This is a genomic window from Actinoplanes sp. NPDC049316 (assembly GCF_040677315.1).
Taxonomy (GTDB): domain Bacteria; phylum Actinomycetota; class Actinomycetes; order Mycobacteriales; family Micromonosporaceae; genus Actinoplanes.
In genome coordinates, this window is sequence record NZ_JBFAQM010000032.1 from 1 (window position 1) to 99,024 (window position 99,024).

The 99,024-nt window shown below is 68.5% G+C and carries 78 protein-coding genes and 1 pseudogene; 51 read left to right on the forward strand and 28 right to left on the reverse strand.

What is annotated here, in order from left to right; all coding sequences use genetic code 11:
* Positions 1 to 130 precede the first annotated feature (130 nt).
* The 10 genes from AB0K03_RS33955 to AB0K03_RS34000 all read right to left on the reverse strand — a co-directional run bounded on the left by AB0K03_RS33955 (position 131) and on the right by AB0K03_RS34000 (position 11,755).
* Complete coding sequence (locus AB0K03_RS33955; protein ID WP_364693696.1) at positions 131 to 1,120, reverse strand: DUF932 domain-containing protein; 990 nt, start codon at positions 1,118 to 1,120, stop codon at positions 131 to 133.
* A gap of 74 nt (positions 1,121 to 1,194) precedes the next feature.
* Entirely contained in the window at positions 1,195 to 2,553 is a 1,359-nt protein-coding gene (locus AB0K03_RS33960; RefSeq protein ID WP_364693699.1) for a helix-turn-helix domain-containing protein, read from the reverse strand.
* Positions 2,554 to 2,692: 139 nt separating this feature from the next.
* Complete coding sequence (locus AB0K03_RS33965) at positions 2,693 to 3,280, reverse strand: hypothetical protein (protein WP_364693702.1); 588 nt, start codon at positions 3,278 to 3,280, stop codon at positions 2,693 to 2,695.
* A gap of 90 nt (positions 3,281 to 3,370) precedes the next feature.
* The gene (locus AB0K03_RS33970) at positions 3,371 to 4,072 is read right to left on the reverse strand and encodes a hypothetical protein (RefSeq protein WP_364693704.1); all 702 of its coding nucleotides are present in this window, start codon (positions 4,070 to 4,072) and stop codon (positions 3,371 to 3,373) included.
* A gap of 326 nt (positions 4,073 to 4,398) precedes the next feature.
* The gene (locus AB0K03_RS33975) at positions 4,399 to 5,256 is read right to left on the reverse strand and encodes a replication-relaxation family protein (RefSeq protein ID WP_364693707.1); all 858 of its coding nucleotides are present in this window, start codon (positions 5,254 to 5,256) and stop codon (positions 4,399 to 4,401) included.
* 205 nt (positions 5,257 to 5,461) lie between these two features.
* Entirely contained in the window at positions 5,462 to 7,927 is a 2,466-nt protein-coding gene (locus AB0K03_RS33980) for a type IV secretion system DNA-binding domain-containing protein (protein WP_364693710.1), read from the reverse strand.
* Positions 7,924 to 9,630, reverse strand: coding sequence for a helicase HerA domain-containing protein (locus AB0K03_RS33985; protein WP_364693905.1), 1,707 nt, complete (start codon positions 9,628 to 9,630; stop codon positions 7,924 to 7,926). The genes AB0K03_RS33980 and AB0K03_RS33985 overlap by 4 nt, the downstream gene beginning before the upstream one ends.
* A gap of 41 nt (positions 9,631 to 9,671) precedes the next feature.
* Positions 9,672 to 10,562 carry a PrgI family protein gene (locus AB0K03_RS33990; RefSeq protein ID WP_364693713.1) on the reverse strand — a complete coding sequence of 297 codons (891 nt, stop codon included), beginning with the start codon at positions 10,560 to 10,562 and terminating at the stop codon, positions 9,672 to 9,674.
* The gene (locus AB0K03_RS33995; RefSeq protein ID WP_364693716.1) at positions 10,559 to 11,455 is read right to left on the reverse strand and encodes a hypothetical protein; all 897 of its coding nucleotides are present in this window, start codon (positions 11,453 to 11,455) and stop codon (positions 10,559 to 10,561) included. The genes AB0K03_RS33990 and AB0K03_RS33995 overlap by 4 nt, the downstream gene beginning before the upstream one ends.
* A gap of 6 nt (positions 11,456 to 11,461) precedes the next feature.
* Positions 11,462 to 11,755 (reverse strand): pilin, encoded by a 294-nt coding sequence (locus tag AB0K03_RS34000; RefSeq protein ID WP_092544575.1) that lies wholly within the window; start codon positions 11,753 to 11,755, stop codon positions 11,462 to 11,464.
* 307 nt (positions 11,756 to 12,062) lie between these two features.
* On the opposite strand from AB0K03_RS34000, the gene AB0K03_RS34005 reads away from it, so the two are divergent.
* Complete coding sequence (locus AB0K03_RS34005) at positions 12,063 to 12,887, forward strand: NYN domain-containing protein (protein WP_364693719.1); 825 nt, start codon at positions 12,063 to 12,065, stop codon at positions 12,885 to 12,887.
* Positions 12,888 to 12,978: 91 nt separating this feature from the next.
* Here the strand turns inward: AB0K03_RS34005 and AB0K03_RS34010 are convergent, their stop codons facing one another.
* The gene (locus AB0K03_RS34010) at positions 12,979 to 13,752 is read right to left on the reverse strand and encodes a hypothetical protein (protein ID WP_364693722.1); all 774 of its coding nucleotides are present in this window, start codon (positions 13,750 to 13,752) and stop codon (positions 12,979 to 12,981) included.
* 261 nt (positions 13,753 to 14,013) lie between these two features.
* Between AB0K03_RS34010 and AB0K03_RS34015 the strand changes: the two genes are divergently transcribed.
* From AB0K03_RS34015 to AB0K03_RS34065, 11 genes are all read left to right on the forward strand, one after another.
* Positions 14,014 to 14,589: a hypothetical protein gene (locus AB0K03_RS34015; RefSeq protein WP_364693725.1), complete on the forward strand. Its 576-nt coding sequence runs from the start codon at positions 14,014 to 14,016 to the stop codon at positions 14,587 to 14,589.
* Positions 14,582 to 15,427 carry a DNA methyltransferase gene (locus AB0K03_RS34020; RefSeq protein WP_364693728.1) on the forward strand — a complete coding sequence of 282 codons (846 nt, stop codon included), beginning with the start codon at positions 14,582 to 14,584 and terminating at the stop codon, positions 15,425 to 15,427. The genes AB0K03_RS34015 and AB0K03_RS34020 overlap by 8 nt, the downstream gene beginning before the upstream one ends.
* Before the next feature lie 833 nt (positions 15,428 to 16,260).
* Complete coding sequence (locus AB0K03_RS34025; RefSeq protein ID WP_364693731.1) at positions 16,261 to 16,722, forward strand: hypothetical protein; 462 nt, start codon at positions 16,261 to 16,263, stop codon at positions 16,720 to 16,722.
* A gap of 129 nt (positions 16,723 to 16,851) precedes the next feature.
* Positions 16,852 to 17,472, forward strand: a complete 621-nt coding sequence (locus AB0K03_RS34030; RefSeq protein ID WP_364693733.1) for a sigma-70 family RNA polymerase sigma factor — start codon at positions 16,852 to 16,854, stop codon at positions 17,470 to 17,472.
* Positions 17,473 to 17,504: 32 nt separating this feature from the next.
* The gene (locus tag AB0K03_RS34035) at positions 17,505 to 17,927 is read left to right on the forward strand and encodes a hypothetical protein (RefSeq protein ID WP_364693735.1); all 423 of its coding nucleotides are present in this window, start codon (positions 17,505 to 17,507) and stop codon (positions 17,925 to 17,927) included.
* Positions 17,920 to 18,516 carry a hypothetical protein gene (locus AB0K03_RS34040; protein WP_364693738.1) on the forward strand — a complete coding sequence of 199 codons (597 nt, stop codon included), beginning with the start codon at positions 17,920 to 17,922 and terminating at the stop codon, positions 18,514 to 18,516. The genes AB0K03_RS34035 and AB0K03_RS34040 overlap by 8 nt, the downstream gene beginning before the upstream one ends.
* A gap of 135 nt (positions 18,517 to 18,651) precedes the next feature.
* A complete protein-coding gene (locus tag AB0K03_RS34045; RefSeq protein ID WP_364693741.1) occupies positions 18,652 to 19,365 on the forward strand; it encodes a GGDEF domain-containing protein in 714 nt (237 codons plus the stop codon).
* Entirely contained in the window at positions 19,362 to 20,654 is a 1,293-nt protein-coding gene (locus AB0K03_RS34050; RefSeq protein ID WP_364693744.1) for a hypothetical protein, read from the forward strand. The genes AB0K03_RS34045 and AB0K03_RS34050 overlap by 4 nt, the downstream gene beginning before the upstream one ends.
* A 228-nt stretch (positions 20,655 to 20,882) precedes the next feature.
* Positions 20,883 to 21,893 (forward strand): DUF4192 domain-containing protein, encoded by a 1,011-nt coding sequence (locus tag AB0K03_RS34055; protein WP_364693747.1) that lies wholly within the window; start codon positions 20,883 to 20,885, stop codon positions 21,891 to 21,893.
* Entirely contained in the window at positions 21,883 to 22,245 is a 363-nt protein-coding gene (locus AB0K03_RS34060; protein WP_364693749.1) for a hypothetical protein, read from the forward strand. The genes AB0K03_RS34055 and AB0K03_RS34060 overlap by 11 nt, the downstream gene beginning before the upstream one ends.
* Before the next feature lie 220 nt (positions 22,246 to 22,465).
* Positions 22,466 to 23,338 carry an aminoglycoside phosphotransferase family protein gene (locus AB0K03_RS34065; protein WP_364693752.1) on the forward strand — a complete coding sequence of 291 codons (873 nt, stop codon included), beginning with the start codon at positions 22,466 to 22,468 and terminating at the stop codon, positions 23,336 to 23,338.
* Here AB0K03_RS34065 and AB0K03_RS34070 read toward each other — a convergent pair.
* Positions 23,335 to 24,786, reverse strand: coding sequence for a hypothetical protein (locus AB0K03_RS34070; protein WP_364693755.1), 1,452 nt, complete (start codon positions 24,784 to 24,786; stop codon positions 23,335 to 23,337). The two genes, AB0K03_RS34065 and AB0K03_RS34070, sit on opposite strands and share 4 nt — an antisense overlap.
* Before the next feature lie 138 nt (positions 24,787 to 24,924).
* Between AB0K03_RS34070 and AB0K03_RS34075 the strand changes: the two genes are divergently transcribed.
* On the forward strand, positions 24,925 to 25,620 hold the full coding sequence (locus AB0K03_RS34075) for an HAD family hydrolase (protein WP_364693758.1): 696 nt from the start codon (positions 24,925 to 24,927) through the stop codon (positions 25,618 to 25,620).
* 21 nt (positions 25,621 to 25,641) lie between these two features.
* On the opposite strand, the gene AB0K03_RS34080 is transcribed toward AB0K03_RS34075, so the two are convergent.
* The 6 genes from AB0K03_RS34080 to AB0K03_RS34105 form a co-directional block, all read right to left on the reverse strand.
* A complete protein-coding gene (locus tag AB0K03_RS34080) occupies positions 25,642 to 26,928 on the reverse strand; it encodes an XRE family transcriptional regulator (protein WP_364693761.1) in 1,287 nt (428 codons plus the stop codon).
* 183 nt (positions 26,929 to 27,111) lie between these two features.
* Positions 27,112 to 27,582: a PCC domain-containing protein gene (locus tag AB0K03_RS34085; RefSeq protein WP_364693763.1), complete on the reverse strand. Its 471-nt coding sequence runs from the start codon at positions 27,580 to 27,582 to the stop codon at positions 27,112 to 27,114.
* Positions 27,575 to 28,642 (reverse strand): asparaginase, encoded by a 1,068-nt coding sequence (locus AB0K03_RS34090; protein ID WP_364693766.1) that lies wholly within the window; start codon positions 28,640 to 28,642, stop codon positions 27,575 to 27,577. Before AB0K03_RS34090 ends, AB0K03_RS34085 begins: the two co-directional genes overlap by 8 nt.
* Before the next feature lie 51 nt (positions 28,643 to 28,693).
* Positions 28,694 to 30,121 carry an XRE family transcriptional regulator gene (locus AB0K03_RS34095; RefSeq protein WP_364693769.1) on the reverse strand — a complete coding sequence of 476 codons (1,428 nt, stop codon included), beginning with the start codon at positions 30,119 to 30,121 and terminating at the stop codon, positions 28,694 to 28,696.
* A gap of 133 nt (positions 30,122 to 30,254) precedes the next feature.
* Entirely contained in the window at positions 30,255 to 30,455 is a 201-nt protein-coding gene (locus tag AB0K03_RS34100; RefSeq protein WP_364693772.1) for a DUF397 domain-containing protein, read from the reverse strand.
* The gene (locus tag AB0K03_RS34105; protein ID WP_364693775.1) at positions 30,452 to 31,333 is read right to left on the reverse strand and encodes a helix-turn-helix transcriptional regulator; all 882 of its coding nucleotides are present in this window, start codon (positions 31,331 to 31,333) and stop codon (positions 30,452 to 30,454) included. The genes AB0K03_RS34100 and AB0K03_RS34105 overlap by 4 nt, the downstream gene beginning before the upstream one ends.
* 639 nt (positions 31,334 to 31,972) lie before the next feature.
* Between AB0K03_RS34105 and AB0K03_RS34110 the strand changes: the two genes are divergently transcribed.
* From AB0K03_RS34110 to AB0K03_RS34215, 22 genes are all read left to right on the forward strand, one after another.
* A complete protein-coding gene (locus AB0K03_RS34110) occupies positions 31,973 to 32,305 on the forward strand; it encodes a hypothetical protein (RefSeq protein WP_364693778.1) in 333 nt (110 codons plus the stop codon).
* Positions 32,306 to 32,458: 153 nt separating this feature from the next.
* Entirely contained in the window at positions 32,459 to 33,871 is a 1,413-nt protein-coding gene (locus AB0K03_RS34115) for an APC family permease (protein WP_364693781.1), read from the forward strand.
* A 5-nt stretch (positions 33,872 to 33,876) separates the two neighbouring features.
* On the forward strand, positions 33,877 to 34,896 hold the full coding sequence (locus tag AB0K03_RS34120) for an acetamidase/formamidase family protein (protein ID WP_364693784.1): 1,020 nt from the start codon (positions 33,877 to 33,879) through the stop codon (positions 34,894 to 34,896).
* On the forward strand, positions 34,893 to 35,681 hold the full coding sequence (locus tag AB0K03_RS34125; RefSeq protein ID WP_364693787.1) for a GPP34 family phosphoprotein: 789 nt from the start codon (positions 34,893 to 34,895) through the stop codon (positions 35,679 to 35,681). Before AB0K03_RS34120 ends, AB0K03_RS34125 begins: the two co-directional genes overlap by 4 nt.
* 89 nt (positions 35,682 to 35,770) lie before the next feature.
* Positions 35,771 to 36,619 (forward strand): SAM-dependent methyltransferase, encoded by an 849-nt coding sequence (locus tag AB0K03_RS34130; protein ID WP_364693790.1) that lies wholly within the window; start codon positions 35,771 to 35,773, stop codon positions 36,617 to 36,619.
* Positions 36,620 to 36,781: 162 nt separating this feature from the next.
* On the forward strand, positions 36,782 to 37,906 hold the full coding sequence (locus AB0K03_RS34135) for a hypothetical protein (RefSeq protein ID WP_364693793.1): 1,125 nt from the start codon (positions 36,782 to 36,784) through the stop codon (positions 37,904 to 37,906).
* A complete protein-coding gene (locus tag AB0K03_RS34140; protein ID WP_364693795.1) occupies positions 37,903 to 39,951 on the forward strand; it encodes a hypothetical protein in 2,049 nt (682 codons plus the stop codon). Before AB0K03_RS34135 ends, AB0K03_RS34140 begins: the two co-directional genes overlap by 4 nt.
* Positions 39,948 to 40,994 carry an enolase C-terminal domain-like protein gene (locus tag AB0K03_RS34145; protein WP_364693798.1) on the forward strand — a complete coding sequence of 349 codons (1,047 nt, stop codon included), beginning with the start codon at positions 39,948 to 39,950 and terminating at the stop codon, positions 40,992 to 40,994. Before AB0K03_RS34140 ends, AB0K03_RS34145 begins: the two co-directional genes overlap by 4 nt.
* Positions 40,994 to 42,130, forward strand: coding sequence for an HAD family hydrolase (locus tag AB0K03_RS34150; RefSeq protein ID WP_364693801.1), 1,137 nt, complete (start codon positions 40,994 to 40,996; stop codon positions 42,128 to 42,130). Before AB0K03_RS34145 ends, AB0K03_RS34150 begins: the two co-directional genes overlap by 1 nt.
* A complete protein-coding gene (locus tag AB0K03_RS34155) occupies positions 42,127 to 42,918 on the forward strand; it encodes a methyltransferase domain-containing protein (RefSeq protein WP_364693804.1) in 792 nt (263 codons plus the stop codon). The genes AB0K03_RS34150 and AB0K03_RS34155 overlap by 4 nt, the downstream gene beginning before the upstream one ends.
* Positions 42,915 to 43,700, forward strand: a complete 786-nt coding sequence (locus AB0K03_RS34160) for a creatininase family protein (protein WP_364693807.1) — start codon at positions 42,915 to 42,917, stop codon at positions 43,698 to 43,700. The genes AB0K03_RS34155 and AB0K03_RS34160 overlap by 4 nt, the downstream gene beginning before the upstream one ends.
* Before the next feature lie 21 nt (positions 43,701 to 43,721).
* A complete protein-coding gene (locus AB0K03_RS34165) occupies positions 43,722 to 44,477 on the forward strand; it encodes a phytanoyl-CoA dioxygenase family protein (protein WP_364693810.1) in 756 nt (251 codons plus the stop codon).
* Positions 44,478 to 44,592: 115 nt separating this feature from the next.
* The gene (locus AB0K03_RS34170; protein ID WP_364693813.1) at positions 44,593 to 45,720 is read left to right on the forward strand and encodes a hypothetical protein; all 1,128 of its coding nucleotides are present in this window, start codon (positions 44,593 to 44,595) and stop codon (positions 45,718 to 45,720) included.
* An 8-nt stretch (positions 45,721 to 45,728) separates the two neighbouring features.
* On the forward strand, positions 45,729 to 46,391 hold the full coding sequence (locus AB0K03_RS34175) for a Sua5/YciO/YrdC/YwlC family protein (protein WP_364693816.1): 663 nt from the start codon (positions 45,729 to 45,731) through the stop codon (positions 46,389 to 46,391).
* Positions 46,392 to 46,480: 89 nt separating this feature from the next.
* A complete protein-coding gene (locus AB0K03_RS34180) occupies positions 46,481 to 49,246 on the forward strand; it encodes a type I restriction-modification enzyme R subunit C-terminal domain-containing protein (RefSeq protein ID WP_364693819.1) in 2,766 nt (921 codons plus the stop codon).
* Complete coding sequence (locus tag AB0K03_RS34185; RefSeq protein ID WP_364693822.1) at positions 49,243 to 50,520, forward strand: restriction endonuclease subunit S; 1,278 nt, start codon at positions 49,243 to 49,245, stop codon at positions 50,518 to 50,520. Before AB0K03_RS34180 ends, AB0K03_RS34185 begins: the two co-directional genes overlap by 4 nt.
* A complete protein-coding gene (locus AB0K03_RS34190) occupies positions 50,513 to 52,000 on the forward strand; it encodes a class I SAM-dependent DNA methyltransferase (protein ID WP_364693825.1) in 1,488 nt (495 codons plus the stop codon). The genes AB0K03_RS34185 and AB0K03_RS34190 overlap by 8 nt, the downstream gene beginning before the upstream one ends.
* 138 nt (positions 52,001 to 52,138) lie before the next feature.
* Positions 52,139 to 52,894 (forward strand): phage Gp37/Gp68 family protein, encoded by a 756-nt coding sequence (locus tag AB0K03_RS34195; RefSeq protein ID WP_364693828.1) that lies wholly within the window; start codon positions 52,139 to 52,141, stop codon positions 52,892 to 52,894.
* Between the two features lie 90 nt (positions 52,895 to 52,984).
* A complete protein-coding gene (locus AB0K03_RS34200) occupies positions 52,985 to 54,115 on the forward strand; it encodes a three-Cys-motif partner protein TcmP (RefSeq protein WP_364693831.1) in 1,131 nt (376 codons plus the stop codon).
* A 332-nt stretch (positions 54,116 to 54,447) separates the two neighbouring features.
* On the forward strand, positions 54,448 to 55,758 hold the full coding sequence (locus tag AB0K03_RS34205) for a hypothetical protein (RefSeq protein WP_364693834.1): 1,311 nt from the start codon (positions 54,448 to 54,450) through the stop codon (positions 55,756 to 55,758).
* The gene (locus AB0K03_RS34210) at positions 55,755 to 59,117 is read left to right on the forward strand and encodes a hypothetical protein (protein ID WP_364693837.1); all 3,363 of its coding nucleotides are present in this window, start codon (positions 55,755 to 55,757) and stop codon (positions 59,115 to 59,117) included. The genes AB0K03_RS34205 and AB0K03_RS34210 overlap by 4 nt, the downstream gene beginning before the upstream one ends.
* The gene (locus AB0K03_RS34215; protein WP_364693840.1) at positions 59,114 to 61,759 is read left to right on the forward strand and encodes an RNaseH domain-containing protein; all 2,646 of its coding nucleotides are present in this window, start codon (positions 59,114 to 59,116) and stop codon (positions 61,757 to 61,759) included. The genes AB0K03_RS34210 and AB0K03_RS34215 overlap by 4 nt, the downstream gene beginning before the upstream one ends.
* Positions 61,760 to 62,402: 643 nt before the next feature.
* Here AB0K03_RS34215 and AB0K03_RS34220 read toward each other — a convergent pair.
* Positions 62,403 to 63,062 carry a class I SAM-dependent methyltransferase gene (locus AB0K03_RS34220; RefSeq protein WP_364693843.1) on the reverse strand — a complete coding sequence of 220 codons (660 nt, stop codon included), beginning with the start codon at positions 63,060 to 63,062 and terminating at the stop codon, positions 62,403 to 62,405.
* A gap of 246 nt (positions 63,063 to 63,308) precedes the next feature.
* Between AB0K03_RS34220 and AB0K03_RS34225 the strand changes: the two genes are divergently transcribed.
* From AB0K03_RS34225 to AB0K03_RS34250, 6 genes and pseudogenes are all read left to right on the forward strand, one after another.
* Positions 63,309 to 63,536 carry a hypothetical protein gene (locus AB0K03_RS34225; protein ID WP_364693846.1) on the forward strand — a complete coding sequence of 76 codons (228 nt, stop codon included), beginning with the start codon at positions 63,309 to 63,311 and terminating at the stop codon, positions 63,534 to 63,536.
* A gap of 52 nt (positions 63,537 to 63,588) precedes the next feature.
* Positions 63,589 to 63,798, forward strand: a pseudogene (locus AB0K03_RS34230) (type II toxin-antitoxin system RelE/ParE family toxin); the annotation flags it as partial.
* A gap of 25 nt (positions 63,799 to 63,823) precedes the next feature.
* Complete coding sequence (locus AB0K03_RS34235; protein WP_364693913.1) at positions 63,824 to 63,961, forward strand: hypothetical protein; 138 nt, start codon at positions 63,824 to 63,826, stop codon at positions 63,959 to 63,961.
* Entirely contained in the window at positions 63,958 to 64,263 is a 306-nt protein-coding gene (locus AB0K03_RS34240) for a helix-turn-helix domain-containing protein (protein WP_364693849.1), read from the forward strand. Before AB0K03_RS34235 ends, AB0K03_RS34240 begins: the two co-directional genes overlap by 4 nt.
* A gap of 348 nt (positions 64,264 to 64,611) precedes the next feature.
* A complete protein-coding gene (locus AB0K03_RS34245; RefSeq protein WP_364693852.1) occupies positions 64,612 to 64,884 on the forward strand; it encodes a hypothetical protein in 273 nt (90 codons plus the stop codon).
* A gap of 102 nt (positions 64,885 to 64,986) precedes the next feature.
* The gene (locus AB0K03_RS34250) at positions 64,987 to 68,445 is read left to right on the forward strand and encodes a hypothetical protein (protein WP_364693854.1); all 3,459 of its coding nucleotides are present in this window, start codon (positions 64,987 to 64,989) and stop codon (positions 68,443 to 68,445) included.
* A 1-nt stretch (position 68,446) separates the two neighbouring features.
* On the opposite strand, the gene AB0K03_RS34255 is transcribed toward AB0K03_RS34250, so the two are convergent.
* From AB0K03_RS34255 to AB0K03_RS34265, 3 genes are all read right to left on the reverse strand, one after another.
* The gene (locus AB0K03_RS34255) at positions 68,447 to 68,674 is read right to left on the reverse strand and encodes a hypothetical protein (protein WP_364693857.1); all 228 of its coding nucleotides are present in this window, start codon (positions 68,672 to 68,674) and stop codon (positions 68,447 to 68,449) included.
* Between the two features lie 140 nt (positions 68,675 to 68,814).
* Positions 68,815 to 70,209: an FAD-binding oxidoreductase gene (locus AB0K03_RS34260; protein ID WP_364693860.1), complete on the reverse strand. Its 1,395-nt coding sequence runs from the start codon at positions 70,207 to 70,209 to the stop codon at positions 68,815 to 68,817.
* Between the two features lie 63 nt (positions 70,210 to 70,272).
* Positions 70,273 to 73,467 (reverse strand): BTAD domain-containing putative transcriptional regulator, encoded by a 3,195-nt coding sequence (locus AB0K03_RS34265; RefSeq protein WP_364693863.1) that lies wholly within the window; start codon positions 73,465 to 73,467, stop codon positions 70,273 to 70,275.
* A 169-nt stretch (positions 73,468 to 73,636) separates the two neighbouring features.
* Between AB0K03_RS34265 and AB0K03_RS34270 the strand changes: the two genes are divergently transcribed.
* A complete protein-coding gene (locus AB0K03_RS34270) occupies positions 73,637 to 75,040 on the forward strand; it encodes a non-reducing end alpha-L-arabinofuranosidase family hydrolase (RefSeq protein ID WP_364693865.1) in 1,404 nt (467 codons plus the stop codon).
* Here AB0K03_RS34270 and AB0K03_RS34275 read toward each other — a convergent pair.
* Positions 75,024 to 75,914, reverse strand: a complete 891-nt coding sequence (locus AB0K03_RS34275) for a hypothetical protein (protein WP_364693868.1) — start codon at positions 75,912 to 75,914, stop codon at positions 75,024 to 75,026. The two genes, AB0K03_RS34270 and AB0K03_RS34275, sit on opposite strands and share 17 nt — an antisense overlap.
* Before the next feature lie 59 nt (positions 75,915 to 75,973).
* Here AB0K03_RS34275 and AB0K03_RS34280 point away from each other — a divergent pair, with 59 nt between their 5' ends.
* Together AB0K03_RS34280 and AB0K03_RS34285 are read left to right on the forward strand one after the other, a co-directional pair.
* On the forward strand, positions 75,974 to 78,313 hold the full coding sequence (locus AB0K03_RS34280; RefSeq protein WP_364693908.1) for a ricin-type beta-trefoil lectin domain protein: 2,340 nt from the start codon (positions 75,974 to 75,976) through the stop codon (positions 78,311 to 78,313).
* A 334-nt stretch (positions 78,314 to 78,647) separates the two neighbouring features.
* Positions 78,648 to 81,659, forward strand: a complete 3,012-nt coding sequence (locus AB0K03_RS34285; protein WP_364693871.1) for a glycosyl hydrolase — start codon at positions 78,648 to 78,650, stop codon at positions 81,657 to 81,659.
* Between the two features lie 61 nt (positions 81,660 to 81,720).
* Here the strand turns inward: AB0K03_RS34285 and AB0K03_RS34290 are convergent, their stop codons facing one another.
* Complete coding sequence (locus AB0K03_RS34290) at positions 81,721 to 85,008, reverse strand: TIR domain-containing protein (protein ID WP_364693874.1); 3,288 nt, start codon at positions 85,006 to 85,008, stop codon at positions 81,721 to 81,723.
* 313 nt (positions 85,009 to 85,321) lie between these two features.
* Here AB0K03_RS34290 and AB0K03_RS34295 point away from each other — a divergent pair, with 313 nt between their 5' ends.
* Positions 85,322 to 88,327 (forward strand): BTAD domain-containing putative transcriptional regulator, encoded by a 3,006-nt coding sequence (locus AB0K03_RS34295; protein WP_364693877.1) that lies wholly within the window; start codon positions 85,322 to 85,324, stop codon positions 88,325 to 88,327.
* Between the two features lies 1 nt (position 88,328).
* On the opposite strand, the gene AB0K03_RS34300 is transcribed toward AB0K03_RS34295, so the two are convergent.
* On the reverse strand, positions 88,329 to 88,790 hold the full coding sequence (locus AB0K03_RS34300; protein ID WP_364693880.1) for a hypothetical protein: 462 nt from the start codon (positions 88,788 to 88,790) through the stop codon (positions 88,329 to 88,331).
* Positions 88,791 to 88,976: 186 nt separating this feature from the next.
* On the opposite strand from AB0K03_RS34300, the gene AB0K03_RS34305 reads away from it, so the two are divergent.
* Positions 88,977 to 89,564 (forward strand): PilZ domain-containing protein, encoded by a 588-nt coding sequence (locus tag AB0K03_RS34305; protein WP_364693882.1) that lies wholly within the window; start codon positions 88,977 to 88,979, stop codon positions 89,562 to 89,564.
* 154 nt (positions 89,565 to 89,718) lie between these two features.
* On the opposite strand, the gene AB0K03_RS34310 is transcribed toward AB0K03_RS34305, so the two are convergent.
* On the reverse strand, positions 89,719 to 91,188 hold the full coding sequence (locus AB0K03_RS34310) for an endo-1,4-beta-xylanase (protein ID WP_364693885.1): 1,470 nt from the start codon (positions 91,186 to 91,188) through the stop codon (positions 89,719 to 89,721).
* Positions 91,189 to 91,708: 520 nt separating this feature from the next.
* Here AB0K03_RS34310 and AB0K03_RS34315 point away from each other — a divergent pair.
* Together AB0K03_RS34315 and AB0K03_RS34320 are read left to right on the forward strand one after the other, a co-directional pair.
* Positions 91,709 to 93,136, forward strand: a complete 1,428-nt coding sequence (locus AB0K03_RS34315) for a non-reducing end alpha-L-arabinofuranosidase family hydrolase (RefSeq protein ID WP_364693911.1) — start codon at positions 91,709 to 91,711, stop codon at positions 93,134 to 93,136.
* A gap of 63 nt (positions 93,137 to 93,199) precedes the next feature.
* Positions 93,200 to 93,766 carry a hypothetical protein gene (locus AB0K03_RS34320; protein WP_364693888.1) on the forward strand — a complete coding sequence of 189 codons (567 nt, stop codon included), beginning with the start codon at positions 93,200 to 93,202 and terminating at the stop codon, positions 93,764 to 93,766.
* 194 nt (positions 93,767 to 93,960) lie between these two features.
* On the opposite strand, the gene AB0K03_RS34325 is transcribed toward AB0K03_RS34320, so the two are convergent.
* Positions 93,961 to 94,680, reverse strand: coding sequence for a polysaccharide deacetylase family protein (locus tag AB0K03_RS34325; protein ID WP_364693890.1), 720 nt, complete (start codon positions 94,678 to 94,680; stop codon positions 93,961 to 93,963).
* A 203-nt stretch (positions 94,681 to 94,883) separates the two neighbouring features.
* On the opposite strand from AB0K03_RS34325, the gene AB0K03_RS34330 reads away from it, so the two are divergent.
* Positions 94,884 to 96,455: a bifunctional DedA family/phosphatase PAP2 family protein gene (locus tag AB0K03_RS34330; protein ID WP_364693893.1), complete on the forward strand. Its 1,572-nt coding sequence runs from the start codon at positions 94,884 to 94,886 to the stop codon at positions 96,453 to 96,455.
* Between the two features lies 1 nt (position 96,456).
* On the opposite strand, the gene AB0K03_RS34335 is transcribed toward AB0K03_RS34330, so the two are convergent.
* Positions 96,457 to 97,122, reverse strand: a complete 666-nt coding sequence (locus tag AB0K03_RS34335; RefSeq protein ID WP_364693896.1) for a transglycosylase SLT domain-containing protein — start codon at positions 97,120 to 97,122, stop codon at positions 96,457 to 96,459.
* A gap of 296 nt (positions 97,123 to 97,418) precedes the next feature.
* Between AB0K03_RS34335 and AB0K03_RS34340 the strand changes: the two genes are divergently transcribed.
* Together AB0K03_RS34340 and AB0K03_RS34345 are read left to right on the forward strand one after the other, a co-directional pair.
* A complete protein-coding gene (locus AB0K03_RS34340) occupies positions 97,419 to 98,522 on the forward strand; it encodes a substrate-binding domain-containing protein (protein WP_364693899.1) in 1,104 nt (367 codons plus the stop codon).
* 168 nt (positions 98,523 to 98,690) lie between these two features.
* The coding region (locus AB0K03_RS34345) for an ATP-binding cassette domain-containing protein (protein ID WP_364693902.1) at positions 98,691 to 99,024 on the forward strand (334 nt) is incomplete at its 3' end.

Sequence of the window (99,024 nt, forward strand, 5' to 3'; positions counted from 1 at the left end):
GGGGGGGGGGCGGTTTTGGTGGTGGTGTGGGTCGCGGGCGTACCTGCGTGGTTTGTTGGGGGGGGGCGCGGGGGGGCGTCCCCCCCCCGGCCCACCCCCCCGCCCCGGGCGGGTGGAAAGGTGGCGGTACTCAGACCTTCAGCAGGTCAAAGGCGACGAGCTTGAGATCGCCGGTGGCGCCGGTCAGCACGCGGTTGGCGCGCACGAGGTCGTCCTTGGCGGGCTGGTAGTGGTCCAGGTACTCGGTGATGGCCTGGTATCCGGCCCACCGGCTGCCCTTGATGGCCTTCTGCGTATCGGCCTCGGTGATCAGGTACTTCAACGTGCCGAGCCGCTGCTTGGCGTTGCGCTTGGTGGTCTCCGACGCGTTGTCCTTGACCGGGAACACCTGTCCGACGACCTTCTCGAACTCGCGCATGGTCAGCGTCGTGTTCAGCATCCGCTCGGCGGCCTGCTCGAAGGTGTCCATGTACTTCCACATCAGCCCGAGCGCCTCCCGGGCCTGGCTGATCTGGGAGCCGACGTTGCTGGTGTGCCGGAAGGTGTAGTGCCCGACCGCTGACGCGAACGCGGCTCGCTGGGTATTGGCGCACACGACCCGGATCGGGCTGGCGTCCACCCGCAGCGCGGCGGTCCCGTCATGCGACGTGGTGCCGATCAGATATAGGTCCATCCGGTCGACTCCGGCGATGGTCATTGCGTCCGGCAGCTTCATCGTGACGAACACGCTTTTGCCGCGGCGTAGGCTGCCGGCGGTTTCGAAGTGGGCGCCGCCGACCTGGTCCACGAGCTGGTCTAGCATTTCGGCGCACTGCTCGTTCTGGACCACGGTGTAGTCGGTGCCGACGATGCCCAGATACTCCGTGGCCCCGGTGACCGGGTTGCGGCGCACGGTCATCCGCCTGTCGTCGGCGGGGATCTGCACCTCGACGCCGTTGACGATGTCGATGCCGACCGTAGGGATGGTCCGTACGCCCCAGTCGCCGAGCTTGGCGGCGGCCATGATCTCTTCGGCCTTCATGGTCTTCTGGGTGACGGTGCCGAGCCGGTGCCAGGCCGACAGGCGGGCGCTGGCGAACGCGGTGCTGCCGTCGGCGAATTGCTCGAGTTCGTGTGGCACAGGGTTCTCCTTCTTTCGTAAACGGGTGCGGGGCCGGGCGCATGTGCGCTCGGCCCCGCGAGGATGGGAATCGGTCAGGACTGCTGGGTGTCGCTGGTCTCCTGGTCGTTGTCGGTCTGCTCGGCCTGGTCGTCGCCTGCGTCGTCGGTGTCGCCGGTGTCGGTGTGCTCGGTTTCCGTCTTGTCCTCGGCGGTGTCGTCGTTGACGACGGGTTTCGGGAAGACGAAGGTCAGCGGCGCTTCGGAGACCAGCAGGATGTTGCCCGCGGCGGCGGCCTTGGTGCAGTTGTTGCGCACGGCGCCGGAGCTGACGTTGCGACCGCCCAGCTTCGCGCTGATCGCGGTGGCGATCTCCTGCGGAGTCATCGGCCGGCCGGGGCGGGCGACCAGTTCGGCGACGGTCAGCTTCTCCAACTCGCCGCGCTGGAAAGGCTGGTTGCCGTCGGTGTTGGCGGTCGCGTCGTTGCGGTGCCCCAGGGTGCTCGGGGTGTTGTTCAGCGTGCGCGGTGCCAGCCGGGTCGGCAGTTTCACGGCGTGGACCTCGTCGTCCGGGCCGAGGATGTGCAGGGTTCCGTCGGTGCGGATCAGGCTTTGCACCGCGGCGACGGCGGTCGGGGTGCTCGTGACACCGCGGATCACTTGGAAGCACAGGGCGCAGCGCGGCGGCTCCGGGTTCGGATCGACCTCGCTGGCCTTGGTCGGTCCGGCGATCCACCGCCCAGGCTGGCCGGTCTTGGGCGGCAGGCGGCGGGCAGCATCGGCCTGCTGCATCGCGTCGAGCAGCCGGACGGTGGTGGGGTGACTGATGCCACTCTCGGCGACGATCATGTCGACGGTCGCGCCGTCGTCGCCGAATTCGGCCAGGACACCCTTGATGGCCATGACCTTGCGGTCGCCAGGGCGGGGCGGCGCGACGACCGCACGCGGTTCGCCCCTGGCCGGGGCGTCCGTGTCCTCCTCCTCGTCGTCCTGGTCCTCGGCCTCATCAGCGTCGTCCTCGTCGGTGTGGCCGTCGCCGTCGGGCGTGTCCTGCTTACCGGTGGCCTCGTCGCCGGGATCACCGGTTCCCGGGGACGGGGTGTCGTCGCCGGTCGGCGAAATCTCGTCGCTGGCTGCCTCGTCGGCCGGGTCGGAATCCGGCTCGTCTGACGTCTCGTCCGGGCCGGCGGTGTTCTCGTCGGCGATGTCGGCCGCGTCCAGCGCGGCGGCGGTGTCGTCCGACAGGGTCCAGCGGGCGGGTGTGCCCTCGGCCGCGTCGCCGCCGAGGTCGATCTCGACGATCAGACCGGCGTCGGCCAGGGTCCGGATGGCCTTGTCGGTGGTGGACCGGGCCTTGCCCGATTTCTCGGCCAGCTCGTGGACGTTGCCCTGGCCGAGTTCGGCCAGCGCGGTGAGGACGGCCTGTGTGGCAGGCGTCAGGGACTGCAATTGCATGGGGTTTCCCTCCTCGGGAATAAGGGGTGACGCCCCGGCACCGGACGGCGCTGGGGATGGTTCTCGACGGCACGTGCGACCAACGGGTGGCCACACGCGAATCGAGGGGTGAACGCCCGGCGTGAATGGGCCGGGGTGATCAGCGGCGGGAGATCCGGCGTTCGCCGGACGCGCGCAGGTGGTAGAGGCGGTCCTCGACGCGGTCGCGGTAGATTCCGGCGATGCCGTGGGCCAGGCGAACGGGGCCGGGGAACTCTGCGGGGTCGAGTTCGACGTCGGCCGTGTTGATCTGAGCCCGTACGGCTCGTCCGGCGATCTTCTGCTTGCGCAGGTAGTCGTGGTGCGGCAGGACGATCAGGACGGTGTCGCCGGGGTTGACGTAGCGTCGCCGGACCGGCTGCACCGGGTTCGTCGCGACGTGTCCGGTGCGGTCGGGATCGGTGATGAGCCGGTCGAGGTGAATGCGCGCACCGTGGTAGTCGCTGACGTGGCCGCTGATCTCGTCGAGCCTGCCGGCCAGCACCGTGGGCGAACTGTTCAGGTCGTCGCCGTTGATGAGCAGAGTCCGCAACTCGTCCACCGCCGTGAGCAGCACCTCGCGGGCGAGGCGAAGCTGATCGGCGGATGCCGGGAACGCTGCGGCGGCCGGGACGGGATCGGCGGCGTGCTGGTCGAGGGTCCGCCCGGTGGTCCGGACAATCCACCTCTCCACCAGGTCGAGGTACATCACGGGTCTCCTTTCACATGGGTCGGGCACGCCGAAGACCGGCCGCAGTTGCGTTGCGGCCGGTCTTCGAGGTGTGGTGGAGGGGGTGTGTCAGGCGATGGCGACGGCGCACAGGCGTGCGCGGTTGTGCAGGGTGCGCAGGTACATGCACGCCTCGTTGAGGAACCGGAGCCGGTCGGCTGCGGTGGTGGTGGCGGGCCGCATGATGCGTCCGTCGGTGGTGATCAGCGCGTCGCCGACGAGTGCGGCTCGCCAGTAGAGGCCCGCGTAGGTGGCCTCGCCGGCCTGGTAGAGCGACAACTCGTACGGGTCGAAGACGTGGCCGCCGTTGAAGGCGAGCATCGCCAGGACGCGGGGCTGCTGCTCGAAGCGGCGACGGGCCTCGGCCAGGCTGACCTTGGCCGGTTCGGCGTGGTGCTGGGCGAGGAAGTCCTCCCAGAGCCGGGCGGGCTTCGTGGTGGCGTTGATGTGGTAGTTCCAGGCTCGCCAGCGGGCGACGGCTTCGTTCGCGGCGATCATGGACATGCCGGACAGATCGAGTCGGCTCTTACGGCCTCCGGCGGCGAGGGTGATGGCGCCGAACTTGCGGGCGGCGTCGAGCAGGTAGTAGCCGAGGAATCGGGTCAGCCAGCCGATGAACTTGCGGTGCCGCACGCGGAACCGGCGGGCGGGGGTGCCGTTGGCGTTCATGAGGTCGTTGACCTTCTCACTGGCGGCGAACCAGTCGGCGTCCTCGCCGGGGTTGAAGCAGACGGTGACGATCTGGTCGGTCAGCGGGGCGGATGTGGGCATGGCGGTGCTCCCTTCGCGAAGCGGGTTGGGGGTGGTGATGCGCGGTGGTGCCACCGGATCGCGGCGTCTGGACCGGCGGGAAGCTGCCGAAAGGAATGCGCGGGGCGCAGATCACGAGCCGACCGGAGAAGGTGGGCTATGGGTGAGCTGGGCCGGGCACGGGCAGTCCCGCGAGGCGGGTCGAGACGGGCGGCGGTGCGAACAAAAGAGATAAGAGAAGAAGCTGCACCGTAGCTTCGTGATCTGACAGCGCCGCCGCTGTCAGGATTCGCGATCATGCCCGTGACCTGGGCTGACAGGTCGAGCCGTGCAGCTGTCAGCGGCTGTCAGGCGCGGAAGACGCCGCCTGCGAGGTTCGGGTTGCCCGCTATGGGCTGGCCGTGGTCGCTGGGCAGCTCGGCCAGGGAGACCCGGCTGGTGGAGCCGCGCGGGAGCCAGACGCGGGCGGCGGGATCGGCGGCGTGGGTGGCGGTGGCGACCGGGACGCCGGTGTGCTGGCCGGGTAGAAGCCGGTGCAGGTGTTCTTCGCGTTGCTCGCTGCCGAGCCAGAACAGCACCGGGTATCGGGTGCCGCCGCTGTCGCGGATGAACGTCGCGTACTTGTCGAGTTTCGCCACGACCCGGCTACCGAGGGCTTCGCTGCCGGTGTCGGCCTCCAGGAAGAAGCCGACTGTGACGGCGCCGGCGGTCCAGAGGCCGTGCCCGTCGGCGGTGATGGTCCGGAACTGCTTGTGGGTGACCTGCTCGGACCACCACCGGTCGAGGCGGGCTTCGTCGTGCCGGCGGGCATGCTCGATCAGACGCACGAAGAACTCGTTGGTCAGCACGAGGTGGGTCAGGTGCGGGTTGGCCGACAGCCGTTGCACGGTCTGGTTGCTTGATCGGGTGGTGGGCTCGGGCCGTTGGTGGGCGGCGGCTTGGAAGCGTTGTCCGTTGTGGCCGAGCGTCCAGTGCCATGGCTGGCTGCCGCCGCCGTCGCGGGGGAACCGGAACCGTTCGATCAGGCCGAGGGCGGCCAGCTCGTTGAGCCGGATCTGGCAGGTTCGCCGCGCGGTGAACAGCATGCGGTGGATCTGGCCGGTGGTCAGGACCTGGTGGCCGTCGAGGAGCTGGAGCAGGAGCCGGTCACGGCTGGTGATGTGGGGATAGATGGCCAGCAGGCTGGCCGTACGAGAGAGCGGCATAGACGTCACCCCGGTGGGAGAAGGACACCCTGTAGGGAGTCTGGACGTGTGGATCTTGGATTCCGGATGGCCGTCAGGTCTGTTTGCCCAGCTCAGGAACCTGACAGGCGACGGGTAGGGGGCTCGTCTGGGGCCTCGTGTCGCAGACACCCCCAGACGAGCCCCCGATGCCGCACCCGGACGAGCCCCCGGACGCAGCCGGTGGTCAGCGGTCCCGGTCGGTCATACGCCGCTTCATGACCGTGCGCGCCAGCTGCTGCATCGGCGGCTCCTCCCCGGCGGGCGTGTTCGCGGCGGCGCACGCTTGCCGGATCGCCGTCGGTTCCCCGTCGGGTTCCGGCGGCGGGTTGGTGACGAAGGTGAATGCCGGGAGTTCCCGGTTGTCCACCAGCACCCGGGCCACGGCGGTGAACACGTCGAGGTGGGCGAGGTCGTGCTCGTCCACCTCGGGTTTGGTGTGCCGCGACAGTTCCCGCGCGTCGGCCGGGTCGACGTTGAAGATCGCCTTGGTGCGGGCGTTCGCGCTGATCGCCGCGGCGACGTCCTTCGGCAGCTGAGCGAGGTCCTGGTGGGCCATCACCAGGCCCAGCCGGTACCCGCGCGCCTCGGCCAGCATGTCCCCGACCGAACCCGGCAGGGTGAGGAAATTCTGCACCTCGTCCACGTACAGCGTGGCGTCCTTGCGCTGGTCCTCACCGATCGCGGCGCGGGCGATGGCGGCCTGCCACACCCGGGCGACGATCAGCGAGCCGAGGATCCGGCTGGTCTCCTCACCGAGTTGGCCTTTCGGCAGCCGGCACAGCAGCACCCCACCGTCGAGAACACGGCCCATGTCGAACGACGAGTGGGCGTTGCCGATCACGTTCTTGACGAAATCCCGCAGTAGGAACGCTCTGAGCCTCGCGAGGACCGGTGCGATGACCTGCCCGCGGAACTGCTCGTTGATGCCGTCGTACCAGAGCCAGAACCCGCCGAGCCCGTCCGGGTCGTCGAGGCCCTGGGTGAACCGGCCGCGGAATTGCCGGTCCTGCAGCAGCGACGGCACCAGACTCAACGTGGGTTTGGCGTGCCGCATCAGAGTCAAACAGGCGACGCGCATCGTGTCGTCCATCCGCGGCCCCCACTGCCCTTGGAAAATCTTCGCGAAGATCCCCACCAGGTTGTCCACCGCCAGATGCGGATCGCCCTGGTCATCGAGGGGGTTGAAGCACGCCGGGTTCTCCTGGTCCGGGTCGATGATGTGGATGCGGTCGGCGTAGGAGGCCGGGAGCCGGTCGAGGACGTCGTTGATCAGATCCCCACGTGGGTCGATGACCACGGTCCCGCGCCCGGCCTTGATGTCGCCGAGGATCAGATTCAGCAGCAAGGTCGACTTGCCGACGCCGGTCTTGCCGACGATGTGCATGTGCTGCCGCGAGTCGACCACCTTGAGCCCGACCTTATGGTTGCCGACCTGCGAGCGACCCAGCATCTTCACACCCCGGCCACCACTCGGGACCTGCACCGGCGCCGGCACCGCCTTGGCCCGAGCCCGATCCAATCCGGGCACCGCCAAGTCCTGCGGCAGCGCGGCGATTCCCGCGAGCTCCGGCACAGTGGCCAGGAACCCGCGCCTCAGGCGCCGCCCGGAGAGGGTGGCGACCGGGTGCGGCATCTTCATCCGGCGCAGCCGGTTCGGGCCGGTGTACGCCGCTGCGGCCGACGCGATCGTGTGCCCGAGCCCGATCAGCCGCCGCCGGACCTCTTCGGCCCGTTGCGGCGTGGGCGGCGTCCTGTCCGCCTGCGCGGCGACCGCGAACCTGATCGCGATCTCGAAGTGCGGCACCCGCACCGCCTTCTCCACTACGGTGCGCGCCTCAGCCCCGGCGACCGGATCCCTGACCTCCGGTCGGGAGACCGTGCGGGCGGTGGTGGTAGTCCGGGAGGGGCCGGGAAGGAATACCTCGAGCAACCACAACAGCGGTTCGATCGCCAGCCGGGCCGCACCTGCGGCGACGCGGGTCGCCGGGTCGGGCCGCCCATGCGGATCGCTGGTGGAGGTGGACGCCGACCGGCGGGCCGCCCGCACGCGCCGTGCGGACGCGGGCCGGGCGAGGACCTGAACGCACGCGTACTCGCGGTGCCAGACCTCGGCCCCGGCCGACAGCAGCGCCCGCAACGGGTCCGCGTCGTGCTCGACGCGCAGCGGCAGGACGTCGGCGTGCTGCGGCCAGTGCGCCCCGCCCGCCTGCTCACCCACCTTCGCCGGGATCGGCGCGCCCGCGTCGGCGACGGTCAGGGTCGCGGCGGGCCAGGCCGCGCGGACGGCGGCTTCGACCGCGCCGGGCGGGACGGTGCCGGGCACCCACACCCGGATGGCCAGGGCGCGGCCGGTCCAGATGTATTCCCAGCCGACGTGCGGGTAGCCGTAGATCCGGCGTCGCCACACCGAGGGCGTGAGCACGCCCATCAGGGTGGTCCAGAACGCGGCGGCGGCCTCAGCGGTGACCTCCGGCGGCGCGGCGATCGTCACCCAGCGCGCGCCGGTGACGAACCGGCGGTGCCGCCAGTTGAGCACCTGGTCGTGACCGAACACGGCAGCCACGACCAGCGCGGCGGCGATAAGGCCGAGCCACGGCCGGGCGACTACCCAGTGGCCGAGGTCGGCGGGCCAGGTCGGTGCGGTGGTCATGCGCCCACCTCCCCGATCCCCGTCACAGCGATCTTGTGTTCGGCGGCGGAGCCGACGCTGCGAAACGGAATCCGCGACCGGCCGGCAACCAGAAGGCCCTCTCCGCGTGATGCCGCCAGCAGCATCCGGCCCTCCCCGGCCGTGAGCCCGAATGCGTCGGTGACCGCGTCGATCGACTGGGTGGACTGGCGCATCAGCACCTGGGTCGCGGCGTTGGAGACCACGGCCAGGCCGAGATCGGTTGACAGGACGTCGGCGGCGTCCTGGGTGATCACGCACAGCCCGGCGAGGCGCTTGCGGGCGGCCTTGGACATGCGGAACAAGAACCGTGCGCCTTCGCCGTCGCGCATCAGCAGCCAGGCTTCGTCGACCACGACGAGTTGCCGCCGCCGGCGCGAACCGGTGGCCGGAGCGTCGATGCTCGACCAGATGGAATCCAGCGCGAGCAGCGTGCCGACCGTGCGCAGTTCGTCTGGCAGGTGCCGCAGTGACCAGACCACGAGGTGACCGCCCGGGACGGCGGTGGTGGGGCCGTCGAACAAGCTGGAGAAGTTCCCGACTGTCCACGGCGCGAGCCGGGCGGCGAGCTGCACGGCGGCCGGATCGGTGTCGGTGGCTAGCGTCGCGGCGAGGTCGCGCAGCAGCGGGGCGGGTCTGCTCCAGGTGGCCGGGTCGGCGTTGATCCCGGCCGTCGCGTAGGTGGCGGTGATGGCCCGGTCCAGGGCGGCTCGTTCGGCCGGCGGCGGCGCTGCGCCGAGCATTACCGCGATCAGCGTGTGTAGGTAGAGGCCGCGTCTGGTGAGTGTGTCGGGCCGGTCGTCATCGGGTAGATCGAAGGGGTTGACCCGTACCCCGGGCACACCGAGCTGCACGACCGTGCCGCCGACGTGTTCCGCGAGGGGCGTGTACTCGTCCTCCGGGTCGATGACTGAGACCGTGGTGCCCTGGTAGAGGTTGCGCAGGACTTCGAGTTTGACGAAGTAGCTCTTGCCCGCACCGCTGCGGGCCAGGACCACGCTGTTGTGGTTGTCCTGCGTCCACCGGTTCCACAGCAGGACGCCGTTGCTGGTGGTGTTCAGTCCGTAGAGCACACCGTCCGGGGCGGTGACGGTGCCGGGGGCCGGGGCGGCGAGGTCGGCCGAGGCAAGCGGGAACGCCGCGGCCAGGGCGGTGGTGTCGAGGATGCGCCGCTGCCGTAGCGGGTCCACGCCCATCGGCAGGGTCGAGATCCAGCCCTGCTGGTGGCGGAACGTGGCCGGTTGCAGGTCCAGAAGGACGGACGCGGCGGCCGACTTCACCCCCGCGGTGACAGTGCGCAACTCGTCCAGATCACGGGCATGGATCGTGACGTAGATGCCGGTCTCGAACAGCTTCGCCGCCCCACGGGCGACCCGTTCGGCGAGGTCAGCGGCGTCGGCGGCTGCGGCGTCGGTCATCGGGTCGCCGAGGCCGCCTTTACCAGCGTCCAGACGACGCGACGATTCCAGGCGGGCACGCTGGCGTTTGAGCATCGGCGCGGCCAGCTGCGGCGCGACCGGGCTGATGTGGACCGCGACATCGACCCGGCCCGGGTAGGACAGCAACGGGTCGAGCCAGGCCGGGCCGACCTCGGCCGGGTAGCCGCACACGACGAACGTGGCGGCGTAGCCGTCCCCGACGCGTACGTGTGCCGGGGTGACCGTCAGCGCGGCCGGGGACGGCATGTCCGCCCCGGCCGCGAGGTTCTTGTTCGTCTTCAGCAGGTTCACGACATGCTCCGTACGGTGATCGGGGCGCCGGGCACCGCACGCGGGCCAGGCACCGGAGGGTTGAAGGGATCGACGGCGGCGGCCATGGCCGAGGCGACGGCCGGCCCGTCCAGCGCGGCGGCTTCGACACCGAGGCCGGACAGCGCGCGTACCGCGGCGTCGGCCGCGTGCTCGCCGGTGACCACGGCGAGGACCTGGCGGCGCAGCGGATCCCGCTCGGCGTCCAGATCGAGCAGGAATGCGGCGTAGTCGTCGGCGGCGGACGCCAGTGCCGGGTGCGGCAGGCGCGGCGCGACGTCGGCGGTCGCCTGCGCGTACCCGCTCAGGTCGTGCCGTTGTGCTGCGACGAGTAGTTGCGCCGGGCCGGTCAGCGAGTTGAGGAACCGGCCGAACCCGTCCAGCAGCGCGCCTTGCTCGCCGCCGGTGCGCAGATGGATGTTCGTGGTGCCGCAGGCGATGAGCACCTTCGCGGTGCCTTCGCTGGTGAGCACTCCGGCCGGGCTGATGCTGGTAACCGGGGAGCGCAGCGGCGCCGGGATGCTCGGCTTGCCGGCCACGGCGGCGACCGAGCTGGCTCTCGGCTGGCCGGGGGCGAGAGTGCGCGGGCTGTGCGACATCGTGAAGCCGTGCTTCAGCCACACGTTCAGCGGCAGTCCGTCGCGGCGGCCGATGGCCAGCGCCACAGCGACGGCGAACACGATGATCCCGGCGGCGATCCAGGCCGCAGGCGGCAGGAGCGGGCCGTAGGTGCGGTAGGCGCTGAACCCGGCCAGGGCGGGACCGCCGATGATGGCGAGTTGCCGGAAGGTCAGCCCGAAGGCAATGCGGTCCGGTTCGGAGACGTTCGCCGGTACCACCGCGCGCGGCGTGGTGTCCTCGTTGCTCATCGCCCACCCCGCAGCAGGGGAATACGGCGGGCGACGCCCTGCATGACCACGACCCGCAGCAGGAAGCCGCCGATGTTGGGCGAGCCCTTACGGGTTATGTAGCGGCCTACCAGCGACGGGATCTTGATCGTGAGCCAGAGCATCACGACGACCAGCACCAGGTTGAACGTGTCCGAACCCTTGACTCCCAGGACGATCGGCAGGTTCGAGTCCGGGTTGATCACCATGTCGATGCCGGTGGTGAATGCGACGGCTTGCAGCGCCGGGGTGGCCAGGCAGCCGCCGAGCGAACGCCACCACAGGTCGGCCGCGCCCTGGGTCCACGGGGTGGCGTAGCAGGCCAGCGCCACCGGCGCGATCCCGGCGAGGACCAGCAGCACGCCGACACGCACGAACCAGCTCCCGATGAGCATGGCCATCAGCACGACGATCAGCAGGCCGATGATGGCGATCAGCAGCGCGCTGCCGTCGTCGTCCAACGCCGCGTTGATGCGGGCCTTGACGAAGTCGACGGTCTCCGTGGTCGGTGCCGTGGTGCCGCTCATGGAGGTCGTGAGCGCGTTGGCGATGGTGATGAGCTGTCCGGTCAGTGGCACGGAGAACGCGGAGAGCAAGAAACCGACTACCAGGCGCGGGATCAACTCTTTGATGCCGTAGCGCATCTGGACCGAGTCACCGGTCATGGTCGCGATGCCCACGGCGATGATGGCGAGAACGAAGCAGGAGTCGACGACCAGCGCGCTCTTGTCGGCGATCGACGTGACCTGCGGCAGGACGGTGACGTCCGGGGAGGCGAACAGTGTTGAGGCCAGCAGGGCCAGTAGCCCGCTGAGCAGGTCGACGACCTGCTCAGCGAGCCAGGTGACCAGGCCGTCCATCAGCCAGTCGGTCATGATCGGTCAGCCGCCGAGGATGCTTTGCAGCACATCGAGGACCACCGGGGACAAGACCGCCAGCGCGTAGCCGATCAGCGCGGACTTGAAGTTGCCCTTGGCCTGCTCGACCTGGGCGGGATCGCCTCCGGCGGCCATGTAGCGCAGGCCGCCGATGACCAGGAACATCGTCGCGACGACAGCGATGATGCCCATGATCCAGCCGGTGATGCCGTCGATGACCTGCGGGATGGTCTTGGCCGCCGCTAGCGGCACGTCGGCTGCTGCGGCGAGGGACAGAAGGGTGAGACTGGTGTGCATCGCGAGGCTCCACAGGAGTTCTGCGGGGCCGCCGCGATGGGGACCGGGGCGAAGGTCGTGTGAGGTCCGGTGGGGGCGCTCCTCCTCGCGTGTCGCGAAGGGTTGCGGTGTCAGTGCGCCGCGCCAGCCGTGCCGGACCATCGGAGCTTCGCCGCTGGGGTGGTCCCCACCGGGCGGGCATGCCGTGGATGACATGCACCGCCCAGATCCGTGCTGTCAGGTAGATCGAACTCGTGCCACTCCTGTCACGAGCTGACACGATCGGTCAGGACGGATAGACATCCGGAACGCACGGGAAGGCGCGCTTATGGACGACGTGACCCCCAGGCAGAGATCGCTTGAGCGGTGGATGCGGACACCGCCGTTGACGCGGTACTCGCCCGAGGCTCGGGTGGCGGTGTTCATCGACTTCGAGAACCTGGTCTGCGGCGCAGGCAAGGGCCTCCCCGGACAGAGCGAGCCGATCCCCGCGAAGGCGCTGACCCACCTGTGCCGCGGGTTCTACGGCAACGCCTCGATCCGCAAGGCGTACGCCGACTGGGCCAACACCGGCTTCGGCCGCTACCAGCCCGCATTGGCCAACAACGGCGTCGACCTTGTCCAAATCGCCCACCACGGCATCGCCGGGAAGAACGCCGCAGACATTCGCATGGCCGTTGACGCGATGGAAGTCCTCATCAGCCACCCTGATGTGGACGTGTTCATCCTGGTCACCGGAGACAGCGACTACTCGCCACTGGTTCACCGGCTGCGCGAGTTCGGCAAACACGTCGTCGGTGTCGGCACGCAAGCCACCGCCAGCCAGCGGCTGGTGTCGGTGTGCTCGGAGTACAAGTTCTGGGGCACGGTCGTCGCCGAGGTAGAACCGGCCGCCAGGCCCGCTGTGACCGCCGTCTTCGACATCTCGGCGGCCGAAGCCCTGCTGGTGCGCGCCTTCGAGCAGATCCCCACCGACACTCCCACCGCCGGCACCGTCAAGAACAAGATGCTCGTGCTGGACCCGTCGTTCGACCAGGCCAACTACGGCTGCCGTACCTTCCGCGACTTTCTCAACCGCCTGCCGCACCGGGTTGCCACCGCAGGGCATTCCGGTAACGACATCACCGTGCGCCTGATCGCCGCACCATCGTGAGCGGCCCGGTGATGACGGTCGGCTGAAATGGATCGAGGCCGCACCGAGCGGATGCTCGGTGCGGCCTCGATTGGCTGATGTCAGCAGCGCCTCATGCTGCCGTCGTGCTGGTGCTGCGGTCGCTCGGCGCGAAGGGGCCGGACAGGTCGCCGCTCCTGACCGCGGCCGCGACTACTCGTTCGGCGCGGCGGCGCCGCATCCGCAGCGCCGGGGCCGTGGTGCCTTGTTCGGCGGCGAGTTGTTCGATCAGCGCGTCGCCGAAGCGGGTGGCGCTGATCAGCTCGGCGGCTTCGTCGGTGATCAGGCCGGCGGCGGCGGCCCGGCCGAGCAACAGGTCCGGGTGGCCGTAGGGCATGCGCGGGGTACGGGAGCCGGTGGACAGATCCAGCGGTAGTTCCTCACTGTCCTGGTCCTTGATCACGGTGGCCCCGGCGCGCCAAGCCGTCCAGCACATCCGCAGCCACAGTCGCGGCTTGTCGAGATCCGTGGTGCGCAGCGCCTCCAGGAAACCAGCCAGGACCTCGGAGTCGACGTCGTCGGCGAGCCGGGGCCGCCCGGTGCTGATCTTCGCCGCGAGGTGGGTCAGGGCGGGCAGCGCGACCCCGATCGCGCCGACGACCCAGGCCGGTCCCCATTCACGGGCGTGGCGGGCGAGTTGCCGCCACAGGATGTCGGTGGTGTCGCTGTCATACCGCTCGTACACCAGCAGGGTGCGCAGCCGGTCCAGCGGCATCGTCGTGTCCGGTAGGCCCGGCACCGGCCGGGCGTCGAACACCAGCGGAGCCGGTTCACAAGTCAGCAACTCGAACGCCTTCTCCGCGCTGGTCAACGCGGTGTCGGCCGTTTTCGTGCGGGTCGTCGCCATGATCGGTGTCTCCTCGGTCGGGAGCGCGTCGCCCGGTGCGAACGCTCCGAGGCACCGATTGGGACAGCCCGGCCTGACACCGGAAGCGATTGTCAGATCGAGACAGGTCGTGACCGTTCCGGACAGATTCGCCGCCCGCCGAGCGGCTGTCGGGTCGTCGGGGTGACCGGTCCTGACAGGACGAGGCCGAGTTCGATCAGCCTGACAACCGGGATCTGTGCATCGTCAGTGCGCCCGCCGGTCCGGGGGCCACCCAAGCCCATGACCGAGAGAAAACACCAGCAGGCACCGGTTCCCGTCGGGGACATGGTGTCCGGCGACCCGCCCGTACCGATCACCGTGTGGCCGGTTCCCGCCCCCATGCAGGGCGAGACCATGTCCAACGCGATGGGCGTGCGGCTCGTCCACAACCTCACCCACCCGACCGACCTGATCACCGACCTCACCGCCGGGCCGCAGCTGGCCCGCGCGATCATCGCCGCCCGGCGCCGCAGCCACCTTCAGAACAACCGAACGGTCAGCTGGGACTGGCACACCGCGACCCTGATCGTCACCGGCTGGCCCCCGAGCGAGCCCACCACATCGGGCGAGTTCTTCGACCGGTGCCGTACCAGTCTGCTGCCGGGCGGCTGCGTAGCCGTCCTGCTGCCGCACGGCGACGTCGTCCTCCCCGTCGACGTCATCACCGCGGCCAAGAAGGCCGGGCTCGCGTACCTGCAGCACGTCGTGGCGGCCGACCGGCCTCCCCGACGGGGTCAGCAGACCCAACTCGACATCCACACCGACGTGCTGATCATGACCCGCAGCGCGGCGGAGAACGGAGGCAGCGATGGCTGACGACACTCTCCCGGTCACCTCGGTCTGGCTGACCTGCCAGCAACCGGCACGTGACCAGCGCCGGGGCCGCTACGTTCCGGCCACCTCGACCCACCCGGGCAAGATGCTGCCGCACCTGGCCGCCCAGGCGATCAGCTCATTCACCGCGCCCGGTGATCTCGTGTTCGACCCGATGGCAGGGTCCGGCACCACCCTGGTCGAGGCCATGCATCTGGGCCGGGACGCGATCGGCATCGACATCGAGCCCCGCTTCACTGCGATGGCCGAGCAGAACATCACTCTGGCCGCGTCGCAGGGCGCCGCCGGCACCGCGAAGGTCATCACCGGGGACGCCACCGGACTGCTCGATCTGGTCCCCGCGTCTGCGGTCGGTCAGGTGGGACTCGTGCTCACCTCACCGCCGTACGGGCGCGGGACTCACGGCCTCGTACGGGCGGACAGTACCGGGGTACGCAAGCGGGACCATCTGTACGGGGACCGGGAACGCGGGAACCTCGCCTACGCGGGATGGTCCCGCTTACTCGACGGGTTCGCCACCATCCTGGCCGCCTCGTATCAACTCCTGCGTCCCGGCGGGACCGTGGTGATCACCTGCCGCCCGGTACGCCGCCAGCGGGACGACCTGATCGACCTGCCCGGCGAACTACTCGCCGTCGCCCGGTCGGTCGGCCTGGTCCCGGTGCAGCGGTGCGCGGCGATGCTCGCCGCCGTCCGCGACGGCCAGATCGTGCACCGCGCCTCCATGTTCGGGCTCATGGCCGTACGCCGCGCCCGCGCCGAAGGCGTCCCCGTCCACCTCATCGCGCACGAGGACGTCCTGGTCCTGCGCCGCTGCTAGAGATCCTGAAGTTCCGTAGCAACCCAAGGGGTTCGTCCGGCCAATCCCGGAGTTCTTGCAGTTTAGGCTCTGTTTCTCGGAGCAAGCCTTGTCATCGTTGACCGGCCTGACACGGCTTCGGGGCGGGCGTTCGGGAATGCATCGCCATCATCCGGGGTCGTCGGGCTGTTGCTGGCCGCCGTGCCCAACCTGACAGGTCCGCACGGCGGCGCAGCCGGAACCTGACAGGTGCTACCCGGTCAGAACCGGGAACCTGACAGGGGCGACCCGGCGCTGTCCTGCCCGCCGTTTGCTGCCCCGTGTCAGGGTCCCGGTCTCACCGGTCACTGGCCGATAGCCGGTGACCGGTGAGGCTACCCGGCACGTCCCTACGGAGCGGGACTCTGCCGTATCGGCCGCCGCCGAACGAGTCCCGACGGCGGGTCCCGCTCCGCTTCGGCGACCGAAGCGGGACCCACCGGCTGGAGGAGTCCCGTCGAGCGGGACTTCGCCGATGTCCCGCACAGTCCCGCCCGATCGAGGGACCTGACCGGGACTGCGGGACTGCCCGGCTGACAGGTTCTGCCAGGTCGGCCGATCTGACAGCCCAGCACCGGGACCCCCGGTCCCTCATACGCTGAAGGTTCTCCTTCTTCTTTCTGTGTCCCGATCCCTTGCCCCGCGCGACGGCATCGCGCCCACCATCACGGTCGGCCGCCGCCGCCAGCCTCGGATCTGGCACCCATCTGCTGACGCCCTCCGCTGACACGGCCGGGGCGCGGTAGCGCACACCCAATTTTCCAGCGGCGGCCATCACCCGATGGCCGCCTTCCTGCTGTCCGTAGGAGGACGACATGCTCAAACCCGCCTGGTACCTGCCTGGTGCCGACTGGTACGCGCAGGTCCCGGATCGTCCCGGGATCGACGATGACGGCCAAGACGTCGTGAACATGCTCGCGCAGATGCTCGGCGATAATGCGCGCCTGGATCCGCCGGTCACCGTCGCAATGACCTACATCAGCCTGCTCGCTGTTGAACACCTCGGCGACATCATGACTCACGCCGCCGAACTGCACGATCTCGGCGAACTGGCCCGGCTGGTGTGCGGTCTCAACCTGATGCAGGCGCACCTGACCCAGGCGATCCAGCGCATCGCCGCGAACACCGATGCCCGCGCCTTCCCCGGCTCCGTCGATGCACCGGCCGCGGCGCTGCGAGCCGTTGTCGACAGTCTCAGCGCAGCCGGCGCCAACAGCGAGCTGGTCGCGGGACACCTCAAAGAGGCGCACCTGCGGCTCAACGGACTCACGCAGTAGCCGATTCCCGTCTGACCGCTCGCCTCACCTCTTCGGCCGTGCCCGGCCGACCGCGCGAATCCCGCGCACCTTTTCCGGGCACGGCCGATCTGGCGTGCCCGGATTCCCCCTGATGGATGGAGGAATCCCATGCCGTACCCCGACCTCGGTACGCCACGCCACCACCCCGCCGTGCCTTCGCACCGCCGGCGTCCGGACGTAGCCCCGCACGTTCTCGCGCTGCTCGACCGCGCCCAGCACGGCGACCGTGACGCGTTCGCGCAGCTTTACCTCACCTTCCGGGAACCGGTTACCCGGTATGTGGCCGTGCGCCTGCGAGGCCGCGACCGCGACGCGATCCCCGACCTCGTGCAGGAGACGTTCACCGGGGCCCTGGCGGACCTGAACGCCGCGTTGCTCGACGTGCGCGGCTGGTTCATCTGGCATGCGGCGAAGGCGTGCAACCAGCATGACTGGTCGCGGCGCCGCTACGTCCGCGCCGCGTACGCCGTCCGTGACCACGAGCCCGTGCCCGCCGCCTCGGCCGTCGTCGTACCGCCTGACCGGCTCGGGCGGATCACCTTTGCCCACGCGATGGCGAGGCTGACCGCCGCCCAGCGCCGCGCGATCCAGCTGCGCTATGTGGACGGCTACCCCCGCGACGCCGCGGCCCGGCTCATGGACCGCAGCACCGATGCCGTCCGCGACCTGGAACGGCGCGGTCTGCGCCACCTCCAAGCAGCCCTGGCCACTGCGCCGGTCACGGCATGAATCCCGCTCCCACACCTGTGAAAGGCACGATCATGACGCTGTTCTACATCGCCGTCTACCACAACACCGACAGCCGGTTCTTCCCGTACGAGCCCGGCCACACCCTCACCAAGGTCATCTCCCACTGGCGGGACCTGCCCGCCGACACCAGCCCGGAGACCATCGCCGACTGGGCTTTCACCCTGTTCAACGCCGACCTCGACACCCTGCAGGGCCGCCGCGGATACCCCGACGGCGGCGAACTGGACTTCCTGCTCGCCTGCACCTACCGGCTGCTGAAACTGCGCTCACTGTCGGCCGGCGACGTCCTCGGGATCACCACCGAGCAGACCACCACCTTCCTGGCGTGCGAGGTCGCCGGATGGCGACGCATCGACAGCCCGGACAACCGCACCGGCCAGGCACTGACCGCCGACACCGTCTACCAGCACCTGCGCCGGAGCCACCGTGCGTGAGCATCCCTGCCACCAGCACCGGCCTGGCCAGCACACCGACGCATGCCTCACCGGCGACTGCGGATTCTGCTGCACCAGCCTCACCGACGTCGCCTCCGGTGAATGCCGCGCCTGCCTCCGGATCGTCTGCGAACACTGTGACAGCGGATACCAGGCCGACCTCGGCCCGATCTGCCAGCCCTGCACGCCGTCCGCGTCCGCCAGCTCGGCCACCGGGGAACTCGTGGAGTACCGGTTGTGCGTGTTCGAGTTCGACCTGTCCTGCGGCCACACGGTCTTCGTCGCCCTGACCGGCTGGTACCCCGTCACGGTGGCCTGCTGCGACCGGCTCGGCGGCACCATCCTGCGCGGCGACTACCACCCACGGGACTCTGACATCGACTACGTCAGGGGCGTGCACGAGCGCTACGAACTGCGCCCCGAGGGGACTCCGCCCGGCGCCACCCAGGTGATCGGCCGGCTGCCCCGCACCGACGAGCCACGCCCGCCCGACCGGCTCGGCCTGAAGGGCTCCGCCGGGCGATACCCGGCTCGTGTCGGCGCCACCTTCAGCTGGGACGGCTCGATCGCGAAGCCCGAGACCACCTGACCCGGGCCGCCGTACACGGCGCCCGAAGCACCAAATGCGGCCCGCCAGAAGGCGGGCCGTCGTCGTATCCGGAACCCGGGACGCTCCGCCTGGAAAACGTGCGTCCCGGGTCTCCACCAGAAATGGAGGAACCCAGTGTTCACCACACCCCTCGTGATCGCCACCCTCGTGGCCGTCACGCTCGGAGCCGTCATCGGCTTCCTCACCAGCCGGAGAACTACACGGCTGATCATCGCCCGGCTGCGCGACGACCTGGCCGACAAGGTTTGGCAACTCACCCATGACCCGCTCACCAGGCTGAACAACCGCGCCGGTCTACGCGCCATCCACACCGCCATCGCCGCCTCCGAGTACCGGCAGATCGTCACCGTGCTCATCGACCTCGACCTGTTCAAAGAGGTCAACGACGCGTACGGCCACGACGCCGGAGACGACCTACTCAAGGCGACCGCCAGCCGGCTCACCCGGCTCGCCGCCCTCTACAACGGGCACGCCGCCCGGCTTTCCGGCGACGAGTTCGCCGTCATCGCGCCGCTGGACGCAACCCGCCTCGTTCACATGGCACTGCTGTTCACCAACGTGATCGCCGAACCCGTCGAGATTCGCACCGACGACGGGCCCGCCCTCCTCACGGTTACCGCGAGCCTCGGCATCGCCGTCGCCTCCAGCACCGACCTGCTCGAAGGCGTCGCCCTGCACCACGCCGACTTGGCCATGTACCACGCCAAAAAGCAAGGCGGGAACCAGCACGTCCTCTACCGGGCCGGTATGACGATGCCCACCCGCCCGCCGCGCCGCGGACCCCGCCTGCGCGACCAGCGCCGCAGCCACTCCGGCGGTGAGGCATGAACCTCGCCACCCTGATGGCCTGTGCCCTCTGCCGCGAAGCCCTGACCGAACACCACGACGGCGCAAGCGTCAGCTACCGGCACCCGGTCGCGGAGAAGGACCACCCGGTCACCCCGATCAGTGCCGCCCTGCTGCGCGACGTCTTCCACCGCTGCCACACCTGCTCCACCGGCCTGCCTGTCTGGGACTACCGGACCGGGCTCATCCAACTCCTGGCCATGGACGCCGGTGTCGTGCAGACCTACAACGACCAATGGCAGATCTGCTACCCGTGCGCCCAGCTCATCGAGGCCGACGACATCGACGCGCTCACCACCCGGTGCGCGAGCCTGGTCGGATGGCGGCCCGGCAGCATCGAGTACACCCAACTCAACCTGCTGCACCGCGGCATCGTCCTCGGACGCGAAGACCGGACCCTGCTAGCCACCACACCGTGGCCACCGGCCCGGATCACCGCCGACATGCTGCCGAAAGTCCGCGACCGGTTCACCGGACTGCTGCGCGGCAGCGTGCGGCTACCCGACCCGATCAACGAGCCGGGCTGGCGACGGCGCCTGGCCGACCAACTCGACGTCGCCCCGATGTACTGGGTCAACGACGAGTTCACCGGCCTGGTCAACGCCGTCAGCATCGAACAGCCCACCGCCCGACTCACTGACGAGATCGCCCCCACCCCGGACGGCCTGATCGTCTGGGCCGAGCCGGTCGGCACCACCGAGGAACTCGCCGCCGTCTCCTGGACCCAGACCGGCGACGGCTGGCAGCTCATCGGCTACCGCAGCATCGGCACCGCCGTCCCCGACGCCCTCATGCCGCAGATGCGGCACGAGATCGGCTGGCTCCTGCCCATCCACACCGCACACCTCACCCGACGGGCCGCCATTGACGGTGACCACCCGCTCAGCCCGCTGGTCACCACCTGGCTGCTGATCCACCAGCAGATGGCCGACACCGTGGACACGAAACTGCCCACCGGCACGATCCGCGCCTACCAGCGCAGCCGACGCCCGGCACCCGAGGTCAAGACCATACGGATCAAACCCCGCACCGCCACCACGGCTGAACCGGATCAGCGGCGGGGCAGCACGCGGACACGGGCCAAGCCCGACCACCGGTTCTGGGTCTCCGGCCACGAACGCCAACAGGCGTACGGTCCCGGCCGGAGCCTGCGCCGGCCCGTCGACATACAGCCGTTTCTCAAGGGCGATGAACACCTGCCCATCAAGTTGAGCACCACCGTCCGCGTCCTGCGCGGACGCCCCGACACCGGCACCGGCACTCCCGAGTGATCCGGCCCGTGGTGGGTGAGGCCCGACCTCACCCACCACGGCGTAGCCGATCCCGTGCATGACGGCGGCTGTCCCGCCGGACAAACGCCGCCCTACCGGTGCGCGCCTCACCGGGCCGAACTGCCCCGGTACGCACAGCGCCACGCCGCCCTGCGTGCTGCCTCGGCGGCCAGCCCGACTCGAACACCCATTAGCAGTGAAACCAGACCCTGGCCAAGGAGCCCTTTCATGTCCGATGACGTACTCCAACTACGAATCCGAAGCGACGTCGACCTCGTCGCCGTCGTGCCTTACCTGCTCGGCTTCCAACCGGGCGACGGCAGCATCGTCGTCATGGCCGTCGCCGACAACCTCGTCGTCTTCGGCGCACGCCTGGACCTTCCCGGACCCGACGATCCCACCGCGGCGCTGCTCGACATGAGCCACCACATCGCCGATGTCGCCCGCCGAGCCCACCCGGACCCCGCCATGGTCCTCATCGGCTACGGCCCCGCCGCCGACCTCGACCCGGCACTACACACTGTCGCCGCCGTGTTCGCCATCGACGGACTCCCCGTGCGTCCGCCGCTGCGCGTGAACGACAACCGCATCCACCACCTCGGCTGCACCCACCCCAACTGCCCGGAGAACGGCACACCCTTCGACCCCTGCGCCTCGCCGATCCCGGCCGAGGCAACGTACGCCGGCGTGGTCGCCCTACCCAGCCGGGACGCCAAGGCCGCCCTACTCAAACCGGACCCCACCGCCACCGGCGAAACGATCCAGAGAGCGATCATCGAGGCAACCGCTCGCCTCGACATACAGGCTGACGATGTCCGCGCGACTGCGGCATCGGCCCTTGCCGAGGCTTTCCGCCGGCATTCTGGCGGCGTCTCACCCGACGAGACCGAACTGGCTTGGCTTCTGGTCCTGCTTGCGCGCCCATCGGTCTGGAGCCTGGTCCTGAGCCGCACCGAGCCGAGTCCGCAACACCTGGCGTTCTGGATCGAAGTCACCCGCAGAGCACCCGAACCGTTCATCCCCGCCCCCGCCACGCTGCTCGCCATCACTGCGTGGGGATTCGGCGACGGCATGCTCGCCGAGCTGGCTGCACGCCGCGCGCTGAGGGCCGACCCGGCGAACGAGAACGCCACCGCCGTTCTCTGGGCGGTGAGGTCCGGAATTAGCCCGGCAGAGATCGAACGGTCGATCACCCACCCGGAAACGGCAGGAGACTCGGAGGACGACCATGGCAAGTAGGTCCCGGCCCCTCTGGTATCCGGCCATCGCCGTCACCGCCAGTTCCTGGATCCGCCAGGAAGTAGAACAGGTCGAGCAGCAAGCGGGATGCGACATCGACGTCACGGAATCCCTGCCCGACAGTCGCAGGAATGCCCGCCACCGCCCGATGATCATCATCGGCGCGGACCTCGTCGGACGCGTCCGCAAGCCCCTGTACTGCGGCGGCATCGTCGTCGTGACCGCACTCGCCCCCGACGACCGACGCGCCATCGACCACGCCACCAGGATCAACGCACCCCACATCGTCGCCCTCCCGCACGGGCAACAGTGGCTGGCCGAGAAGCTGCTACAGATCATGGATAGCCGGTAGATCGGGACCGCGCCGACCCGTCGGCCGCCTCGGCGGAGCGAGCCAAGACGGCTCGCTCCGCCCCCACCAGCAGCCGCAACATCGCAGGAGGTGGGCCTTTTTTGCTTTATGGGATTCATGATCGAGGTGATCCAGATCTGGTGCGCCCTACTCACGGAGAGGTCTGGTCGCTTGATGGCTGGAGCAGGCAGCTTTCGCCCGGGTGCGGCAGGATAGACGAGTGCGGACGGACGAGGCGACTGATGCTGCCGTAGCAGCGGCCACTGAACAGGGCCTCTCCGTCAGCGGCGCCCGTGTCCTTCGGGTAGGCGAGAATGGCGTCGTGGTGTTTCCCGCCGCCGCCGCCCTGGCGCGGATCGTCCGAGGCCGGGACGCGGTGGAGCGAGTCGCCGCAGAACTGCGCACCGCTGATTGGCTGCAGTCGCGGGGGGTACCGATCGCCCGGCCGATGGTGCCGGTCCCGGTCGTCGTCGACCGATTCGTAGTGTCGTTCTGGGAGTATCTGGCCGACGGTCAGCCGGCTGACCTCGTCACACTCGCCCACTGCTTGCGCAAGCTGCATGGCATTCCCATGCCGGTAGACAACCTGCTTCCCAAAGTCGATCCGTTCAGTGGTTTCGAAGATCGACTGGCCCTCGGCGACGCCCTCAGGGCGGAGGATCGGGAATTCCTCAGCGAGTTCCGCAGTCGGCTCGCTGACCAGTGGAGTCGGGCCAGTTTCACGCTGGACCTGGCCGTGGTTCACGGCGATGCGCACATGGACAACCTTCTTCAGAGCCCTGGAGGGCGGGTCGCTTTCATCGACCTGGAGACCGTGGCCGTCGGTCCACCGGAGTGGGATCTGACCTTGACCGCGCTCTATCACGAATGCGGGTGGTTCTCGCTCGACCAGTACCGTCAGTTCGCCGACGCCTATGGCTACGACGTGCGAACGGGCTCCGCGTGGCCGATTCTGCGGGGAGTTCGCATGCTGCGAATGACAACCTGGCTCGCACAGTCGGCCGGGGACTATCCCGAACGGGAACGGCAGTTGCGGCATCGCCTGGCCAGCCTTCGAGATGGAACCGCGCCAGCGGGGTGGACCGGGTTTTAGGCGGAGGTATTGACCAGGGTCGCAATGTCGGTTCGTACCGTCTCGACCCGTTCCTGATCGCCACGACTGGTGACGGCGCGGCCAAGGATCCTGCTCAGGAGCCGGAGGTCATCGGTGACGCGATGTGACTGGAGCTGACCGGCCTCAGCAACGGCGATTTCGGCCGCAGCCAACGCTTCGTCGATGTCCCGGTGACGGGCCTTCAACGATGCGATCCTGATCATCGTGAGCGCTCGCGAACGAACAACATCGGCAGGATGCAGCGCGTAGGCAGCTTCAAGTCGGCCGATGGTGATCTCCGCCTGGATGTGGTCATCGCTCCGAAGGGCCAGGTCGAACAAGCCGTGGCCGGCATCGCCGAGAATCTGGCCCTCATCGGCGTAATAGCCCCACGTTTCGTCATGCGGCCCGTCCGGAGCGCTGGTCGCGAAATGGTGATCGCAAAGCTCCACCGCCTCCCGGCATGCGGCAGTGTTGCCGATCTTGCCGTATGCGCGGGCTTCGACAATGCCGATCACCGCACGGCCGAGCGGCGGCAGATGTCGCCATCCGAGGCGGGCGAGGCTGGACATCTCCAGCGCCTCGTCCGTTCGGCCGAGATACGTCAGATGCCGACTCATGGACGTAGCCGTGTGGGTACGTTGCTGGACGTCGTCGGCCTCTCCCGCGAGCTGGATTGCCTTCAGGAAGAAGCGCTCTACCAGCTGGGGCGCGTCACCGGCGTCGAAGCACGCCCAACCAGCGAGGTCACCGAGGCGGGCGGCGGAAGCCTGCCAACTGCGCCGTGTGGCGCCAGACATGATCGACGTGCGGGCTGCACGGCAAACCCACTCCAGCTGGCCGCTCATCGCGGCCCGCGCGAGCCCGCCGCCGTACTGATGGTCCCATTGCTCGAACAGGACCGTGCTGCGACGGAGTGCTTCGACATGCGCTTGCTCGATCTTGGGAGGTGCCTCCATCTGCGTTGACCAAGGGCCCGGCAGGTCCAACAGGTCGTCGGGCAGCATCCCGAACCACGCTGCGCCCGCTCGCCGCACCAGGCCGACATCGGTCTTGTTTTCGACGGCACCACTGCCGATCTCCTGTAGACGGGCAGCAACGGCCTGTGAGGCGTCGGGACTCCGCTCGTTCCTGTGTTCGTCGATCGGTGCCGTTCGCGGCCCGCGGACGATGTAGAACCCGAGATCCTGATCGCTCTGCGCGTGCAACACAGCTCGCAACGCCTCGCGTCGTTGCTCACGGGGCCACCGGTATTCGCCGCGCTCCAGCTTCCCGATGTCGTTCTCGTCAAGACTGGTTATGGCGCTATACCTATCCGCCAGGTATGTGTTGACCGCTTCTGCAAGCTCCTGCCGAGACATCGGACGGCCGGAGCCGGAAGGAGATAGGCGCCGTCGGCGCGCCTCCACGAGCAGCCTGTTCGGCGTGGATTTTCCGCGATCCACCATGAATCAACCCCAACCGGAAACAGGGATACCGCACGAGGCGTACAGACGCGGGATCAGATTGTAAGGCTCTGCTGCGGTCCTGAGCCCAGGTCTCCGTCGACGTGGCACGATGGCTTGGTGGATAGTCGGGATGCAGGCGTGGTGGTGTGGGATGTCGATGGCACGCTGATTCCGGCGGATCTTCGCTGGTTGCGGCGTGCTATCGCCCGGACGTACGGGATCGACGAGTCGGCTGTGACGTTCCCGGAGAAGAAGGTTCACGGCTACACCGACGAGTCGATCGTGGTCGATACCGCTGTCACGTCCGGCATCAACGCGGCGGACGCGGAAGCCGGTGTCCCTCGGTTCGGTGTGGTCTTGGCTGAGGTCATGGATGCCGGCCGCGACGAGCTGGCCCGGGTTCAGCCGCCGTATCCCGGGGTCGTCGAGAGTATCGCCGCGCTGCATCGGCGTGGTTTCGTGCAGACGGTGCTGACCGGGAACCTGCGGGCCGCGGCCGAGGTCAAGGTCGCCTCACTGGGTGTGGGCGACGAGTTGGACCTCGACATCGGCGCGTACGGATCGGATGATCGAGACCGCTTCCAGCTGACGGCGGTCGTGGCGCGTCGCTACCGCGACAAGTACGGCACGCCGCTGCTTCCGGCGCGGACCGTAGTAGTGGGGGACGCGCCGAACGACATCGCCTGCGCTCGGAACGCGGGGTTCCGGGCTGTAGTGGTTGCTCACCGGGCCAGCCGGGAGGAACTGGCTGGCTACGAGCCGGACGCGGTGCTCGACCGATTGGACCCTGACTTGCTGGTGTCGACGATCGCCGGCCTCACGTCGGCTGATTGAGGAGAACCGACCTTTCGTGATTCAGGCTGCGGCGATGCGCTGATCCATTTCGCGTACTGCCGGTTCCTTGTTCCAGGGGCTGAGGCTTTCGCGGGCTCGCTGAGCGCGGGCGATCCCACGAAGGTTGCCGATGCGGCGTAGCTGTTCATAGGCGTCGCCGAGAGTGGTGCATGCGGCGTCGAGCTGGCCGGTAAGTCCGTAGGCGGCGGCGAGGTCGACACGGGCGGCGAGGGCGACGTTGAGATTCCCTTCGTCCTCGCCGAGGGCGGCGGCGACGCTTTCAAGCTGTTCGATGGCGACTGTGGGTTCGTCAAGCAGCAGGTAGCAGGTGCCTTCGTAGACCTGGACGCGGGTGGTATTCCAATCGCTGAACAGTCCAGTGCGGTCGTCGTTGGTGATCGCGGCGGCATGCTGTCGTGCCTGGTCGAGGGCTGCCTGGGCCTGGCGCGGGAGGTGCAGGGCCGCGTACGCCTGGGCTTGTTCCGCGGAGATTCTTGCTCGCGCTGCCGCCGTCAACTGCGGGCCGGCGGTGCTGGCCTCGTCGAGCAGGCGCAGGCCGGTCATGACGTCGCCGTCGGCGTGAATCAGCGTGGAGGCGCCGGAGTGCAGGTTGCTTTCGAAGATCCGGGCGACAGCGGCGAGGCGGACGTCCCCAGATCGGTCGGCGAGCGTGCGGGCGTAGCCGCAGTGGGCGAGAGCCATGGTGTGGTTGCCCTGTGCGCTCCACAGTCGGCTCGCGACGATCGATGCCTCGCCGAGCATGGCGCCGATATCAGCTTTGATTGAGTCGGAGCCTGCTTTGCGGTACAGCGTCAGCAGACAGTCGCGGTGCGCTTCAACGAGACTCAGCAAGGCCGAGGGCGGGACTGCCTGGCGCTGTTGAGCCAGCATGCTGGTCACCAGGGCGAAACTGCTCCACTCGCCGCGTCCCACGCCGCTCCCGTGCAGTAGTTCCTCGGCGGACGGCTCCAGTTGCGCCAGGACGAGTTGGTCGACCGCTGTGGCATCGGATGTGGCGGTTGATGAGCGGCTGATGTAGAAGCCGATCTCATGGTCGGCTGCCACCTGCAGGACCGCGCGGAATGCTTCCCGGCGTCGTCTGCCGGGCCAGCGATTCTCGCCGCGCTCTAGTCGGCCGATGTCTGTCTCGTCCCACTGGTGAACGATCTGGTGGTGCTGCCAGAGGTAGAGGTTGATGGCCTCGGCGAGTTCCTGCCGCGACATCGGCCGCCCTGACCCGGACGGAGACGGCCGCCGGCGTCGTGCCTGCATCAGTAGCGAATTGGGCTCCGGCTTGCCTTGGTTCACCGTGGCACCATCCTCCGCGCGTCGGAAAGTAGCCGATGGATTGTTCGGGTGGTTCTGGCCTGGCTGGCCACAGGGTGGCGCCTCATACGGCCCACCCCATGATGGCCCATCTGCCAATGTTTGATTGGCGGGGCAGGTCTCTGGTCCGTGGCTGCTTGAGCCGACCCAAGAGATTGTCGCTTCTCAATTTTTGGCGGTGCCGAAACGCAGGAGCGGGACGTCGTAGAGGTTGGGATCGCGCTCCCGGTGTAGGGCCGGCCGGGAGACTTCGACGAGGTACATCTCGGTGAGGAACTGGACGGTGGCCGAGAGCAGGTGGCTGGTGTGCGCGGTCGCGCTGTGCTCCTTGAGCCCGACGGATACGTGGAGGTGCGGCAGGATCCGCTGCTCGGTTTCGTCGTAGGCGATGGTGCCGCCGCCGAGGGCCTCGACGTTGCTCAGGTGGACGGCGGACCAGACCGGGGCCTGTGGGTTGTCGAGTTTCGCGCAGGTGCCGACGACCTCGACCTGCGAGAATCCGGCGATGAAGGTGGGGATGATCCCGTGCCGGACGTTGTTGGCGCGGCAGAAATCGTCGAGGGCGGTGTAGAAGTCGTCGCCGTGGTCGAACACGACGACGAAGCTCCGGCCGATGTCGACCTGCTGACTACGCATCCTGAACCTCCGGCTTCGCCGGTGCGCTGTCGGCGCCGGTCGGCCACGGCCATGCCTCGGGGTCGCCGCAGCCGCCGGCTGCGGTGATCGCCGCGGTGACCGTCTTCTGATCGGTTCCAGTGGCAAGCAACGCGTTCAGCAGGATGCGGGCCTTGTACGGGTCGAGGAATCCGGCGGGGACGAGCCCTCGGCTCAGTAGGTCCCGTTCCGAGCCGGGGAAGCCGTAGGTCGTGGTCAGTACCGGTCCGGCGCCGGTCCGGCTGGCCAGCACAACCGGAATCCGGTCGGCAAGATCCGCCAGCGTCGGAACGAGATCCTGTGGGACGTGGCCCACGCCGAACCCGGCGATCACCACACCGTCGGCCCGGTCAGCGAGGCCGTCCAGCAGGACGCCGTCGTCGCCGAGGCTGATCGTCAGCAGCACCACCCGGGGGCGCGGCCCGTCGCCGGGCAGCGGGACGACATGACGAGAGCCGAGCCGGTTGAGGAGCCGGGGTTGGCCTTCGACCAGGTAGCCGAGCGGCCCGCCGTTCGGGGACTGGAACGTGGACCCTGCTGTCGAGTGGGTCTTGCGGACGCGCCGGGCAGCGTGGATCTCGTCGGCGAACACGACCAGACAGCCCAGGCCGCGGGCGTTCTGGCTGGCGGCGGTCTGGACGGCGGCGAGCAGGTTCGCCGGGCCATCAGCCCCGGCCAGGGTCGGGTTGCGCATCGCGCCGGTGACCACGACCGGTTCCGGCCCGGGGTGGTACAGGTCGAGCAGGTAGGCGGTCTCCTCGATGGTGTCGGTGCCCTGCACCACGACCACGCCGTCGACACCATCGGCGAGGTGCTGGCGCACCAGCCGGGACAGCGCCGTGACGTCCGCCAGGGACAGTGACGCCCCCGGTAGTCGCCGGAAGTCGCCGGTCTCGACAGCGACATCTAGGTCCGCAAGTCCCGGAACTGCCGCCAGCAGGTCATGTGCTGCAAGAGCGGGGACGACACCGCCACTCGCTGCGGCGGTCATCGTGATCGTGCCGCCCAGGCTGACCACCAGGACTCGGCGTGGCTTGGGCATCTCAACACCCACAGTGGCTGTCCTCCACCTCAAGGAACGGATAATCGGAGCCTATCGGCTGATCATGCCGACTTCGCCCACGTACTGGCAGGCACGGTCAACGCCTGCGACAGAAAGTAGTCGGCTTCGGGGCGCGGCAAATCCGCTGCATCCGTGCTCGCCCAGCTGTCGGCAGCGCTCGACGAGCCACGCCCAGTCCAGTTCCAGGTAGTCGGCCAGCATCCGGAGTCGACGGCCGGCGGACGGGCCTGTGATGGCGGAGTGCGCTCCGGTGTAAGCGGCGATCTCGCCATAGTCGCGTACGGAGGGGCGGTCGGTGGTCACGCCGACCTGCCAGATCCCGTCGGCACCGACCCAGTTCGCCACGATGGCCTCGTGGCCCCGGTCGAGAACGAAACCCTCGATCGCCGAGTACTCCGTCTCAGTACAGACGTTGACCTGGATGCCGAACGACTCCATCAGGGCGGCGCTGAGAAGGAGCAGGATGCGTTCACCGGGCGGCGAGGCCGCGACCGCGTCCGGCGGGATGCAGAACGCGCGGGTCATCGGTCCGTCGGCGAACCGCTCCGCTATCGCCCGCAAATAGTCGTACTTGTGCCTGAACAGGAGCCAGGTACTGGCCTCTTCGCCGCGCTGCTCGCGTGTCCAGAACTCCGGTGCGTCGGCGAGGCCATCGAGGTGGCGAAGGATGTGGTGAGCGCAGAAGAAGCTGCCCATCCACATCTGGGACACCGCGGTCAACTCCGAGGCGAGATCCCGCCCAAGCGACGAGCTCGGCATCGACTCGTAGGGCAGGAGATCCTGCTGAAGATCATGAAGCAGCGAGTCGTCATTTAGTAGTGGCTCGTCCAGGTTGACTACCGCCCAGAGAATCCCGACTGTCACGTCATCCAGAACATATGCGGGCGGGATCAACAGGCGTGATCCAGGACCGGCCTTCGCCAAGCGTCGACGAGCCTGACGGGTGTCAAGGCCGTAGCCCGTCGCGCCGCCGTCATCCGCAATGGCTCCCACCACCAGGCCCCGTCGGGCTCGGGTGAGAAATCGGCTTGCCGCGAAGTCGGCCGGGACTGCTGCCAAAATCCGTCCGTCATCCACGGCGGGGTAGGTCTGGGTGTCGATCGACTCTCCGTCGAAGAACTGCCCACCGGCGGACCGCAGTACGTTCCCCATGGCCGAGGACGATCCGGGCACATGCTGGGTCAGCGCTGTGCTGGTCATAAGAGGCGGCAGCAGCGGAACTTGGGCCACCGAGATGACCGCATCCGACGAGCGGATGCGTCTGGTTCGGAAGAAGCCCAGTTCTGCGTCGGTCGTCGCGCCGAGGACGGCTCGGAAGCCTTCCCTGCGGGTCCGGCCAGGCCAGCGGATCTCACCCCGTTCGAGCTTGCCGATGTCGGTTTCGTCCAGCCGATCGTCGCGTTCGTATCTGGACCACTGCCAGGCATTGACTGCCTCCGCCAACTCCTGCCGCGACATGGGACGGCCTGAGCCAGTTGGGGACTTCGTACGTCCCCGAGCATCGATTAGTTTGGTGTTGGGGCCGCTGCCGTCGTCCACAACGTCTCACCTTTCGACGAGATGACGCACCATTTCTCCGTTCTGCGGACCGTCAGCGCTCAAACTCTCCTGATTGGACTCCTTTGATGAATGCGGTCCACTCGCCTCGGTTGAACTCGAGGACGGGGCCCTCGCGGTCCTTGCTGTCGCGCAGGCCGACCGTCCTGTCATCGGCGAAGGCCACCTCGACGCAGTTGCTGGCGCCGTCGCTGTAGCTGCTCTTGAACCAGTTCGCGAACTTGCTGAGACTCACGGTCTGCTCCCTGCATGGTCGGACAGATCCTCGGCCGCTGCGGCGAGGAGATCAAGGCTGCTGGTGGGGTCCAGCGCCGCCTGTTGAAGGCGCTGGTACAGGTCAACGTAGTGGCCGGTCTGGGCCGGTGTCGTGAGGACCAGATCCTCGCCGTCGGTATCGACGGCGACAACGGTCGGATCTTTCGGGTCGGGGAAGCGATACGTGAAGAAGGCCGACTTGGGCACGACGTAACCCGGCAAAAGGGCCGACAGCGGCAGGACCCGGATGGTTATCTTCCGCCGTTCACGTCCGGCCCGAACGAGATGAAGAAGCTGGGCTCTGGTCACACCCGGCGGTGCCGCAGGCCGGCGTATCGCAAGCTCATCGATGATGACCTCGTAGCTGGGTCCGTCCGCTCGATCGAGGATGCGTTGCCGGACAGCGCGAGCTTCCAATGCGCGGCTCGGATCGAACGCCTCGGGGCGGATGCCGCGATTGGCGCGAGCGCGAACCTCGGTGAACTCCGGAATCTGGAGTAGGCCGGGCAGCAGCGTCAGGTGGTACTCGGCGATCGAGCGGGCGCCAGCTTCCAAGTCGGCGTACAGGGCCTGCTGCGGTCCCATCTCGTCGCGGAACTTCTCCCACCAGCCACGTTCCCGGGCGTCCCTGGCTATGGACATGATTTGTTCCCGGCGGCGGTCGCCGACTCGGAGGACGTCGAGGATGCGTGCGATCTCGTCGTCAGCCGGGCGGACGTGCCCGTTCTGGAGCTGGCTGATGCGTTGCCGAGACATTCGGACGGCCGTGGCAAGCCGGACCGTCGAGTAGCCGTGTTCCTCGCGCAATTGGATCAGCTCAGCTGCGAGGCGACGCCGTCGAACATAAGGGCTGACCATCGAGGATTCCTCCGGCGCGGACTGAGCAACGTGAACAACACCGCGACTGTCGGGGCCGTGCGGCATCGTCCGGTGTGGCCAGAGCGTAACCCCGGATTCGCGAGCAGGAGCGCTAAGCGGGTCTGACCCATGCCGTAAAAGAGCAGCTCAGAGACCGTTCTCCCGGTAACTCTCCTACTAAAACTCCCGGTAATTCGGGGTTCCGAGTCTGCCGACTGTCGGTGATCGTAGGCACACCACACGCGACATATCGATGGCTTGTTGAGTGAGTAGTCGTCGGACAGTCGCAGCACCGCAAACCAAGATCCGGATGCCACCGAGGAGGACGTGATGACTGCCAGCGGGTCACCGGCGCCGACCGTATGTCGTAACGGTGCCGCCGTACCCGACGTCAACCCGGCTGGCGATGACAAGCCCCAGCGCTTCGGCAATGACAGCCCGCACGTTGCGGTAGTCGGCCGGTGCACAGCGGTAGGGGCCGCGTTCTCCCCTCTAGTCCGGTCACAGCCTTCCCCCGAGCGCGATGGCCGGACCCGGTCGCGCGGTTGGTCCGCCCTTTCACGGCGTGATCAGCCGCGCGGCCGTGAACCTCAGGTGCCTTATAGGTACTCACTGGCGCAGGCAGCGAAGGAGTCGACTGTGCGCGCGACCAATGACGAGATCACGCGGGTAGCCGGGTCGACCTTGTCGTATCCGCTGTGTGGCCTGCTCTTCTGCCGCTGTGGTGCCCGGTTTTGTCGCTCGAGTTCGCCGGCGTCGAAGCGTGAGTACCTGTCGGTATGCGGATGTCGCCTCCGGCCGCTCGACGCGGACAACATCGAGCGGCTCGTGCATGCGGAGGCGGTTTCTCGCGCTCTGGGCGCAGCGACGCTGGGCAGGTCGGTCAAAACGCCCGAGGTGCTGTTCCACCTGTATTCCCGGATCGAGGTCGGCGGGACGGTCGAAGACGTGCGATTCGTCCGCCGCATGTAGGCCGCGCCCGCCGTCGCTGCCAGCGGAGCGCGGCGGCGGGTAGCGCGGCCCACCTGGTGTGACTCGCCCCCTTCCCCCTGAATCTGCGTTCGCCGTCTTTCCCGAGGGCGGACTCGAAACCCCCATACAAAAGTTGATGAAGGGACATCCCCGGTGTCGTATCCGGTCGAGGAGTTACAGCGGTTCGGTTATCAGCAGGAGTTGCGGCGGGCGCTGCGGTTCCGTGACCTGCTTGCCTACGGCCTCATCTTCATGGTCCCGATTGCGCCGATGGCGATCTTCGGGGCGGTGTTCTCCGCCTCCGGCGGCATGGTCGTCGGCGCGTACGCCATCGGCGTGATTGCCCTGGTGTTCACCGCGTTCTCATACGCGCAGATGGTGAAGGCGTTCCCGCTATCCGGGTCGGTCTACAACTACGTCGGCCGCGGCATCGGCGCGCCGGTCGGGTTCGTGGCCGGGTGGGCGATCATGCTCGACTACATCCTGGTGCCCTCGCTGCTGTACCTGGTCGCCGCCGTCGCGATGAACGCCACCCTGCCCGCTATCCCGGTGTGGCTGTGGCTGATCGGCTTCGTCGCGGCGAACACGATCGTGAACTCGATGGGGATCCGGATGACCGCCCGGTTCACCTGGGTCATGCTCATCGGCGAACTGGTCGTCCTGTTCGTCTTCCTCGGCTTCGGGGTGTGGGCGATCATCACCGGGGCCGGCCAGTGGACCTGGGAACCGCTGTACAACCCGAACACCTTCGGCTGGGCACTGCTACTCGGCGCGACCTCGGTGGCAGTGCTGTCGTTCCTGGGTTTCGACGGCATCGCGATGCTCGCCGAGGAAGCCAAGGGCGGCTCGAAAGCGATCGGCCGGGCAATGGCCGGAGCCTTGTTCGTCACCGGCCTGCTGTTCATCGCCCAAACCTGGGTGGCGGCGATCCTGACTCCCGACCCCCAAGGGCTGATCACCAACGGCGATCCGGCGGGGACGGCGTTCTACACAGCCGCCGAGGTGGCGTCTGGACCATGGCTGGCCACCGTGTGTGCGGTCGCGACCGCCATCGCCTGGGGTTTGCCGGACTCGATGGTGGCGCAGGTCGCGATCTCCCGGCTGCTGTACGCGATGGCCCGCGACAAGCAACTCCCGGCGTTCCTCGGGAAGGTATCGCGTAAGCGCAACGTTCCGCGCAATGCGATTTGGCTCGTCGCCGTCGTCTCGCTCGCCCTCGGCCTCTACATGAACCAGCGCGGTGACGGGATCGCCCTGCTGTCGAGTCTGATCAACTTCGGGGCGTTGACCGCGTTCCTGCTGCTGCACCTGTCGGTGATCGTCTACCACGTCATCCGGAAGCGCAGCCGCAACCTGGTCGCCCATCTGCTGATGCCGCTGGTTGGCGCGACGATCCTCGGGTTCGTGGTGTGGAACGCGAACGTCGCCGCCCAGCGCCTCGGGTTTGTGTGGATCGGCCTCGGCGTCCTGGTGCTCATCGGTCTCTACCTGACCGGCCGTCGACCCGAGCTATCCGGCTTCGCGCCTGTATCACAGCCGGCGGCTCCGGCACGTCAGGAGGTGTGACGCCCATGGGAGAACACACGTACACCCCGACGGTAAAGGACCTGGCCTACACGTTCGGCGGAGTCCCGCCGGTGGCGAGCGTACGCTCCGGCGACGTGCTGACGCTGTTCACCGAGGACTGCTTCGGCGGCGCCGTCACCACAGTCGACGACCTTCCGAGCCAGGTCTGCACGTTCCCGTACCTGAACCCGGTCACCGGGCCGTTTTTCATCGAGGACGCCGAGCCCGGCGACACCATCGCCGTCCATTTCCTGTCGATCGTGCCTGCCCGCAAGGCCGGGGTCTCAAGCACATTCCCGCACTTCGGGGCGCTCACGTCTACTTCTCACACGGCCACCCTGCAACCGCCGTTGGAGGAGCGGGTCTGGCTCTACGACATCGACGCCAAGGCCGGACTGGTGCGCTACCGCGCCCGCAACTCAGACTTCACAGCGGACCTGCCGTTGGACGCGATGCACGGCACTGTCGGTGTCGCCCCGGCCGCCTTCGAAGCCCGCAGCACCATTACCTGCGACGCCCACGGCGGGAACATGGATACCCCGGAGCTACGCGCCGGCACGACCCTTTACCTCGGCGTCAACATGCATGGAGCGATGCTCGGCCTCGGCGACGGCCACGCCCGCCAGGGACAAGGAGAGTCCAGCGGGGTCGCGGTCGAGGTCGCCATGACGACCACCATCGCCGTCGAAGTGATCAAGGGCGTGCCGACGCTGTGGCCACGGATCGAGTCCGATAGCGCGATCATGTCCGTCGGCTGCGCCCGCCCGCTGGAAGATGCGTTCCGGATCAGCCAACACGATCTGGTCAGCTGGACCGCACAGCTGACCGGCCTCGACACCCTCGACGCGTACCAACTCGTCGCGCAGGCCGGCACCGCGCCGGTCGGCAACGTCGTCGATCCGAACTACACCATGCTTGCCAGCTTGCCCAAGCACCTTCTTCGAGGCGCTGATCTCTACGGCGGCACCCATGAGCGGCTCCGCGCCACCCCGCACCCCGCTGCTGCTGGGACCGGCGCGGCATGACCATGTTCGTGACTGCTGACAAGGCCAACCCCGTGCCCACCACCTTCCGACTCGACCCACGCGGCGTCCTCCCCCTGCACGCTGAGCTGTATCTCCTCGCCCACGACGATGACACCGGCGACCTGCTGATCAACCAGCAGTCCCTCGAACTCGGTCTGGCCGGCGCTCTCCTGCTTGAACTGACGTTCAAGGAGTACGTCGCGGTCGGCTATCACTACGACGACTTCCGCCGTCAATGGCAACGCCAGCCCGGCCGGTTGACGCTTTGTCAGACCGGCCCCACCGCCAACACCCTGTGGGATGCCGCGCTGACCACCGTCGAGCGGGTCATCCGCACCCAGCGGGACGCCGATCAGCTACGCGCCGTCCTCCGGTCCTTCGCTGCCGCTGACCTGTATGAGAGGGTCCGGGCCGCACTGGTCACCGTGGGCCTGCTTCAACGAACCACGCGGCGCCGACTGGCCGGACTGGTCAAAACCGAAACCCATCTACCCGTGCACTACGGCTTCGCCGTACGGGCACGCGCTCACATCCGTGACGCTGTCGCCCACTACGCCGAGACGGCCCGCTACCGGCCCACCCCTCCCGGTGATGAGTGCGCTGCCCTGTGCGGCCTGGTCGCAGCCCTGGAGTTGGCCGAATTCCTGTACGACGCCATGCCCGTCCGCGAGCTGAACCCATGGCTCGAGCACGTTGCCGACAACAACGACAACCGGGCCATCAGCGCCGTAGTACGCGCCGTTGACGCAGGCCGCGGTGACCTGGCCGTGGCCGCAATGCACTGACGTCCACACCACAGCTCGCAACACCCGTTGCTCAGAACCGCTGGATATCTCCACCGGAACGGCACCAACGAGATCGTAGGAAGAACCAGATGACGATGCGAGAGTCCGGCACTCTGGCCAACGGCGGCACGCCGCAGACGGCGATAGACACCTCGCGACCTCATCCTGCCAGAAGGTACGACTACTGGCTCGGAGGGAAAGACAACTTCGCCGCCGACCGCGAATCCGCCGATCGGATTGCCAAGGCATTTCCTCAGATCCGCACAGCAGCGCAGGAGAACCGCAGATTTCTGCGCCGAGCCGTCGCCTTTCTGTCCGCCGAAGCCGGTGTAAAACAGTTCCTTGACATCGGCGCTGGTCTTCCTGTGTCGCCCAACGTTCACGAAGTAACCCAGAGAATAATTCCAGCTTCTCGGGTTGTATACGTGGACAACGAGCCCATGGTAGTAAGTCACGCCCGGGGGTTGATGACCAGCTCCCCGCAGGGCACCACCACCTGCATACAAGCGGATCTGCGTACACCCGACGCGATCCTCGCCGACCCGGCCGTTCGAGCGACCATCGATCTGACCAAACCGGTTGGGCTGCTGCTTTTCGCCGTCCTTCACTTCCTCGACGACAACGAGAACCCATACGACCTCGTAGCTCGGCTTGTCGATGCCCTGCCTAGCGGCAGCTACATCGCGTTGTCTCACGCCACCTTGGATCCACTTCCCGAAGACGTCATCAAGCAACTGACCGCGTTCATAGGCGCCGGCGGCGACCAAGGAACTTTCCGGCCACGTAAGCGAGTTGACGTTGCGCGCTTCGTTGATGGACTGGACCTGATAGATCCCGGCGTGGTTCCGATCGTGCGATGGCGTCCCGATAGATCACCACAAGCCGTTGCTTCGGTGGTGGACACCGCAATGTACGGGGCGATAGCTCGGATTATTTGACCACGCAGTCAATTCAGCGAAGGGAACGATGCCACGAAAGCGAAATGAATTGTCCTGCAAGCCTCGCGTCGCCTGGACCTAGGATCGTCCTCCCGGCGCCAGAAAAATCCCGGCTGGATCTACGAGGAAATCGGCCGGTTCGCGATTAGATGAGGAGCAGCGATGGCGTCCGTAACACGCAACTTCCGACCGCTCGGGAACCCGGTGGCTGACATCCGAAACATCGAACGGCTCGCTATGGAGCACCGGGTGCCCATTGAGGACGTGCTACTGATCGCCATCAACCTGTACGGAATCTCATCAGATCAGGATCGGCACCGAGCGAGGGTCGCGGTGCGCCTCGTCAGCGAGCCCAGCGTCGCCTGGCAGGTCATCGTGCCGCTCAACGCTCAGGAGTCACCGTTCGAACTGTCCGGCGAAGACCTGGTCATCCAGGGCCGGCTGATCGGGCACGTCGAGCGTGTCGATGCCGACGAGGCGGTAGGCGGCTATTTCCGCGACGGTGGGCGGGCGGCCACGCTCAACCCGAACGCGCGCAGTCGTTGCACAGGCTGTGCTTTCTGCCCCAATACGCTCGAAGCCGCAGCTGATCCGCGCCTGGCCGAGGACAGAGCTTTGGATGAACTATTCGCGGCGCTTGTTGAGCAGCACCCTCGGCGGAGCCTCGCCGAACTGGCGGAGGTGACGGTGTCTACTGGCTGCTTCGAGCGGGAGCAGGCAGCTGTCGAGCACCTGGTCGCGCTGCGGGCCGCCTGCTCTCGTCATCAGATCACGGCCCGGATCGGATTCCTCACCTCGGTCATCCGCAGTGGCGAGGCATTCGAGCAGATCGCCGCACAGGTCGCGCCGTTCGTCCTGCGGCTGACCGCCGAGTGCTTTACCCGACGCGACCTAATGCTGAAGGCGACCAAAGCCACCCTGCTCGTGGAACAGATGCCGGATCTGTTGGCGCTGGCCCGCCGTGCAGGCCTGGATACTTCCTACACCTACATCGTCGGACTGGATTCGTTGCCGACTATGAGAGAAGGCATCGACGCCCTTGCGCCGCACATCACCGAGTTCCCGAACTTCCAGGTTTACCAGGCTCACAACTCGATCATGGCGGGCCTGCGGGCGCCGGCCGCCGATGACCTCGCCTTCTACCTGGAGGCTCGCCGAGCCATCGAGACGAGTGTCGGACCGACCGGCCTGCGCCCCGTAGCGTGGGAGTGCTACCGGCCCTTGTGGTACTTCACGTTCGGCGACGAGGCGCTGATCACCGACACTGTAGCCGGTAGCGCGAGATGAGGGATTCCGCCCGGTTCGCGGACGTTCTGTGGCGCGCCGTCGCCTACGTAAGCGTCGCTCAGCTTCATCTGAACTCCAACCCGTTGTCGCTGGAGCCCTTGGCACCTGAACAGGTCAAGCCCCGTCCTGCTGGCCACTGGGGAACGGTCCCCGGGACCGCCTTCGCACTGAGCCATGCCGCCATCGGCTCACTCGGCGGTTCCGCCGAGATCATGCCCATTCTCGGCGCAGGCCACGCGGGTATCGTCCAGATCGCGATGGCCTGGCTGACCGGAGAACTGGCCGCCATCCGGCCCCAGTTCTCACCTGACGCCGATGGCCTCAGCCGGTTGGTGCGCTCCTTCCCCGAGGTCGGCGGACTTGGCGCCGAGGTGTCGCCGCTGTTGCCGGCCGGGTCCTATCTCGGCGGACAGCTTGGAGGCGCACTCGCGTTCGCGCAGGGCATGGCGCTCGACATTCCCGACCGGGTAGTGATGCCGATTCTGGGCGACGGCGAATGCGAGACGCCGACGACCGCAGCCTCCTGGCTGGCCGCGCAGGCATTGCCCGGACCATGCCCCGTCCTGCCGGTGGTGCACGTCAACGGCTATCGGATGGGCGGGAGGTCGCAACTCGGCCGCATCGATGATGCCGGTCTATGCGCATACGCGGACGCGCTGGGCTGGAAACCTGCCGTAGTGAGAGTCGACGCGGCCAGCTACGACGAGCACCAAGAGTTTCATCGCGTACTCCAGGCCGCCGCGGCAGCCACCACCGCAGGCACACGCACGGTGATCTTCCTGCGATGCGCCAAGGGATGGAGCGGGCCGTCAGAAGTATCCGGACGTCCCGTCCTGAACTCACCGAATGCCCACAAGACGCCTATCACCGACCCGCAACACCGTCCCGAGCAGTTCGCTGCGCTTACCGCTTGGCTGTCCTCATACCGGCCCGCTGAACTGTTCAACACGGACGGCACGCCAAAGGGAATGCTGGCCGACGCCCTCAACCTGATTCGGCGTGACGCCCACCCTCGCGTCGGTCACCCCCGGGTATCGAGAGCCAGGTCGGTAAGCCTTCAGGACGGCCGCAACTTCTCCGAGGCGGTGACCACGGTCCTGCGGCGGCATGCTGCCACCGGTGATCTCCGCGTATTCAGTCCCGACGAGATGGCATCCAACCGGCTCGGTGAAGTCGTTGACCAACCATGGGTCAGCGAAATCCTCGCCGAAGAGGTTCTCCTGGGATGGCTGGCCGGATGGACCGCCACGGGCCGACGCGGTCTGCTCATCTCCTACGAAGCGTTCGCGCCCCTGCTGACTACCGGGCTCGTCCAACTACTCAAACAGCGCCGCCTCATCAACGGATCATCGCCCAGCCGACCAAGCCTGAACCTGCTGTTGACCTCGTACGGCTGGAACAACGTCTACACCCACGGCGACCCCTCCTTGATCACCGCACTGCTCGCAACCGGTGACCCGGCGGTGCGGGTGCTGACGCCCGCCGACCCGAGCAGGCTGGCCGCGGCCGTCGACGACGCACTCTGCTCGACCGGAAAGCTGAACGTCATCCTCGCGGGCAAACACACCGCCACGAATCAACCGATGGAGACGATCGACGAAGAACTCGAACGCGGCCTCGCCATCTGGCCACACCTGAGCGACCTCGACGAACCCGACCTGACCCTGGTGATAGTCGGCGATCTACCAGCCGCCGTGATCAGCGAGGCTGTCCCGGAGATACGCCGCCGTAACGGGACACGAGTTCGCGTCGTGGCCGTCCACGACCTGACGGTCCTCGGCCAACCCAGCAGATGGCCGGCGGGTCTGGCGACCGAGGAGATGGATCGCTACTTCGGCTCCGGTACGCCGCTACTGATCGTCACGCTCGGCCACCCGGCCGCCGTCTGGGGGCTGATCGAGAATCGGCTCCGGCGACCGGTCGAGGTCATCGGATGGCACGAGCCTGAGCGGCCGATGAGCCAGCGAGAGTTGGCTGCGACGATGGGGATGGACGTCGCCGGTGTGTGCGCTGCGGCAGACCGCCTCCAGGCGGTGCGGACATGAACGACTTGACCATCGACAAGGTCGAGATCATCGACTGCACAGATTTGGTGGGGCCCGGAGACGACGGCCACCTCGTCGCTGTTCACGCTGCCGGGCAGATCGGCTGGTACGGACCAGTCAGTGTGGCCGCCGCCACCGCGCTCGACGGCAGCCTGGCGGCCTCGGCTATCGGCACGGACGTTACCGACCACTCGGGCCTGCTGTCCGCGCTCCACGGAGCTTCCGCGAAGCCAGGCGATGCCGTCACGTCCTGGGCCATCGGTGCCCTCGACTGCGCGATATGGGACCTACATGCACGCATCGAGCAACGACCCGTCGCAGCCCTGCTCTCCACCACGGCCCGGAACCACGTCCCGGCGTACGCGTCCTGGCTCACCTTGGACGTACAACTCGCTGACGCAGAGACGATCCGGCGGATAGCCAGCCAGGACTGGCAGTTCACCAAATGGAGCCTGCGCCGTAGCCATGGCCTTCCCGTCGCAGACGACGCCAAGCGCATGGCCGGCGTCGTCCACCAAGTCGCCGAGGCAACGGGATCACCTGCCGCTTTCGACGCTCTCTGGACCTGGGACCCGACACTCGCGCTCGGATTCAGCGAACAAGTCGACCCCACGAAGATGATCTGGCTGGAAGAACCTCTCGCGTCTTACGACGGCACCGGATACAGCGATATCGCGACAGCATTCCCGGCCCTGGCACTCGGCGAGCGACTTCATCTTGGCGACGACCTGAAGGAGCTGCTGGCGTTGCCCAACCTCGGCGCGCTCACCATCGATGTCGTCGGCTGCGGCGGTCTCACCGTCGCGGCTGAGCTGGTGGCCGAGGCAGCAGCGGCCAGCGTGCCGGTGTACCCGCACGGTCGGACGCTACTTCCGGCTGTGCACCTCGCGGCGGCGTTCCCCGAGGCGATTGCCGCCGTCGAATACCAGCTGCAATGGGAGCCCCACCGACAGGTCCTGTTCACCGACCCGCTCGAATGCGAGGGCGGGCAGGTAGTAGTGCCGAGCGCACCTGGGCTTGGCCCGACCCCACGGAGACGCTGATGCCCGCGACCGCCCACAGCCTGCCGATCAGAGGATCCATCAGCGACGGCGACGGGACCCCGCAGGTCGTACTCACCGAACGACTCGTCGGATACGACACCTTCCTTACCGGCGTTCTGGACATCGGTCAGCAGCGAGTCCCCGTACGAATCATCACTCTCGACGACGTGACCGTCTTGCGCCCGGTGGAAGCAACAGCCCTGGCCGGCGCCACGGACACGTACTCGGGGGTTCTGCACCTGTCGCACGGGTCGCGGCGCCGCACGATTCCTGAAGACCTCGCCTTGGAGGTCGCACGGCGCCACCGCACGCTCGACCTACTCGACGAGGCAGAGTTGCGCTACGCGCTGACGTTCCTGGAAGAAGCCACCACCGAAACTATCCGCCAAGCCCGCATTGCCGTCATCGCGGACGCCGTCGCCTCAGTGGCCAGCCCTGCCGCCGAAGCACCTGGGAGCAACGACGGCGATCATTCGGCCGCGGCACCAGCGCTCGTCACGGTGGACGTCGGAGGCACGATCGGCACCACGGATCGCCCCGGAATCACGGCCGCCCTGGTCGCCGCGTCGCCGCTGGCACGCCGCGCCGCCGTACAGTTGCTGCGCGAACGACTGCACACGGCACCCGCTATTACCGATCAGGTAGTCGAAGAGGTGTGCCGGACACTACGGATCCCGGTCACGGCGTTTCCGCGCCATGCGACCGCCACGCCGCTGCGTCTGTTCACGTTCGCAGCTGCCGCACTCGAACAGATCAGTGTCCTGCTGCCGGTGGTGACGCTGTCGAACGTCACGTGCGTGGAGGCGGACCTGCCGCAGCTGAGGCAGCTCCTAGCGCCATGGGTGGACGACCACTTCCCGTCCTGCAGAATCGGGTACGCCAAGCCCGACCCCCGCGCGTTCGAGGCTGTTGCCGCCCAGCGGTGCATCGATACTACGCAGATGGTGCATATTGGGGATGATTGGGAGTGCGACATCCTCGGGGCTACTCGGGTCGGGGCACGCGCCATCTGGATCTCCGGGGGCCGTCCCCTGCCCGAAGCGACCGAGGCAGTCAAATCCAATGTTCTGGTGGCAACGGACCTTGCCGCTGCCACTGGACACGTCAGGGAAATCTGCGCAGGGAGATACCGATGAGCACCTTTGCTGGAACCGTCGAGCACTACCGCAAGTACCGCCCCGGAATCCCCGAGGAGGTCGCCGACATCCTCGCTGCTGCCGTGCCAGACAGGCACCCCCGGCGTCTGCTCGACATCGGCACCGGGACCGGGCTGGTCGTTGAGGCGCTGCTCACCAGATTCGACGACATCATCGCGATCGACAACGACGCCGACATGCTGGCGTCCGCCGAGACGGCCATGCGCCCCATGGTTCCGGACGGAACACGAATGGTTCTACAGCGCTTCTCCGCTGAGGAATTCACCCCACCGCAGGACTGGCACGCCGACCTGGTCACCATCTGCCGCGCGTTCCACTGGCTCGACCAGGCTGCGGTGCTACAACGCCTCGAAGCCCAGGTGGCCGAAGACGGCGCGGTGGCGATCTTCGGCGACAACAGCTTCTGGGTGGCCTCCAGCCCCTGGAAAACCGCCGTCCGCTCCGTCATCCAGGACTTCCTGGGAGAACAACGCCGGGCCGGCGCGGGCGTCTTCAACCACCACAACCGCCCCTACAGCGAAATCATGGAAGAGTCCGCATTCAACCAGGTCGAAGAGTTCCGCGTACCCGTCCACCGGGTGTGGTCTACCGAGAGCATCCTCGGCTACCTCTACTCCACCTCATTCGCCGCTCCCCACCTGTTCGGGGATCGGCTCGCCGACTTCGAGGCAACCGTCACCCGCACGCTGACCGAATTCAGCAGCGACAACACCTTCGACGAGGAGAACGAGTTCCTCATTCGCATCGGCCGCCGGAGCCAGGCGTGAGCCATGTCCTCGACCGGCATGTCGGCCGGCTCACCACTAACAAGATCACCGAAGCGCTGACCTCGACGTCGGTTCTCTGCCTGCCGATCGGCTCGTACGAACAGCACGGACCCCACCTGCCCCTGCACACCGACACGGTGATCGCCGAGCAATTCACCACCCGACTCGTCCACCAGTACGGCGACAGCCACGACCTGTGGATGCTGCCCACCATCCCGTACGGCCTATCTCCCGAGCACGACTGGGCACCGGGCACCATCACCCTCCCCGTCAGAGTGCTCACGGAACTCATCGACGCCACCTGCGGCGAATACGCCCGATCCACGCCCGCCCGCAACCTGCTCATCGTCAACGGGCACGGAGGCAACCGCGGCATCCTCGAAGCCGTCATCTACGAACTGCACCGACGGCACGACGTCAACGTCTGCGTGATCCACCCCAGCTCGCTGGCCACCGTACGCGCGGACAGCGAACTACCCGAAGTCCACGCCGGCCTCCGCGAGACATCGGTGATGCTGGCGCTCGCCCCCGACGACGTCCACCTGGAACGTCTGCCGGACAGCTACGAGCCGGACCCCGACCATGCCGAGGGCACGCGCCGGCTGGTGCTCGACCGAGGCACCACGTGGCCCTGGAACTCCGACAACCCCGCCATGTCCCAGCTCGGCATCATCGGCGGCAACGCGAGGAGAGCGACCGCCGAACTCGGCGAACAGATCATCGCCAGCGCCCTCGACCGGTGCCCCGACATCCTGGCTCGCCTGAACAAGCCTGATCCGTAATCCGCGCCCCCTGGAGGACCCATGCAGACCGCACTGACCCCGCAGGAGAGGGCCACCTTCGTCAGAGACGGCGCCGTCGTTCGCCGTGCCTTCGTCCCCGGCAGCCTCTTCGACCGCGTCCGATCGAGTGTTGACGGCTGGTACCGCACCGAGATGGATCCAGCCCTCATCGGCTCCTATACCCAGCGCACATTCGCCCCCGACCTCGGCAATGACCACGACGTCCTCGCCCTGTTCCACGAATCCGGCGTCGCGGATCTGGTGACCTCGCTCGTACCCGAGATCGAGCCGGTCGTCACGGCGCAGATCCAGATCCGCGTCCCCGAGTCAGACACCGGCGTCACCCAGCCCGAGAAGGCAATGCACGTCGACGGCGTAGCCTGCCCGCATCTCGACCCCAGCGAACTGCGGACCTTCACGCTTCTGGTCGGCGTCGTGCTCTCCGAGATCGCCGACTCCGACGGCGGCGCGTTGCGGTACGTACCCGGTGGCCACCTGGACATGGCGGAATGGTTCCGGACCGAATGGTCGATCGGTATGACCGACCAGGTACCCCCGCGCATCGACGCCGAACAGGGCACCCCGCTGCTCGGCTCGCCCGGAGACGTCCTGCTCATGCACCACCTCGTGCCCCATGCCGTCGGCCGCAACACCTCACCAACGCCCCGCATCATGGCCTACTTCCGGGTCAGCCACGCCCAGCACGCACGCCAACGATTGGAGGCCCTCCGAGACCCCTGGCTGGAATACCCGGCCATCCGCACCGTCACGGCCTGATCACCCCATGGGCCAGGCGAGTCGCGCTGTGCGGAATGCAGCGCTGGATATGGCGCGGCCCTTGGTCTCCGGCCACGTCGTGCTCCTCACGGGCAACGCCGCCACCAGCCGGGGGATGAAGGACTTCTTCGCCGACGCCGGCGCTGCTGCCATACACCGCGTCGAACTTCCTGAGGCTACAGGGACGCTCGCGTCACGCCTGGCCGCAGCGGAACAACTACTGGCGGATCCTTCCGAAGCCCTCGTCCGGAAGGTCGACGAACTCGACCATGACGGCCGAGGACTGGTGTACGCCGGCTCCTACACGGCCGTCCGCAGCTTCTGCGGACGGCGGGTGCTCGGCTCCCGACTTGAGTCACACTTCGCCGCCGAGCGAAAAGACGTCCAATACCGACTACTCGGACTCGCCACCTCAGACCGTCGACTGCTCAGGATCGAGGACCATACCGACATTCGTGAGGCGATCATCGCTCAGGTAATGCACGGCCCAACTGTTATCCAAGGCGTACCGCGTGGGCTACTCGCGATCGGCGCTAGCCATACGTACCTCCTCCCGGAGGATGCGTCAGCCGTCAGGATCGGCCAACTGCTTGCCAGCATCGCGGAGGATTGCGCCGATCTCATCGTGGGGCCCCTTCACGCCGGTCTTCCGTGTACCTACTACGGATTCCTCACGTCGGATCACGTGGTCGACTTCGGCCCTTTCGAAGCCCTTGTGTACTGGGACCGCCGAAGCTGGCGTCTTTACGCTCCCGGTGTCATCCGTCCAGTACGTCTCGGTGGCCAGGAGGCGGCCTGCCGCTCGGCCGTCCGCGCAGCCACACGACAGGTGCAGCAACGAATCGACTATACCGGCGCATTCGGCACCGACGGTGCCGTCTCAGCCACTGCATATTCCGTCCACGAAATAAACCCGCGAATCTGCGCGGGATTCGCACTCCTGGACAGCATTTGCCAGGACTTTATCCCCCTCGCTGCGGTCGACCTCGTGGTTCGAGAGAGGCAGCCAACAAAAAGCCACCCTCTCATGGTCCAACTCGAGCAACTCGCTACCGCACTGCGCCGCATTCAAACACCGTTGATCCGCCTGTGGGACGGGAGGCATAGCAGCATTCAAGAAACGCTGACCGAATCGGCCTTACGTGCGTCTGATCCAGCAGCTTGGCTGAGCATCGCTCGTTCATGCCTCGCCGACAAGAACTTCGTATCGATCACGCAATTCAACCCAGCCGGAGGCTATTAATGCAAATAGTGACGCCAAATGACCTTGCTCTCGCGGCGCACGCCATTGAAGCTGGCGAACTCGTGGTCGTCCCCACCCAACGCTGGTACATGCTCTGCTGCGACGCGTCGAACCCCGATGCCTGCGCCCGCATTTTCACCACCAAGAGAAGGCCGCCGGACAAGTCTCTCCTGTTCGTCGCGCAATCCCCGGAAGCCGTGCGTCAGCGTTTCCACGTGAGCAAGGAGGCGGAGTTCCTCGCCGCGGCATTCTGGCCAGGCGACCTCGCCCTGCTCCTGCCCTGGCGTGACCCAGCCGAAGGGGAACGCCGCCAAGCGGTAGGTACGCCGGAAGCGCTCGTCACCGTCGCGCCGGGCATTCTTGGTGAGCTGGCAACCCTCACCGCCGTCCCAATCGCAGCCACGTCCGCGAATGTTTCCGGAACAGATGGTACTGCGCCGTCGATCACCCTTGAGGAGGTACTCACCTTCGTCGCCAGCACGGAGGCCGACCTCCCGATCGTGGTTGACGGCGGCGTATGCCCCATCGCCAACCACCTCACCATCGTCCGCTGCACCGCCGACGGTACGGGAATAGCTCGCGAAGGAGTCGTGCACGCGCGAGCTGTCGCCGCCGTCCTCGGCGGGGACGCGATGGAGAAACACCGATCCGCAGCAGGAGCCGATCGGTGACTGCCGCCTTGCCAACAGCATCGTTCAGCCATTCCCCGAGCCAGCGCCTTGGGCTCCCGGCATTCGACTCGGTCCGCTAGCGTAGTCACGTGGCGGATTCGGTGAGTGAGATTCGGCTTCAGGCCGAGCAGAAGGCCCGGGTCATGATCGATCGGCAGCTCACCGAGGCCGGGTGGCTGGTGCAGGACAAATCTGCGCTGAACCTGTTCGCCGGGCCAGGCGTCGCGGTCCGCGAATCGATCATGGCGGCAGGGCACGGCCGAGTCGACTACCTGCTGTACGTGAACCAGCAGGTCGTCGGGGTGATCGAAGCCAAGCCTGTCGGAACGGCCTTGTCCGGGGTCGAGTGGCAGTCGGCCATGTACGCCACAGGCCTGCCCGCGGCCGTGCGCCTGCGGGCGTTGACCCGAGACGACCGGTTGCCGTTCGTGTTCGAAGCGAGCGGCTCCGAGACCCATTTCACCAACGGCTACGACCCTCAGCCGCGCGCCCGGCTCGTGTTCACGTTCCCGCGTCCGGAGACGCTCGCCCGGTTCGTGCGCGACGCACAGGCCACTCCGGACCGCCCGACGTGGCGGGCGAAGGTCCGTCACCTCCCGGCCCTGCCTGCGGACGGTTTGCGGCCGGCGCAGATCACCGCGATCAGTGGAATTGAGCGCTCCTTGGCGGAGCAGCGTTTTGACCGGTCGCTGGTGCAAATGGCTACGGGCGCGGGTAAGACGTTCACCGCCGTGACCGAAAGTTACCGGCTGCTCAAGTACGGCGGCTTTGGACGGGTGCTGTTCCTGGTTGACCGCAACAACCTCGCTGATCAAACGGTGGCGGAGTTCCAGAACTATCGGACCCCGGGCGATGGGCGCCGCTTCACTGAGCTGTACAACGTCGACAAGTTGACCGGGGCGGGCATGCTGGCCAGTTCCAGTGTGGTCGTCTCGACCATCCAGCGGGTTTACAAGGCGCTCTGCGGCGATGCTGTTTCTGCCGACGACGATCCCGGGCTGGACGGTTTTGTCCCGGACGAGCCGGTGACCGTCACTTATCAGCGGCAGATTCCGCCGGAGACGTTCGACCTGGTGATCGTCGACGAAGCCCACCGCTCGATCTACGGCGTATGGCGCCGCGTTCTGGAGTACTTCGATGCACACATCGTCGGGCTGACCGCGACACCCGGCAAACAGACCTTCGGGTTTTTCCGGCAGAACCTGGTCTCGGAGTACACCTACCCGCAGTCAGTAGCCGACAACGTCAACGTCGACTTCGACCTATACCGCATCCGCACGCAGATCAGCGAGCAGGGCTCCACCATCGAAGCCGGGACCGTGGTGCCGGCCGTCGACCGTCGCACCCGGGTGCAGCGCCTGCAAACCCTCGACGATGACCTCGAATACACCAAACGTCAGCTCGATCGGGCGGTCACCGCGACCTCGCAGATCCGGCTCGTGCTCGAAACGTTCCGCGATCGGCTGTTCACCGAGATCTTCCCTGGCCGTAGCACCGTTCCGAAGACTCTGATTTTCTGCAAGGACGACGCGCACGCCGAGGAGGTCGTCACGACCGTGCGGGAAGTCTTCGGCAAGGGAAACGACTTCGCGGCGAAAATTACCTATCAGGCGAAAGATCCTAAAGGTCACCTTCAGGCCTTCCGCACGTCGGCGACTCTGCGGATCGCGGTGACCGTCGACATGATCGCCACCGGCACGGACGTCAAGCCGCTGGAGTGCGTGTTCTTCTTGCGTGACGTGCGCTCCGCTGCGTACTTCGAGCAGATGAAGGGCCGCGGCGCTCGCACTATCGCCTCCGCCGACTTCCAGGCTGTCACTCCGGATGCCGCGGAGAAGACCCGGTTCGTGATTGTGGATGCGGTCGGGGTCACCGAACACGACTTCGTGGACCCACCCCTGAACCGTGACAAAAGCGTCAGCCTGCAAAAGCTCCTGGATAAGGCCGCCACCCTGACTCTGACCGAGGCGGAGACGGCGACCCTGGCGTCCCGGCTGGCCGCGCTGGAATTACAACTCACACAGGCTGAACGTATCGAACTCGACCAGGTCGCCGGGGCCCCGGTCCGCGACATCGTCCGCGGGCTGGTCGATGCGGTCGATCCCGACACTCAAGCGCGCATCACCGCGACTGCGGCCGACCCTGCCGCCGCCGTCCAAGACCTGCTCGATGCGGCGGTTCGCCCGATCGCCGCCAACCCCGACCTCCGCGCCCGGATCCTCGAGCTGCGCCGAGCTCACGACCGGATCATCGACGAAGTCAGCGTTGACACCCTGGAAGATGCCTACGGGGTGGTCGATACCTCCCGCGCCCAATCCATCGTCGACTCCTGGCGTGACTACCTCACCGAACACCGAGACGAGATCACCGCGATTCAGCTGCTTACCGAGGCTCGGGATCGGAAGATCTCCTTCGCCGACATCCAGGAACTTGCCGACCGCATCCAGCGACCACCCCGTAACTGGACCCCTGACCTGATCTGGGCTGCGTACGCCGCGATCGACACCACCCGGGTCCGTTGGCACAACGACCGGCGTACCCTGACCGACCTGGTCTCGTTGATCCGATACACCGTCGGGCAAGATGATCACCTCGTGCCTTACGCCGACAAGGTCCGGGAACGGTACGCGGGCTGGCTGCGCCAGCAGGAACAAGCAGGCGTGCGCCTGACTGACACACAAAGGTGGTGGCTCGACCGCATGGCCCAAGTGATCGCTGCATCCGCCGGCATCACCCCCGACGACCTCGACAATGCCCCGTTCACCGAACGTGGCGGAATCGACGGCGCCATCCGTGACCTCGGCCCTGCCACCGCAGAACTAGTCGACCAGCTCAACGCCGAACTCACCGCATGAACGGCCTCTCCAAGCTCCCCGCAGGCTGGCGCTGGTCAACCGTCCAAGACGTCGGCCGCCTCGACCTCGGTCGCCAGCGGCACCCCGATTGGCACACCGGACCCGAGATGCGGCCCTACCTTCGTGTGGCGAACGTCTTCGAGGACCGCATCGACACGTCGGACGTCAAGGAGATGGATTTCTCCGGAGTTTTCGAACGCTACAAGCTGAAACCCGGCGATGTCCTCCTCAACGAAGGGCAGAGCCCCGAATTTCTGGGCAGGCCTGCGATTTACCGTGGAGTTCCGGAAAACGTTGCCTTCACCAATACCCTGATCAGATTCCGCGCCGGCCCAGAAGTTACCCCTGAGTGGGCGCTCATCGTGTTCCGGCGGCACATGCATGCCCGCCGCTTTGTACGCGAATCGCGAATCACCACAAACATCGCACACCTTTCGGCAGCTCGTCTCAAGACAGTCGAGTTCCCTGTTCCACCGCTAGGTGAACAAGGGCGAATCGTTGCCATTGTCGAAGACTACCTCTCCCGTCTCGGTGCTGCGAACCGGCTTGTCGCCATTTCAAAGAAAAAGGCGGTGGCACTGCGTAGATCCGCACTTGATTCGGTGATCAATCGTGCAGGACGATCGACGATTTTGTTGCGGCATCTCATCGATCGGATTGAGGCCGGAAAGTCATTCGGTGGATCTTCCGGACCTGCATCAGCTGATCAGTGGGGAATCATCAAGGTCAGCGCAATGACCTGGGGTGAGTTCAGGCCAGGTGAGAACAAGACGGTTGCTGATGAGAGCGTCGACCCGCGCTACGAGATCCGACCGGGTGACCTTCTTGTCAGTAGAGCGAACACGAGTGATTACGTGGGTGCATCGGTTTTGGTCGGCGACGTTCGTCGGCGGCTACTACTCAGCGACAAGAGCCTTCGGCTCGTCCCTCGCAGTCACGTGGATCCAGCTTGGCTGTGGTTTGCTCTTTCGTCACCACGGAGCAGGTCTCAGATTTCTGCCATGGCCACTGGAACCAAGGAATCGATGCGAAATATATCCCAGGCGAACCTTCTGGCCGTCGAGGTCCCTGACATTTCCATCGAGGAGCAGCGCGCCGACGCGAGTTCCCTCTTTACGCATTTCGACAATCTTGCACGACTTAATGACGCGCTCGATTCCGTCAATCCCAAATATGCTGCCCTGAGGCGGTCCCTTCTCGATGCAGCGTACTCGGGACGGCTGACTGGGCGAGCGAGCGACGAAGAAATGGTTGAGGAGTTGTCGGGTGTCTGAGACGCGGCGGCTGGTCGATAAACTGTGGTCCTACTGTCACGTCCTTCGAGATGATGGCGTCGGAACGATTGAGTACACCGAGCAGCTGACTTACCTGCTGTTCCTGAAGATGGCTCATGAGCGGGAAACTCGTCCGCTGCGACCGGAACGCATCGTCCCCGAGAGTTGCTCGTGGCAGCGGCTTCTCGACGCCGAGGGTGATGACCTGGAAGTCGCCTACCGTCACATCCTGGAGGAGCTGGCGCGACAGCCAGGCACGCTGGGCACGATTTACCGCAAAGCGCAAAACCGCATCCAGGACCCGTCCAAGCTTAAGCGCCTGATCAAGGACTTGATCGACAAGGAGAATTGGTCGGCGACCGGCACGGACGTCAAGGGCGACGCGTACGAGGAGCTGTTGTCCAAGGGTGCCGAGGACATCAAGTCCGGCGCTGGGCAGTACTTCACGCCGCGCGCGGTAATCCAGGCGATGGTTGACTGCGTACGCCCGACCGTTCGTGACACCGTGGTCGACCCAGCAGCGGGGACTGGTGGGTTCTTGCTCGCGGCTCATGACCACGCTGCCCGCAACGCCGAAACTCTGACCCCGGCCGAGCGCACTCACCTGCGTGACGGATTTGTGCACGGCGTCGAGCTGGTCGACGGCACTGCCCGGCTCGCTGCGATGAACCTGCTGCTGCATGGCATCGGCACCCCCACAGGGGAAAGCCTCATCGACGTCAAGGACGCCTTGATCGCCGACCCCGGTAACCGCTATTCAGTAGTGCTGTCGAACCCGCCGTTCGGCCGTAAGTCGTCCCTGACGATGGTCGGCGCGGACGGTCGGGAGGCCGACGAGGAGCGGGCCATCTCCCGAACCGACTTCCGGGTCACCACCGCCAACAAGCAGCTCAACTTCGTGCAGCACATCGCCACCATCCTCGCTATCCACGGTCGTGCTGCTGTGGTTCTTCCCGACAACGTGTTGTTTGAAGGCGGTGCGGGGGAGACTCTGCGCCGTCGCCTGCTCCACGACTTCGACCTACACACCATGCTGCGGCTGCCCACCGGGATCTTCTACGCCCAGGGCGTCAAGGCCAATGTGCTGTTCTTCGACAAGAAACCCGCCGCGGAACGCCCCTGGACCGACCGGCTGTGGATCTACGACCTGCGGACCAACCAGCACTTCACCCTGAAACAGAACCCGCTCAGCCGTACTAACCTGGACGACTTCGTCGCCAGCTACCTGCCGGGAAAACTCCGCTCCGAGCGGGTCGAGACCGAACGGTTCAAGCCTTTCACGTACGACGAGTTGATCGCTCGCGACAAGACCAACCTCGACATCACCTGGCTTCGGGACGAGTCTCTCGAAGACATGGACAATCTTCCCGCCCCCGAGGTCCTTGCCCGCGAGATCGTCGATGACCTCACCGCCGCCCTGGTCGAGTTCGAAGCTGTCGCTGCCGCTCTGGAGGCGGCCAAGGGTGTGGATCAGCTGTAGTGGAGTGAAGCCGCAGCGGATTGCATGTGCCCCACGCTCTACGGTCCGTCGCACATACCAGTCGGGTACAACATTGCGTGATCTCTTCCTTGCAGAACAAATGTTCGACAGTATTGGTACCTCAGGGGAGGTGATTTTATGGCGGACCGCAGCAGCATCGAGTGGACCGAGGCGACATGGAACCCGACAACCGGATGTGACCGTGTCTCACCCGGGTGCGACAACTGCTACGCCCTCTCCCTTGCGAAGAGGCTGAAGGCCATGGGGTCCGCTAAGTACCAAGCTGACGGCGACCCCCGAACCTCGGGTCCAGGCTTCGGAGTCACAGTTCACCACGACGCCTTGGATATCCCGCGCCGCTGGCGGGAGCCACGCGTCGTCTTCGTCAACTCCATGTCCGACCTGTTCCATGCGCGGGTTCCGCTGGCCTATGTCAGTCAGGTATTCGATGTCATGCGCGAGACGCCCCGGCATACCTACCAGGTACTCACCAAGCGCGCGGCCCGACTCGCCAAGCTCGCACCGCTTCTCGACTGGCCGCCGAACGTCTGGATGGGGGTCAGCGTCGAGAGCGTCGACCAGTTGAGCAGAGTCGATGAGCTGCGGCGTGTACCCGCAGCTGTACTGTTCGTCTCCGCCGAACCTCTGCTCGGCCCCCTTCCCGCTCTCAACCTGACTGGGATCGACTGGCTGATCGTCGGCGGCGAGTCCGGGAGCAACTGCCGGCCGATGGATCCGGATTGGGTACGAGGGATCCGCGATCAATGTGAAGCCTCTGGAACTGCATTCTTCTTCAAGCAATGGGGCGGGCGGACGCCGAAGGCCGGTGGACGTGACCTCGACGGGCGCGAACACTCAGCTATGCCCAGCCTCGTCTCCACCGCGCCGGCATGAATCCAGCAACACCGGTCGCTGCCTGACGGGTTCCCTTGCCTAAGTAGCGGTGAGAGACTGGCTCCTGACTATTTGTAGCCAGGAGGGTGTATGCCGGTCAAGGGCGACGTGCCGTGGAAACGCGATGAGCACACAGGCGCCAAGCACGACATCTACCGTCGCTATCTGGAGCGATGGTTCCCCATCCTCCTGAACCGCCGATCGAAGCCGTGGCCGTCAGTGACGTATGCCGAGGGCTTCTCCGGCCCCGGCATCTACAGCGGCGGAGAGTTCGGCTCTCCCATCGTCGCCATCAAAGCCCTCACCAGCCAAGTCCCAGCGGACAAAGGGGTCGCGCGGTTCATCTTCGTCGATGACGACAAGCGATGCACCGACTTGCTCAACGAGACGCTGATCAGGGCCTTCCCGAAGCGGCCACGTTCCGAGGATGCGATGCCGGTCAAAGTCGTCACCGGTACCTGCAAGGACCATCTCGAAGCAGCCCTGGACGGGATGCACGCCTGGGGCAAGCCGATCTTCGCCAATCTTGATTCATGGGGAAATGCCCCGATTCCCTACCGTCTCCTCAAGCGTCTCGCGACGAACGTGTCCAGCGAAGTCATCGTCACCTTCTTCCCTCAGCACTTCGTCCGGTTCGTTAGCGACATGGGTGAGGCTGGCGACGAGCTCTTCGGAGGTGACCCAACCTGGCGAACCGTGACCGACCTGGCGCCAGCGGCCAAGAGTCGACACATCCTGACCTGCTACCGCCAGACCCTCAAGACCGCTGGATTCAAATACCTGCTGGACTTCGAGCTGGTTCCCCGGCACGGCCAGCCGCTCTACCTCGTCTTCGGCACAGGGCACCCCCTCGGCGTGCAGAAGATGAAAGACAGCCTGTGGGAAGTCGACCCCGTCCAAGGCGTCGGCTTCCGCGACCCGCGAGACGAACAAGCCGAAACCCTCTTCGACATCGACGAACCGATCCTCGGCCCCCTGACGCGTCTACTCGAACGGAAGTTGCGGGAAAACGGACCAACTAGCGTCCAGGACCTGCGCACCTTCACGCTCTTCGAGACCGTCTACCGGCCGGAACATGTGATCCGGTCACTTGGGCCACTGCTGGAAAGAGGAATCATCCGGACTGAGGATGACAGACCGCTGAAGATCCGCTCTTTGGTTCGCCACACCTCCACGCCATCAGATCCCCGCGCCGAAGCTGCTGCCGATGCCCCCTCGTAGTGTTCCGCCTCGGACGAGACGGAGAAAACGAACTACGGAGGAAGATCGGCGACGCCAGCACGGAAGAAGTACAACGGCGAGCTGCCCCGACGAGGAAGCGCAGTCGGCGGCGGTGCCTGTTCATGGCACCTAAACGGGGATAAGCGATTGGTGTTCCGGCAGAAGCCACCTTTTGGACATCGTCGCACCACTCTACTTCTTTCGAGTGACAAGAGGGTTTTGCACCTTTGTGCGCGAGACGTGTATCGCTCCGGACACTAGGCGCATTCTCGATCACCATCTTGCCTGCTCACAGCGTTTTGCCTCGTCGGCGGCATTCGCTTGCCTGACACATGACAGCCAAGAGCGCGCCTGTCGACCCCGTTCCGGCACGGGAAGAGTGTCGTACCCCCGATGTTTACTTCACGGGCTCACGGATCAACTGGTTCCGAAAGCCGGAGGATATGGGGACGTCGCTTGAAGAAGCCGGCGCGCAAACTGCGCTGGCCGAACTACAGGCCTCGCCAGACGATGATTACCTCACGGTAACATTGCTGGCGGCTGGCCTCGCCGAGATCTTGCACCGCAGAAGCCGGGCGCAGCAGGGTGAAACCATCGAGGAAGGTCTTCTGCCGCCCGCGTGGCGGGTGGGTTTCTCCCGGCTGTGGTGGCGGTGCGCCGAGCAGAGCGGCCCGCTCGACTGGGACGACCTCCGTCTGCTGCGATGGTGTGCCGAGCCGTTCTCGACCTGGCCGGTCATTCTCGACCTATCGCCGACTGATCTTCAGCAGACTTTGCTGGTCGATGAGCAGCTGTCCGAGTTCGCCGAGCAGGGCGCTCGCCTAGCCCACGTCGATGTCGAGGCCGAGTGGGTGGAGAGGCAGGTCTACGAGGCGCTCCGCTCGACCGCCGCAGCCAACGGCACCACAAAGAAGGAAGTCGAGGAAGCGTACGCGTACTTGCGGCGCTACCTGATCGACCACACCGTCATCACCGATCGAACGGTTCTGAGTCTCGAGCACAATTTCCGGGCCAAGGATAGCTCCGGCCGGACGATGGTACGCGGGCTGATCGATGTGGCCTACCGTAGCCGGCCGGTGTCCGGGCCGCAGCGGTTCCTGCTCTGCCCGGGATGCCACAACGTGGTCAACGACCTGGCCCCGTCCTGTCATACGCCGGGATGCTTGGGGGGCGATCCGTTGGTGAGTGTGCTGGAACCGCTTGCCGTCGTGTACGAGCAGCACCGCGCGACCCGCTTGTACTTCCATGACCCGGGTCTCGTTGAGGCGCGGATTATCGACGCGCTCCGCGACGATGAGCGGCTCGCCGGGAAGGTCCGCGTAACCGCGTATCCCGAGGTAGATGTGCTCGATGTCCTGGTCGAGTTCCTGTCGCCGGGGCCGAACCCGGTGGTCCTGGAATCCTGGGGCGTCGACGCGAAGGACCAGGTCAGTGCTCACCTGCTGGGCCGGGGATTCATATGGCCTCAGCGTCTGCCGTGCACCGGCCGTTTCCTGGCATTGCCGATGCACCGAGCCCGACAGCCGCAGTACGTGACCGATCTCCGCTCGGAACTCGACGGCCGGGTCAGCGGTGTCGTCGTCATCGATGAACAGCGCCTGCTCAAGCGGATCAGGGAACGCGCCGAGGAGTTGCACCCGTGAGAGACAACACCAGCTGGCGCTCAGACCTGCTCGATCGGTTGGACGACGCCGGCTTCCCGTCTTCGATCATCGGTCCGGACGCGTTCTGCGCGATCGAACTCGGCCTGCATTTCCTGACCATCCACGTGCCGGGCGAACCGGTCGGCACGTTGCAGCCCCTGCTGTCCGGCTACGTGAAACTCGACGCCGACATTGACGCCGTGTTGCGCCGGGTCCGGCACCGGATGGGCGACGTCGGACGCCGCGGCTACTGGCGACGACTGCTCAACAAGTACGCGAACGTGCCACCCGAATGGCGGTCATTCGCGCGGCTGGATGATCCAAAATTCCGGGTATCTGACAGTACCGTGTTCGCCGCCAAACCGACCGCCTACTGCCCGGAGCGGGCAGTCGTTTACGACGCCGCGATGAGCGCTCCTTTGGAGTACCGGCCAGTCCGGCAGTTCCCGGCCGCGACGGCGGGAGAACGCTACTCGTTCGATCTCGACGACGGCCGTGTTGACCACGTCCAGTTCCCCGCCCAGCTACCCGAAGGCCCCCCGATCGTTGTCCTCGGCGCGCCCACGCCGAGGCAGCGCCAACGCGTCGAGGTGCTCTTCGACGACCTGGAACGGACCGCCTCGTGGATCGACGGGAGATTGGCGAACAGGCCGGACATTCGCAACCGGAACTGGTTCGAGCGGCTGACCGAACGGGTGTTCTTCAACGCCGTCGACCCGAACCGGGCGGAACTGGTCCACCGGCCGCGATCGTTCTACCTCGACGGCGTAAACCACATCGTCGGTTTGATGAACTCCGGCAAGACGACCTTGACCGACCTCGTGGGCATCGACCGTGTTCAGTTTCATCAGGAGCGCGTCTGCTTCGTCGTCAGCTCGGTCGGAGATGTACTGGCCAAGGTCTCGTTCCTGCGCACTCTCGGCATCGAGGCCGTTCCGCTGATCGGGAACTTCTCCCGCACCGAGCACGCCGGTCGGTACTGGCGCACCGTCGTGGAGGAAAGCGAGCGGCTGGTGCCCGAGTCGGCGGAGACGGCTGATCCCGCCGCCGCCTACACGGCCGTCGCCTGCTTGCTGGAGCCGCTGCGCCGGCACAACGGGCCCGGCTGGAAGCCCCTTGACCCGCAGACTGCGCCGTGCCGCGGCAGCCTACGCTCGACCGACGGCCGCAACCGCCGGCACGACTGTCCGCTGCTCGCGGTCTGCCCCACGCAGCGGGCCTATCGCGACGTCGCCACCGCCCAGGTATGGGTCACCACCCCACAAGCCCTGCTTGCCAGCCGAGCCGCACCGTCCGAGGTTTCGCAACGCTGGCTGGAAGCCGTCCAACCGCACATGGACCACCTGATCATCGACGAAGCCGACTGGGTGCAGCAGATCCTCGACGCCAGCTTCGTGCAGAACGAACACCTCACCGGCGGGCCCGACGGCTGGTCACATCGCATGGTGGAACGGACCAACTCCGCTCTCGCCAAACACAACATGGCACCGGCCGCCGACCCCGAGGTCCAAGACTGGAACGAATACCTGCAAATTCACGAGCAAGCCGTATTCGCCCTCAACCAGGTAGCCCTGGCGCCTCTAGCGCAGCATCTGAAAGAGCTGCTCGGCGACGCCCCGTTCACCGCACACTCGCTGTGGCGGCGCGTCACCCGCACCCTGTTCGGCCTGCCGCAACAACGCGAGGGCGACAAACAGCGCGAAGACCTCGCGGACGACTTCTACCGCGAGCACGTGCAGGACTTTGCCGAGAATCCTCTCGGCCCGCCGGCATCCGCGGAGCTCGAAGCGATCGTCGAAGCCCTCAATGCCCGCCGCCGTAACTCAGCCACGGTGGACGCCGCCCTGAACGCCTGGATTGACGACAACGCGCAGCGCGTTCGCCCCGACAACGAGACCGACGAGCAGGCCCGCGTCCGGCACGAGCGGCTCGAGCGACACCGACCGCTGCTGCGGCTGATTATCGAAGCTGCGGTCTGGGCGGGCTACATCTCGCACACGTTCTTCGAGCTGTCGACGATGTACCCCTCAATCCGCGCCAAGCTCGACCTGCCCGATGAGGAGCGGTTCTGGGCACAACAGCCGCCACGCGACTACCGGCCGCTGATCCCCGAAGCCCCGATGGGCAACATCCTGGCCTTGCGATGGGTCGACAGCCGCAACGGCGGCTCCCTGATCCAGCTGTTGTGGGTCCACGGCGTCGGCCGCTGGCTGCTGCACCATTCCCATGACCTGCTGGCCAGCGAAGGGGTCGACGGGCCACACGTCATCCTGACCTCGGCAACCAGTTGGGCGCCCGGCTCATCCTTCTACCACATCCCCATCACACCGATCGCGGTCCTGTCGCAACCGGCCGACGACCGGGAAGCACTCCTGAGCTCTACCATGGTGGTACGCAACCCGAAGACCGGCGAAAAGCCGATCTTCGTGTCCGGCCGGCAAGGCGTCGAACGGCACGACGGCCTGCGCGGCCTAGTCACCGGGCTCTGCTTGCCAGTCGCCGGCCGGCACCGCAGCATCATCGACGAGCTGCGATCGCAGCTCCCGGCTGATCGGCAGCAGATACTGTTCGTGGTGCTGTCCGAGGCCGAGGCCCGCATCGTCGGGGATCACATCAACAACCGCACCCCGCTGACCGCCCGGGTGGTGGTACCCGACGCCGCTGATCCCGGCCGCGACGGCATCCTGCGGCGCATGGTCGCGACATTCGGCAAAGGCACCGACGACGTCCTGGTCGCTGCGGAGATGTCCATCCAGCGCGGTTACAACATCCTCAACAGCAACGACACGGCCGCGCTCGGCGCCGTGATCTACCTGACCCGTTCCCACCCGCCGCCCTACGACCTGTCCTTCCCGCTGTCACTGGTCACCCAGCTTGCCATCGCCCACCTGCAGAACCCACCTAGGGTCAGCCAACCAGCGCTCCCAGGGGAGGTCGACGAACTGGTCAAGCAGCTGCGCGCAGACGCCCGGATCATGTGGTTCGACATCATCGGCCGTCCGGTGCAGTTCCGGGCACTCGAACGCGACCAAATCCCGGCCTTCGTGGGCAACACCCTGGTCCCGATGAGCCAGACGATCGGTCGCTCCATCCGCGGCAACCAGCGCACCCACGTCCTGCTATGCGACGCCGCGTTCGCGCCGCGGCTTGCTCGCGACGACGATGCACCGGACACCGAAACCACCAGCATCGTGCTGGCCATGGATACATACCTGCGTCGGCTGCTCGCTGCCCCGAAGCACGGAGCCGGGGACGACGAACGTCGCCTGCACGCGATCAACACCGCGGTTTGGGAACTGATGGGCCACCTCATCCGCACCAACGACCCGCTGGGCACTTCACGGAAAGGCGCTTCATGACCGCCGCCACGCTCACCAACGAACCCGCCAAGCGGCCACGGAAGCCGATCGGCAACGAGGCGCTGCTTACCAGCTTCGAGATCGAGCCGGACGCCGTGTGGATGAGGCCCTGCCTGGTCGCCGCGATGCCGCAGGCCTGGCGCGACCGGCTCGCGGCGGAGTACCGCAAGAACACCTGGGTTCAGGAGGGCTGGTCACTACCCACCCGGGGCCTGGTCGAGATCCTCATCGCCGTCGACCCAGCGGTCATCCACGCCGACTGGGACCTCGCATCCGACACGTTCCTCGTCGCGTTCGACGGCGTCGACCCCCACATCCTCACGGCGGCGGTCGCCGCGTGGGCGAGCACCGAGGTCCGCCCCGACGTCAACTGGTTCGACGAACTCGACCCTCGCGAACTCATCTTCACACCCGCGGAGTTCGACGTTCTGCAACACGAGGTCCGGCACAACCGGACCGCGGCACCGGCCGCGCACGTCTACAAGATGCTGCCGACGTTCGTTGCCCTGCACGTCATCGAGCAGGGTTTGACACTGCTCGACGAACCCCGCCGGTTGATCCTCGGACCTCCCCAACGCAACAATCGCCGTGACATCGTGCTCTGGCCGCCGCAGCCGCTCGAGACAGACGCGACCGGCGAGGCCTTGGTCACGGCGAAGATCACCATTCACGTGGAGACCGCCCCCAACCAGCCAGGCCCTCGTGTGTACGCGGATATGAGCATCAGCCGGTTCCCGCTGCGGCCGGTCACCTACGTCCCCTCCCGCGGCGACGGGCCACCCGGCGCGACCCTGTGGCTGAACGGACCCGAGGGATTCCTCCGCCAGCACGAACCCCATACTCTGCTCGCCGCTCCCGTCGAGCAGACCTGGGCCAAGAAGGACGGGCGTCAATGGCGGTTCAAACCCGGCCTCGCGGCGGTACTAGCGAAACTCACCCACCTGCCGTTCCCCAACCCGGCGGCGGTCTTCGCGGATCCGGCCGAGGCCGCTGCCGCACGCGGAATCCGCGGGTACGTGCTCTACAGCGAAGGCACCAAGAGCGAAGCCGCCGACCTCGACGAACCAGGCGACCCTGACGGCCGCCACCGGTCGAAATCCGTCCTGCACGCCGCCCAGACCGGGTTCGTTCCCGGTGACCACCTCGAAGCCCACACCCGGCTCGGCGTTCTCCTGCAACCCCTGGGCATCCGCCCTGCCGACCCGCTCCCGCGTGTCGGGAAACAAGCCCCGCCCCGCATCAAGACCAGCTTCGACCCGCAAACCCGCTACACACTCGAACTGTGGACACACCACGACCTGACCAGAAATGCCCTGCTCACCACCCTGGAAAGCCACCTCGGCCTAACCCGCCGCCAAGACGCCACCGAGCCCGGGACTATCCACTACACCGGCGACATGAACCTCACCGTCGAACTCAAAGACGGCACCGCGATGGCGACGGGCATCATGCGCAGCGATGACGACAACCGACCAGACAGCACCATTGCCGGCGTCTACACCAGCCACGTGAAACGCGACCTCGGCACCGTACCCACCACCCGGGCCGCCATCCTCGAACTCGGCGACGAACGCCACTTCCAGCGACTGAAGAGGATCGACCCGAAGAAACCGCTCAAGAAAGCCTTCGCCCTCTCCGGACGACAACTGCAATGCCTGCGACCTGCCGAACTGTTCGTTCCCCCCAAGAACCCACGCGAAGACGGCAAAGGTAAACGACGCGAGCCCTACCCCGGCACCGACCTCAAACCCAGCACCGTCCACCGCTGCTCCGCAGCAATCGGTGACGCGTTGCGCCAACTCGGTCGCATCGGCGACTACCAGTTGCCCGCCGGCCTGCCCGACTTCGAACACATCGGTATCTGGCTGCACCACGATCGCAGCAATCGCATCCCCGTGGTCGTCCGCCACCACGGCGACTCTGAGCCAACCGCGATCCTCGCCAACCCCAAAAACGACACCACCAGCGTCATCGCTTACAAGGAGCTGGCGCACGCCCTCGCAAAAGGCCAAGGCCGCATCAAGGCCGGCCCCGACCAAAAGGCCTACATCGCACGATTCCTCGCCAACGTGCTCGGTGTCGGCGCGGCCCGCGACCAACACGATCGGATCGCATTCGTTCGTGCTGAAAGCTTCCGCAGCTGGGGCTGGCCGTGGATGCAGGACAAACACCTAACCCCAGGCCTGCTCATCCCGCCCGGCGTGGACATCGATGACGACGCTGACCTGCCTCCCACCCTCAGCCCGCAAGACTGTCCCGGCCTGCGTATCGTCCGTGTACGCGACCGGACCAGCAGCATGCAAGTACCCCGTGCCTTCGGCACCCCCGGCAACGCCGTTCGCATCAGCGGGCTGTTCCGTCTGGACGGGCGTACCTTCTACGCCATCAATCCGCGCTCCGACCAGGCGCAGACACCTCTGGACGCCACCAAACTCGATCCCGACCTGCACGCCAACTTCCTGCGCGCGGCCACCAACCCGGTGCCGCTGGAGCTATGCGTCGCGTTCGCCCAGCCCGGCGACGACATTGATGCGCTGGCCCTGCTCACCCATCAACTTCGCCGCGCTCACGCTCATACCGACCAGGCCACCCGATATCCCGGAGTTCTTCACCTGTGCTCGCTCGCCGACGAATACCTGTAGGGGCGAACTCTGCCGCCCTCGGATAGCTGGACGACCTCGTTGCCCGGCGGCTGGATGGTGGTCGCTGGAGGTAGACGCGAGGGTCTGCAGCGCCGGTGCCGATGCGGGACCGGCGCTGCGGTGGGCGCCTGCGGCGAATGGGTCAGGGTGTGCGTCTGCGGATGGCCGGTAGCGTCACAATCGGGCCCTGAGCTGCGGTTATGTGGTTCTTATTCTGCCAACTATGGTCCACCAATAGCCCCTGACCAGGGCAAACGTGAATCGATTGTTGGCAGTGCGCGAACCGCACCGCTCAGATGCGCGGTGAACTGGGCAAACGGCCTTTGCGTGGTCGGGACCGCCAGCTTCGGTGTGGATGTTCCCGATCGTGGGGTCCGGGCCCTGTGGGTCTACGACGACTGCCGGTGTGCGCGGCAGGCACATCCGGGGTTCGCAACCAACCCGGAGTTGTCCCGCACGGGGTGCTGGCACTGAGCTTATCGGCAGCAAATGAATGCACCGCGGCGGTAGCCTTCCGCCGTGCCGAGTCGTTTCTATCGCCGTGGTTGGGACGAGATCCGCGGTGATGAGTTCGAGCGGGTCTGGAATTCGAACCGCCACGGCCGGCCCGGCTTACGACCGGACCGGGCTGCGGTGTCTCGCGTTACGCGCTGTCGGGGCCCGTCTTGCGGACCAGCATGTACCCGTAGGGCGGCTCCGTCCCCTCGGGCGGGGTGCTGCCCTGGAAGATCATGGTGCAGCTGGCGGTAGTGAAGCGGTCCTGCATCTCCTGGGCCGAGAGCCAGTACCGGTTGAAGTCGATGCCGAGACTGCCGACCAGGCTGTCGGGACCGTTGCGGTGCACCGTGCCGTCGCCGTGCTTGAAAGCTGCCACCAGGTATCCGCCTGGCCGCACCACCCGGGCGAGTTCAGCGAACGCACGGGCCCTCGCGTCCGGCGCCAGGTAGATCAACGAGAACCAGCACACCACTCCGGCCAGCGCTGCGTCCTCGAACGGCAGGTCGCGTAGGTCGGCGACCTCGTACTCGAAGCCCGGGTGCTCGCGTCGGGCCACTTCGACCATCCTGGGCGACAGATCCACCCCGCGCGGCGAGAGGCCACGGCTCGCGAGGTGCGGAAGAAGTCGTCCGGTGCCGCAGCCCACGTCCGCAACCTGGGTACCCACGGCCAGGGTCAGCTCGGCGAACAGGTCGAGCATCGCCCGCTCGACCGGCATGCTCTCCAGCACCCCGGCCAGGTTCTTCGCGTACCACTCCGACAGCACGTCATGCGCGTCCCGTAACTCCTCAGTGCTGGCATCCATCTACGCAAATCTCCCCGTCGCCGACCGTCGCGGCGGCGAATCTACCGCAGATCGCCGTGGTGAACACCGAGGGAACGCCTGCCTGCAGATGGCAGCTCGTTGTGGTGGGTACGAGCTGATTGCGGAATCGGAGGACTTGGTGCGGGCGGTCCCGTCCTGGCCCGCGTTGCGGTGTCACTCAAGCGAGGGACTCCGTGAGCTTCTTGGCGGTGCCACCCTGACGGGAGGAGCCTCAGGTGGCGGGAGATGATGGTGATGGTGAACCGGCGGCGCGTGGCGACGAATATCAAGGTTCTGCCGCCTGGGGTTGTCCCGATCACTGCCGAGGACCATCAGCAGGCCGTCACTGCGCTGGCGCAGCTGATCGAACAGTGGTGGCGCAACCGGCATGACGTTGACCTGTCTGCACAACCGGGCGGCGGGTCGGCGCCATCGAGAGGGCGTAGCGGGCCTGGGGTGGGCCTGGACATCTGATCTCAGGCGACTCGCTGGCCTTCGCTGCCGCTCCGGTTATATGCTCGCGTATATGGGGAAGCGGTTTGACGTCGAGCTGGAACCCGAGGTTCAGCGGTGGTTGGACACCTTGCCGATTCCCGCATATCGGTCAGTCGAATACCATGCGGACAGGCTGGCGGCCTCACCGACCACGCTCGGTGAGCCGTACAGCAAACATCTGCAGGGCGCGGTCCGCGAGTTGCGCTTCCATCTGGGTAGGGCCGCGTGGCGGATCACCTATTGGCTTGCTCCGGCAACGTCGGATCGTGCTGCTGACCGTGTTCCGCAAGACCCGAGACCGGGAGACAAACGAGGTCGAGCGCGCCGTCGCCGCCCAGAAGGTGTGCGAAGCCGAGCACCGGCCAGCGACTCATCTCTACGACCGTGAAGGCGGTAGGCGATGAAGGGGTACCACACCAAGTGGACTATTCCAGATGAACACCGGGAAAGTCCCGAGTACGTCGAGGCGGGCACCCGCATTGCCCTTGGCCAGGCCGTCTATGACCGGCGGATGGTCCTGGGCATCAGCCAGGCCGAGTTGGCGGCACGGGCAGGGACGACGCAGACTGTGATCTCGCGGCTGGAGGGGGGTGCGGTCACACCGACGCTTCCGCTGCTGCACCGCCTGGCCAGTGCTCTGGAAGGTGAGCTCGACCTCAAGATCACGGGTACCGGCCTGCGAGCTGAGTTCCCGATGGCCTCGTAGATCCATGAGTGGTGGTCGGCCTGCCGGGGCCGTAGCGCCCGGGGTGGCTGCCGATGGGGTGAATCGGCACGGCGGGCGGTGCGCCGGTCAGGATGCGAGTCGACGCACTGCCGCTAGGGTCACGATTGGGCCCTGAGCTGCGGGTATGCGGTTCTTGTTCTGCCAACTATGGTCCACCACATTCGGCAGCTCGTGAGCCTTCTGGTTCGCGCCACGGCCGGTAAGGGTCAGTCCGCCCAGGGCTGGCCCTTCGTTGTTCGGTGCTGGTGGCGGGACGCCGACAGCGGCGACGGCCCCCGGCCTCGGCGGCGAGAGGCGGACGGTGCCCTCGTCGGTAGCCTGTTGACCATGGAGTTTGCGGCCGGACCGCCCAGCCAGTGGGTCGTTACGCTCAAGTCTGGTGCCGTCATTCACCTCGCGGCTGACGCCTACGGCGAGCAGGAGGACCACGCGGTCTTCTCGGTTCTGGCCAACGCGAGCGCCGAGGAGCAGCGTGAGATCCAGGTTCTTGCCGCGCCTATGGCAGGCACCAAGGTCGACTTCCTCGTTGCCAGGATCCCGCTGAGTGAGATCGCCAAGGTCGCCGGTGGTTGGTCCTGGAGCGCTGAGCTGAGCGGCTGACCGCTGCAGCAGTCCGATGAGGGCACCGCCGGACGGGTTTCGTCAAACTACGGAAAGTCGTTCGCGTCATGACGGATCGCTACGATCCGACTGGGGGCTCGCATGGACGGCTTGCTGGACACCGGTGACAAGGTCGCTTCGGTGGTTGGCGCCCTGGTCGGGATCGCCGGGCTCGCCCTGACCGTCGCCGGCCTCCGGCGGCGCCGGTCGACGGTGCCGCAGTTGACCGACGCCGCACTGGAGGCACTGCTGCGTGCCCAGGACCAGGACGCCGCGCGGCATCGGTACCGGTTTTTCGGACACGTGCCGGCCCTGACCGACGTGTACGTACGTCAACAGGTCGCCGACTCGGCGACGGCCGAGCTGGCGGTCGGCATCGACGCGATGTTGACCGGCCGTCGTCACGCTGTCCTGCTCGGCGGTGCGGGTGCCGGCAAATCCGCTCTGGTCGCCGCCACGGTCGCCGAGGGGGCGAAGACGGCACTAACAGGTCGCCGGCGAGGAGTCGTCACCGTGGCGGTCGCCGCTGCCGACCTCGTTGGGCATTCGCTGCCGAATGCCCTGGCGCAGGCATGCCTGCATGACCTGAAGGTCGACATCGGGCCGTCGGTGTTCGAGCAACCGCCCGTCCGGGGCGGACGGTGGCGGATCATGATCGACGGTGTCGACGAGATCATCGACTCGGAAGCCCGGTCCCGCCTGCTCTGGTCGATACACCGGTGGCTGGACGAGTCACCGGTGGCCCGGCAGATCGTCGTCGTCAGCCGGCCGCTGCCCGAGGAGGAGATGGCGGAACTCCGGGGCCCCGCGGTCGACGTGTTCGAGCTGCAACCGTTCGGCCAGGACGACCTCGACACCTTCGCGCGGCGCTGGTTCGGAGCGCGGCATCCCGGCCGGCCGGAGGAGGCGGCCGAACTGGCCGTACGTTACGTGGCGCGTGTCGCGGCGGCACGCCTCGGTCCGGTCGCCCGCGTGCCGTTGCTGGCGACCATCGCCGCCATGGTCTTCGAGCAGGACATCGATCGGCCGCTGCCCTCGAGCCGGGCCGAGCTCTACTCGAGATTTGTCGATCATCTGCTGACCGGCCGCCGCGAATCACACCATGTGCGGGAGGCGATGGACACCGCCCTGTCCGAACGGGGAACCGGCGCGGCGCGCTTCGCCGCGTGGCTCCGAGCAGACTTCACGACGACGATCGAGGGCCTCCTCGGCAGCGTCGGCGACGCCTACGTACGCGACCCGCAGGCCGACCTGATCGACGTCGCGACGGATTGGCTGCGCCGGCACGGTGACTACGACGTAGCGGTCTTGGTCCCCGAGGGCAGACAGCTGGTGCGGGATCTGCTTCTCGGCACCGGGGTCATGGTTGTCCGCGGGCGACGGCTGCGGTTCATCCATCAGAGCTTCGCCGAATTCTTCGCCGCCCGTTCGCGCCGGTCCCGGTTCGATGAGGAGGAGTGGCGCTCGCTGGCCGCCAATCCGAGTGCCCGGAGCCTGGCCGGTTTCGAAGCGGCGATGCGATCCGATGCCGATCGTCTCGTCGGCGCTCTCCTCGACGACGGACGTTCCCCGGCCCGGGCCGGAGACCTTCTCGCCGACGGGGTTCCGCTACGGGCCGAGACCCGCCGCCGCGTGCTGGACGGTCTGCTCACCGAATTGTCGAGTGAGGCGGGCGGTGCGGAGGCGCTGCGCGTCCTGCGCGAGTTGAGCATCGACGCCGACGTGGTGCGTCTGCTGGCCGAGTTCGCCACGGACAGGACCGTCAACGAGTGGACCGGTGTCGTGGTCGCAGCCGCGGTTGCCGAGACCGACGAGGCCACCGGCGTACGGCTGCTGCGAGAGGCCGCATCCCGGCTCACCGACCCGGATGCACGCAGACTGGCCGACGAGACTCTGTTCGCCCACGGCGCGGCGGCCAAACCCGTCGAGTGGGAGGCCCGGCGAGCAACCGAACGCCAACCGTTGGGCATCTTCGGCCGCCAGGCGCTCGCGGAACAGGCGTCGGACTCGCACATCGACGACGCGGACCGGGTCAACGCCGCCGTCCGTCTCGCGGACGACGGCGAACCCACCGCTCTCCGCTCGCTGCTGGAAACACCCGAGATCAACGACGACAGCCGGCTCCGTGCCGCTGAGGCCCTGGCGGACCGGGAGGATGACTCCGCCCTGCTCGCCCTGGCAGAGGTGACACCAAGCCCCATCTACTACGTCGTGCGGCCGGTCACCAACCATGCACTCCAGTACCGGGCGCTGATCGTGCTGCACCGCCGGCACCACCCGAAGGTCGTTGAGCTCTTGAGGGCATTCGTCGCCACCACGAGCGCGCCGTGCACCTTCGGCGCGGCGGTCATGCTGAGCGAGCGAGGCGACCTCGATGCCCTCGTCGGCCTGGTTCGGCACGAGCAGCCTCTGATGACGGTGGCCGCGGCGCGGCGGTTGGCTGTGATCGGAGACGCGGCGATGCTGCGCAGGGCGAGAGAGCTCGCGGAGCGGCCTGGCGCACGGGTGTGGCTCGACGCCGGCCTGGCCGCCTGCGGCGTGACGCGGTTCGCCGGCCGTCCGCGGTTGTCGTCGCCCGCCGAGCGGACGGAACTCGACGCGTTCCTCGTGGCACACGGTGATCCTGACGCCTGTCGCCGGCTGCGGGGAAGCCGACTGCCGCGGACGAGTCGCCGGTCGCTGACCGGTCTGGCAGCGGCCGGCGACGAGAAGGCGCTCGCCGAGTTGTCGCTGAGGGCAGGCGCCGGCCGCAGGACTCGAACCAGGTTGCACGCCGCTGCCGCCCTCGGCCGATACGGCGGCGACGCCTGGCACGCACTCCGTGAGATCGCCGCAACTGCACGACCCAGGCTCCGCCTGCACGCCAGCGCCCGCCTCGCATACGAAACCGGCGACCTGCACGCGCTGGTCGACATGATCGTCGACGACAGGCTTCCGGTTCGGCGGCGGATCCGCGCCGCCGAAATACTCGGGCGCAACGTGGACCGCGCGGCGACCGATCTGGTCGACGAGGTGCGAGAGGAACGGCCGCTGTTCGGCCCGGCGATCCGAGTGCAGGTCGAAAGGCGTACGTATCCTCCGTACGGCCACGCGGTGTACATCGAGTCATCGGTCGGCGTCTGGCGGCGATTGCCGAGGAAGCATTCCCTCCGGCTCGAGCGGCTCGCGCTGACGCCGACGCCCACGTTGCTGCTGCTGGCCATCGCCGACGCCGGTCTGCCGCGCGAGGGAGCACTGAACCTGTTGTCAGCCATCGCCAAGGACTCGCGACACTCTCACTTGAACCGTATTCGAGCGGCCCGGACGCTTGGCAAGAGCGGCGACCCGCGAGGCGAGCAGTTGCTTCGCGCGTTCGCCGGTGACCGCCGGGTCGGGCGGCTGCTGCGCTGGCTGATCCTCCTCGACTGGGCGTGGGGGAACGAGTGGGAGGAATTCGCGTCGACGCTTCAGCGCTACGACGAGATCGACGAGGGGAGCCGGGTATTGCGCCTGCCGCGGCGGATCAGGTTCTGGCTCTCCCACCCCAGACAAACGCCCGTTCGTCGTACGACTTCGACATAGGTCATGCGGTGCGCAACCGTTGACCGTCCGCGGTTGTCCGCAGTTGGGCACGACGAGCAGCTCCCGTGGCATTTCGCCCGCCGGGCGCGGCGGTGAGCTCCGGGGCGGTGGGCGCGAGGACGACGATCTTGCCGGGCAGCTCACCCGCGCCGGCCCGGGCGTGAACGGTGGGCAGGTCGGCCAGCGCCACCCGCTCGGCGACCTCGACGCGCAACTCACCGGTGCTCACGCGAGCGGCGAGGCCGGCGAGTTGGTCGGCGTCGCTGCGGACGAACAGGTGCCGTACCCTCCCGCAACTGGCGCATCGCGGCGCCGAACTCGTGACGTTCCACACCGCAAGTGTGCCCGGCCGGTCCGAACAACCGGTGATCACCGGTGGGCGGAGGGCCGGACGTTCTGGTTCAGGCGGAACAGGTTGGTCGGGTCGTAGCGGTCCTTGACCGCCACCAACCGCTCGTACGTGGCCTTCGGGTACGACGCCTGGACACGGTCCTCGCTGGCCTCGCCGGTGAAGTTCACGTACGCCGCGGCGTCCGGTCCGAGAGCTCCGGTCGCCGCGCGGGCCCACTCGACCGCCGTGGGGTAGCCGCCCGCGTCCGCAGACCGGGCCACGATGTTCAGTATGAAGTCCCGGTCGCGGGTGCCGAACGCCGTCGCGCCGGCCGGCACCCGGCCCATCGCGCCGCCGAGGTGGTGGATGTGCAGCTCGGACAGGGGGTTGGGCACCCGGGCGTACGCGTCGCAGACCGCGCCCGCCGTGGCGTCGTCGAGGGCGTCGAAGAAGGCCGACCGGAAGTAGTTGTGCAGACCGCGCGGGTACAGCGGGTCGAGCATGCTCTGCATCCCGACGTACGGCATCGCGCCGAACAGGTCGACCACCACGGGCGCCAGCTCGCGGAACGGCCGGGTCGCGGCGTCACCGTCCTCCGGGCGGCCCGACCACATGCCGAGCACCGCGACGACCGGTTTGCCGTGGATCTCGCCGGGCAGGAACGGCGCCGGCGGGGCGGTGGTCAGGTTGACCACCATGGACAGCTCGTCCGGCGCTTGAGCGGTGGCGGCGCGGAAGCCGCTCAGCACCCGCTGCGCGTCCTCGCCGCGGTAGAAGACCGGTCCGGCGAAGACCGTCGGGCCGGCCTCGTGCAGGCGGAACTCGAACGAGGTGACCACGCCGAAGTTGCCGCCGCCGCCGCGCAGCGCCCACAGCAGCTCGGCGTTCTCGTCCTCGGAGGCGTGCAGATACCGGCCGTCGGCGGTCACGATGTCCGCACCGGTCAGGTTGTCGCAGGCGAGGCCGCAGCGGCGGACCAGCAGGCCGATGCCGCCACCCAGCGTGAACCCCGCGATGCCGGTGGTGGAGATCAGCCCGCCGGTCACCGCGAGGCCGAACGCCTGCGTCTCCGCGTCGAGGTCACTCCACACGGTTCCGCCCTGCGCCGTGGCCGTACGCCGGACGGGGTCGACCCGGACGCCCTTCATCGGCGACAGGTCGAGCACGATGCCCGCGTCCACCGACGAGAAGCCCGGGATGCTGTGGCCGCCGCCGCGGACCGCGAGCGGCAGTCCCTCGCTGCGGGCGAACTCCACCGTCTTCAGCACGTCCGCCACCCCGTGGCAGCGGACGACGAGGGCCGGCCGGCGGTCGTGGGCGCCGTTCCAGATCGACCGCGCCTCGTCGTAGCCCGGGTCCTCCGGACGGATCAGTTCCCCTCGTAACGCCTGAGCCAGCTCGCCGATGGTGGCTTCGCCAAGGGTGTTGGTCATGGTCGCTCCCTGTCGGATCTGTTCGGTCGGCTCCGACGCTAAGACCGCGACCTTCGCAGCGGCTTAGCGTCGCTTAGCCGCTGCCTGCCTCAGGGGCAGGGCCTCGGCCCGGGCTGTGCCGATCCGGCAGCCCAGGCGGCGGAACAGGGCACCCGCCGCGCGGCCGTGGCGCTCGAGGGCCGGCAGGTCGCCGTCGTCGCAGGCGAGCTCGGCGGCGAGCAGCCGGGTCCACGCGTCGAGCCGCACGTATCCCTGGGGTGCGAACGCGTCCACGGCCTGTTCCGCGAGGACCCGCGCGCAGTGCCGCTCGCCGGCGAACATCTCGACGACCGCGAGGTCGAGCAGCGCCCCGCCGACGCCGGGCCCGTCGTCCACGTCCTCGAACCGGTCGAGAGCGACCCGGGCGAGCCGGCGGCCCTCGGCGACGTCACCGACCGCGGCCGACAGCAGGCCCAGGTTGGCGCGGGTGAGGTTCTCGCCGCGCCGGTCGCCGAGGCATTCGCGCAGCCGCAACGCCTCCCGCAGGTGCTCGCCGGCCGGCTCGAACAGCCGCGAGTCCCGCTCGACGCAGCCGAGGTGGTTCAGGGCGTGTGCCAGCCCGGCCGCGTCGCCGATCCGGCCGAACGCGTCGACCGCCTCCCGCGTGGTGGCGAGGGCGCTGGCCAGGTCTCCCGCGAGGCGATGGACGTAGCCGAGCGCCGACAGCGCGTACGCGTGTCCCTGAACGGCCCCCACCCGCCGGCCCAGCAGCCAGGTCTCTTCGAACACCGGCACCAGCGACCCGGCGACCGGCACCAGTGGCATCGACAGCGTCACGGCCGGCAGGAACGGCGCCGCCGCGGGGTCGACGAGTTGCAGCTGCCGCAGGCAGCGGGTGAACCGCAGCTCGGCGGCGCCCACCTCTTCCCGGACCAGATCGGCCAGCGCCGCCAGCCAGTGTGCGGTGGCCGCGACGGGCGGCGTCGGCGGTGGCTCGCCGCCGTCGAGCGCCGCCCGGGTGACCTGGTCCACCTCGTCGAGTTCGGCGACGCCGACCAGCAGGATGCCCCGCATGAGCCGGGCCCAGGTGACGTCGGTCGGCGTTCCCGAGCGCTCGGCGGCCGTGACGGCGGCAGCGCCCAGGCTGGGCAGCCGGTCGCTCAGGCCCCGGCGCGCATCCAGGACCGCGAGCGCGAACCACGCGCGCGCCTGCTCCGGCGACGGTTCCGGCGCCGCGGCGAGGACCCGCTCCAGCCATCCGGAACCCTCGACGAAATGACCCCGCGCGAGCCAGTAGCGCCACAGGCTCACGCCGAGCAGCAAGGCCTGAGGGGGATCGTGGCGTACCGACCAGCCAAGGGCCGCGCGCAGGTTGTCGTGGTCGATGTCGAGCGCCTGCGGACGTTCGACCACGATCCCGGACGCCCGGTCGGTGTCGCTGTCCACGGCCAGGCGCAGGAAATGCCGGCAGTGCGCGGCGTCGAACGCGTCGGCCTCGCCCGCCTCGGCCAGCCGTTCCCTGGCGAGCTGCCTGATCGTCTCGAGCAACCGGTACCGGGACCGGTCACCGGCACGCTCGATCTGTACGAGTGACTTGTCCACGAGCCGGCCGAGGCAGTCGAGGATCTCCGGGGACGCGAGCCGCTCGTCCGAGCAGACGTGTTCGGCCGCCGGAAGCGAGAAGCTGCCGGCGAAGACGGCCAGCCGCCGGAGAAGGAGCTGTTCGTCGCCGGCGAGCAGGGCATGGCTCCACTCCAGTGTGGCCCGCAGCGTCGCGTGCCGGGTCAGCGGGCCCCGGCGGCCGAGCAGGGCCAGCGCCTCGTGCAGCCGTTCGGCGATCTCCACCGCTTCGAGGTGCGACATGCGGGCCGCGGCCAGCTCCAGGGCGAGGGGTATCCCGTCGAGCCGGCGGCAGATCTCCACCACGGCTGCCGCGTTCCCGGCGTCGACGACGAAGCCGGGGCGTACGTCGCAGGCGCGGTCGAGGAACAGCCGTACGGAGGGCAGCGTCGCGAGCCGGCCGAGGTCGTCGCCGAGCCCGGGGTCGGGCACCTCGAGCGACGGCACCCGGAACGTGACCTCCCCGGGCGCGTGCAGCGGCTCCCGGCTGGTGGCCAGCACCGTCACTCCCGGGCAGGCACGGCGTACCGCCCCCGCGAGCTCGGCGCACGCGGCGAGCAGATGCTCGCAGTTGTCGAGGATCAGCAACAGCGTCCTGGGCGCCAGCCTGCCGACCAGCGTCCGCAGCGGATGAGCGCCGGCGCCGGGGTCGAGGCCGAGCGCGGCGGCCACGGTGTTCGCCACCAGCCGCGCATCGGTGAGCTGCGCCAGATCGGCGAACCAGACACCGTCGCGATAGGAGCCGAGCAGCCGCCGCGCCGCCTCCTCGGCGAGCCGGGTCTTGCCGGCGCCGCCGACCCCGGTCAGCGTGAGCAGACCGCCGCGGCCGAGCAGGCGGTGCACCTCGGCGATCTCCCGCTCCCGGCCGACGAAGCTGGTGAGCGGCGACGCCAGGTTGTGCCGCGGCGCGTCCGGTGGCGTGGGCCGCACGTCCGCGCGGTCACCGGTGAGCAGATCCCGGTAGAGCCGCCGCGTCTCCGGATCCGGGTCACTGCCGTATCCCGTGGACAGGTCCTCCCGCAGCCGCTCGTAGCGGGCAAGCGCCTCCGGGCGCCGTCCGGAGGCGGACAGGCGGCGCATCAGTCCCCGGACGGCCCCCTCGTGCAGCGCATCGATCGTGAGCGCCCGCTGCAGCGCCGCGATCGCCTCGGCTTCGCCGGCCTTGGCGGCCAGGTCGATGAGCAGCTCGCACAGGCTCTCCCGCAGGCGTTCGCGGTGCCCGGCCGCCCAGTCCTCGAACCGGTCCTCGGGCAGGAGGTCGCCGGCGTACACCTCGACCGCGGCGCGGATCGCCGCGAGGTCGCCGCCGGCCCGCGCGAGGCCGGCCAGCCGCTCGAACCGCCGCACGTCGACGTCGAGGGGGCCGGTCGCGCACAGCACCACCATCTCGTCGTGCATTTCCAGCAGGCCGCCGTGCGGACCGGCGCCGGCGAGCACCCGGCGGGCGATATGGGCGGCCTGATGCAGGTTGTTCACCGCCGAGGCGACCGGCCGGCCCGGCCACAGCACCTCCAGGAGCACGTCGCGGTGCAGCCGCTGATCCGGTGCCAGCGCCAGGAGTTTGACCAGCGTACGGGCTTTGCGCAGCCGCCACTCGCGGGCCTGGACGGGCGCCCCGTCCCGGTCCACATCGAACCCTCCGAGCAGCTGAATCCGCACGGCCGGCGATGCCGGCGCCGCCGGGCGGGCATCCCCCCGCAGCACAGTGTCGGCCTATCACCGCCGGGTTTCGCCGTCAACGAGTCGGTAACCGTTGTGACTATGGGAGCGCTTCCATATGATGACGCGCATCAATGTTACCGTTCACCTGAGTGCCGGGAGAGAGCCCATGACCAGATCAAGATTGGCCGCGGTCGTGTCGGTGTCGGCCGGCGCCCTCGTGCTGGCCTCGGGGGTGGTCGCGGTGTCGCCGGCCGGCGCCGCCGCTGCGGGATGCTCGGTGCGCTACGCCGTGTCGTCGCAGTGGCAGGGCGGATTCAACGCCGACGTGTCCATCACCAACCTGGGCGACCCGCTGTCCGGCTGGACCCTGACGTGGTCGTACGGCGCCGGGCAAACGGTGACCCAGGCGTGGAACGCCACGGTGGCCCAGAGCGGCTCGGCGGTGACCGCGACGAACGTGAGCTACAACGGCTCGGTCCCGGCCAACGGCACGGTGTCGTTCGGCTTCAACGGCTCCTGGACCGGCAGCAACCCGGTCCCGGCGAGCTTCGCGCTCAACGGCGTGGCCTGCACCGGCGGGACGGTCCCGTCGTCGCCGTCCACCCCGCCGTCCACCCCGCCGTCCACCCCGCCGTCCACCCCGCCTTCGACGCCGCCTGGCGGCACCTGCACGCTGCCGTCGAGCTACCGCTGGACGTCGACGGGTCCGCTGGCCGAGCCGAAGAACGGGTGGGTGTCGCTGAAGGACTTCACCAACGTCGTCTACAACGGCAAACACCTGGTGTACGCGTCGAACGTCGCCAACGGGTCGTACGGCTCGATGAACTTCGGTCTGTTCACCAACTGGTCGGACATGGCGTCGGCCAGTCAGAACGGGATGAGCCAGGGCACGGTGGCGCCCACGCTGCTCTACTTCGCGCCGAAGAACATCTGGGTGCTGGCCTATCAGTGGGGTCCGACGTCGTTCAGCTACAAGACCTCCACCGATCCGACCAACGCCAACGGCTGGTCCAGCGCTCAGACGCTGTTCACGGGGACGCTTCCCGACGCACCCTACGGCGTCATCGACCAGACGCTCATCGGCGACGGGCAGAACATGTACCTGTTCTTCGCCGGGGACAACGGCAAGATCTACCGGGCCGGCATGCCGATCGGGAACTTCCCGGGCAGCTTCGGCTCGTCCTACACGACGATCATGAGCGACTCGACCAACAACCTGTTCGAGGCGGTCGAGGTCTACAAGGTCGCGGGCCAGAACCAGTACCTGATGATCGTCGAGGCGATCGGCAGCCAGGGCCGCTATTTCCGCTCATTCACGTCGTCCAGCCTGAGCGGCACCTGGACCCCGCAGGCCGCCACCGAGAGCAACCCGTTCGCCGGCAAGGCCAACAGTGGGGCCACGTGGACCAACGACATAAGCCACGGTGACCTGGTGCGCACCAACCCGGACCAGACCAAGACCGTCGACCCGTGCAACCTGCAACTGCTCTACCAGGGCAAGAACCCCAGCGCCGGCGGCGACTACAACAACCTGCCGTGGCGACCCGGACTGCTCACCCTGCAGCGATGAACCGCCGGAGGATGGGCGCGGTCATCGCCGCCACCCTGTCGATCACCGCGGGGGGCGTGGCCCTCGGCGCGGCACCGGCAGGCTCGACGTCTCCAAGATCGCCGTGGCGGGCTGGTCCTGTGGCGGTCTGGAGGCGTACGCCGTCTCGAACGATCCGCGGATCACCACGACGGCGATCTTCAGCAGCGGACTGCTCAACGATGCCGACGACTACCAACTGAGGCGGCTGACCAAGCCGATCGCGTCCTTCATCGGCGGTCCGGGCGACATCGCGTACCCGAACGCCATCGACGACTGGGGCAAGCTCCCGGCCGGGTTGCCCGCCTTCACGGGCAACCTGAACGTGGGGCACGGCGGCACGTACGACCAGGTCAACGGCGGTGAGTTCGGTCGGGTGGCGGTGCTCTGGCTGAAGTGGCGGCTCAAGGGTGACACCGCGGCCGGCACCGCCTTCGTCGGCCCGGACTGCGGGCTGTGCCACAGCCAGTGGCAGGTCCAGCAGAAGAACCTGACGCTCGGCGGCGACACCCCGCCGGGCCAGGGAAGCCCCGCCTGTTCCGCGGCGTACGCGGTGCAGGATCAGTGGAGCGGAGGCTTCGTCGCCGCCGTGACCGTCACCGGGGGGTTCCGCCGGGCTCAACGGCTGGCGGGTCTCCCTCGGGCTCCCGGGCGGGGCGTCGATCACCTCGCTCTGGAACGGCGTCGCCGACGGGACAGCCGGCGCCGTCACCGTCACGAACCAGGCCTGAAACGGACGGCTGGCCGCCGGCCGGAGCACCACCTTCGGCTTCCAGGGCACCGGGACCGGCAGCGGAGCCACGGTCGCCTGCACCGGAAGCTGAACCGCAGAAGGGACCTGAGCCAATGCCCGCACCCTCGGACCGTCCCGGCCGCCCGCCCTCGCTGTCCCGCGCCTGGGCCGGAGTCGCGGCCATGCTGCTGGCGTTCGCCGGCGTGCTGGTCGCGCTCCCCGCCCCGGCGCAGGCCGCGACCACGATCACCGTCGACGGCACGTCCGGCGGGCGGGTGTTCGACGGGGTCGGGGCGATCAGCGGGGGTGGCGGCAACAGCCGGCTGCTGATCGATTATCCCGAGCCGCAGCGCAGCGAGATCCTCGACTATCTGTTCAAGCCGGGCTACGGCGCCGCCATGCAGATCATGAAGGTGGAGATCGGCGGGGACACCAACTCGACGTCCGGCGCCGAACCGAGCCACGAGCACGTCCGCGGCGCGGTGAATTGCGACCGCGGGTACGAGTGGTGGTTGATGGGCCAGGCCAAGTCGCGCAATCCGGCCATCAAGCTCGTCGGGCTGGCCTGGGGAGCGCCCGGCTGGATCGGCAACGGCAGCTTCTGGTCGGGCGACTCCATCGACTACCTGATCGCCTGGCTCGGCTGCGCCGCCTCGCACGGGCTCACGATCGACTACCTCGGCGGCTGGAACGAGCGCGGCCGCGATCTGACCTGGTACAAGAACCTTCGCTCCGCGCTCACCTCGCATGGGTACGCGAACGTGAAGATCGTGGCCTCGGACGAGTTCGGCTGGGGCGCGGCGGACGACGGCCGGCGTGACGCCGCGTTCGCCGCCGCGGTGTCGGTCTACGGCAGTCACTACGTCTGCGGTTACCGCAGCGCGCAGACCGACTGCCCGAGCTCGGCCACCGCGGTGAGTTCCGGCAAGACGCTGTGGGCCAGCGAGAACGGCTCCGACGACTACAACGCCGGCGCGCAGGCGCTGGCCCGTGGCATCAACCGGGACTACATCGACGGCAAGATGACCGCGTACCTCAATTGGCCCGTCATCGCCGCGATCACCCCGAACGTGCCCTGGAGCACCACCGGCGTGGCAGTGGCCCCGCAGCCATGGTCCGGCTACTACTCGATCGGCAAGAGCACCTGGGTGATGGCGCAGACCACCCAGTTCACCGCACCGGGATGGCGCTATCTCGACGGTGCCAGCGGCTACATCGGCGGCAACAAGGGCAACGGGAGTTACGTGTCGCTGAAGGCTCCCGGCAACCGCGACTACAGCACCGTCATCGAGACGATGGACGCCACCACGGCGCAGGACCTCACCTTCAGCGTCACCGGGGGTCTGTCGACCGGCACTGTGCACGTGTGGTCCACCAACGTCCGGTCGGGCAACGCCGCGGACCACTTCGTGCGGCGCAGCGACATCACGCCGTCGAACGGCTCGTTCTCGCTCACCGTCCAGCCGGGGTACGTCTACAGCATCACCACCACCACCGGCCAGGGCAAGGGAACCGCGGTCAGCCCGGCGCAGGGCGCCTTCGCGCTGCCGTACGCCGACGACTTCGACGGCTACCAGACCGCGCGGGAGGCGCGGTACCTCATGGACCACCAGGGCTCGTTCGAAGTGGTCGCGTGCGGCGGCGGGCGTGCCGGTCAGTGCGTACGGCAGATGTCGGAGCAGATCCCGATCTTCTGGACGTCGGGTCATGCCGAGCCGTTCTCGCTGCTGGGCGACCTGAGCTGGCGCAACTACACCGTCGCCTCCGACGTCATGCTGGAGAGGGCGGGCTACGTGCAGCTGATCGGCCGCGCCGGCACCTACAACCACGAGGGCCCGCAGAACCTCAACGCCTACTACCTGCGGGTCGCGGACAACGGATCGTGGTCCATCCGCAGCAACTCCACCGGCGGCAACCAGCGGACCCTGGCAAGCGGCACCACGGCCGCCCTGGGCACGGGCCGCTGGCACAAGCTGGCGCTGACGGTCGACGGCGGCAGCGTGACCGCCGCCCTCGACGGCACCACGCTGGGCACCGTCAGCGACTCGACGTGGGTGGCCGGCCAGATCGGTTACGCCACCGGCCAAGGCGTGAGCGCCCAGTTCGACAATCTGTCCGTCACCCCGCTCGGTGGCGGCACGACGCCCACCGGGCCGATCCGTGGCGCGGGCTCCAACCGGTGCCTCGACGTCAACGGCGCCGGCCAGGCCGACGGCACGGTCGTGCAGATCTGGGACTGCAACGGCGGCGCCAACCAGACTTGGACGGCGACCTCCGACGGCCGGCTCACCGTCTACGGCAGCAGGTGCCTCGACGCGCCGAGCGCCGCGGCCGGGGCCCGGATCCGGATCTGGTCGTGCACGGGCGGCGCCAACCAGCAGTGGCGGATCAACGCCGACGGCACGATCGTCGGCGTCCAGTCCGGACTGTGCCTGGACGTGACCGGAGCGGGGACGGCCAACGGCGTGGCGGTCGAGCTGTGGACGTGCAACGGCGGCAGCAACCAGCAGTGGATCAGATAGGAATCTCGAGCATTCGCCGCCGACATTGTCGGGTCCGCAAAAAAGGAAGTAAACCTTCCTGATCCAGCGCCGGGCAACCGGGGTCGCCCGAAGGCCGGGGCGGAAATTGTCACGCTGCGTCGGTAACCGACGGGCATCCCGGTCCTGCGCCTCTTCACCCTGCGTACGCGCATCGCCGTTACGCCCGATTCCGCAGCGTACGGCGCCGGCGTTCATCCACTTCGGACGGGTTTTTAAAAAAGTCGAAACATTGACGACACGTACTGGACCCATTTACGGTCCTGCCAAGAGAGCGCTCTCACACCATTCCCAGAACCGCCACAGTGGAGGCGTCATGCAGCTACGTGTCCGACGCGCGGCAGCCGGAGATCCCGGCCGCCCCGCATCCCGAGCCCTCACCGGCAGGGCTTTCGTCCTGGCCGTCGTCGCCTCCGTCACGGCCGGGCTCGCGGCGACGGCCGTCGCCTCCACTGCCGACGCGGCCGCCGTGGGAGCGGGCAGCCACACGGAGACGCTTCCTCCCGGAGCCTCGCTGCCCACCGGCTGCGGCTCGCTGTCCACCAACCCCCGGCAGTTCCTGACCGCCGACGCGCCGGCCGGCCCGGTCCCCACCAACGACTGGTGGTCGTCGCTGGTGTTCAAGAAGTTCGACTGCAACTACAGCGAGAACCTGCACGCGCACCCGATCAGCTACGACACCACCGCGGGCGGGCTGGGCTTCTCCTACAACACCAAGCCGCAGATCAGCGGCTCGGCCACCGGCGTCGGTGAATACCACTACGTGTACGCCGAGGACTTCACCGCCGGCGTCACGGGGATGAACGCGCCGAAGGTGCTCGTCGACAACTGGAGCGACTGGACGGTCACCCCGTACTGGAGCGACGGCGCGCGCACCATGAAGGCCACCATCGGGCACGGCCTGCCCTTCGCCTACTTCCAGGTCACCGGCGGCAACGCCCAGATCACCGCCGTGAGCACCCCGACCGTCTGGTCCGGCAGCGGCCCGTGGATCGGCTACACCGTCGCGGGCAAGGACTACGTCGCGTACGCGCCCAGCGGCGCGAGCTGGTCGGTCTCGGGCAACGTCATCACCTCCGGCCTGGCGGGCAAGGGCTACTTCTCCATCGCCGCGCTGCCCACCACGCCGTCCACCGGCACCGCCGAGAAGGTCGCCCTGGCCACCTCGTACGGGAAGTACGCGCACAACCACGTCACCGGCACCAAGGTCTCGTACTCCTACGACCAGGCCGCCGGACGCGTGTCGACGACGTACTCGTACACCACCACGGCGCGGGAGGGCGACGGCACCGGCACGGTCATCAGCCTGTACCCGCACCAGTGGCGGGCGCTGACCGGCGCCACTCCGATCGCACAGACCTACGTCAGCGCCCGGGGGGCGATGAAGACGCTGGTCGGCAGGTCCTCGTTCACCACGTCGGCGGTCTTCTCGGGCGTTCTGCCGGAGATCCCCGCGGTGGCCGACAGCAGCGGCGCCGACCTCACCACGCTCAACGGCTACCTGGACGCGGTCAAGGGCAACCCGATGGACGTACGCGGCAACGACACCTACTGGACCGGCAAGGGGCTCGGCCGGGCCGCCCGGATCGCCGAGATCGCCGACCAGCTCGGCCGTACCGACGTCCGTGACACCGCGCTCACCGCCATCCGGGAGCGGCTCACCGACTGGCTGACCGCCTCGCCGGGCGAGACCCAGCGGCTGTTCTACTACGACCGCAACTGGGGAACCCTGATCGGCTACCCGGCGTCGTACGGCTCCGACCAGGAGCTCAACGACCACCACTTCCACTACGGGTACTTCATCGCCGCGGCGGCCACGCTGGCCAAATTCGACCCGGCCTGGGCCGCGAACGCCCGCTACGGCGGCATGATCGACCAGCTGATCCGGGACGCCAACAACTACGACCGGACCGACAACCGGTACCCGTACCTGCGTGACTTCGACATCTACGCCGGGCACGACTGGGCGTCCGGACACGGCGCCTTCTTCGCCGGCAACAACCAGGAGTCCTCCTCCGAGGGTATGAACTACGCCAACGCGCTCATCCAGTGGGGACAAGCCACCGGCAACACCGCGGTGCGCGACGCCGGCATCTTCATCTGGACCACCCAGTCCGCCGCGATCAACGAGTACTGGTTCGACGTCCACGACGAGAACTTCCCCGCCGCGTTCGGCCACAGCACGGTCGGCATGGTGTGGGGCGACGGCGGGGCGTACGCCACCTGGTTCACCGCGGCGCCCGAGATGATCCAGGGCATCAACATGCTGCCGATCACCGGTGGACACCTCTACCTCGGCAACGATCCCGCGTACGTACGCTCCAACTACGCCGAGGTGGTCCGCAACGCCGGCCACGAACCGACCGTGTGGCAGGACATCCTCTGGTCCTTCCTGGCGCTCGGCGACGGGGAGGCGGCACTGGCCAAGTTCCGGGCGAACAGTGGCTACACCCCGGAGGAGGGCGAGAGCAAGGCGCACACGTTCCACTGGATCCGCAACCTGGCCGCCCTCGGCACGACCGATCCCTCGGTCACCGCGAACCACCCGCTCGCCCGGGTCTTCGTCAAGAACGGCGTCAAGACGTACGTGGCCGCCAACATCACCGCGAAGCCGCTGACGGTGAGCTTCTCGGACGGCCGGACCCTCACCGTGGCAGCGGGGAAAACGGCCACCGCCGGCGCCTTCACCTGGACCGGCGGTGACGCGACCGGTGGCGGCGTCGAGCCGACGCCGACCGGCACCGGCCCCACGCCGACCGACCCGACCACCAGCCCCACGCCCACCCCGACGGCCACCACCGACCCGACGCCCACGCCGACGGCCACCACCGACCCGACGCCGACGCCGACCACCCCGGGCGGCGCCATCCGGTTCCTGCAGGCCGGGGGAGCCCTGGCGGGAGCGGCCGGCGCCACCGGTACGGCGGCCGTGCCGAAGGCCGCGCACATCGCGGACGACCAGCCGCACGACCCGGTGACCTTCACCGCCACGGGACTCGACCTGACCCGTCAGCCGGGCGCGCAGACCACCTTCGACCTCGCGGTGGATGCGGGCACGACGGTCGGCAACGCCACCCAGGTACGGATCTCGTACGACCTGACCGGCGACGGCTCGTTCGAGCGGGTCGAGACGTACCGGTACTTCGCCACCGACCCGGTTCCCGGGTGGGAGAGGTACCGGGACACCGCGGGCCTGGCCTCGGCCACGGGAAGCCTGGGTGACCTCAGGAACGGCACGGTCCGGGTGGAGGTCTGGAGCCCGATCGGCTCCGGCCCGTCCACCGTCTCGCTCGGCAGTCTGTCCTCTGTGCACCTGCCGTACGAGTGAGCTGACCGGCGCCGGTGACCGAGCAGCGCCGCGTGGCCCGTAGCCACGCGGCGCTGCCGCGTCATCTGCGCTGACAGGTCCTCTCGTACGGCAGGTCGGGGACGTAGCGGGCCCATTCCTCCCGGGTCAAGCCGCCGGTGATCTCACACGCGCGCTCGACGGCCCGGCCGCGGAGGCCGTTGAGGTGTCTCAGGTCCCACACCGCGGCGGTGCGGCGCGAGCCGTTGGCGAGGCTCATCCCGTCGGCGCTGAACGCCACCGTGGACGTCGAGCCGACGTCGCCGTCGAGCCGGGCCAGCCGGCGGGGGTTGCTGCGGTCGGTGAGATCCCACAGCAGGATCTCGCCGTCCGGGCCGCTGTTGACCAGCGTCCGTCCGTCCGGGCTCAGCGTGATCGCGCGGCTCGATCCGGATTCGCCGACGATCTGGGCGGTCTGGCGGGGACGGTCCCGGTCGGTCGTGTCCCACAACAGCACGACGCCGTACGAGCCGGCGGTGGCGAAGGTCCGTCCGTCGGCGCTGAGCGCCACTTCGTCCAGGGCGCCGGTGGAGTCGTTGAGCAACGCGGCCTTGCGGGGCGCGGCCGGCGTGGCCAGGTCCCACAGCTGGGCGTTCAGGCCGTTGCTGACGGCGAGGGTCTTCCCGTCGGCGCTCAGCGACATCGTGTCCACTCCGTACATGATCGCCTCGAAGCGGGCGAGCCGGCGCGGTGTGCGGTGGTCCGCCACGTCCCACAGCTGAACGGTGCCGTCGGCGAGGCCCACGGCGAGGAGCCGTCCGTCGGCGCTGAGGGCCGACGCGGACACCGACGTCGTCTCCCCGGCCTCCGTGGCGATCGTGCGGCCGGCGGACAGGTCGGCGGTGTCCCACAGCCGTACGGCGTCGGTGCTGCTGGTGATGACGGTGCGCCCGTTCGCACTGAGCGCCACCGCGTCCAGCGAGTCGAGGTGACCCTCGAGCCGGCCCAACCGGCGGGGTTCGCCGGGCCGGGACAGGTCCCACACCTGCGCGGTGCCGTCGTAGCTTCCCGTGACGAACACCCGGCCGTCGGCGCTCAACGCGACGCCGCTCACCTCGTCGCGGTGGCCGGCGACCTGGCTGACGCGCCGGGGGCCGGTGCGGTCGGTCAGGTCCCACAACTGCTCGGTGTAGTTGCGGCCTTCCATGGCCAGGGTGTGCCCGTCGGCGCTGAGCCCGATCGAGTTGACCGGCCCGGAGTAGTCGGTGAGCTGGGCGATGCGTACGGGCTTGGCGGGCTGCGACAGGTCCCATCCGAGGACGGTGTGGTTCGCGTAGCCGGCCACGAGGGTGTGCCCGTCGGCGCTGAGCGCCATCGAGCTCACCCACCCGGGGCCGTCGGTGAGCTGGGCGACACGACGGGGGTCGCGGCGGTCGCTGATGTCCCACAGCGAGACGGGAAGATCCCGCTGGCTGACGGCGAGCATACGCCCGTCCGCGCTGAGCGACGGTTCGGCGTGGGAGCGCGCGAGTTCGGCCGGCGCGGCCAGCCGGCGTGGGTTGCGGCGGTCGCTCAGGTCCCACACGACGGTCTCCTTCCACGTGCTCGTCACGAGGGTGCGCCCGTCGGCGCTGAGGGCCATGCCCGACACCTGCGCGTCGGGGTCGGTCAAGCCGGCCAGGCGCCTGGGGTGGCGCGGATCGGTCAGGTCGTACACCAGGGCGGAGCCGTCCCAGCTGCCGCTGACGAGGGTGCGGCCGTCGGCGCTGAGGACCACTGTGGTCACCACGTCGGTGTGGTCGGCGAGCCGGGCGACGAGGCGGGGGTGACGGCGGTCGTCGAGGTTCCACAGCAGGACGGTCCCGTCCTGGCTGCCCGTGGCGAGGACCCTCGCGTCCCGGCTGAGCGCGACGCTCCCGAGGTAATCGGAGAAGCCGGTGAGCTGGGCCAGGCTGTGCGGGGTGCCGCCTTCGGGCAGACTCCAGAGCCGTACGGTGCTGTCCGCGCTCCCGGTCACCAGGAGGCGCCCGTCGGCGCTGAACGCCGTCGCCGTCAGCGATCCCCGGTGACCGGTGAGGGTGCCCGCGTACCGCGTCCCGGCCAGCGTGTTGACCAGCCCGGCCTCGGCGCGGTCACCCGGGTGGATCTGCGCCGCGGCGACGCCGAGCAGCGTCGCCGTTCGCGGATCGTGCTCCCGGACGGAGTCCGCCTGGCCGATCAGGCGCTGGCTGACGCCGATCCTCTGCTGCGTGCGCGCCGCCTGTTCCTGCCGCCGTGCCTCGGTGGCGGCCTTCTCGGCCTTGCGCCGCTGCTCGGCGGCGAGGGCCCGCTGGCGTTCGGCCTCGACCGCCGCGCGGTCCGCCCGGGCCTGCTGCCGGTCGGCGACGTCGCGTTGCCGGCGTGCCTCGGCGGCGGCCTTCTCGGCCTTGCGCTGCTCCTCGGCGGCGAGGGCCCGTTCGCGTTCGGCCTCGGCCGCCGCGCTGTCGGCCCGGGCCTGCTGGCGGCTCGCCTCGGCGGCGGCCTGCGCGGCGTTGCCCTGCTGCCGGTTCGCCTCGGCGGCGGCCTGCACGGCGTTGCCCTGCTCCCGGCGGGCGTCCGCGGCGGCCTGCTGAGCGCGGTCCTGCTCGTCCCCGGCGATCTGTTGCTGACGTTGCGCCTCGGCCGCGTACGCCGCGGCGGCGTCGCGTTGCCGTTCGGCCAGCTGCTGCTGCCGCGACGCCTCGACCGCCGACGCGGATGCCGTACGCGCATTGTGCACCGCGAGCCAGCCGGTGCCCGCGGCCAGCACGATGAGCAGCCCCACGATCGCGAGAACGCCGCGGCGCAACCGGATCACCCGGCGATGCTGGGCCACATCCTCGCTGTCGAGGTCCTCTTTGCTCATGCCGTGCATGGCCGCGGCCAGTTCGGCCACGGCCTCGCGGAACCGGTCGTGCCGCAGGTCGAGTTCGCTCTCCGAGCGAGCCCAGCGCAGATCCAGGTGCCGCGGCTCCTCGCGGAACACGCCGCGCAACGCCGGCGGTACGGCCGTCGACCGCTCCCAGTCGAAGTCGCCCCGGGCGGCGTCCCACACCCACTCCCCGGAGGTCACGACGGGCAGCAGCCGGTCCACCGGGTGCTGCTTCAGCCAGGCCTCGACCTCCTGGTTGACCCAGCGCGACTCCGCCGCCTCCGGGCAGGCCAGGAGCACGAAGTGCTGGGATCCGGAGAGCGCCGTACGGATCGACGACCACAGCGCCGGGCTGACCCCGAGGCCGGTCTGGTCGCGGAAGACCTCGAGCGCCCGGCGCCGGTGCCACGGCCTCGCCAGCCGTTGCAGGCCGCGCTGCAAGGCCGGTGCCAGAGCTCCGTCGGCCGCATGGCTGTAGGAGATGAAGGCGTCATAAGCCATCTCGAGGCCCCCCGTCGCAAAGTTCGCGCCAGATTGTGCCGCAGCACTGTGGGGTACGTCGATGGCGGCCGAGCCGGGAAGGCGGGGCCGGCCGCCGGGCGGGGACCTAGTTGCAGGGCAGGGTGCCCGTCGCTCTTCGTGTCGCTGTGGCGTCCCGATTCCCCCGTACGCTCGCGTAATCGGGCGAGGGCCACCTGCCGCTGCAACGACGTCCATGCTCTGCGTCGGATCTTGTACGAAGCATGGGAGACTGGCACCGGTCCTTGTAGATTCCTTGAATCCGCTGGTCGGGTGGCAGGCGTACGGAGGCAGGTTGGCGGCGCAGTTCGGTGTCCTCGGCGTGGTGGAGGCCCGGATCGACGGCCGGTCCGTCGAGCTCGGGCACGCCCGGCAGCGCTGCGTCCTCGGCGTGCTGCTCGTGGAGGCCGGCCGTCCGGTCACGGTGGACCAGCTGATCGACCGGGTCTGGGGCGACAACGCGCCGCAGCGGGCGGCCGGCGCGCTCTACAGCTACCTGTCCCGGCTCAGGCGTGCCGTCGCGGGCGCCGGCGGGGCCGAGATCCGGCGGGAGCCGGGCGGCTATCTGCTCACCGTGGATCCGGAGGCCGTCGATCTGCACCGGTTCCGTGGCCTGATGGCGTCGGCGCGGGCGGCGGAGTCGGACCGGTCGGCAGCCGGCCTGATCACGCAGGCGCTGGCCCTGTGGCGGGGTGACCCGTTCGCGGGCCTGGACACGCCGTGGCTGGACGCGATGCGCCGTACGCTGCTCGACGAGCGGTCCGCCGCGGAGCTGGATCGCAACGACGTGCTGCTCCGGCTCGGCCGGCACGGCGAGCTGCTGCCGGCGCTGGCCGCCGCCGTGGCCGAGCATCCGCTGGACGAGCGGCTGGCCGGCCAGGCGATGCTCGCGCTGTACCGCAGCGGCCGCCAGGCGGACGCCGACGAGCAGTACCGGCGGATCCGCCGCTCTCTCGCCGACGAGCTGGGCAGCGACCCGGGCGCCGCTCTGCGCCGGTTGCACGAGCAGATCCTCGCCGCCGATCCCGCTCTTGCCGGGCCGGCCGGGGAGAGCCGCGCGCCCGGAGCCCCGGCCACCGCCGCGATGACGACGCCCACGCAACTGCCGGCGGACGTCCGCGCGTTCACCGGGCGTACCGACGAATTGGTCGCGCTGGACCGCCTGCTGGCACCCGCGGGCGGCGAAGAGCCGCCGTTGACCGTCGCCCTGCTGTCCGGTACGGCCGGGGTCGGCAAGTCCGCACTGGCCGTACGGTGGGCACACCGGGTCCGCGACGCCTTCCCGCACGGGCAGCTCTACGTGAATCTGCGCGGCTATGACGCCGAGCAGCCGGTGGGGGTCGCGGACGCGCTGGCCGGGTTCCTCACCGCGCTCGGCGTACGCGGGCCGGAGATCCCGCCCGGCACCGACGAGCGCGCGGGCCGATACCGGTCCGAGCTGACCGGCCGGCGGATGCTCGTGCTGCTGGACAACGCGTCCTCGGTGGAGCAGGTCCGGCCGCTGCTGCCCGGAAGCGGGTCGTGCCTCGTGCTGATCACCAGCCGCGACTCGCTGCCCGGCATGGTGGCCGTGCACGGCGCCGAGCGCGTCAACCTCGACCTGCTCCCGCTGCCGGACGCGGTCGGGCTGCTGGCGAAACTGATCGGCGCCCGGGTGGAGCGGGAGCCGGCCGCGGCCGCCGACCTGGCCGCGGCGTGCGCCCGGCTGCCGCTGGCCCTGCGGATCGCCGCCGAGCTGGCCGCGGACCGTGCCGACGTGCCGCTGGCCGACCTCGTCGCCGAGCTGGGCGACTACCAGGCTCGCCTGGACCTGCTGGACGCCGGCGGCGACCCGCGCGCCGAGATCCGGGCGGTGTTCTCCTGGTCCTACCAGAACCTGCCGGACGGCGCGGCCCGGGTGTTCCGGCTGCTCGGGCTGCACCCAGGCGAGACCGCGCACGTCGACGCCGTGGCGGCGCTGACCGGCACCACCCCCGGCGAGGCGCGGCGGCTGCTCGGGGTGCTGACCCGCGCCAGCCTCGTCCAGGCCGGTCCGGGCGGCCGCTACGGCATGCACGACCTGCTGCGCGCGTACGCCGCCGAGCTCGCCGCCGCGCACGACGGCGAGCCGGACCGGCGCGCCGCCCTCACCCGCCTGTTCGACCACTACCTCGCCGGATCCGTCGCGGCGATGGCCACGCTGTACCCCGGCGGCGTCCCGGCGGCCGGCGATCCGGACGCGGCCCGGGCGTGGATCGAGGCGGAGCGGCCCAACCTCGCCGCGGTCTGCACGTACGGCGCGGCGCACGGCTGGTATCAGCACACCGTCGCCCTCGCCGAGACCCTGTTCCGCTATCTCGACGCGGGCGGGCCGGTCACCGAGGCGGCGGCCGTGACCGCGTCCGCGGTATCCGCGGCCCAGGCGCTCGGCGACCGTGACGCGCAGGCGCGGGCACTGTCCGATCTGGGCCGGCTGCACCGGCGGCAGGGCCGCCTGCACGAGGCCGCCGTCACCTACCGGCAGGCGCTGAACCTGTACGCGGACCTCGGCGACCGCGCGTCCGAGGCCCTGGTGCTGCGCAACCTCGGCAGCGTCGACTGGCGGCTGGGCGACTACCGGCAGGCCGCGGAGCACTACCGGCGGGCCCTGGCGGTGTACCGGCAGCGCGGTGAGGACGCCGGTCAGGCCGATGCGCTGGTCCGGCTCGGGCTGATCGACGCGCGGCTGGGCGATCACGAACAGGCGGCGCAGCGGTTTCGGTCGGCTCTCGACCTGTACGCCGTACTCACCGACCGGTTCAGTGAGGCGTACGTGGTCTCCCTGCTGGCCCGGCTGCCGCACCGCCCCGTTCCGCTCGACCGGGCCGCCGCGCACCTCGAACGGAGCCTCGCCACGGTCCGGCGCACCGGCGACCGGACCGCGGAGGCGTACGCGCTGACCGATCTGGCCGCGGTGCTCGCCCGCCAGGGCCGCCTCACCGAGGCGGCCGAGCACCTGCGCCGCGCGCTCATGCTGCACCGGCGGATCGGGGACCGCGCCAGCGAGGCCGAGGCGCTCAACGACCTCGGCCAGGTGCTGCTCGCCGCCGGCGACCCCGCCGGGGCCCGGGCCCAGCACGGCCAGGCGCGGTCGCTGGCCGAGGACATCGGCGACAGGTACGAGCAGGCCCGGGCGCACGACGGCCTCGCGGCGGCGGGGCGCGACGCCGGGGACCTCGACGGCGCCCGGCCGCACCGGGACCGCGCCCGGCAGATCTTCGCCGACCTGCACGTGCCCGCCGCGCGGGCCGTCATCGTCCCGGCGACGGTGCCGGACGGGTAGGTCAGGCGCGGCGGGCGCCGTCGATCCACAGCACGGTGACCGGCCGTCCGCGGGCCCGGGCGTACGCGACGACGTCCGCGGTGCCGCCGACCCCGCGCGCCGGCAGGCCGTCCCACACGGCGAACAGGTGGTCGCAGCGGTCCACGAGGGCGTGGCCGGCGGCGAGGTAGCCCTGCTCGCACGGCTCGGCGTACGGCATCGTGATGACTGTGGCCGCCGCGCGCGCGAGATCCTCGAACCGCGCCCGGCTGCCGTCCGCGGGCAGCGACCCGGCGTAGTCCCCGCACGGCAGAACCGCCTCGAGCGTGCCGCCGACCGCCAGCACATGGGTGGCGAACAACTGGTCGGCGCCCTCGGCCAGGCTCGACACCGCCAGAAGCCCGGCGCCGACGGGCAACGTCCGCCGCCAGTACGCGAGCGCGAGCTCGGCGATGCCCGGCGGGAGCACCCGGTGACCGGTCACACCAAAGCGCACATCGCCCCCCGAACGACGCTCGTCAAGCCGCCAAGAGACTACGGCCTGGGTGCCCGGTCCGGAAGCGCCGGCCGTGCGTACGCCCGGGAGCGTGACGGTGCGAAGGGGCCCCACCGGCCGGTAGCCGGGCGTGGGACCGTTCGGGGGACGCACACCGACGAACGGGGAGATCCGATGGTCACGGTCCCGGCGGGCAGCACGCTCGTGCTGCGGTGCCCTGGTGAACCGCCACTCACGCTGATCGTGCCGGCCGAGGTCGGCGCGGAGTTCGTGGCCGAGCTGCCGCCGATCCCGGTGCTCGGCCCGGACGATCCGGGCACCCGCCGCTCCGGCATCCTCGAGCTGGTCAGCAGCGCCGGCGTCACCTGGGTCGAGGCGGACCTGCGCGGCGGCGTCCTGACCATCACCGGGCCCCCGCCCACCGACGTGGTGCAGCGGCGCGGCGCCGTGCGGCGCCCCGGAATGTACGCCGCGACCGGCACCGCCGAGCTCGACTCCGAACCGGGCCGGCGGCTGGTGGCGGTGTCCGGGCACGTCGAGGACGTCTCCACCAGCGGCCTGCTGCTGCGCGCAACGCCCGCCGACAGCCTGCACCTGCCGCCCGGTATCGTGCGGACACTGCTGCACATCAGCATGCCGTGGGGCGACATGACCGCCACGGTCGCGACGGTGGACCAGCGGGCCGACCAGCTGCGCGGCACGTACGAATGGATGGACCCGGCCGACGAGGCCGCTCTGCGCGCGTTCTGCTCGGCGCGCTGAGCCGGCCCACCGACGGGACGTCAGGCGCCGCGGCCCAGCTCGGGCATGGTCTGAACTCCACGGCCCGGCCGATGTCGGCGACCGGCAGGAACACGAAGCGCGGCGAAGGGTGTGGCAGCGAAGGCCGCCACACCCTTGATCCATGCGGGACGGATCAGCTCAGGCTGAACCGCTGGTTGGCCTGCCCGTGGCAGTCGTAGATCTGGACCTGCTGGCCGTTGCCGGTGCCCCACACGTCGAGGCAGCGGCCGGACTGTACGCCCGTGATGGTGCCGTTGGAGTTGACGTTCCACTGCTGGTTGGCCTGGCCGTTGCAGCTGTAGATCTGTACGGCCGAACCGTTACCGGAGCCCGCGGCGTCCAGGCACTTGTTGCCGTACACGGTCAGCTGCTTGCTGGATGTGAGGGTCCACGTCTGGTTCGCCTGGCCGTTGCAGTCGTAGAGCTGCACCCGGGTGCCGTCGTTCTGCGACGCGTTGGGCACGTCGATGCAGCGGCCGGACTGGGCGCCGACGATCCGGTTCCCGCCGGCCGGCGGCACCGAGGGCGATCCGGAGCCGTTGCTCGGCGGCGGCGAGGTGGGGCCGCCGGCGGAGTTGAGGGCGTTGAGCACCGAGGTGTACGCCGCCTTCTTGTTGCCGCCGCCGTCGAAGAGCAGCGGGTTCTCGTTGGAGCGCCAGGAGTCGCTGTCCCGTACGCCCCAGACCGTGATGCCCACGCAGCGCGCCACGTTGAGGCAGGCCTGGGTGAGCCCCGCGTACTGGGAGGTCGACGCGTTCGTGACGTCGACCTCGGTCAGCGCCACGTCCACGCCGAGTGCGGCGAAGCTCGACAGGGTGGTCTGGAAGTTGCCGGGCAGCGAGCTGCCTCCGGTGAAGTGGGTCTGCAGGCCGACGCAGTCGATCGGTACGCCGCGGGACTTGAAGTCGCGGATCATGTTGTAGACGCCCTGCGTCTTGCCGTACGACCAGTTCTCGATGTTGTAGTCGTTGTAGCAGAGCTTCACCGAGGGGTCGGCGTTGCGGGCCGTACGGAACGCGACCTCGATCCAGTCGTTGCCGGTGGACTGCAGGTTGGACTGCCGGCGGCTGCCGTCCTCGTTGAAGGCCTCGTTGACGACGTCCCAGTAGGCGAGCTTGCCCTTGTAGTGGGCCATCACGCCGTTGATGTGGTCGATCATCGCCTGGCGCAGGCTGCTGCCGCCGAGGCTCTGCATCCAGCCCGGCTGCTGGGCGTGCCAGGCGAGGGTGTGGCCGCGGACCTTCAGGCCGCGCTGGGTGGCCCAGTTGTAGATCTGGTCGCCGGCGCCGAACGAGAACTGGCCCCGCTGGGGCTCGGTCGCGTCCGGCTTCATCTCGTTCTCGGCCGTGATCATGTTGAACTCGCGCCCGGCGATCGTGGCGTATGTCGAGTCACCGAGCCGGCTGCCGGCGATCGCCGTGCCGAAGTACCGGCCGGACTGCGCGGCGGCCGCCCCCAGGGTGCTCGCGGCCGCGTCGGCGTCCGGCATGGCCGTCACCACACCCGCCGCCGCGAGGGCCGTCACGGCGCCGGCGGCCAGCAGGTTCCGTACGGACCGGCGCCCCGGGGAACCGGTGGCGCGGGCTGAATGACTGCTTGCCACGATTGCCTCCTTTCTCGATCCCGGTTTCCGGGCGCACTGCGCCGCACGCACGGCGGAATGGCGTCCGTTCTGCGCGTACGGAAATCCGGAATGATGTGTCTCGATGTGACGCCATGCTGGCACAGCGCCATCCCGGAAACAATACTTTCCGGAAGACTTCCGGAAATCCAGCGGTGTCATATCGCGGCAGGCTGGCACTGAAAACCTGTTATGACATCGCTGAAAGGCTGCTAAGGCTTGTCTCCGACCTGTGGAAACTTTCGGTCCATCGGCCCCTCTTGATGCCGACGAAATGCTCTGGCAACATTGCGAACTCTCGATGGCCTTCGGTCGGAAGTTCCGCGAACGTGGTGTTGTTACCGTTCACTTCCTCGTCGGTCCCGAGTGCGGAAATCGGCGTGCCCGATTTCCTGGCGCCGCCATTCCCCCCGTCCCGAGGCGTCAAAAGCAATTCTGGAGGAGAAGCGTGAAACCATCCCTGAGACGCAGCTGGCTTGCGGTGGCAACCGCGGCGTTCACCGTGCTCGCCGGCGGTGTGGTCACGACCGTGAACGCTCCCGCGGCGTCGGCGGCGACCATCGACACCGGTGCCTGGTACGTCCTCGTCAACCGCAACAGCGGAAAAGCTCTCGACGTGTACAACCTGGCCACCAACGACGGGGCCCGGATCACCCAGTGGACCCGCAACGACCAGAACCAGCAGCAGTGGCAGTTCGTCGACTCCGGGGGCGGCTTCTACCGGCTCAAGTCCCGGCACTCGGGCAAGGTGCTCGACGTCTACAACTGGTCCACCGCCGACGGCGGCTCCGTCGTCCAGTGGACCGACAACAACGCCGCCAACCAGCAGTTCAGCATCCAGGACATCGACGGCTACGTTCAGTTGATCAACCGCAACAGCGGCAAGGCCCTCGAGGTGCAGGGCGCCTCGACCGCCGACGGCGGCAACATCGTCCAGTACGCCGACTGGAACGGCGCCAACCAGCAGTGGCAGCTCGCCCGGGTCGGCGACTCGGGTCCCACGACGCCGCCGCCGAGCGGCTCGTGCACGCTGCCGTCGAGCTACCGCTGGAGCTCGACCGGAGCGCTCGCGACCCCGAGGTCCGGGTGGGTGTCGCTCAAGGACTTCACCACCGTGCCGTACAACGGCCGGCATCTGGTGTACGCGACCACGCACGACACCGGGTCCAGCTGGGGCTCGATGAACTTCGGCCTGTTCACCAACTGGTCGGACATGGCCTCGGCGAGTCAGAACGCGATGAGTCAGGGCACGGTCGCACCGACGCTGTTCTACTTCGCGCCGAAGAACATCTGGGTGCTGGCGTACCAGTGGGGTCCGACGGCGTTCAGCTACAAGACCTCGAGCGATCCGACCAACGCCAACGGCTGGTCCGCGGCGCAGCCGTTGTTCACCGGCAGCATCTCCGGCTCGGGCACCGGCCCGATCGACCAGACGCTGATCGGGGACGGGCAGAACATGTACCTGTTCTTCGCCGGTGACAACGGGAAGATCTACCGGGCCAGCATGCCGATCGGCAATTTCCCGGGCAGCTTCGGTTCGTCGTACACGACGATCATGAGCGACTCCACGAACAACCTGTTCGAAGCGCCGCAGGTGTACAAGGTGCAGGGGCAGAACCAGTACCTGATGATCGTCGAGGCGATCGGTGCGAACGGCCGTTACTTCCGCTCGTTCACCGCCACCAGCCTCGGCGGAACGTGGACCCCGCAGGCCGCCACCGAGAGCAACCCCTTCGCGGGCAAGGCCAACAGTGGCGCGACGTGGACCAACGACATCAGCCACGGTGAGCTGGTCCGTACCAGCGCGGATCAGACCATGACCATCGACCCGTGCAACCTGCAGCTGCTCTACCAGGGCCGCTCGCCCAGCTCCGGCGGCGACTACGGGCTCCTGCCGTACCGGCCGGGCCTGCTCACCCGCCAGCGCTGACACCATCCGCCCCGCCCGGTCACCGGGCGGGGCGGCCGTCCGCCCGTACGGCATGATCGTCGGGTGTCAGCCGCAACGCCGTCGTCCCCCGATCCCGCCGCCGCCCTCACGCTGCCGCTCAACCGGCGTCGAAGGGCCCGCCGGGCCGCCTTCCTGATCGGTCTCCTCCTCATCGTGCCGGTGCTGGCCGTGATCGCCGTCCTCGCTCTGACGCGCACCCTGTCGCTGGCGTACCTGTTCGCACCGGGCTTCCTCGCCGCGCTGAGCGTGCCGTTCGGCATCGCCTGGATCGCCCGGCCGAACCGGCTCCCGAAGGCCGACCCCGTGCTCGACCACACCGGCATCAGGCTGAGCGCGGACGGCCGCCGGCTGCGCCGGGACGTCGTGCTCCCCTGGGACCGGGTCCGGAGCCTGGGGATCGTCCTGCGGACCCTCACCATCGAACCCGTGGCCTGGACGGACCTGGCCGCCGACGACCCGGCCGATCGGAAACGCTGGGAACGGCGCGAACGCAACCGGAACCAGACGCGCAGATGCCTGGAGTACGGGCTCGCCAAGGGGCTGCCGGGCAAGGTGCAGCTGCGGGACATCGTCACAGATCTCAGCGGCGGCCGCGTCAGCCTCGATTGAACCCCGGGCGAGCACTCCCCGCCATGTGACGACGCCGCTGGATCCGTCGTTCTTCGCCGACGCCGACGCCGACGCCGACGCCGACGCCGACGCCGACGCCGACGCCGACGCCGACGCCGACGCCGACGCTTACGCGCCGGTCGGGATCGGCAGCGGCGTCCGGATGGACAGCTGCCGGGTGCGGGCGCTTGCCGTCACGGGCGTACGGCCTCGGCGTGGAAGACCTGGTTGCTGCCGTACGGGATGTCCTTGGGCGTGTAGGCGATGCGGCCCGGGCACAGCCCGCGCTCGGCGAGGTCCTTGGCGATCAGCGGCACCGCCTCGATGGTCGCCGGGGGCCAGTCGTGCATGAGGATGATGCCCCCCGGCTGAAGGGTGTGCGCCGCCGCGGCGATCTCCTCGGCCGTGGCGCCGGCCCAGTCGCGGGAGTCGACGGTCCACAGCACCTCGAGGAGGCCGATGCGGGCCTCGTCGGCGCGGACCTGGTCGTCGGTCTCGCCGTACGGGGGGCGGAAGAGCGTCGGTTCGCGGCCGGTGACGTCGCGCAGGGCCCACTGGGTGCTGGCGATCTCCTGGAACGCCGCGGGCTCGCCGATCTCGGGGAGGTGCGGGTGGGTGAAGGTGTGGTTGCCGACCCACATCCCGGCGCGCAGCTCGGCGCGGACGAGGCCGGGCTGGTCGAGGGTGTGGTTGCCCTGGTTGAAGAAGGTGGCGCGCAGGCGGCTGGCGCGCAGGGCGGCGAGCAGTCGGCCGGTGGTCGCGCTCGGCCCGTCGTCGTAGGTGAGGCCGACGTACCCGTTGCGGCAGGGCCGGTCGTGGGTCGAGGCCTGGGATGCGCCGGTGAAGCCGAAGACGGCGAGGGTGGAGGCGGCGAGCAGTGCGGTGACCCGGCCACGGAGACGGCGTTCGGTCATGGCTCCTCCTGGGGAAGCGGGGGCAACCGCCGAAAGTTCCGGGGCGGCTGTTCTCCCCGTACGCTAGGGATAGCAGCGAAAGTCGTCAATAGAGTGGCCGAAACTTCCGAGAACGTTTCGGGGTGTTGCGGGCCGAAGGCCTCTGCCTCGCCGGATCGGCCGCCGCGCAGGCTGGCGGGGAGGACGCGCGGAAGGCGGCGGTGATGGGTCGCTGGCTCACCGATGTCATGGCGGGGATTCCGCCCGCGCTGGCGTACGTGGTGGTCGCGGTTCTCGCCACCGCCGAGTCGCTGTTCCTCGGCCTCGTGCTGCCCGGCGAGCTCGTGCTGGTGCTCGGCGGACTGCTCGCCTATCACGGCCGGGCCAGCCTGACCGTCATGCTGGTGCTCGCGGCCGTGGGGTCGGTCGGCGGGTATCTGCTCGCGTACGCGATCGGGCGCCGGTACGGGCCGGCGTTGCGGACCAGCCGGCTGGGGCGGCGGATCGGGCCGAAGCGATGGGCCGTGGTGGAGCGGGCGCTGGTCGAGCGGGGAGCCCGCGCGATCCTGTTCGGACGGCTCGTCGGCCTGTTGCGCGCCGTGATGCCGATGGCGGCGGGGATGGCGCGGATGCGGTTGCGCACCTTCGCGACGTACGCCGTCATCGGGGGTTTGATCTGGGGGCCCGGCTCCGTGCTGATCGGCTATTTCGCCGGGGGTTCGTATCAGAGAATCGCCGCAGTGACCGGGCCCGCGGGGCTGGTCCTGGTGCTGTTGCTCGTGCTGATCAGCGCGGTGACCGCGGCGGCCCGGTGGGTCGCGACCCACCCCGAGCGCCTCCGCGCCCTGGCCGGCCGGGTGATCGACCGGCCCCGCGTCGCCGGCCTGCGGCGGCGCTACCGGCGGGAGCTGGCGTTCGTCGCGCGCCGGTTCACCCGCGGCGGTGCGCTCGGCCTCTCGCTGACGACGGGCCTGGTCGTCATCGGGCTCGCCGGGTGGGCGTTCGGCGCCGTCCTCGAGGACGTCGTCCGCAAGGACGAGCTCGCCACGCGGGACAGCCCGGTCGCCGCCTGGCTGGTGGAGCACCGCATCGGCTGGCTGACCGCCGTCATGCGGGTGGTGACGACGCTGGGCACCGGCCGGGTCGTCGCCGTGCTGCTCGTGCTGGCCGCTCTCCTGCTGGCACGCAAGGGATACCGGTGGTCGACCGCCGTCATGCTGTCCGTCGTCGCCGGTGGTACGAGCGTGCTGGTGGATGCGATCAAGCTGCTGACGACGCGGACCCGGCCGGCCATCGCCGACCTGCTGACGGCCGCGCCGGGGTACGCCTTCCCGTCCGGGCACAGCGCGCAGGCGGCGGCCGCGTACGGAGTCATCGCGTACCTCGCCGCGGGGCGGCTGCGGCGCTGGGGTCACCGGGTGACGGCGTGGGCGGTGGCGGTCCTGGTCACGATGCTGGTCGGCTTCTCGCGGCTGTATCTCGGCGCGCACTGGCTCACAGACGTGCTCGGCGGGTTCGCCCTCGGCGCGACCTGGGCCGGCCTGGTCGTGACGACCTTCGCCATCCTGATGCGCGGCACCGGAGCCCGCCCCGGTGCGCGTGCCGGAGCCGGGCCGAGTGCGCGTGCCGGAGCCGGGCCGAGTGCGCGTGCCGGAGCCGGGCCGAGTGCGCGTGCCGGAGCCGGGCCGAGTGTGCGAGCCGACGCCGGCCCGGGTGTGCGGGCCGGAGCCGGTTCCGGGGCGCGGGCCGGCGGCCGGCCGGAGCCCGCGCGGGCGCACCGAGCGGGCGACCCGTGAGTCAGTACGAGTTGTTGCTCTGGAAGTGCGACCAGGCGCCGCACGGCGTGTCGTAACGGCCCTTGATGTACCCGAGGCCCCACTTGATCTGCGTGGCCGGGTTGGTCTTCCAGTCCGAGGCGACCGTGCCCATCTTGCTGCCCGGCAGGGCCTGGGGGATCCCGTACGCGCCGCTGGGGTTGGCGGCTTTCTCGTTCCAGCCGCTCTCGTGGTTCCACAACTTGTTGAGGCAGGGGAACTCGGCGAGCCCGAAGCCGGCCTCGAGGGTGAGCGCGCACCCGATGGCGCGGTTGCCGCTGTATTCCTTGCAGGACGACGGGATCTCGCCGGCGAACGGCACCGTCCCGTTCTCCTCGGCCGCCTTGCGCTCGATCGCCTTCTTCTCCTGTTTGCGTGCCTTGGCCGCGGCGGCGCGGGCCTGACCGGCCGCCTTGCCGGCGGCGTCGCTGGTGGCCGCGTGCCGCCAGGCGCGGGCGGCGATCTGCTGGGTCTCGCGCACCTGCAGCAGCTGGAGGTCGGCGGCGTCGGCCCGGACGGCGACCCGGCTGCGCTCCTCCTGCTGCTGATCCTCGCGCATCTGTCCTAGATGGATGCCGCCGATGACGCCTGCGACCAGCAGGCCGACGGAGGTGGCGCGAACACCGACCCGGCTCCAGAGCCCATCCACGAAACGTCCCTTTCCTTCCAGCGACGGTGGCGGCACCATACCGGCTCCCGGCGGCACAGCCAAGCTCGGTCCGAACGCCTTCGGAAAAGTACCGGAATTTCCGGAGGCGGGATGCCGCCGTGATTCCGGCCGTGTTGCCGAATTGTTATCCCGGTCTTCGGGTTAGGTCGGATCGAGCGCTTGTGCTGGGGCGCGTGATGGTCGACCGTTGCCGAAACAACAAAAACTTTCTGATCTGATCGAGATCAAGTCCCCGAAACTTTCGGAGCCCGAGTCTCGATCATGGAGGGGTCACCATGCGTAAGGGAGTGTTCGCCCTTGCTGCCGCCGGGCTGCTGGCCACGGGCAGCATCGCGGCCTGCGGCGACAACGGCGGGTCCGACAGCGGCAGCGGCACCGGGAGCTCGTCGACCGGCAAGGTCGGCGTGATCCTGCCGGACACCAAGAGCTCGGCCCGGTGGGCCACCGCCGACCTGACGTACCTGAAGGAGGCGTTCGCGGCGGCCGGCGTGCAGGCGGACATCCAGAACGCGCAGGGCGACAAGGCGCAGTTCCAGACCATCGCGGACGGCATGATCTCCAGCGGCGTCAAGGTGCTCATGATCGTCAACCTGGACTCCGGTACCGGCAAGGCCGTGCTGGACAAGGCCAGGGGCGCGGGCATCGCGACGATCGACTACGACCGGCTCACGCTCAACGGCGGCGCGAACTACTACGTGTCCTTCGACAACGTGAAGGTCGGCGAGCTGCAGGGCCAGGGCCTGGTCGACTGCCTGGCCGCCAAGAAGTACGTCAAGCCCGTGGTGGCCGAGCTCAACGGGTCGCCGACCGACAACAACGCCACGCTCTTCAAGCAGGGCTACGACTCGGTCCTCAAGCCGAAGTACGACTCCGGCGAGTTCCAGAAGGGGCCGGACCAGGCCGTACCGGAGTGGGACAACGCGCAGGCCGGCACGATCTTCGAGCAGATGCTGACCCAGAACAAGAACATCAAGGGTGTGCTCGCGGCCAACGACGGCCTCGGCAACGCGGCGATCGCGGTGCTGAAGAAGAACAAGCTGAACGGCCAGGTCCCGGTCACCGGCCAGGACGCCACCGTCCAGGGCCTGCAGAACATCCTCGCCGGCGACCAGTGCATGACGGTCTACAAGGCGATCAAGAAGGAGGCCGACGCGGCCTCCCAGCTGGCTATCGCGCTGGCCAAGGGGGAGAAGCCGACCACGGCCACCGGAACCACCCGGGACCCGGAGTCGGGCAAGGACGTCCCGTCGGTGCTGCTGACCCCGCAGGCGATCACCAAGGACAACGTCAAGGACGTCGTCGCCGACAACTACGTCACCAAGGAGCAGCTCTGCACGGGCGACTTCGCCAAGGCCTGCACCGAAGCGGGGATCAGCTGACCACTGAGCCGGCCCCGGCCGACCGCGGGCATCGGCGGGCCGCCGACGCGGGCCCGTCCGGCCGCGGGCATCGGCCGGCCGCCGAGCCGGCCGGCTGAACCTCACCAGCGCCACGGCGCCGTCCACGTGCACCGCGCGTGGGCGGCGCCGCATCGACAAGGAGCATTCGTGGCCGCCACACCCCTCCTGGAGCTGCGCGGGATCGACAAGAGTTTCGGTCCGGTCCAGGTCCTCCATGACGTCGGACTGTCCGCGTACGCCGGCGAGGTCACCGCGCTCGTCGGCGACAACGGCGCCGGCAAGTCGACCCTCGTCAAATGCGTCAGCGGGATCTACCCCATCGACGCCGGCACCATCTCCTTCGACGGCCGCCCGGTGACCATCCACAGTCCCCGCGACGCCGCCGAGCTGGGCATCGAGGTCGTCTACCAGGACCTCGCGCTCTGCGACAACCTGGACATCGTCCAGAACATGTTCCTCGGCCGCGAGAAGGTACGCGGCC

Bases quoted from the DNA above. Each gene is read 5' to 3' on its own strand.
- AB0K03_RS33960 (WP_364693699.1), bottom strand. From the start codon at position 2,553: ATGCAATTGCAGTCCCTGACGCCTGCCACACAGGCCGTCCTCACCGCG.
- AB0K03_RS33965 (WP_364693702.1), bottom strand. From the start codon at position 3,280: ATGTACCTCGACCTGGTGGAGAGGTGGATTGTCCGGACCACCGGGCGG.
- AB0K03_RS33970 (WP_364693704.1), bottom strand. From the start codon at position 4,072: ATGCCCACATCCGCCCCGCTGACCGACCAGATCGTCACCGTCTGCTTC.
- AB0K03_RS33975 (WP_364693707.1), bottom strand. From the start codon at position 5,256: ATGCCGCTCTCTCGTACGGCCAGCCTGCTGGCCATCTATCCCCACATC.
- AB0K03_RS33980 (WP_364693710.1), bottom strand. From the start codon at position 7,927: ATGACCACCGCACCGACCTGGCCCGCCGACCTCGGCCACTGGGTAGTC.
- AB0K03_RS33985 (WP_364693905.1), bottom strand. From the start codon at position 9,630: ATGCCGTCCCCGGCCGCGCTGACGGTCACCCCGGCACACGTACGCGTC.
- AB0K03_RS33990 (WP_364693713.1), bottom strand. From the start codon at position 10,562: ATGAGCAACGAGGACACCACGCCGCGCGCGGTGGTACCGGCGAACGTC.
- AB0K03_RS33995 (WP_364693716.1), bottom strand. From the start codon at position 11,455: ATGACCGACTGGCTGATGGACGGCCTGGTCACCTGGCTCGCTGAGCAG.
- AB0K03_RS34000 (WP_092544575.1), bottom strand. From the start codon at position 11,755: ATGCACACCAGTCTCACCCTTCTGTCCCTCGCCGCAGCAGCCGACGTG.
- AB0K03_RS34005 (WP_364693719.1), top strand. From the start codon at position 12,063: ATGGACGACGTGACCCCCAGGCAGAGATCGCTTGAGCGGTGGATGCGG.
- AB0K03_RS34010 (WP_364693722.1), bottom strand. From the start codon at position 13,752: ATGGCGACGACCCGCACGAAAACGGCCGACACCGCGTTGACCAGCGCG.
- AB0K03_RS34015 (WP_364693725.1), top strand. From the start codon at position 14,014: ATGACCGAGAGAAAACACCAGCAGGCACCGGTTCCCGTCGGGGACATG.
- AB0K03_RS34020 (WP_364693728.1), top strand. From the start codon at position 14,582: ATGGCTGACGACACTCTCCCGGTCACCTCGGTCTGGCTGACCTGCCAG.
- AB0K03_RS34025 (WP_364693731.1), top strand. From the start codon at position 16,261: ATGCTCAAACCCGCCTGGTACCTGCCTGGTGCCGACTGGTACGCGCAG.
- AB0K03_RS34030 (WP_364693733.1), top strand. From the start codon at position 16,852: ATGCCGTACCCCGACCTCGGTACGCCACGCCACCACCCCGCCGTGCCT.
- AB0K03_RS34035 (WP_364693735.1), top strand. From the start codon at position 17,505: ATGACGCTGTTCTACATCGCCGTCTACCACAACACCGACAGCCGGTTC.
- AB0K03_RS34050 (WP_364693744.1), top strand. From the start codon at position 19,362: ATGAACCTCGCCACCCTGATGGCCTGTGCCCTCTGCCGCGAAGCCCTG.
- AB0K03_RS34055 (WP_364693747.1), top strand. From the start codon at position 20,883: ATGTCCGATGACGTACTCCAACTACGAATCCGAAGCGACGTCGACCTC.
- AB0K03_RS34060 (WP_364693749.1), top strand. From the start codon at position 21,883: ATGGCAAGTAGGTCCCGGCCCCTCTGGTATCCGGCCATCGCCGTCACC.
- AB0K03_RS34070 (WP_364693755.1), bottom strand. From the start codon at position 24,786: ATGGTGGATCGCGGAAAATCCACGCCGAACAGGCTGCTCGTGGAGGCG.
- AB0K03_RS34085 (WP_364693763.1), bottom strand. From the start codon at position 27,582: ATGCGTAGTCAGCAGGTCGACATCGGCCGGAGCTTCGTCGTCGTGTTC.
- AB0K03_RS34090 (WP_364693766.1), bottom strand. From the start codon at position 28,642: ATGCCCAAGCCACGCCGAGTCCTGGTGGTCAGCCTGGGCGGCACGATC.
- AB0K03_RS34095 (WP_364693769.1), bottom strand. From the start codon at position 30,121: ATGTCGCGGCAGGAGTTGGCGGAGGCAGTCAATGCCTGGCAGTGGTCC.
- AB0K03_RS34105 (WP_364693775.1), bottom strand. From the start codon at position 31,333: ATGGTCAGCCCTTATGTTCGACGGCGTCGCCTCGCAGCTGAGCTGATC.
- AB0K03_RS34120 (WP_364693784.1), top strand. From the start codon at position 33,877: ATGGGAGAACACACGTACACCCCGACGGTAAAGGACCTGGCCTACACG.
- AB0K03_RS34125 (WP_364693787.1), top strand. From the start codon at position 34,893: ATGACCATGTTCGTGACTGCTGACAAGGCCAACCCCGTGCCCACCACC.
- AB0K03_RS34130 (WP_364693790.1), top strand. From the start codon at position 35,771: ATGACGATGCGAGAGTCCGGCACTCTGGCCAACGGCGGCACGCCGCAG.
- AB0K03_RS34135 (WP_364693793.1), top strand. From the start codon at position 36,782: ATGGCGTCCGTAACACGCAACTTCCGACCGCTCGGGAACCCGGTGGCT.
- AB0K03_RS34140 (WP_364693795.1), top strand. From the start codon at position 37,903: ATGAGGGATTCCGCCCGGTTCGCGGACGTTCTGTGGCGCGCCGTCGCC.
- AB0K03_RS34145 (WP_364693798.1), top strand. From the start codon at position 39,948: ATGAACGACTTGACCATCGACAAGGTCGAGATCATCGACTGCACAGAT.
- AB0K03_RS34150 (WP_364693801.1), top strand. From the start codon at position 40,994: ATGCCCGCGACCGCCCACAGCCTGCCGATCAGAGGATCCATCAGCGAC.
- AB0K03_RS34155 (WP_364693804.1), top strand. From the start codon at position 42,127: ATGAGCACCTTTGCTGGAACCGTCGAGCACTACCGCAAGTACCGCCCC.
- AB0K03_RS34165 (WP_364693810.1), top strand. From the start codon at position 43,722: ATGCAGACCGCACTGACCCCGCAGGAGAGGGCCACCTTCGTCAGAGAC.
- AB0K03_RS34170 (WP_364693813.1), top strand. From the start codon at position 44,593: ATGAAGGACTTCTTCGCCGACGCCGGCGCTGCTGCCATACACCGCGTC.
- AB0K03_RS34185 (WP_364693822.1), top strand. From the start codon at position 49,243: ATGAACGGCCTCTCCAAGCTCCCCGCAGGCTGGCGCTGGTCAACCGTC.
- AB0K03_RS34195 (WP_364693828.1), top strand. From the start codon at position 52,139: ATGGCGGACCGCAGCAGCATCGAGTGGACCGAGGCGACATGGAACCCG.
- AB0K03_RS34200 (WP_364693831.1), top strand. From the start codon at position 52,985: ATGCCGGTCAAGGGCGACGTGCCGTGGAAACGCGATGAGCACACAGGC.
- AB0K03_RS34205 (WP_364693834.1), top strand. From the start codon at position 54,448: ATGACAGCCAAGAGCGCGCCTGTCGACCCCGTTCCGGCACGGGAAGAG.
- AB0K03_RS34215 (WP_364693840.1), top strand. From the start codon at position 59,114: ATGACCGCCGCCACGCTCACCAACGAACCCGCCAAGCGGCCACGGAAG.
- AB0K03_RS34220 (WP_364693843.1), bottom strand. From the start codon at position 63,062: ATGGATGCCAGCACTGAGGAGTTACGGGACGCGCATGACGTGCTGTCG.
- AB0K03_RS34225 (WP_364693846.1), top strand. From the start codon at position 63,309: ATGATGGTGATGGTGAACCGGCGGCGCGTGGCGACGAATATCAAGGTT.
- AB0K03_RS34240 (WP_364693849.1), top strand. From the start codon at position 63,958: ATGAAGGGGTACCACACCAAGTGGACTATTCCAGATGAACACCGGGAA.
- AB0K03_RS34245 (WP_364693852.1), top strand. From the start codon at position 64,612: ATGGAGTTTGCGGCCGGACCGCCCAGCCAGTGGGTCGTTACGCTCAAG.
- AB0K03_RS34250 (WP_364693854.1), top strand. From the start codon at position 64,987: ATGGACGGCTTGCTGGACACCGGTGACAAGGTCGCTTCGGTGGTTGGC.
- AB0K03_RS34260 (WP_364693860.1), bottom strand. From the start codon at position 70,209: ATGACCAACACCCTTGGCGAAGCCACCATCGGCGAGCTGGCTCAGGCG.
- AB0K03_RS34270 (WP_364693865.1), top strand. From the start codon at position 73,637: ATGACCAGATCAAGATTGGCCGCGGTCGTGTCGGTGTCGGCCGGCGCC.
- AB0K03_RS34280 (WP_364693908.1), top strand. From the start codon at position 75,974: ATGCTGCTGGCGTTCGCCGGCGTGCTGGTCGCGCTCCCCGCCCCGGCG.
- AB0K03_RS34285 (WP_364693871.1), top strand. From the start codon at position 78,648: ATGCAGCTACGTGTCCGACGCGCGGCAGCCGGAGATCCCGGCCGCCCC.
- AB0K03_RS34290 (WP_364693874.1), bottom strand. From the start codon at position 85,008: ATGGCTTATGACGCCTTCATCTCCTACAGCCATGCGGCCGACGGAGCT.
- AB0K03_RS34305 (WP_364693882.1), top strand. From the start codon at position 88,977: ATGGTCACGGTCCCGGCGGGCAGCACGCTCGTGCTGCGGTGCCCTGGT.
- AB0K03_RS34325 (WP_364693890.1), bottom strand. From the start codon at position 94,680: ATGACCGAACGCCGTCTCCGTGGCCGGGTCACCGCACTGCTCGCCGCC.
- AB0K03_RS34330 (WP_364693893.1), top strand. From the start codon at position 94,884: ATGGGTCGCTGGCTCACCGATGTCATGGCGGGGATTCCGCCCGCGCTG.
- AB0K03_RS34340 (WP_364693899.1), top strand. From the start codon at position 97,419: ATGCGTAAGGGAGTGTTCGCCCTTGCTGCCGCCGGGCTGCTGGCCACG.